At 66.9% G+C, this 114,707-nt stretch carries 107 protein-coding genes and 1 pseudogene (1 of these 108 cut by a window edge); 45 read left to right on the top strand and 63 right to left on the bottom strand.

The annotated features are described in order from the left end of the window. Positions 1 to 468, bottom strand: the 5' portion of a protein-coding gene (locus P3L18_RS11890) for an NUDIX domain-containing protein (protein WP_276114152.1). 15 nt of this gene lie to the left of the window's left edge; the window shows 468 of its 483 coding nt (coding positions 1–468); the start codon lies at positions 466 to 468; its stop codon lies off the left edge, out of view. Between the two features lie 77 nt (positions 469 to 545). Here P3L18_RS11890 and P3L18_RS11885 point away from each other — a divergent pair, with 77 nt between their 5' ends. From P3L18_RS11885 to rsgA, 5 genes are all read left to right on the top strand, one after another. Further along, positions 546 to 2,246: a nucleobase:cation symporter-2 family protein gene (locus P3L18_RS11885; RefSeq protein ID WP_276114151.1), complete on the top strand. Its 1,701-nt coding sequence runs from the start codon at positions 546 to 548 to the stop codon at positions 2,244 to 2,246. Positions 2,247 to 2,295: 49 nt separating this feature from the next. Further along, a complete protein-coding gene (locus P3L18_RS11880) occupies positions 2,296 to 2,508 on the top strand; it encodes a hypothetical protein (protein ID WP_014360882.1) in 213 nt (70 codons plus the stop codon). Between the two features lie 76 nt (positions 2,509 to 2,584). Further along, on the top strand, positions 2,585 to 2,971 hold the full coding sequence (locus tag P3L18_RS11875) for a VOC family protein (RefSeq protein ID WP_006370670.1): 387 nt from the start codon (positions 2,585 to 2,587) through the stop codon (positions 2,969 to 2,971). 46 nt (positions 2,972 to 3,017) lie between these two features. Continuing rightward, positions 3,018 to 4,283: a 3-phosphoshikimate 1-carboxyvinyltransferase gene (aroA, locus tag P3L18_RS11870; RefSeq protein ID WP_276114150.1), complete on the top strand. Its 1,266-nt coding sequence runs from the start codon at positions 3,018 to 3,020 to the stop codon at positions 4,281 to 4,283. Further along, on the top strand, positions 4,280 to 5,347 hold the full coding sequence (gene rsgA, locus P3L18_RS11865; protein WP_079930970.1) for a ribosome small subunit-dependent GTPase A: 1,068 nt from the start codon (positions 4,280 to 4,282) through the stop codon (positions 5,345 to 5,347). Before aroA ends, rsgA begins: the two co-directional genes overlap by 4 nt. A 185-nt stretch (positions 5,348 to 5,532) precedes the next feature. Here the strand turns inward: rsgA and P3L18_RS11860 are convergent, their stop codons facing one another. After that, on the bottom strand, positions 5,533 to 6,279 hold the full coding sequence (locus tag P3L18_RS11860) for a GntR family transcriptional regulator (RefSeq protein ID WP_006370667.1): 747 nt from the start codon (positions 6,277 to 6,279) through the stop codon (positions 5,533 to 5,535). A 50-nt stretch (positions 6,280 to 6,329) separates the two neighbouring features. Next, positions 6,330 to 7,352 (bottom strand): LacI family DNA-binding transcriptional regulator, encoded by a 1,023-nt coding sequence (locus P3L18_RS11855; protein WP_079930972.1) that lies wholly within the window; start codon positions 7,350 to 7,352, stop codon positions 6,330 to 6,332. A gap of 71 nt (positions 7,353 to 7,423) precedes the next feature. Between P3L18_RS11855 and P3L18_RS11850 the strand changes: the two genes are divergently transcribed. The 4 genes and pseudogenes from P3L18_RS11850 (at position 7,424) to P3L18_RS11835 (ending at position 12,293) form a co-directional block, all read left to right on the top strand. Then, complete coding sequence (locus tag P3L18_RS11850; RefSeq protein WP_079930977.1) at positions 7,424 to 8,599, top strand: phytanoyl-CoA dioxygenase family protein; 1,176 nt, start codon at positions 7,424 to 7,426, stop codon at positions 8,597 to 8,599. Between the two features lie 34 nt (positions 8,600 to 8,633). After that, the gene (locus P3L18_RS11845) at positions 8,634 to 9,518 is read left to right on the top strand and encodes a sugar phosphate isomerase/epimerase (protein WP_079930973.1); all 885 of its coding nucleotides are present in this window, start codon (positions 8,634 to 8,636) and stop codon (positions 9,516 to 9,518) included. 14 nt (positions 9,519 to 9,532) lie between these two features. Next, a pseudogene (locus tag P3L18_RS11840) lies at positions 9,533 to 10,519 on the top strand (Gfo/Idh/MocA family oxidoreductase). A 313-nt stretch (positions 10,520 to 10,832) separates the two neighbouring features. After that, positions 10,833 to 12,293, top strand: a complete 1,461-nt coding sequence (locus tag P3L18_RS11835) for a sugar porter family MFS transporter (RefSeq protein WP_006370659.1) — start codon at positions 10,833 to 10,835, stop codon at positions 12,291 to 12,293. Between the two features lie 100 nt (positions 12,294 to 12,393). Here P3L18_RS11835 and P3L18_RS11830 read toward each other — a convergent pair whose 3' ends face one another. Next, complete coding sequence (locus P3L18_RS11830; protein ID WP_276114149.1) at positions 12,394 to 13,404, bottom strand: LacI family DNA-binding transcriptional regulator; 1,011 nt, start codon at positions 13,402 to 13,404, stop codon at positions 12,394 to 12,396. Between the two features lie 156 nt (positions 13,405 to 13,560). Here P3L18_RS11830 and P3L18_RS11825 point away from each other — a divergent pair, with 156 nt between their 5' ends. The 3 genes from P3L18_RS11825 to P3L18_RS11815 all read left to right on the top strand — a co-directional run bounded on the left by P3L18_RS11825 (position 13,561) and on the right by P3L18_RS11815 (position 17,909). Then, complete coding sequence (locus P3L18_RS11825; protein ID WP_276114148.1) at positions 13,561 to 14,754, top strand: Gfo/Idh/MocA family oxidoreductase; 1,194 nt, start codon at positions 13,561 to 13,563, stop codon at positions 14,752 to 14,754. A 40-nt stretch (positions 14,755 to 14,794) separates the two neighbouring features. Further along, positions 14,795 to 15,817 (top strand): sugar phosphate isomerase/epimerase, encoded by a 1,023-nt coding sequence (locus P3L18_RS11820; RefSeq protein WP_276114147.1) that lies wholly within the window; start codon positions 14,795 to 14,797, stop codon positions 15,815 to 15,817. 505 nt (positions 15,818 to 16,322) lie between these two features. After that, positions 16,323 to 17,909, top strand: coding sequence for an HNH endonuclease signature motif containing protein (locus tag P3L18_RS11815; protein WP_276114146.1), 1,587 nt, complete (start codon positions 16,323 to 16,325; stop codon positions 17,907 to 17,909). A 242-nt stretch (positions 17,910 to 18,151) separates the two neighbouring features. On the opposite strand, the gene P3L18_RS11810 is transcribed toward P3L18_RS11815, so the two are convergent. The 5 genes from P3L18_RS11810 to P3L18_RS11790 form a co-directional block, all read right to left on the bottom strand. Further along, positions 18,152 to 19,159 carry a Gfo/Idh/MocA family oxidoreductase gene (locus tag P3L18_RS11810; RefSeq protein WP_276114145.1) on the bottom strand — a complete coding sequence of 336 codons (1,008 nt, stop codon included), beginning with the start codon at positions 19,157 to 19,159 and terminating at the stop codon, positions 18,152 to 18,154. Beyond that, a complete protein-coding gene (locus P3L18_RS11805) occupies positions 19,156 to 20,190 on the bottom strand; it encodes a Gfo/Idh/MocA family oxidoreductase (protein WP_079930593.1) in 1,035 nt (344 codons plus the stop codon). Before P3L18_RS11805 ends, P3L18_RS11810 begins: the two co-directional genes overlap by 4 nt. Before the next feature lie 39 nt (positions 20,191 to 20,229). Continuing rightward, positions 20,230 to 21,468, bottom strand: a complete 1,239-nt coding sequence (locus tag P3L18_RS11800; protein WP_079930594.1) for a substrate-binding domain-containing protein — start codon at positions 21,466 to 21,468, stop codon at positions 20,230 to 20,232. 124 nt (positions 21,469 to 21,592) lie between these two features. Then, on the bottom strand, positions 21,593 to 23,035 hold the full coding sequence (locus tag P3L18_RS11795) for an MFS transporter (protein WP_276114144.1): 1,443 nt from the start codon (positions 23,033 to 23,035) through the stop codon (positions 21,593 to 21,595). Further along, positions 22,990 to 24,216 carry a Gfo/Idh/MocA family oxidoreductase gene (locus P3L18_RS11790; RefSeq protein WP_079930605.1) on the bottom strand — a complete coding sequence of 409 codons (1,227 nt, stop codon included), beginning with the start codon at positions 24,214 to 24,216 and terminating at the stop codon, positions 22,990 to 22,992. The genes P3L18_RS11795 and P3L18_RS11790 overlap by 46 nt, the downstream gene beginning before the upstream one ends. Positions 24,217 to 24,386: 170 nt before the next feature. Here P3L18_RS11790 and iolC point away from each other — a divergent pair, with 170 nt between their 5' ends. From iolC to P3L18_RS11750, 8 genes are all read left to right on the top strand, one after another. After that, positions 24,387 to 25,388: a 5-dehydro-2-deoxygluconokinase gene (iolC, locus tag P3L18_RS11785; RefSeq protein WP_006370334.1), complete on the top strand. Its 1,002-nt coding sequence runs from the start codon at positions 24,387 to 24,389 to the stop codon at positions 25,386 to 25,388. Then, positions 25,381 to 26,307, top strand: coding sequence for an aldolase (locus tag P3L18_RS11780; protein ID WP_276114143.1), 927 nt, complete (start codon positions 25,381 to 25,383; stop codon positions 26,305 to 26,307). Before iolC ends, P3L18_RS11780 begins: the two co-directional genes overlap by 8 nt. Positions 26,308 to 26,316: 9 nt before the next feature. Further along, entirely contained in the window at positions 26,317 to 27,180 is an 864-nt protein-coding gene (gene iolB, locus P3L18_RS11775) for a 5-deoxy-glucuronate isomerase (RefSeq protein WP_079930598.1), read from the top strand. A 30-nt stretch (positions 27,181 to 27,210) separates the two neighbouring features. Beyond that, positions 27,211 to 29,253, top strand: a complete 2,043-nt coding sequence (gene iolD, locus P3L18_RS11770) for a 3D-(3,5/4)-trihydroxycyclohexane-1,2-dione acylhydrolase (decyclizing) (RefSeq protein ID WP_276114142.1) — start codon at positions 27,211 to 27,213, stop codon at positions 29,251 to 29,253. Beyond that, a complete protein-coding gene (locus P3L18_RS11765) occupies positions 29,253 to 30,158 on the top strand; it encodes a sugar phosphate isomerase/epimerase (protein WP_020170502.1) in 906 nt (301 codons plus the stop codon). The genes iolD and P3L18_RS11765 overlap by 1 nt, the downstream gene beginning before the upstream one ends. A 51-nt stretch (positions 30,159 to 30,209) precedes the next feature. Further along, positions 30,210 to 31,268: a Gfo/Idh/MocA family oxidoreductase gene (locus P3L18_RS11760; protein ID WP_276114141.1), complete on the top strand. Its 1,059-nt coding sequence runs from the start codon at positions 30,210 to 30,212 to the stop codon at positions 31,266 to 31,268. A 3-nt stretch (positions 31,269 to 31,271) separates the two neighbouring features. After that, the gene (locus P3L18_RS11755) at positions 31,272 to 32,147 is read left to right on the top strand and encodes a sugar phosphate isomerase/epimerase family protein (RefSeq protein ID WP_276114140.1); all 876 of its coding nucleotides are present in this window, start codon (positions 31,272 to 31,274) and stop codon (positions 32,145 to 32,147) included. Between the two features lie 99 nt (positions 32,148 to 32,246). Continuing rightward, entirely contained in the window at positions 32,247 to 33,779 is a 1,533-nt protein-coding gene (locus P3L18_RS11750; protein ID WP_276114139.1) for a CoA-acylating methylmalonate-semialdehyde dehydrogenase, read from the top strand. Positions 33,780 to 34,270: 491 nt separating this feature from the next. Here the strand turns inward: P3L18_RS11750 and P3L18_RS11745 are convergent, their stop codons facing one another. Continuing rightward, the gene (locus tag P3L18_RS11745) at positions 34,271 to 35,311 is read right to left on the bottom strand and encodes a LacI family DNA-binding transcriptional regulator (RefSeq protein WP_079930602.1); all 1,041 of its coding nucleotides are present in this window, start codon (positions 35,309 to 35,311) and stop codon (positions 34,271 to 34,273) included. A gap of 108 nt (positions 35,312 to 35,419) precedes the next feature. Between P3L18_RS11745 and P3L18_RS11740 the strand changes: the two genes are divergently transcribed. Continuing rightward, positions 35,420 to 36,835, top strand: coding sequence for a sugar porter family MFS transporter (locus P3L18_RS11740; protein ID WP_006370344.1), 1,416 nt, complete (start codon positions 35,420 to 35,422; stop codon positions 36,833 to 36,835). 96 nt (positions 36,836 to 36,931) lie between these two features. On the opposite strand, the gene P3L18_RS11735 is transcribed toward P3L18_RS11740, so the two are convergent. Then, entirely contained in the window at positions 36,932 to 37,951 is a 1,020-nt protein-coding gene (locus P3L18_RS11735) for a Gfo/Idh/MocA family oxidoreductase (protein WP_276114138.1), read from the bottom strand. A 42-nt stretch (positions 37,952 to 37,993) separates the two neighbouring features. After that, complete coding sequence (locus P3L18_RS11730) at positions 37,994 to 38,875, bottom strand: LysR family transcriptional regulator (protein WP_276114137.1); 882 nt, start codon at positions 38,873 to 38,875, stop codon at positions 37,994 to 37,996. Between the two features lie 109 nt (positions 38,876 to 38,984). Here P3L18_RS11730 and P3L18_RS11725 point away from each other — a divergent pair, with 109 nt between their 5' ends. Further along, positions 38,985 to 40,247, top strand: coding sequence for an MFS transporter (locus tag P3L18_RS11725; RefSeq protein WP_006370349.1), 1,263 nt, complete (start codon positions 38,985 to 38,987; stop codon positions 40,245 to 40,247). A gap of 204 nt (positions 40,248 to 40,451) precedes the next feature. Here P3L18_RS11725 and P3L18_RS11720 read toward each other — a convergent pair whose 3' ends face one another. The 6 genes from P3L18_RS11720 to P3L18_RS11695 form a co-directional block, all read right to left on the bottom strand. Then, positions 40,452 to 41,660 carry a fatty acid desaturase gene (locus tag P3L18_RS11720; protein WP_014360914.1) on the bottom strand — a complete coding sequence of 403 codons (1,209 nt, stop codon included), beginning with the start codon at positions 41,658 to 41,660 and terminating at the stop codon, positions 40,452 to 40,454. Between the two features lie 44 nt (positions 41,661 to 41,704). Continuing rightward, positions 41,705 to 43,027 carry a fatty acid desaturase gene (locus P3L18_RS11715; RefSeq protein ID WP_006370351.1) on the bottom strand — a complete coding sequence of 441 codons (1,323 nt, stop codon included), beginning with the start codon at positions 43,025 to 43,027 and terminating at the stop codon, positions 41,705 to 41,707. Between the two features lie 145 nt (positions 43,028 to 43,172). Next, entirely contained in the window at positions 43,173 to 44,285 is a 1,113-nt protein-coding gene (locus P3L18_RS11710; protein WP_006370352.1) for a GNAT family N-acetyltransferase, read from the bottom strand. Between the two features lie 121 nt (positions 44,286 to 44,406). After that, positions 44,407 to 45,549 carry a ferredoxin reductase gene (locus P3L18_RS11705; RefSeq protein WP_020170495.1) on the bottom strand — a complete coding sequence of 381 codons (1,143 nt, stop codon included), beginning with the start codon at positions 45,547 to 45,549 and terminating at the stop codon, positions 44,407 to 44,409. Between the two features lie 115 nt (positions 45,550 to 45,664). After that, complete coding sequence (locus P3L18_RS11700; RefSeq protein WP_276114136.1) at positions 45,665 to 46,231, bottom strand: hypothetical protein; 567 nt, start codon at positions 46,229 to 46,231, stop codon at positions 45,665 to 45,667. 80 nt (positions 46,232 to 46,311) lie between these two features. Continuing rightward, positions 46,312 to 47,754, bottom strand: a complete 1,443-nt coding sequence (locus P3L18_RS11695; RefSeq protein ID WP_006370355.1) for a wax ester/triacylglycerol synthase domain-containing protein — start codon at positions 47,752 to 47,754, stop codon at positions 46,312 to 46,314. Positions 47,755 to 47,899: 145 nt separating this feature from the next. Between P3L18_RS11695 and P3L18_RS11690 the strand changes: the two genes are divergently transcribed. Then, on the top strand, positions 47,900 to 48,979 hold the full coding sequence (locus P3L18_RS11690; protein WP_276114135.1) for a 2,3-butanediol dehydrogenase: 1,080 nt from the start codon (positions 47,900 to 47,902) through the stop codon (positions 48,977 to 48,979). An 8-nt stretch (positions 48,980 to 48,987) separates the two neighbouring features. Here P3L18_RS11690 and P3L18_RS11685 read toward each other — a convergent pair whose 3' ends face one another. The 3 genes from P3L18_RS11685 to raiA all read right to left on the bottom strand — a co-directional run bounded on the left by P3L18_RS11685 (position 48,988) and on the right by raiA (position 53,466). Further along, positions 48,988 to 49,602, bottom strand: a complete 615-nt coding sequence (locus P3L18_RS11685; RefSeq protein WP_276114134.1) for an Rv3235 family protein — start codon at positions 49,600 to 49,602, stop codon at positions 48,988 to 48,990. A 65-nt stretch (positions 49,603 to 49,667) separates the two neighbouring features. Beyond that, positions 49,668 to 52,493: a preprotein translocase subunit SecA gene (secA, locus tag P3L18_RS11680; RefSeq protein ID WP_276114133.1), complete on the bottom strand. Its 2,826-nt coding sequence runs from the start codon at positions 52,491 to 52,493 to the stop codon at positions 49,668 to 49,670. Between the two features lie 205 nt (positions 52,494 to 52,698). Continuing rightward, positions 52,699 to 53,466 (bottom strand): ribosome-associated translation inhibitor RaiA, encoded by a 768-nt coding sequence (raiA, locus tag P3L18_RS11675; protein WP_006370359.1) that lies wholly within the window; start codon positions 53,464 to 53,466, stop codon positions 52,699 to 52,701. Positions 53,467 to 53,954: 488 nt separating this feature from the next. On the opposite strand from raiA, the gene P3L18_RS11670 reads away from it, so the two are divergent. Further along, on the top strand, positions 53,955 to 54,635 hold the full coding sequence (locus P3L18_RS11670) for a ComF family protein (RefSeq protein ID WP_276114132.1): 681 nt from the start codon (positions 53,955 to 53,957) through the stop codon (positions 54,633 to 54,635). 28 nt (positions 54,636 to 54,663) lie between these two features. Here P3L18_RS11670 and lpqB read toward each other — a convergent pair whose 3' ends face one another. Genes lpqB through mtrA form a run of 3 tightly spaced genes read right to left on the bottom strand, consistent with a single transcriptional unit; the run spans position 54,664 to position 58,776 of the window. Next, positions 54,664 to 56,436 (bottom strand): MtrAB system accessory lipoprotein LpqB, encoded by a 1,773-nt coding sequence (gene lpqB / locus P3L18_RS11665; protein WP_276114131.1) that lies wholly within the window; start codon positions 56,434 to 56,436, stop codon positions 54,664 to 54,666. Further along, positions 56,426 to 58,093 carry an MtrAB system histidine kinase MtrB gene (gene mtrB, locus P3L18_RS11660; RefSeq protein WP_079930611.1) on the bottom strand — a complete coding sequence of 556 codons (1,668 nt, stop codon included), beginning with the start codon at positions 58,091 to 58,093 and terminating at the stop codon, positions 56,426 to 56,428. The genes lpqB and mtrB overlap by 11 nt, the downstream gene beginning before the upstream one ends. Further along, positions 58,090 to 58,776: an MtrAB system response regulator MtrA gene (gene mtrA, locus P3L18_RS11655; RefSeq protein ID WP_085949127.1), complete on the bottom strand. Its 687-nt coding sequence runs from the start codon at positions 58,774 to 58,776 to the stop codon at positions 58,090 to 58,092. The genes mtrB and mtrA overlap by 4 nt, the downstream gene beginning before the upstream one ends. Positions 58,777 to 58,919: 143 nt before the next feature. On the opposite strand from mtrA, the gene P3L18_RS11650 reads away from it, so the two are divergent. Together P3L18_RS11650 and P3L18_RS11645 are read left to right on the top strand one after the other, a co-directional pair. Continuing rightward, positions 58,920 to 59,549, top strand: coding sequence for a dTMP kinase (locus P3L18_RS11650; RefSeq protein WP_276114130.1), 630 nt, complete (start codon positions 58,920 to 58,922; stop codon positions 59,547 to 59,549). Between the two features lie 83 nt (positions 59,550 to 59,632). Then, a complete protein-coding gene (locus P3L18_RS11645; RefSeq protein ID WP_276114128.1) occupies positions 59,633 to 60,631 on the top strand; it encodes a hypothetical protein in 999 nt (332 codons plus the stop codon). A gap of 91 nt (positions 60,632 to 60,722) precedes the next feature. Here P3L18_RS11645 and ahcY read toward each other — a convergent pair whose 3' ends face one another. The 12 genes from ahcY to P3L18_RS11585 all read right to left on the bottom strand — a co-directional run bounded on the left by ahcY (position 60,723) and on the right by P3L18_RS11585 (position 70,802). Continuing rightward, a complete protein-coding gene (gene ahcY, locus P3L18_RS11640) occupies positions 60,723 to 62,195 on the bottom strand; it encodes an adenosylhomocysteinase (protein ID WP_276114127.1) in 1,473 nt (490 codons plus the stop codon). Positions 62,196 to 62,373: 178 nt separating this feature from the next. Beyond that, positions 62,374 to 63,921 carry an amino acid permease gene (locus P3L18_RS11635; protein WP_208792096.1) on the bottom strand — a complete coding sequence of 516 codons (1,548 nt, stop codon included), beginning with the start codon at positions 63,919 to 63,921 and terminating at the stop codon, positions 62,374 to 62,376. 116 nt (positions 63,922 to 64,037) lie between these two features. Next, a complete protein-coding gene (locus P3L18_RS11630; protein WP_079930616.1) occupies positions 64,038 to 64,985 on the bottom strand; it encodes a cation diffusion facilitator family transporter in 948 nt (315 codons plus the stop codon). Positions 64,986 to 65,192: 207 nt separating this feature from the next. Next, positions 65,193 to 65,495 (bottom strand): WXG100 family type VII secretion target, encoded by a 303-nt coding sequence (locus P3L18_RS11625; protein ID WP_276114126.1) that lies wholly within the window; start codon positions 65,493 to 65,495, stop codon positions 65,193 to 65,195. 133 nt (positions 65,496 to 65,628) lie between these two features. Continuing rightward, positions 65,629 to 65,946 carry a WXG100 family type VII secretion target gene (locus tag P3L18_RS11620; RefSeq protein ID WP_079930618.1) on the bottom strand — a complete coding sequence of 106 codons (318 nt, stop codon included), beginning with the start codon at positions 65,944 to 65,946 and terminating at the stop codon, positions 65,629 to 65,631. Between the two features lie 114 nt (positions 65,947 to 66,060). Beyond that, complete coding sequence (locus P3L18_RS11615; RefSeq protein ID WP_276114125.1) at positions 66,061 to 66,894, bottom strand: ESX secretion-associated protein EspG; 834 nt, start codon at positions 66,892 to 66,894, stop codon at positions 66,061 to 66,063. After that, positions 66,891 to 67,889 (bottom strand): PPE domain-containing protein, encoded by a 999-nt coding sequence (locus tag P3L18_RS11610; RefSeq protein WP_276114124.1) that lies wholly within the window; start codon positions 67,887 to 67,889, stop codon positions 66,891 to 66,893. The genes P3L18_RS11615 and P3L18_RS11610 overlap by 4 nt, the downstream gene beginning before the upstream one ends. A 99-nt stretch (positions 67,890 to 67,988) precedes the next feature. Then, positions 67,989 to 68,306, bottom strand: a complete 318-nt coding sequence (locus tag P3L18_RS11605; protein WP_208792102.1) for a PE family protein — start codon at positions 68,304 to 68,306, stop codon at positions 67,989 to 67,991. Between the two features lie 34 nt (positions 68,307 to 68,340). Next, positions 68,341 to 69,708, bottom strand: coding sequence for a hypothetical protein (locus P3L18_RS11600; RefSeq protein WP_276114123.1), 1,368 nt, complete (start codon positions 69,706 to 69,708; stop codon positions 68,341 to 68,343). Further along, complete coding sequence (locus P3L18_RS11595; RefSeq protein ID WP_006370374.1) at positions 69,705 to 70,013, bottom strand: type VII secretion target; 309 nt, start codon at positions 70,011 to 70,013, stop codon at positions 69,705 to 69,707. Before P3L18_RS11595 ends, P3L18_RS11600 begins: the two co-directional genes overlap by 4 nt. A gap of 106 nt (positions 70,014 to 70,119) precedes the next feature. Continuing rightward, a complete protein-coding gene (locus P3L18_RS11590) occupies positions 70,120 to 70,449 on the bottom strand; it encodes a hypothetical protein (RefSeq protein ID WP_079930624.1) in 330 nt (109 codons plus the stop codon). A gap of 5 nt (positions 70,450 to 70,454) precedes the next feature. Then, positions 70,455 to 70,802, bottom strand: coding sequence for a hypothetical protein (locus tag P3L18_RS11585; RefSeq protein ID WP_276114122.1), 348 nt, complete (start codon positions 70,800 to 70,802; stop codon positions 70,455 to 70,457). A gap of 411 nt (positions 70,803 to 71,213) precedes the next feature. Here P3L18_RS11585 and P3L18_RS11580 point away from each other — a divergent pair, with 411 nt between their 5' ends. Beyond that, a complete protein-coding gene (locus P3L18_RS11580) occupies positions 71,214 to 72,779 on the top strand; it encodes an AAA family ATPase (protein ID WP_276114180.1) in 1,566 nt (521 codons plus the stop codon). 39 nt (positions 72,780 to 72,818) lie between these two features. Here P3L18_RS11580 and P3L18_RS11575 read toward each other — a convergent pair whose 3' ends face one another. Then, a complete protein-coding gene (locus P3L18_RS11575; RefSeq protein ID WP_276114121.1) occupies positions 72,819 to 73,466 on the bottom strand; it encodes a DedA family protein in 648 nt (215 codons plus the stop codon). Between the two features lie 197 nt (positions 73,467 to 73,663). Between P3L18_RS11575 and P3L18_RS11570 the strand changes: the two genes are divergently transcribed. After that, entirely contained in the window at positions 73,664 to 74,758 is a 1,095-nt protein-coding gene (locus P3L18_RS11570; protein WP_020170483.1) for an alpha/beta hydrolase, read from the top strand. Positions 74,759 to 74,840: 82 nt separating this feature from the next. Then, positions 74,841 to 75,413, top strand: a complete 573-nt coding sequence (locus tag P3L18_RS11565; protein ID WP_271353842.1) for an NINE protein — start codon at positions 74,841 to 74,843, stop codon at positions 75,411 to 75,413. Between the two features lie 28 nt (positions 75,414 to 75,441). Here P3L18_RS11565 and P3L18_RS11560 read toward each other — a convergent pair whose 3' ends face one another. Further along, positions 75,442 to 77,415: a sugar phosphate isomerase/epimerase and 4-hydroxyphenylpyruvate domain-containing protein gene (locus P3L18_RS11560; RefSeq protein WP_276114120.1), complete on the bottom strand. Its 1,974-nt coding sequence runs from the start codon at positions 77,413 to 77,415 to the stop codon at positions 75,442 to 75,444. Between the two features lie 224 nt (positions 77,416 to 77,639). Here P3L18_RS11560 and P3L18_RS11555 point away from each other — a divergent pair, with 224 nt between their 5' ends. From P3L18_RS11555 to P3L18_RS11545, 3 genes are all read left to right on the top strand, one after another. Continuing rightward, complete coding sequence (locus tag P3L18_RS11555; protein WP_079930627.1) at positions 77,640 to 79,004, top strand: MFS transporter; 1,365 nt, start codon at positions 77,640 to 77,642, stop codon at positions 79,002 to 79,004. Between the two features lie 62 nt (positions 79,005 to 79,066). Continuing rightward, positions 79,067 to 80,005, top strand: a complete 939-nt coding sequence (locus tag P3L18_RS11550) for a shikimate dehydrogenase (RefSeq protein ID WP_079930628.1) — start codon at positions 79,067 to 79,069, stop codon at positions 80,003 to 80,005. A gap of 158 nt (positions 80,006 to 80,163) precedes the next feature. Further along, positions 80,164 to 80,811 (top strand): TetR/AcrR family transcriptional regulator, encoded by a 648-nt coding sequence (locus P3L18_RS11545; RefSeq protein ID WP_014360933.1) that lies wholly within the window; start codon positions 80,164 to 80,166, stop codon positions 80,809 to 80,811. A 6-nt stretch (positions 80,812 to 80,817) separates the two neighbouring features. On the opposite strand, the gene truA is transcribed toward P3L18_RS11545, so the two are convergent. The 8 genes from truA to infA form a co-directional block, all read right to left on the bottom strand. Next, positions 80,818 to 81,711: a tRNA pseudouridine(38-40) synthase TruA gene (gene truA / locus P3L18_RS11540; RefSeq protein ID WP_276114119.1), complete on the bottom strand. Its 894-nt coding sequence runs from the start codon at positions 81,709 to 81,711 to the stop codon at positions 80,818 to 80,820. A gap of 8 nt (positions 81,712 to 81,719) precedes the next feature. After that, complete coding sequence (rplQ, locus tag P3L18_RS11535) at positions 81,720 to 82,349, bottom strand: 50S ribosomal protein L17 (RefSeq protein ID WP_006370386.1); 630 nt, start codon at positions 82,347 to 82,349, stop codon at positions 81,720 to 81,722. A gap of 63 nt (positions 82,350 to 82,412) precedes the next feature. Next, positions 82,413 to 83,465 carry a DNA-directed RNA polymerase subunit alpha gene (locus P3L18_RS11530; protein WP_006370387.1) on the bottom strand — a complete coding sequence of 351 codons (1,053 nt, stop codon included), beginning with the start codon at positions 83,463 to 83,465 and terminating at the stop codon, positions 82,413 to 82,415. A gap of 91 nt (positions 83,466 to 83,556) precedes the next feature. After that, on the bottom strand, positions 83,557 to 84,162 hold the full coding sequence (gene rpsD / locus P3L18_RS11525) for a 30S ribosomal protein S4 (protein ID WP_006370388.1): 606 nt from the start codon (positions 84,160 to 84,162) through the stop codon (positions 83,557 to 83,559). Positions 84,163 to 84,183: 21 nt separating this feature from the next. Continuing rightward, positions 84,184 to 84,591 carry a 30S ribosomal protein S11 gene (rpsK, locus tag P3L18_RS11520; protein ID WP_005207980.1) on the bottom strand — a complete coding sequence of 136 codons (408 nt, stop codon included), beginning with the start codon at positions 84,589 to 84,591 and terminating at the stop codon, positions 84,184 to 84,186. Next, positions 84,591 to 84,959, bottom strand: a complete 369-nt coding sequence (gene rpsM / locus P3L18_RS11515) for a 30S ribosomal protein S13 (RefSeq protein ID WP_005170495.1) — start codon at positions 84,957 to 84,959, stop codon at positions 84,591 to 84,593. The genes rpsK and rpsM overlap by 1 nt, the downstream gene beginning before the upstream one ends. Before the next feature lie 195 nt (positions 84,960 to 85,154). Beyond that, positions 85,155 to 85,268, bottom strand: a complete 114-nt coding sequence (gene rpmJ, locus P3L18_RS11510; protein ID WP_005207978.1) for a 50S ribosomal protein L36 — start codon at positions 85,266 to 85,268, stop codon at positions 85,155 to 85,157. A 93-nt stretch (positions 85,269 to 85,361) separates the two neighbouring features. Next, positions 85,362 to 85,583, bottom strand: a complete 222-nt coding sequence (gene infA, locus P3L18_RS11505; protein WP_005170487.1) for a translation initiation factor IF-1 — start codon at positions 85,581 to 85,583, stop codon at positions 85,362 to 85,364. Between the two features lie 318 nt (positions 85,584 to 85,901). On the opposite strand from infA, the gene P3L18_RS11500 reads away from it, so the two are divergent. Continuing rightward, positions 85,902 to 86,297 (top strand): phage holin family protein, encoded by a 396-nt coding sequence (locus tag P3L18_RS11500; RefSeq protein ID WP_006370390.1) that lies wholly within the window; start codon positions 85,902 to 85,904, stop codon positions 86,295 to 86,297. Between the two features lie 36 nt (positions 86,298 to 86,333). Here the strand turns inward: P3L18_RS11500 and P3L18_RS11495 are convergent, their stop codons facing one another. Beyond that, entirely contained in the window at positions 86,334 to 87,182 is an 849-nt protein-coding gene (locus P3L18_RS11495) for an LLM class F420-dependent oxidoreductase (RefSeq protein ID WP_079930630.1), read from the bottom strand. Between the two features lie 99 nt (positions 87,183 to 87,281). On the opposite strand from P3L18_RS11495, the gene P3L18_RS11490 reads away from it, so the two are divergent. After that, positions 87,282 to 87,461: a DUF1059 domain-containing protein gene (locus tag P3L18_RS11490; RefSeq protein ID WP_276114118.1), complete on the top strand. Its 180-nt coding sequence runs from the start codon at positions 87,282 to 87,284 to the stop codon at positions 87,459 to 87,461. Between the two features lie 61 nt (positions 87,462 to 87,522). Further along, entirely contained in the window at positions 87,523 to 88,650 is a 1,128-nt protein-coding gene (locus P3L18_RS11485; RefSeq protein WP_276114117.1) for an EAL domain-containing protein, read from the top strand. A 45-nt stretch (positions 88,651 to 88,695) separates the two neighbouring features. On the opposite strand, the gene P3L18_RS11480 is transcribed toward P3L18_RS11485, so the two are convergent. Next, complete coding sequence (locus P3L18_RS11480) at positions 88,696 to 90,525, bottom strand: hypothetical protein (protein ID WP_079930633.1); 1,830 nt, start codon at positions 90,523 to 90,525, stop codon at positions 88,696 to 88,698. A gap of 90 nt (positions 90,526 to 90,615) precedes the next feature. Here P3L18_RS11480 and dtd point away from each other — a divergent pair, with 90 nt between their 5' ends. Both dtd and fdhD read left to right on the top strand, forming a co-directional pair. Continuing rightward, positions 90,616 to 91,077 (top strand): D-aminoacyl-tRNA deacylase, encoded by a 462-nt coding sequence (gene dtd / locus P3L18_RS11475; RefSeq protein WP_079930634.1) that lies wholly within the window; start codon positions 90,616 to 90,618, stop codon positions 91,075 to 91,077. A 19-nt stretch (positions 91,078 to 91,096) separates the two neighbouring features. After that, on the top strand, positions 91,097 to 91,939 hold the full coding sequence (fdhD, locus tag P3L18_RS11470; protein WP_079930635.1) for a formate dehydrogenase accessory sulfurtransferase FdhD: 843 nt from the start codon (positions 91,097 to 91,099) through the stop codon (positions 91,937 to 91,939). A 34-nt stretch (positions 91,940 to 91,973) separates the two neighbouring features. On the opposite strand, the gene ugpC is transcribed toward fdhD, so the two are convergent. The 14 genes from ugpC to P3L18_RS11400 all read right to left on the bottom strand — a co-directional run bounded on the left by ugpC (position 91,974) and on the right by P3L18_RS11400 (position 103,260). After that, positions 91,974 to 93,038, bottom strand: coding sequence for a sn-glycerol-3-phosphate ABC transporter ATP-binding protein UgpC (gene ugpC / locus P3L18_RS11465; protein WP_276114116.1), 1,065 nt, complete (start codon positions 93,036 to 93,038; stop codon positions 91,974 to 91,976). After that, positions 93,038 to 94,348 carry an ABC transporter substrate-binding protein gene (locus P3L18_RS11460; protein WP_006370399.1) on the bottom strand — a complete coding sequence of 437 codons (1,311 nt, stop codon included), beginning with the start codon at positions 94,346 to 94,348 and terminating at the stop codon, positions 93,038 to 93,040. The genes ugpC and P3L18_RS11460 overlap by 1 nt, the downstream gene beginning before the upstream one ends. Before the next feature lie 80 nt (positions 94,349 to 94,428). Further along, complete coding sequence (locus P3L18_RS11455) at positions 94,429 to 95,349, bottom strand: carbohydrate ABC transporter permease (RefSeq protein ID WP_276114115.1); 921 nt, start codon at positions 95,347 to 95,349, stop codon at positions 94,429 to 94,431. Next, a complete protein-coding gene (locus tag P3L18_RS11450) occupies positions 95,346 to 96,263 on the bottom strand; it encodes a sugar ABC transporter permease (protein ID WP_020170473.1) in 918 nt (305 codons plus the stop codon). The genes P3L18_RS11455 and P3L18_RS11450 overlap by 4 nt, the downstream gene beginning before the upstream one ends. A gap of 132 nt (positions 96,264 to 96,395) precedes the next feature. After that, positions 96,396 to 97,190: a type I methionyl aminopeptidase gene (gene map, locus P3L18_RS11445; protein ID WP_014360942.1), complete on the bottom strand. Its 795-nt coding sequence runs from the start codon at positions 97,188 to 97,190 to the stop codon at positions 96,396 to 96,398. Between the two features lie 101 nt (positions 97,191 to 97,291). Next, complete coding sequence (locus P3L18_RS11440) at positions 97,292 to 97,846, bottom strand: adenylate kinase (protein WP_014360943.1); 555 nt, start codon at positions 97,844 to 97,846, stop codon at positions 97,292 to 97,294. After that, positions 97,843 to 99,165, bottom strand: a complete 1,323-nt coding sequence (gene secY, locus P3L18_RS11435; protein WP_006370409.1) for a preprotein translocase subunit SecY — start codon at positions 99,163 to 99,165, stop codon at positions 97,843 to 97,845. Before secY ends, P3L18_RS11440 begins: the two co-directional genes overlap by 4 nt. A gap of 334 nt (positions 99,166 to 99,499) precedes the next feature. After that, the gene (gene rplO, locus P3L18_RS11430; protein WP_006370411.1) at positions 99,500 to 99,940 is read right to left on the bottom strand and encodes a 50S ribosomal protein L15; all 441 of its coding nucleotides are present in this window, start codon (positions 99,938 to 99,940) and stop codon (positions 99,500 to 99,502) included. Next, positions 99,937 to 100,122: a 50S ribosomal protein L30 gene (rpmD, locus tag P3L18_RS11425; RefSeq protein WP_006370412.1), complete on the bottom strand. Its 186-nt coding sequence runs from the start codon at positions 100,120 to 100,122 to the stop codon at positions 99,937 to 99,939. The genes rplO and rpmD overlap by 4 nt, the downstream gene beginning before the upstream one ends. Positions 100,123 to 100,127: 5 nt before the next feature. Further along, positions 100,128 to 100,775: a 30S ribosomal protein S5 gene (rpsE, locus tag P3L18_RS11420; protein WP_006370413.1), complete on the bottom strand. Its 648-nt coding sequence runs from the start codon at positions 100,773 to 100,775 to the stop codon at positions 100,128 to 100,130. 43 nt (positions 100,776 to 100,818) lie between these two features. Then, positions 100,819 to 101,223 (bottom strand): 50S ribosomal protein L18, encoded by a 405-nt coding sequence (rplR, locus tag P3L18_RS11415; protein WP_006370414.1) that lies wholly within the window; start codon positions 101,221 to 101,223, stop codon positions 100,819 to 100,821. A 3-nt stretch (positions 101,224 to 101,226) separates the two neighbouring features. After that, entirely contained in the window at positions 101,227 to 101,763 is a 537-nt protein-coding gene (gene rplF, locus P3L18_RS11410) for a 50S ribosomal protein L6 (protein WP_006370415.1), read from the bottom strand. Positions 101,764 to 101,779: 16 nt separating this feature from the next. Beyond that, positions 101,780 to 102,178, bottom strand: a complete 399-nt coding sequence (gene rpsH / locus P3L18_RS11405) for a 30S ribosomal protein S8 (RefSeq protein ID WP_006370416.1) — start codon at positions 102,176 to 102,178, stop codon at positions 101,780 to 101,782. A gap of 320 nt (positions 102,179 to 102,498) precedes the next feature. Then, a complete protein-coding gene (locus P3L18_RS11400; RefSeq protein WP_276114114.1) occupies positions 102,499 to 103,260 on the bottom strand; it encodes a hypothetical protein in 762 nt (253 codons plus the stop codon). 37 nt (positions 103,261 to 103,297) lie between these two features. Here P3L18_RS11400 and P3L18_RS11395 point away from each other — a divergent pair, with 37 nt between their 5' ends. From P3L18_RS11395 to P3L18_RS11360, 8 genes are all read left to right on the top strand, one after another. Beyond that, the gene (locus P3L18_RS11395; protein ID WP_276114113.1) at positions 103,298 to 104,059 is read left to right on the top strand and encodes a DUF2127 domain-containing protein; all 762 of its coding nucleotides are present in this window, start codon (positions 103,298 to 103,300) and stop codon (positions 104,057 to 104,059) included. 80 nt (positions 104,060 to 104,139) lie between these two features. Continuing rightward, positions 104,140 to 104,469: a cupin domain-containing protein gene (locus tag P3L18_RS11390; protein ID WP_006370419.1), complete on the top strand. Its 330-nt coding sequence runs from the start codon at positions 104,140 to 104,142 to the stop codon at positions 104,467 to 104,469. 100 nt (positions 104,470 to 104,569) lie between these two features. Next, positions 104,570 to 105,652, top strand: coding sequence for a DUF559 domain-containing protein (locus P3L18_RS11385; RefSeq protein ID WP_276114112.1), 1,083 nt, complete (start codon positions 104,570 to 104,572; stop codon positions 105,650 to 105,652). Beyond that, complete coding sequence (locus P3L18_RS11380; protein WP_276114111.1) at positions 105,634 to 106,314, top strand: MarR family transcriptional regulator; 681 nt, start codon at positions 105,634 to 105,636, stop codon at positions 106,312 to 106,314. Before P3L18_RS11385 ends, P3L18_RS11380 begins: the two co-directional genes overlap by 19 nt. Then, positions 106,314 to 109,679 (top strand): DUF87 domain-containing protein, encoded by a 3,366-nt coding sequence (locus P3L18_RS11375; RefSeq protein ID WP_276114110.1) that lies wholly within the window; start codon positions 106,314 to 106,316, stop codon positions 109,677 to 109,679. Before P3L18_RS11380 ends, P3L18_RS11375 begins: the two co-directional genes overlap by 1 nt. 90 nt (positions 109,680 to 109,769) lie before the next feature. After that, positions 109,770 to 110,378 carry a DUF4262 domain-containing protein gene (locus tag P3L18_RS11370; protein WP_006370425.1) on the top strand — a complete coding sequence of 203 codons (609 nt, stop codon included), beginning with the start codon at positions 109,770 to 109,772 and terminating at the stop codon, positions 110,376 to 110,378. A 102-nt stretch (positions 110,379 to 110,480) separates the two neighbouring features. Next, positions 110,481 to 111,836: an AIM24 family protein gene (locus P3L18_RS11365; RefSeq protein WP_276114109.1), complete on the top strand. Its 1,356-nt coding sequence runs from the start codon at positions 110,481 to 110,483 to the stop codon at positions 111,834 to 111,836. 202 nt (positions 111,837 to 112,038) lie between these two features. After that, positions 112,039 to 113,133 carry an alpha/beta fold hydrolase gene (locus P3L18_RS11360; protein ID WP_346348428.1) on the top strand — a complete coding sequence of 365 codons (1,095 nt, stop codon included), beginning with the start codon at positions 112,039 to 112,041 and terminating at the stop codon, positions 113,131 to 113,133. A 108-nt stretch (positions 113,134 to 113,241) separates the two neighbouring features. Here P3L18_RS11360 and P3L18_RS11355 read toward each other — a convergent pair whose 3' ends face one another. Further along, a complete protein-coding gene (locus P3L18_RS11355) occupies positions 113,242 to 114,666 on the bottom strand; it encodes an aspartate ammonia-lyase (protein ID WP_276114107.1) in 1,425 nt (474 codons plus the stop codon). Between the last annotated feature and the right edge of the window lie 41 nt (positions 114,667 to 114,707).

Raw genomic sequence — 114,707 nt, 5'->3', positions numbered from 1 at the left:
GAGGTGCTCGAGCAACCGGTCGATGAAGGCGACCTGCGCCGGATTGAGCTTGCGGCGTGCGTCGTCGGGTGAAAACCATTCCGCACGGTCGATCTCCGGGAAGGCCTGGGTCTTCCCGGACCGCGGCGGCCACGGCATCTCGAAGGTGTTGCTGGTGACGACGGAGACGTCGAGGTCACCGTCGATCGCGAAGGCGACGACCCGTTTACCGCTCTTGAGCCGCACCTCACCGAGCTCGATGACCTCACCATCGGGGGCCGTCTGACCGATCTCCTCGGCGAATTCGCGACGGGCGGCGACGAGGAGTTCCTCACCGTCCTCGACGAGTCCCTTCGGGATCGACCACGCTCCGTCGTCCTTGCGCGCCCACAACGGTCCACCCGGATGGGCGAGCAGGACCTCGACGCCGAGTGCAGTGTTCCGATGGATCAGTAACCCGGCGCTGAGCTGGGGAGTGCGTGCTGCCACATCGATATATTCTGCCGGAAACACCGTCGACACACGATCGCGTCGAATCAGAAATCTCGGACTCGTAGACAGTGTTCATGACGGTTCTCGACACCATCAGGCGCGGCCGTGACGCCGACCATCCGGTCGACGACATCCCGCCGCTGACCAAACTCTTCCCGCTCGGACTACAACACGTCATGGCGATGTACGCCGGTGCCGTGGCGGTGCCGCTCATCGTCGGCGGCGCGATGGTCGGTGCCGGTCAGATGCGTTCCGACGAGATCGTCCACCTGATCACCGCCGACCTGTTCGTCGCCGGCATCGCCACATTGCTGCAGGCAGTCGGGTTCTGGCGGTTCGGGGTGCGCCTGCCCCTGATGCAGGGCGTCACGTTTGCCGCGGTCGGGCCGATGATCACGATCGGGCTCAACCACGGCATCACCGCGATCTACGGTTCGGTGATCGCCTGCGGCGTGTTCATGATCGTGGTGGCGCCGATCGTCGGTCGGCTGATCAGATTCTTTCCACCACTGGTCACCGGCACGATCATCCTCATCATCGGGGTGTCGCTGATGAGCGTGGCCGCCGGATGGTTCGGCGGCGGCACCAACAACGGCGAGGACTTCGGCGCACCCAAATCGATCGCCTTCGGATTCGGCACCCTGCTGTTGATCATCCTGCTCGAGCGGTTCGCGCCCGCGGCGATCAAGCGGGTGTCGGTGCTCGTGGGACTCGTCCTCGGCACCCTGATCTCGATCCCGTTCGGCATGACCAATTGGAGCGGCGTCGGGCAGAGTTCCTGGATCGCTGTGCCGCAGCCGTTCTATTTCGGTGTGCCGAGCTTCGACGTCAGCTCCATCATCGCGATGATCATCGTCGCCCTGGTGATCATGACCGAGACCACCGGCGACATCGTGGCCGTCGGCGAGATCGTCGACAAGAAGATCACACCGCGCAAGCTCGCCGACGGCATGCGGGCCGACGGCGTGGGCACCGTCCTGGGCGGGATCTTCAACACCTTCCCCTACACCGCATTCGCGCAGAACGTCGGCCTGGTGGCGATCACGGGCGTCAAGACCCGACATGTCGCGACATGTGCGGGCGCGATCCTCGTGGTCCTCGGCCTGCTCCCGAAAATGGCCGCGATCATCGAAGGCATCCCCCAGCCCGTCCTCGGCGGCGCGGGTGTCGCGCTGTTCGGCATGGTCGCCGCCAGTGGTGTCCGCACCCTGAGCCGGGTCAAGTTCAACAACACCAACATCCTGGTGGTCGCCATCTCGGTCGGCGTCGCGATGCTGAGCGAGGCGAGCCTGTCGTACACCAACGACAACGGCGAGACCGTGTCGCTCGACCTGTATCACCAATTCCCGGACTGGTTCCAGACGATCTTCCACTCCGGGATCTCCGCGGGCGCCATCACCGCAATCCTGTTGAACCTCTTACTCAATTGGCGCAGCACCTCACCCGATCCGGTGGATTATCACAACACCGGCGAGATCGTGGTGGTCGACGCCGACGGACTCTCCGGCTCCGACGCACCGCGGTACGGCGCCTTCGATCCGCGGGATGCGCTCGCCGCCGCCGACCCCGACACCGACCCGGCGACGCTGCGTGTACTCGCCGAGCACGACGCCGGTCTCCACCGGTTCATCGTCACCAATCCCTCGGCGCCGCAGGAACTGTGCGAATGGATTCGCGCCCAAGGCGATCCGAAGGTCACCGCACTACTCGACCGGTGGGACGACAAGACGGGCGGGAAGTTCTCCGCTCGGGACACGGGTACACCGGCCACCTGAGGCCGTCGGTTCGCGCCGGCGATCGGTGTCGGCGCCGTATCGTTGTCCCATGAACAGCCCACAGCCCGAAGAACTCGACGACCCGGACATCCCGCACGAGTACCCGCATGAATCCGCCTTCGCCTTCGGAGACGCCGAGCCGATCGGTGAGACCGATCGCATCGCCCGGGAGAAGGCGATCTACGAGGCGGGTCGTCATGGCAACGACCTCAACCGCGGACACGCGCTCGGCGGGTCGGACGGCACCACCGAAGGTCAGTGATCCGAGCGCACCGGACCCGCGACGCGCCGGGCGTATTGTCCTGTCCGACCGATCGGTAGCGGTGTAGACACAAGGCATGGAGGTCCTCAGTAGTCGCGTCGTGCTCCGTTCACGAGACCCGGAATCGTTGCAGCATTTCTACCGTCATCAGCTGCGTCTCGCCGTTGCGCGGGAGTACCCGGGCGGCATCGTCTTTTACGCCGGTAACGGCCTGATCGAGGTTCCAGGGCACATGAGTTCCGATCTCGACACCACCATCGAACCGTCGGGCGCACTGTGGCTGCAGGTACGCGACGTCTCGGCCGCCGAACGCGAACTGCGGTCGGCGCACGTCAAGATCGAGCGCGAACCGCTCACCGAGCCGTGGGGCCTGATCGAGATGCATGTGCGCGACACCGACGGCCGACTGCTCATCATCGTCGAGGTCCCGCCGACGCACCCCCTGCGTCTGGACAACCGCTGACCGGGACGGGATCGGACGTGGCCGGCCCCATGACAGACTGGACCGCATGAGCACGTGGAATGCGCCCGTCGTGTCGGGGCCGGTGAACGCGACCGTGGACCTGCCCGGGTCCAAGTCGATCACCAATCGGGCGTTGCTGCTCGCCGCGCTCGCCGACGGCCCGTCGACCCTCACCGGCACACTACGAAGCCGGGACACCAATCTCATGCTCGCCGCTCTGACCGGACTGGGCATCGGCATCCGGGTCGACGCCGCCGACCCGACGACGGTCTCCATCGAACCGCGACCCATGCACGGCACCGACGTCTATTGCGGGCTCGCAGGCACCGTCATGCGATTCCTGCCACCGATGGCGGCGTTGGCGTCGGGACCGGTCGACTTCGACGGCGATCCGCAAGCGCGTCAGCGACCGCTCACGACGATCCTCGATGCCCTGCGTGAGCTCGGTGTCACCGTCGAGGGCGACTCCCTGCCGTTCACGGTGGTGGGCACCGGATCGGCACGCGGCGGCGAGGTCACGATCGATGCGTCGGGGTCGTCGCAGTTCGTGTCCGGGTTGCTGCTGACCGGCGCACGATTCGACGAGGGACTGACCGTGCGGCACGTCGGAGGTCCGGTTCCGTCGATGCCCCACATCGAGATGACCATCGCGATGCTCGCGACAGCCGGTGTGAAAGTCGTTGTCGACGAACCGAATATCTGGCACGTCGATCCGTCGACGATTCGTGCGGTGGACTGGGCGATCGAACCCGATCTTTCCAACGCGGCCGCCTTCCTCGCCGCGGGCGCCGCGACCGGCGGGGCGGTCAGCGTGCCACGCTGGCCGGCCGTCACCACCCAGCCCGGCGCCCAGATCGCCGACATCCTCGCCGAGATGGGTTGCACCGTCGAACTTCTCGACGGTACGCTCACCGTGCGCGGACCGCTTCGACTGACCGGTATCGACCGCGATCTGCGCGAGGTCGGCGAACTGACACCGACGATCGCGGCACTGGCTGCCCTCGCCGAGAGTGAGTCCCGGCTGACCGGCATCGCCCATCTGCGCGGCCACGAAACCGATCGCCTGGCCGCACTGGCCACCGAGATCGGGCGTCTCGGTGGCGATGTCACCGAGCTCGACGACGGCCTGATCATCCGGCCGGCCCCGTTGCACGGCGGGCGCTGGGAGTCCTACGCCGACCACCGGATGGCCACCGCAGGCGCGATCATCGGCTTGCGCGTGCCCTCGGTCACCGTCGACGACATCGAGACCACGTCGAAGACCTTGCCGGACTTTCCGGGTATGTGGCAGAAGATGATCGGGCATCCGTGAGCCGTCGCGCGGACAGTTACGACGAGTCCGATGTCCGGGTCCGCCCCGGCAAGGGGAGTCGTCCACGCACCAAAACCCGTCCGGCACATGATGATGCGGAGTCGGCGATGGTCGTCTCGGTCGATCGGGGCCGCTGGGGTTGCGTACTCGATGGCGATCCGGATCGTCGTGTGGTGGCCATGCGCGCACGTGAACTCGGCCGCACCCCGATCGTGGTCGGCGACGATGTCGGGGTCGTCGGCGACCTGACCGGGAAGCCGGATTCACTGGCTCGGATCGTGCGAGTCGACGAGCGGCGAACGGTCCTGCGGCGCACCGCCGATGACACCGATCCGTACGAGCGCATCGTCGCCGCCAACGCCGATCGCCTCCTGATCGTCACGGCTATGGCCGATCCCCCACCCCGGACCGGATTCGTCGAACGCGCCCTCGCCGCGGCGTATGTCGGTGGGCTCGAACCCATCTTGTGTCTCACCAAGTCCGATCTGGCCGATCCCACCGAGTTCACCAATGCCTTCGACGGACTCGACCTGATCATCGTGCGCGCCGGTCGTGACGATCCACTCGACGACGTCCTCGGCTTGCTGCGCGGGCACCTCACCGCATTGATCGGGCACTCCGGCGTGGGCAAGTCAACCCTGGTCAACCGCCTTGTGCCCGAAGCCGAACGGGCCACCGGTGTGGTCTCGGGGGTCGGCAAGGGCCGACACACCTCCACCGCGTCGGTGGCGTTGGTGTTGCCGGCACATCCCGATGACTTGCGAGGTCCCGAGGACCAGGGCCGACGGTCGTGGGTCATCGACACCCCCGGCATCCGTTCGTTCGGTCTCGCCCATGTCGACGCCGACGACATCGTCGACGCCTTCGACGATCTGCGCGATGCCATCGAGAACTGTCCGCGCGGCTGCACCCACCTCGGACCGCCTGCCGATCCGGAATGCGCACTCGACGACCTCACCGGCGCCTCGCATCGTCGCGCGATGGCGGTGCGGCGCCTGCTCGTCGCGGTGGGTGGCGGCGGGACCGACCCCGAGCCGGAATCGACGAGCGTCGACTCGGAGTAGGTTGCCGGTGGGCGGTGGTGGCCGGTGGTCGGTGGTGGCGAAACCAGCGTCGGCGCAAGCGGTCTCGAGGCTCGGCGCACGCGCCTCGCACCTCGACCATCGGGGTCGGAACCATCGGGGGAAACGACCTGCCCCCCGATGGTCGAGGTGCCCGGCGCCCCCGGCGCCGGGCCTCGAGACCCGCCTCAGCGATCGACGACGGTCGTCTCGAAGAAGTAGCGGTCCGCGCGGTAGGCGTGGCGACCCACCTCGACGACCTTGCCCGCATCGTCGAATGCGGTGCGCTGCATGGTCAGCAACGGCGCACCCGGCTCCACGTCGAGCAGAGTGGCCTCCTCGGCGTCGGCGGCTTTCGCGCCGATGACCTGGCGGGCAAGCCGAATGTGGACACCCTTGGCGCGCAGCCCCTTGTAGAGGCCGCCGTCCTCGAGATCGCCTGGCGGCGGACAGATGTCGGCGGGTAGGTGATTGGTCATCACCGCCAGTGGCTCGCCGCCTGCGCTGCGTAGCCGTCGGATGGTGACAGCCTCCGCGTCGGCATCGAGACCGAGATCGGTGCGCAGGTCGTCGTCGGGCACCGACCGCCGGTACTCGAGAAGCTGTGTCTCCGGGTGCATTCCGGCCGTGCTGAGATCGTCGAACAGGCTGGTCAATTCCACCGAGCGGTTCACCGGGCTCTGCACCACCTGGGTGCCGACGCCCCGTTTGCGCACGACGACCCCCTTGTCGACGAGCTCCTGGATGGCCTGGCGGATCGTCGGGCGGGAGAGCTTGAGCCGTTTGGCGAGATCGAGCTCGTTCTCGAGACGATCACCCGGAGCGAGCTCGCCACCGATGATCGCGGCCTCGATCGCGCGGGCGAGCTGGTGATACAGCGGCACCGGGGTCGACCGATCGAGATCGATCTGGAGCTGCGTGGTGGCCTGTGTCATGCCTCACAGTATGTCATAACAACCAAACATGCGCGTCTTTGACAGGTCGATCAGTCGCCTGGGATGTTGTGCGGCGTGATGACGGCGATCTCCGACACCTGCGGACGATGACCCCCGGCGAGAGCGCCGTGATGGCTCATCACGGTCTGCGCGACCTGCCGCATGTCCGAGCGCAGGTCATGGTGGAGCACCGCGGTGATACCGCCGCTGCGCAGCAGATCCCGATTGGCCGGGCCGAGATCGTGACCGAGGAAGACCTCGCAGTCTCGGTGGGCATCGGCGAACGCTGCGACGATGCCCTTGTTGCCACCGCCGATCGAGTACACCGCGCCGATGCGCGGATTGTCCTGTAGCGCACGGTATGCCAATCGCCGACTGGTGGCGTCGAGACCGTCGGAACCGGAGACGTCGATGATGTGCCGTGTCGGATCGTCACGTCGCATGACCGTCCGGAACCCCATCTCACGCTCTTCCTCGCCACGGAACATCTCACTGCTCGTCATCACCAGGATGTCGACGTCGGTGTGCCGCAACCACTGCTGCATCAGGTAGGCCGCGGTGGCCCCTGCCGCCCGGTTGTCCATGCCCACATATGCCAGGCGGGTGCTCATGGGCACATCGGTGACGAGCGTGATCACCGGGATACGCGCCGCGGTGAGGCGTCCGATCGCCTCGGCAACCTCGGGGGTGTCCGGCGCTTTGAGTACCACGGCCTGACTCCCCTGACGCGCGATGGCATCGAGGGTCGCGATCAGGTCCTCGACCGGCCACGTCTCGTGCAGGTGATATCGCGCCCGGAAGATCGCCGGGCGCAGGCCCGGCAACTCGGCCTCCAGTGCCGAGCGCACCATCGACGAGAATCGGCGCGGCGTCTCCATGACCAGGTCAATCATGAATTGTCGCCCCGACAATCGCAGTTGTGCGCGTTGCCGGTCGAGGTCGGCGATGGCCTGCTCGACCTGGCGCACCGTGCCCTCCCGGACACCGGGCCGACGGTGCAACACACGGTCGACGGTCGCCTCGGACACGCCCGCCTGCCGAGCTATCTCCCGTACCGGATAGCGATGCGGCATGACCCTCCTGAGGGATTCTTGATGGGAATCTGATCTTGTTCGGACAATACGATCTTGCCATTCTGAGTTCCATGCACCTCGCCACCAGTCTTCGCGCCCGCCGCGTGACCCCGGACGACTGCCGGATCGACGACTTCGTCGCCTCGATCGAGCAGACCACCGATCTCGCCGACTATCCGCACGCCACGTCCGTCTCGCGCAACGTCCTCGTCTACGACGCGGCCGCGCTGCGCCCGCGGATCGCCGACCCCGAGACGCGCGCCGCCATCAGCGATGAACTCGCCGACGCGCTGCTCACCGGCCCGGGTATCGTCGTGTTCTCCGGAGCCTTCGACGAGAGCAATGCGCTGGCCGAATCGACTCGGATCTATGGCGACATCATCGCCGAGCAGCATGCCGCCGGAGAATCCTTCGGCGATCACTTCGCCGCCCCCGGCGCCAACGACCGGATCTGGAATGCGTTGCAGAAGCTCGCTCTTCGCGACCCCGAGGTGTTCGTGCAGTACTACCGCAACGACATCCTGGCGTTGATCTGCGAGGCCTGGCTCGGACCGATGTATCAGGTGACGTCGGCGATCAACGTCGTCAATCCCGGTGGAGCCGCCCAGAACCCGCACCGCGACTACCACCTCGGCTTCATGTCGACCGGTACCGCCGAACGTTTCCGCGCCCATATCCACCGTCTCTCGCCCGCTCTGACATTGCAGGGCGCGGTCGCGCACGTCGACATGCCGCTGGAGTCCGGTCCGACGATGTATCTGCCGTATTCGCAACGGTATGAGCAGGGGTACGTGGCATTCGGCCTTCCGGATTTCCGGGAGTACTTCACCGCCAACCACATCCAGTTGCCGCTGCGTGCGGGCGACGCCGTGTTCTTCAATCCGGCGCTGTTCCACGCCGCCGGCCACAACACGACGACCGACGTGAAGCGCATGGCGAATCTGCTGCAGGTGTCCTCGGCTTTCGGACGGGCGATGGACGCCGTCGACCGCTCGGCGATGCTGCGCGCACTATATCCGTCGCTACTCGTTCTGGCCGACCAGGGCGAGGGCACCGCGGTCGCGAACGTGATCGCTTCGGCGGCCGAGGGTTACGCCTTTCCCAGCAACCTTGATCTCGATCAGCCACTGTCGGGACTGGCCGGCGAGACCCAGGCCGAACTCGTCGCCCGCGCCCTCGATGCACGTTTCACCACAGCACATTTCGAGCGCGAACTCACCGAACTCGACCGCCGCCACACCCCGTAACCGCCACATCCTTTCTCACCCCAGAGGTGTCACCATGACCAACGACCCACGAATCGCCGCCGCCCCCATCTCCTGGGGTGTGTGCGAAGTACCCGGCTGGGGCCTGCAACTGCACCCCGCACGCGTTCTCGGCGAGATGCGCGAACTCGGGATGAGTGCCGCAGAGACCGGCCCGGAAGGCTTCCTGCCCGACGACCCGGCCGCCCTGCGCGACACCCTGAACTCCTATGACCTGCGCTGCGTCGGGTCCTTCGTTCCCGTCGTCCTGCACGACGCCGACCACGATCCGGCACCACAGGTCCGCGCCGCACTCGAACGCTTGGCCGTCTCCGGCGGCGACGTCCTGGTGCTCGCGGCGGCAACCGGCACCGACGGATACGACTCCCGGCCGGTGCTCGACGCCGACGCCTGGCGCACACTGCTGACGAACCTCGATCGGATCGACGCGCTCGTCGCCGAGCAGAACATTGTCGCGGCGCTGCATCCCCACGTCGGCACGATGATCGAGAACCGAGCCGAAGTGATTCGCGTGCTGGAGGATTCGTCCATCGGCCTGTGCCTGGACACCGGCCACCTGTTGATCGGAGGTACCGATCCCGTCGAGATCGCCGAGAACTACGGCGACCGCATCCGGCACGCCCACCTCAAGGACGTCCGCGTGGATCTCGCACAACGGGTCCAGCAGGGCGCGGCGACCTACACCGAGGCCGTCGCCGCAGGAATGTACGTGCCACTCGGCGCCGGTGACGCCCGGATCGAACACGTCGTGAGCACGCTGCGCGAGAACGGATACAGCGGCTGGTTCGTCCTCGAGCAGGACACCATCCTCACCGACGACGCCGCCGCCGACGACGCGGCTGCCGACGTCGCGGTGTCGATGTCGTTCCTGCGGCGGATCTGCCGACCGGCGGTCGTCTGAGTACGGTCGGGGGTATGACCGCACCGCCGCTGCGTATCGGGATTCTCGGGGCGTCGCGGATCGCCGAGAACGCCATCGTCGGGCCCGCCCACTAACTCGGACACCGACTGACCGTGGTCGCCGCCCGCGATCGGCATCGCGCGGAGTCCTTCGCAACCACCCACGGTGTCGAGCGCATCGTCGACTCCTATGCCGAGGTGATCAGCGACCTGGAAATCGATCTGATCTACGACCCGCTTGCGAATGCGTTGCACGGGCCGTGGAATCTGGCGGCGATCGCGGCGGGCGTGCCGGTGCTCAGCGAGAAACCGTTCGCCCGCAACGCCGTCGAAGCGCAGCAGGTAGCCGCGCAGGCACGCGCGGCCGGCGTTCTGGTGCTCGAGGGATTCCACTACCGGTTCCACCCGCTGATGCACCGCACCCTCGACGTGCTGCACAGCGGGGTGTGCGGCGATCTGCAAACGATCGAGATCACGATGGGCATGCCCGAACCGGCGCCCTCGGACCCACGCTGGGAGTACCGACTCGCCGGCGGTTCCGTCATGGATCTCGGCTGTTACGGCCTGCACCTGTTGCGCACCCTCGGCCCGTTCGCCGGCGGAGCGCCGCGGATCACCGGAGCGTCGGCGATCGTGCGGGGTGACCAGATCGACGCATCGAGCCGGATCGAGGTCACCTTCCCGAACGGCGCCACCGGCGTCAACACCAACACGATGCTCGACGACCACTACACATTCCGCGCACACATCGTCGGCACCACCGGATCGCTGACCCTGCACGACTTCTTGTCGCCGACCCGTGACAACCGCCTGGGCATCACCACAGCATCGGATACCCGCGTGGAGGAGGTGACCCGCCGCAGCACCTACACCTTTCAGCTCGAAGCCTTCGCAGCGGCACTGCGCGACGGCGCGTCCCTGCCGATCGATCTCGACGACGCCGTCACCAACATGGCCTACATCGACGACGCGTACCGGGCGGCGGGACTCGAGCCACGCTGACTGCGGATCGTATTTGTACGGACATGCAACCATCCGATGTGGGGACCAAATTCCTCAATGGTGACGTGAGTAGAGCTCGCACTCTCCATGTGATCCGGTTCTCAGAAGCCGTCTATTGGGACATCCACGCAGTTCATAGCTGCTTGTTACTCCCGCCACCACCACGGTCCGGCCCGCGGACAGCGCGGCTCCCCTCAGTTGTCAACCAGATTCTGTCGAAGTTTTGTTAGGACATTTGCACATACTGGGTTACGATCACGGATGTGACTGCCATCACTGATGGTGGTAGGTGTAAGTCAAACCAAGGAGTGCCATGTCCACCACAGACGACCACCCGGGTCTGAAACATTCGATTCTTCCGCCGCTGGGAACGGGACCGTTCCGGCGGCGTCTGCACGCCGTGGCGCTGATCGCCACGCTGGGCGGCCTGCTCTTCGGCTACGACACCGGCGTCATCAACGGTGCTCTCGAGCCGATGAAGACCGAGCTGGGACTGACCCCGTTCACCGAGGGCGTCGTCACAAGCTCACTGCTGTTCGGCGCGGCGTTCGGTGCCATCGCCGGCGGACGACTCTCCGACGCGATCGGCCGCCGCAAGTCGATCACACTTCTCGCGACCCTGTTCCTCATCGGAACCCTCACCTGCGTCTTCGCGCCGGGCTTCGGGGTGATGGTCATCGGCCGCGTGATCCTCGGCCTGGCCGTCGGCGCCGCGTCGACCGTGGTCCCGGTCTACCTCGCCGAGCTGGCCCCATATGAGATCCGTGGCTCGCTCGCCGGTCGCAACGAGGTGATGATCGTCGTCGGTCAGCTCGCGGCCTTCGTCATCAACGCCATCATCGGCAACATCTGGGGTGAAGAGGACGGCGTCTGGCGCATCATGCTCGCGGTCGCCGCGCTCCCGGCGGTCTGCCTGATGGTCGGCATGATCCGCGTGCCCGAATCCCCGCGCTGGTTGATCTCGCAGAACCGCCGGGAAGACGCCTACGACGTGCTGAAGACGATCCGCTCGCAGCAGCGCGCCCGCGCCGAGGTCGACATGGTCGAGGAACTCCACGAGATGGAGGAGACCGCGATCCGCGGCAGCTGGACCGCCTTGCGCGACAACCGCTGGATTCGACGCATCGTGCTCGTGGGTATCGGACTCGGTGTGGCACAGCAGCTCACCGGCATCAACTCGATCATGTATTACGGCCAGTCGGTGCTCAAGGATGCCGGATTCGCCAGCAACGCCGCCCTCATCGCCAACATCGCTCCCGGCGTGATCGCGGTCATCGGCTCCACCACCGCACTCTGGCTGGCCCAGAAGATCAATCGCCGCACCACCCTGATTCTCGGTTACAGCCTCACCACCGTCTGCCACTTCCTCATCGGCATCGCGTCCCTCGCGCTGCCGGAGGGCAACGCGGCACGACCGTGGGTGATCCTGACACTCGTGGTCCTGTTCGTCGGATCGATGCAAACCTTCCTCAACGTCGCCACCTGGGTGCTGCTGTCGGAAATCTTCCCGCTGCACATCCGCGGTCTGGCGATCGGCATCTCGGTGTTCTGCCTGTGGATCACCAACGCCCTTCTGGGACTGTTCTTCCCGACGCTGGTGGCCGCCACCGGCATCACCGGCACCTTCTTCCTCTTCGGCGGCGTCGGCATCCTCGCTCTGCTCTTCGTCTGGACACAGGCGCCCGAAACCCGGGGTCGCACACTGGAAGAGGTCGAGGAAGACGTCACCACCGGCCGCATCTACCCGAGTCGCAAGATCAAGGAACTCATCTGATCGCGACGTGAACATGCGGTTGTGAACACGGGACGAGCTCCCGCACCGGGTCACCGGTGCGGGAGTTCGTTCGTCGGTGAGAGTTCTGGTGATACCGGCCTCAGCGTTCGCGCGGCGCAGACGTGGTGCCGCGCACGACGAGTTCGGGTACCAACGTCACGACCGACCGCTCGGTGCGGTGACCGTCGAGGCGTGACACCACCGCGTCGATGGCGCGATCGGCCTGCGCGTGCGGTTGCTGGCTCACGGTGGTGAGATCAACGTTGCTCAAGCGGGCCATGACGCTGTCGTCATAGCCGGTCACCGAGACCTGCTGTGGCACCTCGGCTCCCGCTCGGCGCAGTTCGTCGAGCACACCGATCGCAAGTCGATCGTTGGCACACACCACCGCGGTCGGCAACTCGCGGGACAGCAGGGCTCGCGACGCGGCCATCCCCGCGTCCTCGGTGAACGACTCCGCTTCCACCACAGCGTCGGCGGCGGAGATACCGTGATGCCGCAGTGCACGCAGGAACCCGGCGCGACGGTCTGCGGCGATGGACCCCGGCCCGCCGGCCACATGCACGATCTTCGTATGACCGAGGTCGACGAGGTGATCGACCACCGCCGCAATACCCTTGCCGTCGTTGGTGCGAACGACATCGACTGACCCGGAGGCGATGCGCCGGCCGAGGACCACCGTGGGCACCTCTGCCGCGAACTCCTCGATCGATGCGGTGTCGAGCTCCGGGCCGATGAGCAGCATTCCCTCGCAACGAAAGTCGCGCAGCGTCTCGACGACGCGTGTTTCGCCGTGCGTCGGGGTCACCGCGCCCAGGACGATCTCGTATCCCGCGCGGTCGGCCGCCGCGACCAGCGCCTCGGCGATCTCGGCGTGAAAGCTGTTGCTGATCTGGGCGACCACACCGATCAGATGAGAACGGCGGGCCGTCATCAGCGCTGCTGTCCGGTTCATCCGGTAGCCGAGGTCCTCGGCCGCCGCCATCACTGCACGGCGCGTGTCGTCGCCGACCCCGGGAGCCTTGCGAAAGACCAGCGACACAGTCGCTTTGGACACCCCCACCTTGTCGGCGACGTCCTGCATGGTCGGTCGATTCGACGACGATCGCATCGAACACTCCCCCTTCTCTACCTGGACTCTCCACCCGTGCCCGTCAAGGCTTGACACCGTGGCGTGACGGCGTTCATAGTAGACGAACTAGACCGGTTTAGTAGACCGGTACAGCAGACCTCTCATCCACTATTCGTCACCAACCCCGGAGATCCCATGTCCTCGAACTCCCTCGGCGTCGCCGTCATCGGCGGCGGTATGGCCGGCCGCGCGCACGCTGCCGGCTATCGGACCGCGTCCACCCTGTTCGGCACCGACCGGCCCGACGTGCGTCTGGTGGCGATCGCCGACGCGAATCCCGCGATCGCCGATGACAACGCCAAGCGATACGGATACGAGCGGGCCGAGTACGACTGGCAGTCCATCGCCGCAGCCGACGACATCGACGTGGTCAGCGTGGTCGTCGCCAACCATCTGCACCGCGAAATGGTCGAGGGACTACTGGCCGCCGGCAAGCACGTGCTGTGCGAAAAGCCGCTTGCCGGTTCACTTTCCGATGCGGAGGCCATGCTGTCGGCGGCCCGCGACGCCTCGACGCAGGCCGCGGTCGGCTACACCTACCGTCGCGCGCCGGCCGTCGAGCAGATCCGTCGCGAACTGGCCGCCGGGACCGTCGGCGACCTGGTGCACTTCAACGGGCACTACTGGTGCGACTACGCGCTCGACCCGACCTCGCCGATCACCTGGCGCTATCAGGGCGAGCCCGGCACCGGCGCTCTCGCCGATGTCGGCAGTCATCTCATCGATCTCGGTGAGTTCATCTGCGGACCCATCGTGTCGATCTCCGGCGCACGCTTCCACACGGTGATCACCGAACGTCCGGTTCCGATCGGCACCACCTACGGTCACACGAAGGGCGCGGTCTCCGACGAGATGGAGCCCGTCGGCAACGAGGACATCGCAACGTTCACCGCGACCTTCGCCTGCGGTGCGATCGGTACGTTCTCGGCGTCGAGGGTGGCGCACAGTCTGCCCGATGGACTGGGGTTCGAGCTGTTCGGCACCGGCGGGTCGGCGTCGTGGGAGCTCGCGCGCATCGCGGAGTTCCACCTCGCCGCCGACGACGTGCGCGCCGACCTCAACGGTCCACGTCGCATCACCATCGGCCCCGATCATCCCTACATCCGCGGTGGCCTGCCGATGGACGCCGGCGGCGTCGGCCACGGCAAGGCCGAACTGTTCGCCTACCAGGCTCGCGCCTTCCTCGACCAGGTGGCCGGCATCGACGTCCTCGGTCCCCTCCCGGACTTCGAGACCGGCCTGCATTCGATGCGGGTGGTTGCCTCGATCGCCGAATCCGCGGCCAACGCGGGAGCTACCGTCGACGTCAAGCCGCTCGAGAACGCCTGACCGTCACCCACTTTCCACGACTACAAGGAGACACACCACCATGAAGCTCGGTGTCTACAACGCCATCCTGCACGATCGCCCACTGCCCGAAGCACTGAAGGTGATCGGCGATCTCGGCCTCACTGGTATCGAGATCAACACCGGCGGATTCCTTCCCGCGGTGCACGTTCCGACGTTCGACGAAATCCTGGTCTCCGACGCCGCACGCGACGACTACCTGGCACTCTTCGACGGCACCGGGGTCTCGATCGCCGGCCTCAACTGCAACGGCAACCCGCTGCACCCCAAGCCCGAGATCGGCGAGCGTCACGCCGAGGATGTCCGCCGCTCCATCCGTCTGGCCGAACGGCTCGGCCAGACGCGTGTGGTGACGATGTCGGGCCTGCCCGGCGGGGAACCCGTTGCCACGGTGACGAACTGGATCGTCAACGCCTGGAATTCGGCAGCACTGGACGTCCTGGACTACCAGTGGGGTGTGGCCGCACGGTTCTGGCGCGAGACCGACCGACTCGCCGCCGATCACGGCGTGAAGGTCGCACTCGAACTGCACCCGCAGAACCTCGTCTTCAACACCGCCGATGTCCGCAAGCTCGTCGAACTCACCGGCGCCACCCACGTCGGCGTGGAACTCGATGCGTCGCATCTGTTCTGGCAGCAGATGGACCCGGTGGCCGTCGTCCGCGAACTCGGCCCACTCGTCTTCCACGCGGCGGCCAAGGACGTACGGGTGAACACCGAGAACGCCGCACTGTACGGCGTTCTGGACAACCGGTTCCGCCGACTCGCACCCACCGAGGAGCGCACCAACCTCGGTGGCGACGAATGGGCCAACGAGTGGCCCAAGGACTCGGCATGGGATTTCGTGGCACTCGGTCGCGGCCACGACACCGCCTACTGGACCGAATTCCTTCGCGCTCTACGTGACGTCGATCCCGACATGATGGTCAACATCGAGCACGAGGACGTCTCACTCGGCCGCATCGAAGGCCTCGAGATCGCCGCCGGCGTGCTGCTCGACGCCGACCGCGCGCTAGAACAGGAGAAGGTCTCCGTTCACGGATAACACTCGGCAGACGGGCTTCCCCCGATGGTGGAGAGCTTCCATCACCCGACGCTCACTCCCTTCCCCCCGATGGGCGAGCGCTTCGATCGCGGATGCTTGGCCGTCCCCCCGGTGGTCGAGGTGCGAGCCGCGTGCGGCGAGCCTCGAGACCGCTTGCAGCGACGCTGGTTCCGGCTCGGCGGGTGGAGCGGACACCCGTCGGCGAGAGAGGTCTCGAGGCCTCGTCGCTGGCGCTCCTCGGCACCTCGACCATCGGAACGAGCGACCATCGCTTCCTGACCGATGTTCGACCCGTCCCCCCGGTGGTCGAGGTGCGAGCCGCGTGCGGCGAGCCTCGAGACCCGGCGAGATGACTAGTGTCGCAACCACATCGACGCCCGCTCGACGCGTCCGAAAATAGTTGTCCACAGATTTTGTCGGACCGACGCTGCCGCGCCGGTTTTGTCGGTACCCCTTCGTACACTTGTTCTCATCAAGTCCGATCGCGGGAGGGGAGGTTGTTCGGATGTCGAGTGTGTTGACGTTCACCGATCCAGATGCCGATGCTGCCGCGATCACGTCGATGTCACGGGATGAGCTCACCGAAACCGGCCCGGACCTGCTCCGCGAGTCCCGCAAATACGAAGCCCGGACGGTGCTGGCTGCTGCCGCGCTGGCGGAGCGGGTATTTCACGAGCATCTGGCCGATCGGCCCGAGACCGGTGTGTGGGGTTCCGTCGTCGAGCATGCCGAGAGACTCGGCCGGGCCGAGGTGTCGTTGCAGTTCAAGGTCTCCCGCAGCAAAGCCGGGAGTTGGATAGCGCTGGCGGACCTCCTGGAGAAGCTACCGCTGATCCGTGCCGCCTATCTGAACGGGGAACTCTCCACCAACCGGGCTTCGATCATGGCGCGCGCCGCCCAACGTGGCGCGGACACCGAGACCGACAGCGACACCGACAGCGAAAGCACCGACGGTGACGAGTCTGGGATGTCGTTCGAGGAGATCGTCCTGGATTACGGGTCCCGGGCCACGACCGACCCTGTGCTATCGCAACAGCTTGACGCTGCGCTGATTTCGATGAACCCCGACAGCGTGATCGAGGACCGCGACACCATCACCGATCTGGTGGGACACGTGACCATCACCGCCGATGTTGCGGGGCACTCCTCTCTGGATGCGGTCGTCCCCGCCCATTACGGGGTGTTTCTCGCAACGCAGATCAACGCCCTCGTTGACGAACGGACCTGCCGCAAGGACCCCCGCCGTGTGGGGTCGCTGCGGGTGATCGCACTCGGGGAGATCACCGGCGTCCCGGGAGCCCACCTCGACTGCGAATGCGGACAGGACGACTGCCCAAAACGAGGCGGCAGCACAGACAGCAACGGGTCGGCGGAAACACCCGCTGACGCCGAGGATGCGGCAGCATGGGACGACCTGCTCCCCGAACCCGCCGACGCCGACGCTCCCGAAGTCGAGTTCGTCGAGCCCGTCGTCGAACCCGAGATCCCCGACCCTATGAATGAGCCGACGCCGGATGAGGTGCCCGTGGCCTTCGGACGGGCCTTGGTCGTACCCGGGGCACCCGTACTGACGGTGTTGACGGACCCCGACGGTGTGCTGGTGCCCCGGTTGCAGGGATACGGGCCCATCGACCCCGACTACGCCACCACCCTGTCCGAGATAGCGAAAACCATCCACTACCCCGAATCCGCCCGGGCCGCCGGACCACTCATCCCGCAGATCTCCGACCGCGCGCAAGCCCCACCGGCCGATCCGACCGGACACGGTGGCCACACCGTGCCACCCCCTGGGGCATTGACCTATGCACCCAGCGCAAAGTTGCGCGCTGAGGTGTTGGCCAATGATGCGTGGTGCCGATACCCCTACTGCGGGATGCCGTCACACCTGTGCGACCTCGACCACTGGCAACCCTTCAACCACACCAACCCCGAAGCCGGAGGCTGGACAGTACTCGGCGACCTCATCCCACTCTGCCGGGCCGATCACCAACGCAAACACCTCGCCGAATGGGTACCAACGCTCTACACCGATCGGCGGGTGCAGTGGCGGAACCGACGGACGGGGCAGGTGATCGTCACCTACCCACGGTGACATGGTACTGCTGTGGGATGGAACCAGCTGTGACTCACCGGGTCTCGAGGCTCCTCGCTGGCGCTCGTCGCACCTCGACCACCAGAAAATGGCTCCTCGACGACCAGAAAAAGACACCTCGACCACCAGAGAATGGCTCCTCGACCACCAGAAAAAGACATCTCGATCACCGGTGAAAGGGACACCTCGACCGCCGGGAAGGGCCTCGACCATCGAGGGGAAAGGTATCTGAGTTGCCCGGGCTATGCCCCGATGGTCTCGCGACCGTAGGCCACCGGAACCACTTGCCCATTGTGGGTCATCGATTCGATGACGGCTTCGGCGACGATCGCGGCGCGTAAGCCGTCCTCGGCGGTTGCCAGGCGCGGGGTTCGACCGGTTTCCAGGGCGCGGACCCATTCGCAGAGTTGCTCACGGTAGGCATCGGCGTAGCGCGGACGCCAGTCAGCGGGGTAGGCGAGCGATCGGGCGCGCTCGCGGTCGGTGACCACGGTGGAGGGCAAGGTCAGCGCGGCAACGCCCTCCTCCCCGACCACCTCGCACCGGGTGTCGTATCCGTACTGCGCGTTGAGGAATACCTCCACGGTGATGAGTATGTCGGATTCGGTGCGCATCACCAGGATCTGCGGATCGATGCGACGACCGGCGTGCCGCGAGGAGCGTCCGGCGTGCCAACTCACCTCGGCGATCGGCGAACCGATCAGCCATGGCATCACATCGAGTTCGTGGATGGCCGAGTTGGTCACCGTCGACGCCGAATCACCGTCGGGATGGGCCTCGACCGTACGGCTCACACAATGCGCGACGAGCACCTCGCCGAGTTCGCCCGAGGTGACGCTGCGTCGCAGGTCCACATACGAGGGGTCGAATCTGCGCATGAATCCGACGCTGATCAGGGAACGGCCACTGCGCTTCTCGGCCGCGCACACCGAGCGTGACTCGGCGACCGTCGGCGCGAGCGGCTTCTCACACAGCACCGGCTTGCCCGCATCGATCGCCGCGAGGGTCAGCGCAGCGTGGGTCGAATCGTGCGAGGCGATGATGACGGCGTCGACGTCGTCGGCGGCGATCAGAGCCTGCGCGTCGTCCACCACGCGGGCGGAACGCAACTGCGCAGCAACCGTATTCGCCGACGCAGCGTTCACGTCGGCGATCGCGGTGACCTCCGCGCCGTTGACATAGCGATCGAGGGTATGGGCGTGATCGGCGCCCATCACGCCGACGCCGATGATGCCGATACGAATGGTCATGCGTGCTGCTCCCCGGGGAAAACGATGTCGAGACGTGCGCGGATGGCGTCCATGGTGGTCAGGGTCGAGATCACGTCGTCGAGCGGGTGGAGGGTGGATTCGCGGTTGCCCGAGACAATCTCACGGGCGGCGTCGGCCGCCGAGTAGTGCAGCCCGTCCTCATGGCCGCCGTGTTCCTCGTCGTGTCGCAGTACACCGCCGTCGCGCAGACGCACCTCGAACGGTCCCGGCTGATAGAAGGGCCCGGGAATCCGCACCTGTCCATCGACTCCGCAGATCGCCGCCGATGTCGGGGTGTCGGAGAGGATGGTGGTGTTGAGCACCGCCTGCGCACCGTCGACGTTGCCGAGCACCGCCGAGATCTGGCCGTTGAGTTCGGCATTCGCCGGGGTACCGAGGGCGGCGATGTCGGTGGGGGCGCCGAGGACCCAGTGCGCGAAGACCACCGGGTAGGAGCCGAGATCGAGCATCGGACCGCCGGCCAGGGCCGGATCGTAGATGCGGTGATCGGTGGTGAAGTACTCGCCGTGGTCGGCCATCACCGTGCGGATCTCACCGAGCATCCCGGAGTCGAGTACCTGCCGCAGGACATCGAACTTGGGCAGGAATCGCGACCACATCGCCTCACCGGCGAACAACCCTGTTCGCGTGGACTTCTCGGCGATCTCACGCGCCTGCTCGGCGTTGATGCCCAGCGGTTTCTCCACCAAGACGTGCTTTCCGGCGTCCAACGCGGCGAGTGCGCCGGGCCGGTGCTCGGTGTGCGGGGTGCACACGTAGACGATGTCGACCGACGGGTCGGCGAGCAGCGACTCGTACGACCCGTGATGAGCGGCGATCCCGAAGCTCCGCGCGAACTCCTCGGCGCGGTCGGCCGATCGCGAACCGACGGCAACGACCTCTTGGGAGGTGTGTTTCTGCAACGCCGCAACGAACCTCGAGGCGATCCACCCGGGGCCGAGGATGCCCCAGCGCATGGCGGGTGCCGACCGGGGGTCGGGGGTACGGGCAGCGGGAAGATGCACGGGCACAGGTGTCCTTTCCGACAACGATGCGAGAAGTGTTGGGAATCAGCCGATCCGGTAGACGTGTTTGCCGACCTCACGGGCCTTGCGGGCCCAGTCGTCGCCGAGATCGCCTGGCAGTGCCACGAGTACGGCGTCGATGTCGGGATCCTCGAGCAGATCCTCATACAGTCCGTAGCTGGCCATGATTCCGAGCCGATCGGCAATGCGCCACGCCGTCAACGTCGATGCGCTGGCGACGACCTCGATGGACCCGGTCAGCAGCCCCGGGGTACCCAGCGCCCGCTGCACCTCATCGCCGAGGTCGTCGAGCATCAGTCCCCACCGGCGCCGGGCCGGAACGTCGGGGCGCTCCGGGGTGGGTGCCACCGCGATCTCCTTGACCGCGGCCGTCGTCGACCGGACCACCAGTTGCGGTTCCAGGGCCACCTCGCCATGGAATCCGCAAGCAGCAGAAGCCACCTCGACACCGGCCAGGATGCGGCCGAGGGCCTCGATCGCGGCGTCGGCGAGACCAGGCACGTCCTGACGGACCGTCGTCAACTCCACGCCCTCGACACCGGCGAGATGTCCGTCGTCGTAGCCCACCACCGACATCTCGGCCGGGATCTCCACCCCCTGCGCGCGCATGACGTCGACGAAACCGAACGCCATCCGATCGTTGGCGAGGAAGACCGCGGTCGGCCGTGGCAGTCGTTCCAGGATCTCGTGGGCCACCCGGGCCCCGGCCTCTTCGGTGTAGTCGCCGCGCAGGATCTGGCAATGCTGCTGCAGTCCGGCCGCGGTCATTGCACCGATGTAGCCGCGCTGCCGCTCCGCGGCGCAGGGGTGGTCGCCGCCGCCGATGTGGACGATCGCGTTGTGCCCCAGATCGATCAGGTGCTGCACCGCCAGATGGGCGCCCTGCCATTCGTCGGTGCCGACGGTCACGCGGCCCAACCCGGGGACACGCTCGCCGATGACCACCGAGGCCGCCGGGAGGTCGAGATCGTCGTCATGGGTGGCGCCGATGACGATGATGCCGTCGCAGCCCATGCCGACCAGATCGGTGACGGCGCGTCGGCGGGTCCGTGCACGCCCGTGCCCGCTCAGCGCGAGGCGATACGACGACTGTCCGGGCGTGACCGCACGCCGGTCGGCCGCGGCATAGAGCGCGTCGACGAGGTCGGCCTCGAACGGGTTGGAGGCGTCGAACACGACGCCGACCAGCGCACACCCGACTGCTGCATCGACCGACCGGTCCGGCGTCGTACTCGACGACGGCGACTCCACGCTGCTGGTCATGGGGTGATCCTCTGGTTGGGGGCGAACGAATCGGCCGACAAGCCGCACCGGCGTCGTTGATTCACTGTCGATGTAAGTCGGATCACATCCAAAAGTCAATACTTTGTCCGGACATACTGAGAAATCAGCGAGTGCCGAGTGCGTGCGCACCCACCCGCGAGGGCAGAGCGCTCGCGCCGACCGCGCAGACCACCATCACGACGGCCAGAATCACGAAGACCGCGGAATACGCCCCGGCCGGGAGCACCGCTGCCGTCGTGCCGAGCAGTGCGATCGCCATCGACGCCAGCGCAACACCGAAGGCATTGCCCAGTTCCTGCACGGCAGCGTGCAGGGCATTCGCGTCACCGAGTCGCACTTCCCCCACGTCGGCGAAGGCGAGCGTGTTGTACGCGGAGAAACCGATCGACCGCAGCATCCCGGACACCACCAGCACGAGCGCCAGCAGCCACGCCGGCGTCGCTGCACCGACCGCGGCCAACGCCACGAACGTCACCACCGACGCCGCCGACACCACCAGGAGAACGCGGCGGATTCCCCAGCGGCGCATCAACGGTGTGGTCAGGGGTTTGATGACGACGTTGCCGGCGAAAAGCGCGGTCACCATCGCGCCGGCCGTCACCGGCGACCAGCCGAAATGCACCTGCAGCATCAGCGGCACCACGAAGGGCACCGCGCTGATCGCAAGCCGGTACGCCGTGCCGTATCCGATCACCGAGGCGAAGGAATGTATGCGCAGCACAGCGAGATTCAGCAACGGATCGCGCGCCGAACGCAGATGTACGACGGTGCCGACGCCGACGACAATGGCCACCACCAGCCCTGCCACGACGATCACCCAGCGCACCGGCGTCGCGGAGAGCACCTCCGCCACGGTCATCGCCGCACCGACCGCCACCATCGTGCCCAACGCCCCGACCACATCGAGCCGACGAATCGGCCGCCCAACGTCGGGTCGCAGAATACGCAGTGCGGCAACGACTCCGATGATGCCGATCGGAATGTTGAGGACGAAGATGACCTGCCAGGAGGCGTGCTCGACGATCAGCCCGCCCAGCAGCGGTGCCACCACCGGCGCAACGAGCGCAGGCCAGGTCAGGTAGGCGATCGCCCGCGCCACATGCCCCACCGACACCGCCCGCAGAACCGCGAGCCGCCCGATCGGCACCATCATCGCCCCACCGGCCGCCTGGACCACCCGCATCCCGATCAGCACCGGAAGTGACGGCGCCAGAGCACATCCCACCGACGCGAGGGTGAACACCACCAGTGCGAGCACGAACACCCGGCGCACACCGAAGCGCTCGGCGATCCAACTGCTCAACGGGATGAGCACCGCCAACGTGATCAGGTAGGCGGTGACCACCCCGGCCGCATCGAGCGCCCCCACGCCGAAGCCCGCGGCAATGGACGGCAGGGCCGTGACGACGATGGTGGCATCGAGGATCTCCATGAACATCGCGCCCGCACCGAGCAGTGCCAACGCGCGCGGAAAATCCCCACTCGGCTGCGGTGGTGAGGTCACGAGGCGCTCGAGACCGCCTCCACCGGTGCGGGCGAGACCCATCGCCCCTCGCGCACCGAGGCCGTCATGGCGTCGAGCGCCTCGGCGGCACGCACCGCGTCGTCGATGGTGGCACCCGGCCCCACCTGGGCGAGTGCGTCGGGGCCGGCGATGGCCGCGGCGAATCGGGCGGCCTCGATCACCTTGAGATCGTCGTAACCCATGGCGTTGGCCGAGCCCGGCTGGAAGGCGCCGTACTGTCCGTGGCCGGGGCCCACGAACAGCGTCGACACCGACAGATCCTGGATCACCCGGGACGCGCCGCTGCGCCCGATCTCGAGTTCACCCATGCGGCGATAGTCCCACCGCACGATTCCGGTGGTGCCGTGGATCTCGAATCCGTACGAATTCTGCTCGCCCACCGACACCCGACTCGCCTCCAGGACGCACCGCGCGCCCGAGGTCATCCGCAACTGCGCCGACAGGTAATCCTCGTTCTCCACCGGCCCGCGCACACCCCCGGTGGCCAGCTGGTGGCCCGACGTCGCGCCGGTCGGCTCGGGCCGGGTGTCGATGAAGATCGCGGTGTCGGCGATGAGTGAGTCGATACCGCCGAGGAGATACCAGACGAGGTCGACGCCGTGCGAGGCGAGATCACCGAGGACCCCGTTGCCGCCGCGTTCACGCTGAAAGCGCCAGCTCAGCGCGCCGTCAGGATGGGCGGCGTAATCGCTGAAGAACCGGAAACGCGCGTGGGTGACCTCGCCGATCTCCCCGGCTGCCACGATCTCCCGTGCCAACGCGACCGCGGGAGCGTTGCGATAGTTGAACCCGACCGCGGTGCTCACCCCGGCCCGGTGCGCCGCGTCGGCGACGGCACGGGCGTCGGCCGACGACAGCCCGACTGGCTTCTCGATCCATAGGTGCTTGCCGGACTCGACCACCGCACAACCGATTTCGCAGTGCAGAAAGTTCGGTGCGGTCACACTCACCCCGGCGATCGCGGGATCGGCCACGAGGTCGCGCCAGTCGGTGACGCCACGTGCGTCGAACTGTTGCCCCGCCGCGTCGGCCCGCCCGGGCACGTCGTCGGCGATGGCCACCAACCGGGGTGCCGGGCGCAGCTGCGGATAGTGGTGCGCCACTCGGGCGTACGCCTGCGCGTGGGCTCGGCCCATCCAGCCGAAACCGATGATCCCCACCGGCAATTCGGCGGAGGACCCGGACACTGCACTCGTCGTCATGGGAATCCCTTCCTGGTTGCTGCATTCGGCACCGCACTCGTGGCGGCTGTGATCCGCGCCACCCACTATGCCAGGTCCGAATGTCAGGACAAAGTCTTGACATTGCTCTGTGGTGTGCCGCACAGTGGAGGAGCGAACACCGCGAACGACTTACGAGCAGGGAGCAGTCCGTGACCACAGCCCGACCAACACCCGTCTTCGACGTGCTGGCGATCGGCCGCAGCGGCGTCGACATCTATCCGCAGCAGATCGGCGTCGGCCTCGAGGAGGTCACCAGCTTCGGTAAGTTCCTCGGCGGCAGCGCAGCCAACGTGACCGTCGCGGCCGCCCGGCTCGGACACTCCGCGGCTCTGATCTCCGGCGTGGGCGACGACCCGTTCGGCCGCTTCGTCCGTGCCGAGCTGGCCCGACTCGGCGTCGACAACCGCTTCGTCGGCGTCGACGACGTGTACGCGACACCGGTGACGTTCTGCGAGATCTACCCGCCCGACGACTTCCCCCTGTACTTCTATCGCAAGCCCACCGCCCCCGACCTGCAGGTCGCCGTCGCCGATATCGACACCGTCGCCGTCGCCGATGCTCGACTGTACTGGTCGACGGTGACCGGACTGTCCGAAGAGCCCTCGCGCAGCGCACATTTCGCGGCATGGGAGGCTCGGGCCCGTCGACCGCTGACGGTGCTCGATCTCGATTACCGCCCGATGTTCTGGGAGTCACCGGCCGCGGCCACCGAGCAGGTGCAGCGCGCACTGACCGAGGTGACCGTCGCGGTGGGCAACCGCGAGGAGTGCGAGGTCGCCGTCGGTGAGACCGATCCGCACAAGGCTGCCGACGCACTGCTCGACCTCGGTGTCGAACTCGCGATCGTCAAGCAGGGACCGCGCGGAGTGCTCGGCAAGACGCGTCACGAGACCGTCGAGGTCGCCCCGCTCCCGGTCGACGTCGTCAACGGACTCGGCGCCGGTGACAGTTTCGGTGGCTCGCTGTGCCACGGACTGCTCTCGGAGTGGCCACTGGAGAAGATCCTGCTGCACGCCAACGCCGCCGGCGCGATCGTCGCCGGTCGCCTCGAATGTTCCACTGCCATGCCCACCGCCGACGAGGTCGCCGCGTTCGCTGCCACCGCAGCATCCACCGGCACCGACAACGCCCAGGAGAGCCTCCATGTCTGAACTCGCCACCACGATCACCCCGACCGACCTGCTCACCGAGTTGCCCACCTGCACCTCCTACGCCGAGGTGACCGCCGTCCGCGCACAGCGCCCCGAGATCATCGGACAGGCCTGGGCTCGCCGGCGTCGGCGCGACACCGTCAACGGTGACGAGCGGCTGATGATCGTCGCCGCCGATCACCCGGCCCGCGGCGCGCTGTCGGTGGGCAAGAACCCGACCGCCATGAACAGCCGTACCGATCTGTTGGACCGCCTGCGCGTCGCGCTGGCCAACCCCGGCGTCGACGGCGTCCTCGCCACCTCCGACATTCTCGAGGATCTGCTGCTTCTCGGGGCGCTCGAGGACAAGGTGGTGTTCTCGTCGATGAACCGTGGCGGACTGGCCGGCTCCTCGTTCGAACTCGACGACCGGATGACCGCGGCCACCGCCTCCTGGACCGTCGAGGCCGGCCTCAACGGCGCAAAGATGCTCTGCCGCATCGATCTCCACGATCCCGGCACCCTGAACATGTTGACCTCGTGCGCCGCCGCGGTCGACGAACTCGCCGCGGGCGAGGTGATCGCGATGCTCGAGCCGTTCATGTCCCAACGGATCGAGGGCAAGGTCCGCAACGACCTGAGCGCCGATGCAGTGATCAAGTCGATGCACATCATCCAGGGCATCGGCTCGACGTCGGCCTACACCTGGCTGAAGTTGCCGGTCGTCGACGAGATGGAGCGCGTCATGGACGCCACCACGATGCCGACGCTGCTCCTCGGTGGCGACCCGCAGACCGCGCCCGAAGAGACCTTCGCGAGTTGGGAACGGGCACTGGCGATTCCATCCGTTCGCGGACTCATCGTCGGCCGCACCCTGCTGTATCCGTCCGACGACGACGTCGCCACCGCGGTCGACACCGCCGTGAACCTGGTGAGCTGAGGCAACACCATGAACAGCAAGTACTACATCCCGGCCGGCAGCGCCGCCGCGCCGCTGAGTGTCGACGTGACGCCGGAGTCCGCCGGTTGGAGCGAATCCTCGCTCTGGGTGGCGCAATTGGGTCCGGGTGACTCGATCACGCGCAGCTCCGGGCCCGACGAGATCATCGTGATCCCGCTGTCCGGCTCGGCCGTGGTGGCCTGCGACGGAAGACAGTTCGAGCTCGAGGGTCGCCAGAGCGTCTTCGACGGGCCGAGTGACTTCGCCTACGTCGGCCGGGACTCGGAGTTCACCGTGACCAGTGCCGACGGTGGCCGATTCGCACTGTGCGGCGCACGGGCGTCGACGACGCTGCCGTTCCGGTACGGTCCGAGGGCCGGTGTGCCGGTGGAGCTTCGCGGTGCGGGCAACTGTAGCCGGCAGGTCCACAACTTCGGCACCGCCGACGTGTTCGAGGCCGACTCGATCATCGCCTGCGAGGTCATCACCCCGAGCGGCAACTGGTCGAGCTACCCCGCGCACAAGCATGACGAGAACTCCGAGGTCGAATCGCAGCTCGAGGAGATCTACTACTTCGAGTTCAGTCAGATAACCGGTTTCGGCTATCACCGGGTGTACGGAACGCCCGAGCGCCCCATCGAGGTGCTCGAGGAGGTCCGCTCGGGTGACGTCGTCCTCGTACCGCACGGCTATCACGGACCGTCGATCGCCGCTCCCGGCTATCACATGTACTACCTCAACGTGATGGCCGGACCGGGCCCCGAACGGGCCTGGAAGATCTGTGACGATCCCGCCCACACCTGGCTGCGCGGCAGCTGGGAACATCAGGAGATCGATCCGCGTCTCCCGCTGCACGACAACAACTCCCACTGACCACCACCCACCACTGAGAAAGAAGTCATCGTGGCACCGATCAACCAGGGGCGCGCCGGCGGCGTGACCGGCGTCCGCACCCCGCACGGTGAACCGACCGTCCGGCTGACCGTCGCGCAGGCGACCGTGCGCTTCTTGGCCAACCAGTACGTCGAGCGTGACGGCGAGCGGTCGAAGTTCTTCGCCGGCTGTTTCGGCATCTTCGGTCACGGCAACGTCGCCGGACTCGGACAGGCGTTGCTGCAGAACGAGATCGACGACGTCGATGCCGGGCGCGAGCTGTCGCTGAAGTACGTGCTCGGACGTAACGAGCAGGCGATGGTGCATTCGGCCGTCGGCTATGCCCGGATGAAGGATCGTCTGCAGTCGTGGGCCGTGACCGCCTCGGTCGGACCCGGTGCCACCAACATGCTCACCGGCGCCGCACTGGCCACCATCAACCGGATTCCGGTGCTACTCCTGCCGGCCGACACCTTTGCCACGCGCGCCACCTCCCCGGTGCTGCAGGAGCTGGAGCTGCCCTCGTCGGGTGATGTCACCGTCAACGATGCGTTCAAGCCGGTCTCGCGGTACTTCGACCGCGTGTGGCGGCCGGAGCAGCTGGCCGGCGCGTTACTCGGCGCAATGCGAGTGCTGACCGACCCGGTGGAGACCGGCGCCGCGACCGTCGCCATCCCGCAGGACGTGCAGGCCGAGGCGTTCGACTTCCCCGAATCGCTGTTCGCCGAACGCACCTGGCATGTGGCGCGTCCGCTGCCCGAACGTCGCGTGATCGCCGAGGCAGCCGAGATCATCCGCTCGGCACGCCGACCGCTGATCGTCGCCGGTGGCGGGGTCATCTACTCCGGCGCCACCGAGGCGCTCGCCGACTTCTGTTCGCGCACCGGCATTCCGGTCGGCCAGAGCCAGGCCGGCAAGGGCTCGCTGCCCTATGACCACCCACAGTCGGTGGGTGCCATCGGCTCCACCGGCACCACCGCCGCCAACGCGCTCGCCGCCGACGCCGACGTCGTCATCGGGATCGGCACGCGCTACAGCGATTTCACGACCGCCTCGCGTACCGCGTTCACCGGCGAGGGCGTGCGTTTCGTCAACATCAATGTCGCATCCCTGGATTCGGTCAAGCATGCCGGCTACAGCGTCGTCGCCGACGCCCGGGAGGCCATCGAGACGCTCGACGAGCTGCTGGCCGATCACCGCGTCGAGCAGTCCTACCGTGACCGGGTCGCCGAGCTCGCCGCCGAGTGGGATCGCATCGTCGACGACGCGTACTCCCCCACCGCCGTCGGCGTCAACGTCGCCACCGGCGAGGAGGCGCTGACCCAGGGCTCGGTCATCGGTCTGGTCAACGAGACCTCCGATCCGCGCGACGTGGTGGTGTGTGCCGCCGGATCGATGCCCGGCGATCTGCACAAGTTGTGGCGGACCCGCGATGCCAAGGGCTATCACGTCGAATACGGGTATTCCTGCATGGGATACGAGGTCGCCGGTGGTCTCGGCGTCAAGATGGCCTGCCCGGACCGCGACGTGTTCGTCATGGTCGGCGATGGTTCGTATCTGATGATGGCCACCGAATTGGTGACCGCCGTCCAAGAGAACCTGAAGGTCATCGTGGTGCTCGTGCAGAATCATGGCTTCGCCTCCATCGGCTCGCTCTCGGAGTCGTTGGGGTCGCAGCGATTCGGCACCGACTACCGCTATCGCGGTGAGAGCGGACGCCTCAACGGGTCCACGCTTCCGATCGACCTGGCGGCCAACGCCGCATCCCTGGGCGCCGACGTCATCCGTGCCGGCACCGCCGCCGAATTCGCCGACGCCATCAAGACCGCGAAGGTCGCCGACCGCACCACCGTCATCCACGTCGAGACCGATCCGCTGATCGGTGCCCCCGACAGTGAATCCTGGTGGGACGTCCCGGTATCGGAGACCTCGACCCTGGAATCCACCCAGCAGGCCTACGGCGTCTACGAGCAGTGGAAAGCCGTCCAGCGCCCCTATCTCGCCCCCACCACGCCGGCCGACTCCCCTGCGCCGTCGAACAATCCCGCCCCGTCGAACAATGGAGTTCAGTGATGTCGAAGATCCTCGTCGGTTCCGCCCCCGACTCGTGGGGCGTCTGGTTCCCCGACGATCCGCAGCAGACCCCCTACACCCGCTTCCTCGACGAGGTCGCCGCGTCGGGTTATGAGTGGATCGAGTTGGGCCCGTTCGGTTATCTGCCCACCGATCCGCAGCAGTTGCGCGACGAGCTCGGCAGTCGCGGGCTGAAGCTCTCGGCCGGCACGGTCTTCGAGCATCTGCACCAGGACGATTCGTGGGATGCGGTGTGGACTCAGATCGAGGATGTCGCCAAGTTGACCGCAGCCGTCGGCGGCAAGCACGTCGTCGTCATCCCGGAGATGTGGCGCGACCCGGCCACCGGCGAGGTGCTCGAGGATCGCACGCTCACCGATGAGCAGTGGCGCAAGAAGACCCAGGGCATGAACGAACTGGGCAAGGCGATGTTCGAGAAGTACGGTGTGCGAGCGCAATACCACCCGCATGCCGACTCCCACGTCGACACCGAGGAGAACATCTACCGGTTCCTGGAGAACACCGACCAGCAGTTCGTGAACCTGTGCCTGGACACCGGTCACGTCAGCTACTGCGGAGGCGACAACATCGCCATCATCAACGCCCACCCCGACCGCATCGGGTACCTGCACCTCAAGCAGGTCGACGAGCAGGTTCGGGCCAAGGTCGCCGCCGATGACCTGCCGTTCGGCGAGGCGGTCCGCCTGGGCGCGATGACCGAACCGCCGCGTGGCATCCCGGAGATGCCGCCGCTGCTCGAGGCCGTCGCCGCTCTCGACATCGACATCTTCGGCATCGTCGAGCAGGACATGTACCCCTGCAGTCCCGATGCCCCGCTGCCCATCGCCCAGCGCACCCAGAAGTATCTGGGATCGTGCGGTGTGCCGGCCGTCCGTTTCAGCTGATTCTCTCTCCCTCCAACTTATTTCACCCCGAACTATTTCACGGAGTACACCATGACCGACTTGCGTATCGCCGTCCTGGGCGTCGGGATGATGGGTGCCGACCACGTCGCCCGCATCACCGAACGCATCAAGGGCGCCACCGTCACCGTCCTCAACGACTACTTCCCGGAGAAGGCCGAGGAACTCGCGGCGACGATTCCGGGCTGCCGGGTGATCAACGATCCGCTCGACGCGATCGCCGATCCCGATGTCGACGCCGTCATCCTCGCCACCCCCGGTCCCACCCACGAGAAGCAGTTGCTGGCGTGCCTCGAGGCCCGCAAGCCGGTGATGTGCGAGAAGCCGCTGACCACCGATGTGGCCACCTCCCTGGAGGTCGTCAAGCGGGAAGCGGAGTTGGGGCGCAAGCTGATCCAGGTCGGGTTCATGCGGCGCTTCGATCACGAATACGAGCAGCTGAAGTCGCTCATCGACGACGGCACCTTCGGGCAGCTGCTGGTGGCGCATTGCGTGCACCGCAACCCGATGGTCCCACCGGGTTTCGACTCGGCGATGATCGTCAAGGATTCGATCGTCCACGAGGTCGACGTCACCCGGTTCCTGTTCGACGAGGAGATCGCCTCGGTGCAGATCATCGCGCCGGGTTCCAATTCGCAGGCGCCCGAGGGCCTCAAGGACCCGCAGATCGCGATCTTCCGTACCGCGTCGGGTCGCCACATCGACGTCGAGTGCTTCGTCACCACCGGTGTCGCCTACGAGGTGCGCACCGAGGTCGTCGGTGAATTCGGTTCTGCCTTCATCGGTCTCGACCAGGGCGGCGTGGTGCGCAAGCAGCGCAACCCCGTGCAGTCCAGTGCCGGAGGAAGGAAGGTTGCGGGGATCTGGGGCGGCGATATCACGCCGTCGTTCGTGGAGCGCTTCGGCGCCGCCTACGATGCCGAGATCCAGCGGTGGGTCAACGCCGTCAAGGCCGGCATCAACGTCGACGGCCCCGGTGCGTGGGACGGTTATGCCGCGGCCGCGGTGTGCGCGGCGGGTGTCAAGGCTCTCGAGACCGGCGAGATCGTCACCGTCGACATGGTCGACCGCGCATCGATTGCGGGGGCCTGATCCATGAAGGTCGCCCTCGATCCCACGCCGTTCCATCATTCCCATTCGCTGCTCGAATTGCCGGGCGTGGTTGCCGATCTCGGGTACGAGTACCTGCAGCTGACCCCGCACGTCGACATGATCCCGTTCTTCAATCATCCCAAGGCCGACGACGATCTCGTCGCGAGGTTTCGCCGGGCGTGCAAGGACGCCGGCGTCGGAATCGCTTCGGTGCTACCGGTATTGCGGTGGTCCGGGCCCGACGAGGACGCCCGCGAGGCGGCCGTGCGCTACTGGAAACGCGCCATCCAGATCACCGTCGATCTGGGCGTGAACGTGATGAACACCGAGTTCTCCGGTCGTCCGGAGAAGCCGGAGGAGTCCGAGCGGGCCTTCTACCGGTCGATGGAGGAACTCGTGCCGATCATCGAACGTGAGGGCATCGACGTCCGGATCGATCCGCACCCAGATGATTTCGTGGAGGACGGGTTGGCCGCGATCCGCATGATCCGCGGGATCAACTCGAAGAACTTCGGTTTGGTCTACGTCGCCTGCCACAGCTTCCACATGGGCGGCAACATGCGGGAGATCATGACGACCGCCGGTGACATGCTTCGCCTGGTGCACGTGGCCGACACCATGGATCATCATGCCTCACAAGGGCTTCGCTACATCACCAACCCGCCCGGTAACGCCGTACGCGTGCACCAGCACCTCAAGATCGGCGACGGCGACGTCAATTGGGACGAGTTCTTCGGCACACTCGGCGAGATCGGCTTCTACGACCGCGACGACTCGGTCATGGTGTCGAGTGTGTTCGCCGAGAACGAGAACGCCGACGAGGTGTCCCGCTACCAGCTCGCCACGATGAACGACTACGTCGCCAAATTCCGTCCCTGACCCCGTTCACCGACATACCCCGCTCACTGCCCACACACCAAGTCCCCCACTGATTTCGGCGTCGCGTGACAGCACGCGACGCAGAACAGGAGTACCTCCATGTCCACCACCGTCTCCCACTGGGCCAACAACAAGCCCTACCCGGGTACCTCGAATGCCACTGCGCCGGTGACGAATCCGGCGACCGGTCAGGTCACCGGGCAGGTCGCGTTGGCCAATGTCGCCGACGCCCGCGCGGTGATCGACGCCGCCGCGGCGGCGTTCCCCGCCTGGCGTGACACCTCGCTGGCCAAGCGCACCTCGATCCTGTTCCGCTTCCGGGAACTGCTCAACGAGCACAAGGGCGAGCTGGCTCAGATCATCACCGCCGAACACGGCAAAGTCCTCTCCGACGCCCTCGGCGAGATCTCCCGCGGCCAGGAAGTCGTCGAATTCGCCTGCGGCATCCCGCACCTGCTCAAGGGCGGATTCACCGAAAACGCCTCCACCAAGGTCGACGTCTTCAACATCCGCCAACCCCTCGGACCCATCGGCATCATCTCCCCCTTCAACTTCCCCGCAATGGTCCCCATGTGGTTCTTCCCCATCGCCATCGCCGCCGGCAACACCGTGGTCCTCAAACCCTCCGAAAAAGACCCCACCGCCTCGATCTGGCTGGCCGAACTCTGGAAAGAAGCCGGACTGCCCGACGGCGTGTTCAACGTCCTACAAGGCGACAAGACCGCCGTCGACGAACTCCTCACCAACCCGTCGATCAAATCCATCAGCTTCGTCGGCTCCACCCCGATCGCCCAATACGTCTACGCCACCGGCACCGCCGCGGGTAAACGCGTCCAAGCCCTCGGCGGCGCGAAGAACCACGCCATCATTCTCCCGGATGCCGACCTCGATCTCGCCGCCGACGCCATGGTCAACGCCGGCTTCGGCTCCGCAGGCGAACGCTGCATGGCCATCTCGGTCGCCGTCGCCGTCGGCGACATCGCCGACGAACTGGTCGCCAAGATCACCGAACGCGCCCGAACCATCACCACCGGTGACGGCACCAAGAACTCCGACATGGGACCGCTGGTCACCGCCGCCCACCGCGACAAGGTCGCCTCCTACGTCGACGCCGGCGAACAAGCCGGCGCGACCGTCGTTCTCGATGGCCGTGGTGTCGACGCGGACGGTGGGGCCGATGGATTCTGGTTGGGGCCCACCCTGTTCGACAACGTCACCCCCGACATGAGCATCTACACCGACGAAATCTTCGGACCCGTCCTGTCGGTCGTGCGCGTCGACTCCTACGACCAAGCCCTCGAGCTGATCAACTCCAACCCCTACGGCAACGGCACCGCCATCTTCACCAACGACGGCGGCGCCGCCCGACGCTTCCAGAACGAAGTCGAAGTCGGCATGGTCGGCATCAACGTCCCCATCCCCGTCCCCATGGCCTACTACAGCTTCGGCGGCTGGAAAGCCTCCCTCTTCGGAGACACCCACGCCCACGGCACCGAAGGCATCCACTTCTTCACCCGCGCCAAAGCCATCACCAGCCGCTGGCTCGACCCCAACGGTCGAGAACTTCGGCCCGCTCGCTCCGCTCCCGGCGCCGCCGGCGGACTCAACCTCGGCTTCCCCCAGAACGCCTGAGATCACCTCCCCGGAGGATCAGGCCTGTGCGATGAGTCGACGTACGGCGGCTACCTGAGTCGACGCATCCACACACCGAGAATCCCGCTCGCGGCACGCCCCCGCCGCGAGCGGGATTTTCTGTGTAGTGGTCCGGAACCAGCACCGTAGCAAGAGGTCTCGAGGCTCGGCGCATGCGCCTCACACCTCGACCATCGGAAGGGGACACCACCCCGATCGAGGGGACCGCCCCGTCCGCTCTCTCGATCGAGGGGGAAACGTCCCGTCGTCTTTCCCGATCGGAACAACGCGTCACCTTTCCCCGATGGTCGAGGTGCCGAGGAGCGCCAGCGACGAGGCCTCGAGACCCCCGCTGCGAGCGGGATTCTCTGTGTGGTGGTCCGGAACCAGCACCACGGCAAGCGGTCTCGAGGCTCGGCGCACGCGCCTCGCACCTCGACCACCGGTCCGGTTGGGGGCGACCATCCGGGGGGCTCGGCGACCACCCGGCACTACCGCTGCTCGCGGGGTGGAGCCGTCGTGCCGCGCACTTTCAGCGAGGGCTCGAGCACGACGTCGTCGCCGCCGTCGGACTGGTCGGTGAGCATTGCGACGGCGAGATCGACTGCGGTGGTGGCCATTCCCATTGCGTCCTGGTGGATCGTGGTCAGATCGATCCGGGGGTTGTCGGACAGCAGGCTGTCGTCGTAGCCGACGAGCGAGATGTCGCCGGGGACGTCGACACCGGCTCGGGTGAACACGTCGAGCAGCCCGAGGGCACAGCGGTCGTTGCCGGCGAGGATGGCTGTCGGTAGCCTGCTGCGCTCCAGGAGTTCTCGTGCTGCGCGCGCACCCGCGTCCTCGCTGTGCGCACCGGCCACGATCGCGATGTGCCCAGAGCGCCCGTGCCGTTGCATCGCCGTGCGGTAGCCGAGAGTTCGGTCGCCGGCCCCCGGCCCGTCACCGCCGTCGACGTGCAGGATGTCCCGGTGCCCCAGTCCCACAAGATAATCCACGGCCTGCGCCATACCGAGATGGTCGTCGGTGCGTACTGTGGCGACCCCACCCGAGCCCAGAACGTCCTCGGCCAGGGACCGGCCCACCACCACCATCGGCGCGCGTGCGGCCACCGGGAGCAACTCGGCGCCGTCGGTGTGCGGCCCCAGCACGATCAGGGCACCGCAGCGGTGATCGATCAGCCGCTCGAGCGAGGACACCTCCGAGCGCTCCGGCAGGTTCGCCGTCAACAACACGTCGTGGTTCAGCGCCTCGGCCGCCGGATACATGTGGGTGACGAGCTCGGACTGGAACAACTGCGACATGTCGACCAGCACGCCGAGAGTGCGGCTCCGACCCCGGGCGAGCATCCGGGCGACCGAGTCGGGACGGTAACCCAACTCCTCGGCGACGGCGAGCACGCGCTGCTGCGTCTCCTCCCCCGCACCAGGCTTGCCGGCCAGGATGAACGAGACCAAAGTGCGCGACACGCCGGCGCGTTCGGCCACGTCGGCCATGGTCGGTCGCCGACGCCGGGACCCTGCAGTGGTCGTCATGACTAACCCCGTTTCCGAGTGACACTTGACACAATCGCTTTGTCAGGACATAGTACTACTCACACGCGTTAGTAACGCGCGTTAGTTCCCCAGGAAATCGAGGTTTCCATGTCTACGACGACATCAGCCGCTTCCAACAGGCGGTTTCTCACCAAGCTCACCGTCATCGCCACTCTCGGCGGACTGCTCTTCGGCTACGACACCGGAGTGATCTCCGGTGCGCTGCTCTACATGAAAGACGATCTCCACCTCTCGGCCTTCGGCGAAGCCACCGTCGTCAGCGCCCTACTCTTCCCCGGCGCCGCCTTCGGCGCACTGTTCGGCGGCCGCGTGGCCGACCGGCTCGGGCGCAAGCGCACGCTGCTGCTGTGCGGCCTGGTCTTCCTGGTCGGCGCCGTCGGCTGCGCCCTCGCCCCGAATGTGGCGATCATGGTCATCGCCCGCATCATCCTCGGCCTCGGCGTCGGCGCCGCGGCGGTCACCTGCCCCCTCTATCTGGCCGAGATGGCGCCCGCCGAGCGTCGTGGCCGGATGGTCACCATCAACGAGCTGATGATCGTCACCGGTCAGATGTTGGCCTTCGCCATGAACGCGCTGCTCGACCACATCGTCACCGACCCGCACGTGTGGCGCGTCATGCTCGCCGTCGCCGCGGTGCCCGCGGTCGCACTGTTGCTGGGCATGCTCGCCCTGCCCGACTCGCCGCGCTGGTACGCCCTCAAGGGCCGCCTCGATGAGTCACGAAACGTCCTGGGCCGCAGCCGTACACCCGACGAGGCCGACGCCGAGTACGCGACCATCGTCGATCACATCACGCACATGCGCGGTGGCCGCACCCCGCTGTCGGTGGTGCGCGACGTGCCGTGGATTCGACGGATCGTGCTGATCGGTTGCGGGCTGGCCATCATCCAGCAGGCAACCGGCATCAACACCGTGAACTACTACGCACCGACGATCCTCGAGCAGAGCGGACTGGGCGTCAGCGCCGCACTCATCGCGACCATCGCGGTCGGCGTCACCTCGGTGGTCACCACCATCATCGGCATCATCCTGCTGGGCTACATCGGCCGCCGCACCATGCTGCTGATCGGCTTCTCGGGCGTCGCGATCACCCAGGCCGCCCTCGCCCTGGCATTCCTGCTGCCGCAGACGACCTCACGCAGCTACATCATCCTCGCGTGCATGGTGGCCTTCGTCGCCTTCGTGCAGATGTTCATCGGCACCTGCGTGTGGCTGCTGCTCTCGGAGATCTTCCCGCTCAGCGTCCGCGGCTTCGCGATGGGCATCGCGGTCTTCGTCCTCTGGTGCACCAACGCGCTGATCTCGTTCCTGTTCCCGGTGCTCAACTCGGCACTCGGCTCGACCGGAACCTTCGGACTGTTCGTCTTGGTCAATCTCGCCTCGCTGGCCTTCGTGTACCGATCGGTGCCGGAGACCAAGGGCATCACCCTCGAAGGCCTCGAGGAGCACCTCGAAGCCCATCACGACAGCCGCAGCCCGGCCGCGGTGACCGCAGCAGCCTGACCGCAGGCACGGCACGACAACCGAACACCGACGAACCCCGTGGGCGAGACCATTCGGTCTCGCCCACGGGGTTCGGTCGTCAGAGATGCAGGGTCGTCAGAGGTGTACGAGGACCCCTTCGTCGGCGCTGCGTCGTGCGGCGTCGAGCACCTCGAGCACCGCAATTCCCTCCGACGCCGGGACAGGCTGGGGCGCGCCGTGATCCACCGCTGCGGCGAATCGCCGATAGTACTCGTCGGCACGCCCCTGCGCCGACGGGACCGTCCGGGCGCCGTCGGCGGTGTGCGGCGTCCCGAGCCGGTCGGGACGTTCGAATCCCCACCCCGCCGGATCGTCGGCCGGCCGCTTGCCCGCGAGGATCTGCTCGGTCTGCGCGTCGGTGCCGTCGCTGAGGTATGCGCCACGCGAACCGTAGAGCCGCCACTGTCGCGACACGACGTGGTTGAGCTTGCTCGAGGTCACCGTGGAGAAGGCGCCGCTGCGGTGGGTCATCGCCACGCTGAATCCACAGTCGGTCCGACCGGCCGGCAGATCCACCCGGTCGAGGTGGGCGTACACCGACTCGACCGGTCCCAGCAGGGTGAGCATCTGATCGACGAGGTGTGCGCCGATGTCGCGCAACAGTCCACCCGTGGGGCCTGCGTCGAGTCCGGCGGCCTCGTCGAGGTCGTAGCGCGACTCGACCCGCCAGAGGTCACCGAGTTCGGGCAGCACACCGGTGACGGTCGCGAAATCGGCGTCGAAGCGGCGATTGTGAAACACACTCAGCAGCACACCGGCTCTCGCCGCCGCCCGCTCCAGTTCCCGACCGCCGTCGGCATCCGGCGCGAAGGGCTTGTCGGCCACCACGTGCACGCCCCGCGACACCGCCTCGAGCACCAGGTCACGGCGCGTCTGCGGCGGCGTGGTGATGGTCACCGCGTCCACGCCGGCATCGAGCAGATCGCCGAGTGAGTCGAAGACCGCAACTCCCGGGAGGTCCGTTGCCACCTCGCGACGGCGGTCGTGGTTGCCGGTGACCACCCCGGCCAGCTCGATCTCCGGCACCGCCTGGATATAGGGCGCATGGAAGATCCGTCCACCCGCGCCGTAACCGACCAATCCCAGTCTCACCATCGTCTCCACTTCATTTGTCCGGACATTGGTACAAATGTAGAGTCAGGCGGTCCGCGTCGTCACCTCCCGGACGATGTCGAGGACCGCCCGGGCGGCCGTCGACGGCGAGCGCACCGAGGAGTGCGCGATCGAGACAACCCAGTCGAGATCACGGTCGGTGCAGGGCACCCCCACCGCTCCGGCGTGGTCGTGGGCGACGCTCCAGGGCACCAATGTCACCCCGAAATCGTTGAGCGCCAACCGGATACCGAAATCTTGATCGGCCACCTCGATCACCGATCGGCGATGCGGGAGCCACTTGTCGGTCACCGCGCGGGTGCCCCAGCCGGGCGGGTAGTCGATGGTGCGTTCGGCGGCGAGATCCGCGGCCGCGAAGCCGCCGGCCCGAACCAGCCGGTGGTCGGGGTGGGCCACGAGCACCAGAGGCTCTCGGGCCAGCCGGTACACGGTGATGCCGGGGATCTCCTGATCCGGACCGCCGAGCAGTGCCAGATCCAGCGTTCCGTCGCGCAGCCCGCGGATGTTGCCCTGACTGCCCTGCGGATTCTGCCGCATCGCGATCGCGACACCCGGATGCCGCCGATGCACCGCCCCGAACGCCTCCGCGAGATCGATGGTGACGATGTTGACCAAGGCACCCACCGCGACATCACCGCGGATGTCCCCGCGCAGCGCCGCGAGGGCGTCGACGATCTCGGCGCGCGCCCGGACCGCGGCTCGAGCGGGTTCGACGACGGCGCGCCCGGCCTCGGTGAGCACCAGCGTGGTCGGGGTGCGATCGAAGAGTTGCGCGCCGACCTCGCGCTCGAGTTTGGCCACCGACGTCGACACCGCCGACTGCACGACCTGCATCGACCGTGCCGCAGCGGTGAAGGTGCCATGCTCACAGCACGCGAGGAAGTAGTCGAGTTGCCGCAGTTCCATCGTGATCGCCCTCTCACTCCCCCGCCGACCTGGCCATCATCTTCCATGTAGATGTGGCCATCAGAATCTATCGCTTTTCTTCACGGCGACCGCGCCGCACCATGGACACATGGCTTCGACGACCTCCTCCCCGACCACCCGACTCAGCCGGGTGATCGTGCTGTTGTTCGCGGTGACCGCGGGGTCCTCGGCGGGCTGTCTCTACTACCTGCAGCCCCTGCTGCACGAGGTCGGCGGCGACCTCCACGTCTCGACGACGGCCGCGGGCCTGATCATCTCGGTGACCCAGGTCGGCTATCTGATCGGTCTGGCTCTGGTCGTACCACTGGGCGACTTCCTGGACCGCCGACGGCTCGTCGGCGGGCTGCTGGTCGTGTCGTGCATCGGTTTGGCGATCGCCGCGGCGGCACCCACCTACGCGGTCCTGATGATCATGGTGTTCGCGGTCGGGGTGTCGGCGTCGGCGGCGCAGGTGGTCGTGCCGTGGGCCGCGGCGGTGGCCGGGCCGAGTGAACGCGGCGCCGTCGTCGGCACGGTGATGAGCGGATTGCTCGTCGGCATCCTGTTCTCGCGCGTCCTGTCGGGTCTCATCGCGCAGGCGGGCGGCTGGCGCACCGTGCTCGTCGTCGCCGCGGTCATGCAGGTGATGATGGCCGCGGCCGTGTGGTGGCGGGCGCCGCACACCGCGGTCGAGCGCTCGAACAGCACCTCGTATCCGCGTGTGCTGGCCTCGATCGCGACGCTGATCCGCACGGAGAACGTCCTGCGTCACCGCATGGTGCTCGGCGGGCTGAACATGGCCGCCTTCTCCGCGATGTGGACGGCGATCGCGTTCCTGCTCGCCGGAGCGCACGGCTCGTCGTATCACTTCTCCGACGCCGAGATCGGGCTGTTCGGTCTGGCCGGGGTGGCCGGCGCACTGGCCGCCCCGCGGGTCGGCAGACTCGCCGACCGCGGCTATCTGCGCCACACCCAGTACGGCGTGTGGGTCGTCCAGCTTCTCAGCTGGGGGCTGCTGTGGGCGGGTGCGCATCAGGTGTTGGTGCTGATCCTGGCGCTGCTCGTCTTCGATTTCGGCGTGCAGGGCGTGCAGATCGCCAACCAGGCCGCGGTGTACTCGCTCGACGGCGAGGCACGCTCTCGGCTGACGACCGCCTACATGGTGGCCTACTTCGCCGGTGGCGTCGCGGGTTCGGCGTTCGGCGGGTGGGCGTATCAGATCGGCGGCTGGAACCTGGTGTGCGCTGCGGGTGCGGCCACCGCAGTACTCGGCATCGTGCTGTGGGCGGCGTTCGCGATCGGTGAGCGCGAGCACTCGGTGCAAGGAGTCGCCGCGCAGCAACGGCTGCGCGGCGAAGTCCAGGCGGTCTAGGGCGTGTCTCCCGATTCCTCTGCGATGGATTTGCGAGGTCGATGGTTTCCTGGCAAGGCGGAGGAGGCGCCGTCCTGAGGTGCGAGGCACGAGCCTCGAAGGGGAGCGATAGCGGAGCTATCGTGACCGACGACAACGCCGCCAGGGGACCATCGAGCCGCAAAGACGCGCAAAGGGAATTGGGAGATATGCCCTAAGTCCGACTCAGCGCGCGCGACGGCGCAACCGCCGCCTGCGCCGGGCCTCGGCGATGGCCGAGCGCAGACCGAGCGCCTTGTCGATGCCCGCGAAGCGCCGTTCCGACGCCGTCTCGGGTGCATCGTCGGCGGTGTCGCGCAGGAACCGGTCCGGCAACGCGAGTTTGTTGATGGTGCGCAGCGTCTTGCCGTATTGCACCCACAGCGAGCCGGTCGTGTAGGGCAGATCGTATTTCTCACACAGTTCACGCACGCGCACCGAGATGTCGGCGAGCCGATTGCTCGGCAGATCGGGATAAAGATGGTGCTCGATCTGGTAGCAGAGGTTCCCCGACATGAACGCCATGGCCGGGCCTGCGTGAAAGTTGGCGCTGCCCAACATCTGTCGCAGATACCACTGACCCTGGGTCTCGTCCTCGAGGGTGTCGACGGTGAACTTCTCCGCGCCGTCCGGGAAATGACCGCAGAAGATGACCACGTACGCCCACAGGTTGCGGATCAGATTCGCCGTCAGATTCGCGGTCAGGGTGTGCCGGAAATTCGGGCCGGTCAGCGCCGGGAACAACACATAGTCCTTGGCGACCTGCTTGCCGATCTTGCGACCGAATTCCTTCATCTGCGGGATCGCGACCTCTTTGGGCTTCTCGCCCTGAATGACCTCTTTGAGCGCGAGGTCGTGCAGGCCGATGCCCCATTCGAAGGTGGCCGCCAGGATGACGTTGAACAGCGGCTGCAGCGCGCGTCGCGGTTCCCAGGGCTCGTCGCGGGTGACCCGCAGGATCTTGTAGCCGACGTCGTGATCCATGCCGACGACGTTGGTGTACTTGTGATGGATGTAGTTGTGGGAGTGCTTCCAGTGCGGCGACGCGCACACCATGTCCCATTCCCACGTCGTCGAGTGGACCTCGGGATCGTTCATCCAATCCCACTGCCCGTGCATCACGTTGTGCCCGAGCTCCATGTTCTCGATGATCTTGGCCACTGCGAGCGCGCCGGTGCCCAGCAGCCACAACGACCGCCGATGGCTGCCGAGCAGCGCGAGACGGCCGGCGACCTCGAGGACCCGGTGTGCGAGGATCGTGCGCCGCAGGTAGGTGACGTCGCGCACCCCGCGGTCGGCCTCGATCTCGCGACGCAGCGCGTCGAGTTCGGCCCCGAGCGCCTCGACGTCGGCGTCGGTCAGGTGTGCGTACTCATTGATGTCGGTGATTGCCATCGGTGTCCATTATGCGCTTGCGGCGCCGAGACGGGGAGCCCGCCTCATGCCGCGCGACGCTCCACCACCTGGGACGATCGTCCCACTCGGGTCCGCCGACGCTCGCGCAGGGACTTGATCGCCGAGCGCAGTCCGCGGCGCCGCCCGGTCAACGGGTCGACGGTCGCATGCAATCTGGTGCCCTCGGGCAGACCTTGCTTGAAACGACGTTCGGACGCGGTCTCGGGTGCGTCGTCGGCGGTGGCCGAGAGGTATTTGTTCGGCAGCGACAGCTTGGCGATGGTGCGCCACGACTTCGCGTACTGCAGCGGGAACGAGCCGGTGGTGTAGGGCAGGTCGTACTTCTCGCACAGCGCGCGCACCCGCACCGCGATCTCGGCGAGCCGATTGCTCGGCAGATCGGGGAAGATGTGGTGCTCGATCTGATAGGAGAGGTTGCCGCTCATGAATGCCAGCACCGGTCCGCACCGGAAGTTGGCGCTGCCCAACATCTGTCGCAGATACCACTCGGCCTGCGTCTCGGAGTCGACGTCCTGCTTGGTGAACTTCTCGGCGCCGTCCGGGAAGTGCCCGCAGAAGATGACGGCGTTGGTCCACAGGTTGCGGATGACGTTGGCCATCGCGTCGGCGGTCGCCGCCTTGCGGAAAGCCGTTGCGGCATCCCGCTTGTCGCCACCCAACACCACCGCTGCGGCGGCGACCAGGGTCGGCTGCACGGCATAGTCCTTGGCGAGCTGCCTGCCCACCTTGCGGCCCACGTCGGCCAGATCCCGGCGGAACTGTTCCTTGGCCTCGGGGGTGCGGCGCTTCTTGCCGAGCTCGAGATGCTGTGCGGCAACGCCGTATTCGAACAACAGCGCGAGCAGCGTGTTGTACACCAGGTTGCCCAGGTAGAACGGCCGCCACCGCTGATCGCGCGTCACGCGCAGCAGCCCATAGCCCACGTCGTCATCCATGCCGAGCACGTTGGTGTACTTGTGATGGATGTAGTTGTGGGTGTGCTTCCAATGCGCCGAGGGGTCGGTGTTGTCCCACTCCCACGTGGTCGAGTGCACCTCGGGATCGTTCATCCAATCCCACTGCCCGTGCATCACGTTGTGCCCGAGCTCCATGTTCTCCACGATCTTGGCGACGCCGAGGGTGGCTGCACCCGCCCACCACAGCCCGCGATTGCGCGAGCCGGCGATCATCGTCCGACCGGCGAGCTCGAGTCCGCGTTGGAAGCGGATCGTGTTGCGGATGTAGCGGGCGTCACGCTCTCCGCGTGCCGCCTCGATGTCGGCCCGGATGGCATCGAGTTCGGCGCCGAGGGCCTCGACGTCGGACTCGGACAGGTGGGCGTATTCGGGGATGTCGGTGATCGCCATGGGTTCCTCTCACCTCACGCCGCGGCCGGGACAATCCGCTCCGGCCTACGGCTACGTTTCCGTAACTTACGATAGCGTAGGTTACTGGGCGCGAGCTGTCCAGCCTTGGTGAAACAGACATCGGTGCGACCTCGGTCGGGACCGCTCAGAGTGTGCAGTTCTCCCGCAGGAGCTCGTACCCGACGAGATCCTCGATGTGGCCGTCGGAACTCGCGGCCAGGGGCTGGGTGCCGAACTCGGTGAAACCGGCGTTGCGGGCGAGCGCCCTACTGCCCTCGTTGGAGGCGGCGGCGAACATCGTCAGCCGCCGGATGTCGAGGACATCGAAGATGTGGCGCACCGCCGCCGGGAATGCTTCTCCCAGAACACCTTTGCCGCGCGACGCCGGATGCGTGTAGAAGCCGATCTCGGCGCCGGTGACGTCGTCGATCGCGAAGATCGAGATGTCGCCCATGTATTCGTCGGTCTCCTGATCGGCGACCGCCCAGGTGCAGGTGTTCCCGCAAGCAGCGGTCCACCACTTACGGGTGCGTTCGAGTGCCGCATGTTCGACCGACAGCGGATCGGGGCGCTCGAAGAGGTATTTGCGCGAGATCGGGTCGTCGAGGGTCTCGCGGATCCGCTCGTCATCCTTCTCGGCCAGCGGGCGCAACCGGAATCGTTCGGTGTCGAAGGTGGTGGCATGCCACCGCGATTTCGGTGCGAAGTCGTCGCCGGCATGCCACTTCGCACACCACGCGTCGACAACGCGGCTGTTCATCTCGAGCCAGTCCGGCAGGCGCGCGAGCAGGGTGAACCCGGCGGCGTGGGCGACCCGAAGGCTCGCCAGATTGCCCTCGGCGGCGTGGAACCGCACGACCTCCACGTCGCGTTCGGCGGCCGCATACGTCATCGCGAGCACCACCGCGCGACGCGCGAGACCCGCTCCCCGGGCATCGGGGTGCAGGACGAATCCGACCTCGACGATCCGCCCGGCGCCCTGCAGTTCGACGCTGCCGACGAATCGGCCCTCGTGCTCGATCGCCCAGGTCATGGAGTCGCCGTCGTCCCAACCTCGCAGGGCCCCGTCGATGAATCGCTCGGCGTCGGAACGGCCGTAGGGCGAGGGCATGCGCGCCCAGCGCATGGTCAGCGGGTCGGTGGCATAACCGACCACGCGATCGATGTCGTCGCCCCGGTGTGCCCGCAGGGTGACCACCCCGTCGGAGCAGACCGGAACCTCGGTCGTTTCGGACAGTCGGGACACTTCGGCTCGCACGCGGATCTCCTCCGTGGTCGACAGCAGCCGTGTTCGAGCCTAACGGGTCTGCGGCGACGGGGCGATGTTTGCACCCGATCGATCGGGTCCGGGCACGGCGGCGGGGCGTCGCAGCGCGCTGTCAGACGTCGAGGGTGCAGTCCCCCGCCGCCGCGCTGACGCAGGTCTGGATGCGTTCACCCTCGACATGTTCGACGCCCGACCGCAGGTCGCGAACGCATCCGCGGTCGAGCATCACCACACAGCTCTGACAGATACCCATGCGGCACCCGAACGGCATCAGGACACCCGCCGACTCCCCCGCCTCGAGCAGAGTGGTGGCGCCGTCGACGTCCTGCGTGCGCCCGGAACGGCCGAACGTCACCGTCCCGCCCACCGCGCCCACCACGCCACGCTCGAGGGCGAACCGCTCGATGTGCAGTAGATCGGCATGACCGTCGGCGAACACACCGGAGACCATGTCGAGGAAGGCGCCCGGTCCGCACGCCCACGTCTGCCGCTGCGTCCAATCCGGGCACAGTGCGGTCAGCGAGTCCGGGGTCACCTTGCCGTCGGTCCGGGTGTATTGGATGTGCAGATCGATGACGCCGTCGGCGTGCAAGCGGGCCAGTTCGTCGCCGAAGAGCAGATCCGCGGGCGTCGGGGTGGAATGGATGAGCCGGATGTCGGTGCGCTGGTGGCGGTGAGCCATGGTGCGCAGCATCGAGATGATCGGCGTGATGCCACTGCCGGCCGTGACGAACAAGATCTTGTCCGGAAGTGGTTGCGGGAGCACGAATTCACCTTGCGGTGCGGCCAACCGCACGACGGTGCCCGGCGTCAGGCCGTTGACCAGATGCGAGGACAGGAAGCCCTCCGGCATCGCCTTGACGGTGATGGCGATGGTCCCCTCGTCGCGCGTCGTGTCGGGGACGGAGGTCAGCGAGTAGGAGCGCCAGGTCCACCGACCGTCGACGAGCACGCCGATGCCGATGTACTGACCGGGCACGTAGTCGAAGGAGAATCCCCACCCCGGGCGGATACGAATGGTCGCCGAGTCCTCGGTCTCGGCGGTCACCGAGACGATCTTGCCGCGCAGTTCGCGCGCCGACCACAGCGGATTGGCCAGATGCAGATAGTCGTCGGGCAGCAGCGGGGTGGTCACCCGGGCAACCGCAGCGCGAATCCATTGCCCGCCCTTGGTCCGGGCGGCGATCCCCGACACCGGTTCCTCGAATCGCTCCCGGATGTCCCGAATCCTGATTCCCCCAGCCCTGATCTTCATGGCGCCCATCCTCGAACTCGTCGATCCGCTCACCGGACCACCGTAACCTACGGGAGCGTAGGTTAGTGTGTCGGCGACCGGCCGTCAGCGGTTGTCGCCGGGGCGGTGTGGCGTCTCAGAGCAGTTCGAGGAGGAACGGCAGCTCCTGGGTGGCATACCACCCCAGGTCGTGATCCTCGACGTCGCCGACGGCGAGTTCGGCGTCCTCGTCACCGAGGTCGGCGGCGTCGATCACGACCACGGCGTTGCGCACCGCGGCCTCGGCGTCGGCCCCATCGACGTGCACCGAGGCGACCGCCGAGCGCGGGATCGGTCCGGCGACACGGACCACGGCGTCGTCGAGTTCGGGATGCAGGGTGGGGTTCTCGACGTCGGCGGCCACGACCGCCCGACGTGGTGGCAGCTTCGGGATCACACCGGGCTTGGTACCCGCCGCATCGGCGGCGAGTTCGGCATCGGCGTGGGCGTCGCCGGGTGCGGGGGTCTCGCCGGCGAGCAGCCGCAACGACGCCCGCGCGGCCTCACGCATCGCGACCTCGGCGAGTTCCTCGTCGTCGCCGGACAGGAACGATTCGCGCAAGGCCGGGGTCAACGCGAATCCCGTCCCGCCGACCGGCCGGAACTCACCCGACTCGTCGAGTTCCATCAGCATCGTCAACGTCGCCGGAAAGTACACCCTCATCGATGAGTCCTTCGCTTCTGCACGCGCTCACCCTACTGGCCCGTAGCGGCGGGCGGCGTGGCCAGTCGATCGCGCCCCACTCACTGCGCCCCCAGTAATTCCTCGAACGACTCGGCGACATAACCCGCGAGCGCGGGCAGATCACCGATCACGCCACGGTCGGCGGTGAACGCGAAGTTCAATCGGTCGAGATACTCCACCACCCCGATCGACAGCGCATGTCCGGCGATCAGGCCCGGCACCGCATGCAGAGCACTCACCTTGCGCCCCAAGACATATCGATCCGACACCGGCGAGCTGGTGATGGACAGGGGGATGTTGTAGCCCCGAGTGCCCAACGACCGGAAGGCCCACGAGCTGAATTCCGGGAACGGCACCATACCGAGTTCGGGAAGCAGCGGACGCGGACCGAGTGTCACCCGGCGCGACGATTGGGCGTACCGATCGGCGAGCGCGGCGACCTGCGAGAGTCGCACCTTCGGATTGTCCTCTCCCACGGGCAGATCCGTCACGAAGCCCGGGGTACCCACATCGATCCACGTGGCATCCCGCTCGGCGTCCGGTGCCACCCCCGGATCCCGGGTCGACAGCGGGATCTCGACGCGGACCGTGTCGGTGATGGGTGCGGCGACGTCGAAGGACAACAGCCATCGGCGCATCACGCCGCTGACGATCGCCAGCACCACATCGTTGACGGTGCAGCGGTGGTGTTCGGCGATCTTGGCGCAGTCACGACGGGGCACCGAGGACACCGCGAACATCTGCGAGGAACTGCCCGGCGAATTCAGCGGACTCTGCGGCGCCGAGTCGGTCACGTCCCCGATCAGATCGCCGATGCGACGCACCGTGGAGTCGACGACCGTGCGGACACCCCCGACGACGCCGTTGCCGGTGACGACCGAATCGATGAACTCCCCCGGCCGCGACACCGCCTCGGCGAGTGCACCGATCGCCAGCGACGTCGCACCAGGTGGGTGTCCGGGCATCCACAGGTCGGGCTCGTACTGGACGACGTCGGCGGTCTCGTCGGTGATCACCTGACTGATCTCGGGTCCGGCGAAGTCGTCGACCAGACACCGATGGCTCTTGGTGAGCACCGCATATCCGTTGCCCTCGAGCCCCTCGATCAGATACATCTCCCACAGCGGCCGGGACCGATCCAGCGGGCGCGACATCACGCGCGCGATCAGATCGCCGAGCTCGGCCAGGGTGCCCGGGCGGGGCAGCCCGGAGCGGCGGATGTGGAAGTTGATGTCGAAGTCGTGATCGTCGACCCACACCGGCCGCGCGAGACCCATCGTCACCGGCAGGACGATCTGCCGGTAGCGCGGCGCGAGCTGTAACCGGTTCTCCACCAACGACACCAGCGAGGGATAGTCGAGGACGTGCTGGGCCCCGTCGGGTGCGGCCCCGGCGGGCGGGCCGGCATCGTCGAAGATCAGCAGCGCCCCCAGATGGCTGGTCGCGCCCGCCGGATCCAGGAAGTAGTACATCGCCTCGCGCGGGGACAACCGATTGGCCACATCGACGATCGTAAGGCCTCGGGTGCAACCCCTCGGCAACTGTTGCCCGACCCGGGCGCTCGGTTCTTCACTCGATGCCAGAGTGCCCGGCGAGGAACCGACGACCACGACGGTGCGCCGGCACCGGAGAAGAACGGAGTTGATGATGCGCGCAGCACGCTATTACGACCGCGGGGACATCCGGATCGAGGACATCGACGAGCCCACCGTCGAGCCCGGAACGGTCGCCATCGACGTGGCGTGGTGTGGGATCTGCGGCACCGACCTGCACGAGTACGCCGACGGGCCCATCTTCATCCCGCCGTCGGGGCATCCGCAGCCGATCAGCGGCGAGAGCGCGCCGATCACGCTGGGACACGAGATGTCGGGCGTGGTCTCGGCGGTCGGCGACGGTGTCGAGGATCTCGCGCCGGGCGATCACGTCGTCGTGGAGCCCTACATCATCGCCGACGGCGTCGACACCGGCCCGAACAGCCACAACTATCACCTCTCGGCCGACATGAATTTCATCGGGCTCGGTGGTCGCGGCGGTGGGCTCGGCGAGAAGATCGTCGTCGAGCGACGCTGGGTCCACAAGGTGTCCAAGGACATTCCCCTCGACCAGGCGGCGTTGATCGAACCCCTGTCGGTGGGTTTCCATGCGGTGCAACGCAGTGGCGCCGGCGCCGGGGACGTCGCGTTGATCACCGGAGCCGGCCCGATCGGTCTGCTCACCGCAGCGGTGTGCAAGGCCGAAGGCATCACCACGATCGTCAGCGAACCGAGTCGGCTGCGCCGGGAGAAGGCACGTGACACCGGCGTCGGTGACCACATCGTCGACCCGTCGACGCAGGACGTGGTGCAGGTCGTCCGCGACCTCACCAACGGTCGCGGCGCCGACGTCGGATTCGAATGCACCTCGGTGCAACCTGCCCTCGACACCCTCTTCGATGCACTCAAGCCGACGGGAGTCCTTGTGGTGGTGTCGATCTGGGGTCACCCCGGAACGCTCGACATGCAGAAGCTGGTGCTCAAGGAGATCGACATGCGCGGCACCATCGCCTATGTCAACAGTCATCCGGCGACCATCCGGCTCGTCGAGGAGGGCAAGGTCGATCTCGCACCCTTCATCACCGGGCGCATCGGACTCGACCAGCTTCTCGACGAGGGCTTCGACACGTTGTTGCACCACAACGAAACCGCGGTGAAGATCCTGGTGTCGCCGTCCGGTGCGGGCGTGCGCTGAGCGCCGGCTCAGCTCATCTCCAACGTCGCCAGCCGCCACCGGTATTCGACCCGAACCGGAAGGCTGGATCGGACCCGGTCGGCCTGGCGCACCCGGACCGGGACGCGTTCGATGCGTCCGGCGAAAGCGCGAACCCGGCGACCCCGCTCGAAACTGCCGAAGATCTCCGCCGTCGACGGATCACACATCTGGATGTGGATTCGTCGGATGCGGGCGCTCACGCCCACGGCGCGGTTCTCGGGCCGGGCGATGTCGGGGCGCAGCAGGGTGACGATGTGTTCGTAGAGCTGCGGGGAGACCGCGGTCTCCAGATGTACCGCCGGACGCCGCCGATCGAGGACCTCGAGCAGTGCGGTGATGGTCCGCGCGGCAACGCGTCGTGCCTCGACCGTTCCCGCCGGTACCGCCACCGGCTCGGGTCGTCGCACCGGCGGCGTGCCGAGCGGCGCGGTCACCAGCGGCCCGTCGGTCGCCCGGCTCGGCTCCCCGACCGGCTCGTAGGCGGGTGCGGCAACGACGCGCAGATGATCGACGGGGGCATCGGCCACCGCGTGAACGGGAGCATGCGCCCCTGCGCGAGCGGGAGCGTCGGCGGGAACGGTGGCGGTGAGGGTTGTGGTCATGGAAATCGGACGCACCGCAGGGCGCCCCGGTTCCACTTTGTCCGAAGTTTTTTTCGGCGACTGCGCTACCGACGCTTCTTCTTGGCCTTCGGTGGTCGGGAGGTCTTGGTCTGTGCGCGGGCCGCGGCGCGGCGTTCACGCCGGGACGCCGACATGACCGCCGGATCCTCTAGCTCCTCGGCCTCACTGTGGCTGACCTCGCCACCACCCTCGTCTGGTCCGGAGAACGTCATCGCCGAGACATCGGGGCCACCGTCGTCGGGCGCGCCGTCACCGACCGCCCGCAGTGCAGGCGGCGCCTGGCTCGACGCACCGGTCGCGGCACCGGCCAGCGCGGGTGCCGGCTGTCGCAGTGAGGCCGCGGCGGGCGCGGGAACGGGCGGGGCCTCGGTCTGGACCTGCACGTTGAACAGGAACTGCAGGGTCTCTTCCTTCAGGCCCTCGAGCATGCCGCTGAACATGTCGAAACCCTCGCGCTGATACTCCACGACCGGGTCACGCTGGGCCATCGACCGCAGGTGGATGCCCTCACGCAGGTAGTCCATCTCGTAGAGGTGGTCGCGCCACTTGCGGTCGAGCACCGACAGCAGGATCGTCCGCTCGAGCTGACGCATCGCGCCCTCGCCGGCGACCTCGGTGATCTGCGCCTCCCGCTTCTCGTAGGCGGCCTGCGCGTCGGCGATGAGGATCTCCTTGAGCTCCTCGGCGGAGATGTCGTCACGCTCGCCGTACTCGTTCTCGCCGACGACCTCCTTGGGATCGAGCTCGATCGGGTAGAGCGCACGGCACGCCGACCACAGTTCGTCGAGATCCCAGTCCTCGGCATAGCCCTCGGCAGTCGCTCCGTCGACATACGCGCCGACGACCTCGGCAACCATCTCCAGGATCTGCTCCCGGTGGTCGGAGCCCTGGAGGATGGTGCGGCGCTCGGCGTAGATGACCTTGCGCTGCTCGTTCATCACCTCGTCGTACTTGAGGACGTTCTTGCGGACCTCGAAGTTCTGCTGCTCGACCTGGGTCTGCGCGCTGCGGATGGCCTTGGTGACCATCTTCGCCTCGATGGGCACGTCGTCGGGCAGGTTCACCCGGTTCATGATCGACTCGAGGGCCGCGCCGTTGAATCGGCGCATCAGCTCGTCGCCGAGCGAGAGGTAGAACCGGGACTCCCCCGGATCGCCCTGACGACCGGAACGGCCGCGCAACTGGTTGTCGATGCGACGCGACTCATGGCGTTCGGTACCGAGCACGTACAGACCGCCGGCCGCACGGACCTGCTCGGCCTCCTCGGCCGCGGCCGCCCGCGCGGTCTCGATCGCCTCTTCCCACGCGGCCTCGTACTCGTCGGGAGTCGACACCGGGTCGAGGCCCGCCTTGCGCAGCCGCGTGTCGGCGATGATGTCGGGGTTGCCGCCGAGCACGACGTCGGTACCGCGACCGGCCATGTTCGTGGCGACGGTGACCGCACCGATACGACCGGCCTCGGCGACGATCTGGGCTTCCTGCTCGTGGAACTTCGCGTTCAGCACTGTGTGCGGGATGTCGCGTTTGGTGAGCTGGCGCGAGAGGTACTCCGAGCGCTCGACGCTGGTGGTACCGATCAACACCGGCTGGCCGATCTCGTGGCGTTCGGTGATGTCGTCGACCACCGCAGAGAACTTGGCCTCCTCGGTCTTGTAGATCAGATCGCCCTGGTCCTTGCGGATCATCGGCTTGTTGGTCGGGATCGGCAGTACGCCCAGCTTGTAGATCTGGTCGAACTCGGCGGCCTCGGTCTCGGCGGTACCCGTCATGCCGGCGAGCTTGTCGTACATGCGGAAGTAGTTCTGCAGCGTGATCGTGGCCAGCGTCTGGTTCTCGGCCTTGATCTCGACGCCTTCCTTGGCCTCGATCGCCTGGTGCAGACCCTCGTTGAACCGGCGACCGTCGAGCACGCGACCGGTGAACTCGTCGACGATGAGGACCTCACCATTGCGGACGATGTAGTCCTTGTCGCGGTGGAACAGTTCCTTGACCTTGATGGCGTTGTTGAGATAACTCACCAGCGGTGAGTTGGCCGCCTCGTAGAGGTTGTCGATGCCCAACTGGTCCTCGACGAACTCCACGCCGGCCTCGTGCACGCCGATGGTCTTCTTCTTGATGTCGACCTCGTAGTGCTCGTCACGCTCGAGAAGCGGTGCGATGCGGGCGAATTCGACGTACCACTTACTCGATCCCTCGGTCGGCCCGGAGATGATCAGCGGGGTGCGCGCCTCGTCGATGAGGATCGAGTCGACCTCGTCGACGATCGCGAAGTTGTGGCCGCGCTGCACCAACTCCTCGAGGGAGTGCGCCATGTTGTCGCGCAGATAGTCGAAGCCGAATTCGTTGTTGGTGCCGTAGGTGATGTCGGCGGCGTAGGCCTCGCGGCGCTGATCCGGCGACATCCCGGTCAGGATGACCGCGGTCTCGAGGCCGAGGAACCGGTGCACCCGGCCCATCCACTCGGCGTCGCGCTTGGCGAGATAGTCGTTGACGGTGACGACGTGGACGCCGTCACCGGAGATCGCATTGAGGTAGGCCGGCAGCACACAGGTGAGGGTCTTGCCCTCACCGGTCTTCATCTCGGCGATGTTGCCGTAATGCAGCGCCGCGCCGCCCATGATCTGGACGTGGAAGTGTTTCTGGTCGAGAACGCGCCAGGCGGCCTCGCGGGCCACCGCGAACGCCTCGGGCAGCAGTTCCTCGAGCGTCTCGCCCTCGGCGAAGCGCTCCTTGAACTCGTCGGTCTTGGCCCGCAGATCGTCGTCGCCGAGCGCCTCGACCTCGTCGGACAATGTCTCGACGTGCGATGCGATGGCATCGAGTCGCTTGACCATCCGGCCTTCGCCGATGCGCAGCAGCTTGTTCAGCACCGTTGATCGAGTCCCTTACTCATGTCGACGTCCAACCACGGCCCGTGCAGCGCACAGGCCGCCGTCCATCGTACCGAGGCCGCCTGAAGAAGATCTGATCGGCCGCGTCGGGGGTCCGGGGATCGATGCGCCTACCGACGCACGGCAGGGCGGTCCGGACGATATGTCCGCACCGCCCCGCCGACGTGCTCGACCGGTTCTCCGATCAGGCGAGTCGGATCAGCCCGTAGTCGAAGGCGTGTCGTCGGTAGACCACCGACGGCTTGTCGGTCTCCTTGTCGTGGAACAGGAAGAAGTCGTGCCCGACGAGTTCCATCTCGTAGAGCGCGTCGTCGACGGTCATCGGCACCGCGGGGTGCTCCTTGACACGAACCACCTGACCTGGCGTGCGTTCGGCGACACCGTCATCCCACTGCTGGTCGGCCGACTGTTCGGCATCCTCGGGCGAGGGGCCCGCATCGACCGACAGCTGGTTGTCACGCAGGCGGGGTGCCCCGACCTCGGTGGCCTCGGCCACCGACAGCGGTCGGCGGTTGCCGTAGTGCACCTTGCGGCGGTCCTTGACCCGACGCAGTCGCGACTCGATCTTGTCCAGTGCCGACTCGAGTGCCGAGTAGAAATTCTCGCCACAAGCCTGTGCGCGTACCACCGGGCCCTTGCCCATCGCGGTGAGTTCCACCTGCTGACAGACCTTGGACTGGCGGCGGTTGCGTTCGTGGTTCAGCTCGACGTCGAAGCGGAAAATGGTCGGATCGTAGCGTTCGAGTCGGGCGAGCTTGTCGCCGACGAAGATCCGGTAATGCTCGGGTATTTCGACGTTGCGGCCGCTGAACGCCACCTTGGCGTTGGGCTCGGCGGGTTCGTCGGACTCCACCGTTCCCGGTGGGATGACGAACGCGGACTGGTTGTCGATGTCGTCGACCGCGGCGACCTTGGATTCGCGCTGGCCCTTGCGGTGGATGACAGATGACATGGAACTACCTCCTGGAAAGTGCTATTCGACCTCGAGGTGCCGAGCACGGGGTCCACCAATCACATGCGCCCAAGAGGACTGTCAAAGAAGTTGGCGCTCAATGATTTCGGATGGATCCTTCAATGTCGACTCAAGAATCGCAGAGCAGGAACCGAGTCAGTACCGACCGACGGTCGGCACCCATGTGCACTGGCCTCACCTCCCGGCGCGGAGCGGTGTGTGCTCCTCCGCGATGACCAATCAACCACTTGTACCTCTGACCGTAGTCGGATGTTCGCAGCGCGGCCACGTTTCTGATCAGTGCGTCACGTCGTGGTCACCGAAGTCGGGACCAACGGCCCACCATCCGAGCGCAACGACCGGCGATACACAGACCCGGACCGGTCCACGGCGGTGACGCCCTCACGCCTGCGCAGCCGGATATCGCCGGCGTCTGATGCCACGCTCGTCGGGTGACTTCGTCCCCGCCACGCTCCTTTGGCTCTTTCATGTCGGTCCTCGCCGTGGGGATGGGCCGGGTCGGCGTCGAGGGCGCCGACCTCGTCCTGCCCCGCACGTGCGGTGGATGCGGCCGCCCCGGGTGCGACTGGTGTCCCGACTGTGCGGCGAGGATCGCCGACGCGCCCCTCGAACTGGATCCCCGGGTGGCGATCGACATCCCGGTGTGGTCGGTGGGACGTTATCGGGGACCCCTGCGCGCCTCGATCATCGCGATGAAGGAGTACGGAAGACGTGACCTCGTCACACCTCTCGGACGGGCGCTGGCCGACACGGTGATCACGCTGGCCCGCTGGGGCGAGCTGCCCGACGCCGCGCGGCTGCATCTGGTCCCGGCGCCGACCCGCCCGCTTGCGGCCCGGCGTCGTGGCGGTGACCCGGTGACGGCACTCGCCGGCGTCGCGGCCGGACGACTGGGTCCACGGGCCCGGGTGCGGCCGCTGTTGACCACGGCGATGACCACCCGCGACTCGTCGGGTCTCGACGCGCGCGAGCGGCGCGCGAACCTGCGTGGCAGCGTCCGTATCCGCGCCGGCGCACGCTGTCCTCCGGGTGCGGCGATCCTCGTCGACGACGTGCTCACCACCGGCGCGACGGCTGCCGAATCGGTGCGGGTGTGCCGCGCTCACGGCATCGGGATCGGTGCGGTCGTCGTCCTCGCCGGGGCCTGAATTGCCCGGCGCCACAACCGAGTTGTCGTCAGGGAATGACCGGGATGGTCCCCGGTGTCATCGCCGGTTCGACCTCGGTCCAGTACTCGTCGGCCTGACCGTTGGTGCTGCCGAGACGCAACACACCACGCTGGTCGGCGATGTAGACGGTCGTCGGGTTGGCGACGACTGCGGTGACCGGGGGCGAGACGTTGCCACTGAGCAGGCCGACGGCCGGGGTGCCGCTGATCGACACCTGCACAACCGGCGAGTCGGTGGCGTCACGGGCGACCATCACGGTGGTCGGCGACGCCCAGTCCAGCGACACCGCGCGGTTGCCGATGTTGTAGGCGGCGATCATCGGCTGTGCGAGGGTGAGTTGCCCGTCGGCGTTGGTCGCGAGCACCGCGAACACCACCTGCCCGGACACGATCATCGCGACCCGCACCCCGTCGGGGGCGACCTGCAACTCGGTGATCGGACCGCGCACCAGCGCGGCGACCGCTCCGGCGTCGATCTCGGCGACGCGGGCACCGCCGGGGTCGTTGCCGATCCACTCGATGGGCCGGCCGTCGACGACGGCCCAGACCAGCTCGTTCTCGGGGCCGAAGGACGGGCGGGTGATCGACATGCCGGAGGTGATCGTCGTCGGCGACCCACCGTAGTCGCCGACAGCCAGGTTCAGCCGGGGGTCGGGGCCGCCGGCGGCGAGGACGGCGGCCACCCGCGATCCGTCCGGAGAGATCGACGCCGACCGTACCGAGGTCCCGGCGCCGAGCGAACCCGATACCGGCACGGTGCCGTTGTCGATGACCTTGGCCATCGCTCCATTGCGAATGACGTTGAGCCCCACGGCCGATGTCGGCGGCACATTCGGGTCGAAGGCCCGCACGTCGGTCGTCTGCCAGCCCGCGGCCCGGTCGCCGACCAGCGGCGCACCGTCGGCGTTGATGACGTACGGACCGCCGATGTCGGCTCCACTGAGCGTCCAGATGACCTGCGCGGCGAGCAGCGTGCGATCCCGGGTCGACGGACTACCGATACCGGTCAGTTCGACGCGCACCCCGCCGCCGGCCACCGGAGTGACCGGACCCCGCAACGCGGCCCCACTCGGAAATGCGGAATCGACCGCGGTGGCCAGATCGTCGGCCGGTCCGTCGATCAACGTGTTCACCAGCGTCGTCGGGTCCGAATCGGTACCGCCGTAGAGCCACCGTGGGTCCGGCACCAGGTGCGATCGCGTCCGGTCGGTGTAGTACACCGAGACCGACCGGTAGCTGACCTCGAACTGGTTGCGGTCGATCATCGTTCGATCGGGCAGGGTGCCGTCGATGCGCCATTGATTGCCGACCCGCGCCAGCGTCAGGGTGGTCTCCACCTGTCCGGTCGCCGGCAGCAGTTGACCGTCGGGTTTGAGGACGCCCACGTTGTCGCCGACGAGGCGCATCCGCACGGCGGTCGGACTGCGCTGATCGACGTAGGTGTTGATGTCGTCGAGGATGATCGAATCACCACGCTCGTCCCATTGCGCCGCGGTCACCGGGGCGAGGAACTTGCGGGCCGCGGCGTGCGCGTCGGTGGGTGCCGCGGTGGCCTTCAGGTACGCGCGGACCAGCGCCTCGGGATCCATGTCCGGCTGGGGCGCCGGCACCGCGTTGGTCGGTCCCTCGCGCGCGAAGGAGCTGATCGGTTGCGGCAACGAATCGTCAGGGATACCGCCGCAGGCCGCGACCAGGGCCGCGACGACACACAGCACCGGGACCAGCAGGCGCCATCTCGCCCCGACCGCGCTCATCCCGGCCGGCCGATGTTCACTCGCCACCGACAGCTCCCTCGACGCGGGCGGGTTTGGCGACGCTCTTGACCTTGCTCGCGCCGACCGGTTTCAGTGGTAACGGCGAGCCGAGCACCTTGTGTCCGCGGACCAGGGGCAGGGTCAGCCGGAAGCAGGCACCTTGACCGGGTTCGCCCCACGCCTCCAGACGGCCCTGATGCAGCCGGGCGTCCTCGATGCTGATCGCCAGGCCCAGCCCGGTGCCGCCGGACCGGCGGAACCTCGACGGATCGGAGCGCCAGAAGCGGTTGAACACCAACTTCTCCTCCCCCGGCCGAAGGCCGATGCCCTGATCGCGGACGGTGATCGCCACGGCATCGCCGTCGGACCGCATCGACAACGTCACGGGTTTGCGTTCACCGTGGTCGATCGCATTGGCCAGCAGGTTGCGCAGGATTCGCTCGACCCGGCGAGGGTCGATCTCGGCGAGGACCGGCTCGGCCGGGAGATCGAGGATCAGTTCGGTGCCGGTCTCCTCGGCCAGGCGCGACACCGTCGAGAGCGCGGCGTCGATGGGGATCGCCATGTCCATCCGTTCGGCGGCCAGCTCGGCCATACCCGCATCGTGTCGGGAGATCTCCAGCAGCTCGTTGAGCAGCGTCTCGAACCGGTCGAGTTCCTTGTCCAACAATTCCACGGATCGGCGGCGCACCGGGTCGAGTTCGTCGCGGCCCTCGTAGAGCACGTCGCTGGCCATGCGGACGGTGGTCAGCGGCGTCCGCAACTCGTGACTGACGTCGGAGGTGAACTGCCGTTGCAGCCCACCGAACTCCTCGAGATGGGTGATCTGCTTGGACAGGCTCTCGGCCATGTCGTTGAACGACATGGCCAGCCGTGCCATGTCGTCCTCACCGCGGACCGGCACGCGCTCCTTGAGTCGACCGTCGGCGAATCGGACGGCGATCCTCGACGCCGAGCGCACCGGGATGACCACCTGTCTCGACACCAGCCAGGCGATTGCCGCCAGGAGACCGAGCAACACCACACCGCCGGTCAGCAATGTGCCCCGCACAAGGTCGACGGTGCTGTTCTCGGTGGTCAACGGGAAGACCAGGTACAGCTCCAGCCCGGGCACCGAGGCGTTGGTGGGTGAGCCGATGATGAGTGCGGGTTCCTGGCCGCCGGTCGAGTTGGCCACCGACGAATACTGGTAGGCGATCTGACCGCCCTGCACCATGTCGCGCAGGTTCCGTGGGATCTCCGACACCGGTCCGACGCCGGTCGCACTGCCGTCGGCCCCGGTACCGGGCACCAGCAGCACCGTGTCGAAGGTGCCGACGTTGCCCGACGACTGTCCGCTGTCGATGTCCCGGTCGGTGAGCAACGACCGGGACTGGCGCAGCCGATTCTGCACCGACATGTTGCCGTCACCGCTGGCGAGATCGCGTTCCACCGACACCCGCGCGCGCTCGACCTCCTCGGTCGCCGCAGTGAGTTTGACGTCGAGCAGCCGGTCGGTGATCTGACTCATCAGGACGAACCCGAGGATGAGGAGCACGACAAAAGACAGCACCAACGTCGAGACCACGACCCGCAACTGCAGTGAGCGTCGCCAGATCCGGCCGAAGACCGAGGCGATCGCGCTCGCCGTGCGGGTGAGCCGTCCGAAGGTGCTGTTGACGCGTCGTCTGTTGCGACCGATCACGGCGGGCCGGCCTTGTAGCCGACCCCCCTCACCGTCAGAACGACCTCCGGGTTCTCCGGGTCGGTCTCGACCTTCGCCCGTAACCGCTGAACATGCACGTTGACGAGTCTAGTGTCGGCCGGATGCCGATAACCCCACACCTGCTCGAGCAGGACGTCGCGGGTAAACACCTGTCGGGGCTTGCGGGCCAACGCGACGAGCAGGTCGAATTCGAGCGGCGTCAGCGAGATCGGGACGCCGTCGCGGGTCACCTTGTGCGCGGGAACGTCGATCTCCACCGGCCCGATCGACAGCAGTTCCGCCGGCTCCTCGTCGGTGCGGCGCAGCCGTGCGCGCACCCGGGCGACGAGCTCCTTGGGCTTGAACGGTTTGACCATGTAGTCGTCGGCACCCGACTCCAGGCCGAGCACCACATCGACGGTGTCGGACTTGGCGGTCAGCATCACGATCGGCACCCCGGAGTCGGCTCGCAGCACCCGGCAGACGTCGATACCGTTCATTCCCGGCAACATCAGATCGAGCAACACCAGATCGGGGCGGATCTCGCGGACAGCTGTCAGCGCCTGGGTCCCATCACCCACCACGAACGGCTCGAACCCCTCGCCGCGCAACACGATCGTGAGCATCTCGGCGAGCGCGGCATCATCATCGACGACGAGGATCCGTGGCTTCATGCTGACAATGGTGACACTGTTGTGACCATCCGGCCGTGATCGACGCGCCGCGCGTTCGTGACGCCCGGACGCCGGTGGCCGCTGCCGTCCGGGCAGAGTGGTCACGCGAACACAGCCGCACAGGCGCCCGGGCAATCACACAGGAGCACAAGGTGGGTCGACTCATCGCCGTCGAGGGACTCGACGGCGCCGGTAAGAACACGCTGGTCACCAGCCTGGTTCAGCGATGGCGCGAGCGAGGTGTCGCCGTGGCCACGGTTACCTTCCCGCGCTATCACCAGTCACTGTTCGCCGACATCGCGGCCGAGGCGCTCCACGGCGAGCACGGGGATCTGCGCGAGAGCGTGTATGCGATGGCCCTGCTGTTCGCGCTCGACCGATCGGCGGCGGCCCCGGAGATCCGGGCCGCGCTCGACAGCAACGACGTCGTCGTCGCCGACCGTTATGTCGCGTCGAACGCCGCCTACAGTGCCGCGCGTCTCGCGCAACCCGCCGATGGCGAGGTCGTCCGATGGGTGCACGACCTGGAGTTCGGGCGACTGGATCTCCCCCGACCCGATCACACCCTGTTCCTCGCCGTGGCGGCCGACGTCGCGATGAGTCGCGCGCAGGCGCGATCGGCCGGCGACCCGACACGCCCCCGCGATCACTACGAGCGCGATGCGGATCTGCAACGCCGTGTCGACGCGACGTATCGCGAGCTGGCCCGGTCCGGGTGGGCCTCGCCGTGGACGGAGGTGGCCGACGCGGCCCCGGAGGCACTGATCGACCTGCTCGGCTGAGGGTCGACGACCCGAATGACGCGCGCTGACGCCGCCGCGCGCGGTCCGATAGCCTGGCTGGACCCACGTCGCGAGGAAGACTTATGACCTATCCGCCGCCCCATGGTGGCGATGCACCGCGGGAGCCCGCACAGTCGGCACCCACACCCGAGGAGTCCGCCGGCCCGGCGACTCCCGGTGCGGGACCGGCTCCGACGCCCGCGCAGATGCCGACCCGCACGATGACGACCTGGAGTGCCGGCGGACAGGCTCCGCCACCGCAGGCGCCCTCGCCGCAGGGTCCGGCGCCCGGTGCGGCCACCTTCCCGCCACCGACACCGGTATCGCAACCCGTTGCCGCCCAACCCTTTTCATCACCGGTTCCGCCGTCGTACCAGCAGCCGCCGTCTCAGCCGGTGCCCGGGCCGTTCGGTCCGCCGGCGAGCCCGGGATTCCCGGCGGGCGGCGTGCCGGGAGGCGGCTTCGGGCCCGGCGGTCCGATCGGTCCCGGTGGCGCGATGCCCGGTGGCGGGCAACGTCCACCGGGGGGCCCGCGTAACACCGGCGCGCTCGTCGCCATCGGCGCCGGCGTGCTCACGGTCGTCGTGATCGTGGCACTCGCGGTGACGTTGATCGTCGTCAACACCGGCGGCAGCACCGACACCACGGTCGCCACCGGCGCGCCGTCGACCGCTCCGTCCACGCCTGACGGCGGGGGCGCGAACACCGCACCCGACACCCCGTCCCAGTCCGCCCCGGACACCGACGGCACGTCCGCGGTCGACCCGACGACCGCGTATGCCATCGCCGACGCGATGCAGCGCTACATCGCCGCGGCCAACGCCCGCAACGTCGCCGGGATGCAGGCCGCGGTCTGCAGCGCGGCGCGATCGTCGGTGCAGGCGCCGACCCAGCAGGGCAATCTGGTGCTCGAACAACTGCGGGTGAACTCCGTCAATGGCGACACGGCACAGTCGACGATCCAGACCCACATCGAGGTGGGATCGCAACGCAGCAGCAGCCAGCAGGCCTCGGTGAGTTTCGAACGCGAGAACTCGTCCTGGTACTACTGCCCGGGCGCCGAGCCTGCCATCACCGCCTGAGGACACCGAGAACCCGGTACTGACGAATAGCGAAAAACGCTGCCCCGCTCGATGTGTCGAGCGGGGCAGCGTTCGTCGAGATGCGTGCGCCTCAGTAGCGGTAGTGCTCGGGCTTGTAGGGGCCCTCGACGTCGACGTTGATGTACTCGGCCTGCTCCTTGGTGAGCTTGGTCAGCGTGCCACCGAGTGCCTCGACGTGGATCTTGGCGACCTTCTCGTCGAGGTGCTTGGGCAGCCGGTAGACCTCGTTGTCGTACTCGTCGTTCTTGGTCCACAGTTCGATCTGCGCGATGACCTGGTTGGAGAAGCTGTTGCTCATCACGAACGACGGATGACCGGTCGCATTGCCGAGATTGAGCAGCCGGCCCTCGCTCAGCACGATGATCGAGTGGCCGTCGTCGAAGATCCACTGATCGACCTGCGGCTTGACGTTGATCCGCTTGGCGCCGGAACGCTCGAGACCCGCCATGTCGATCTCGTTGTCGAAGTGCCCGATGTTGCCCAGGATCGCCTGGTTCTTCATCTGCTTCATGTGCTCGAGCAGGATGATGTCCTTGTTACCGGTTGAGGTGATGACGATGTCGGCCCCGGAGATCGCGTCCTCGACGGTGACCACGTCGAAGCCGTCCATCAGCGCCTGTAGGGCGTTGATCGGGTCGATCTCGGTGACCTGGACGCGTGCGCCCTGCCCGGCCAACGATTCCGCGCAGCCCTTGCCGACGTCGCCGTACCCGCATATCAGGACCTTCTTGCCACCGATGAGGACGTCGGTACCGCGGTTGATGCCGTCGATGAGCGAGTGGCGGGTGCCGTACTTGTTGTCGAACTTGGACTTGGTGACCGAGTCGTTGACGTTGATCGCCGGGAACGCCAGGTCGCCGGCGGCGGCGAACTGGTAGAGCCGCAGCACACCGGTGGTCGTCTCCTCGGTGACGCCCTTGACCGACTCGGCGACCTTCGACCACTTGGTCTTGTCGGCCTCGAAACTCGACCGCAGCAGGTCCAGGAAGACCTTGTACTCGGCGGAATCGTTCTCGTCGGCGGGCGGAACGACCCCGGCCTTCTCGAATTCGGCACCTCGCAGCACCAGCATGGTGGCATCGCCGCCGTCGTCGAGGATCATGTTGGCGGGCTCGTCGGGCCAGGTGAGCATCTGCGCGGCAGCCCACCAGTACTCTTCGAGCGTTTCGCCCTTCCACGCGAACACCGGGACGCCCTTGGGCTCGTCGGGGGTGCCGTGCGGACCGACGACGATTGCGGCGGCGGCGTGGTCCTGGGTGGAGAAGATGTTGCACGAGGCCCACCGGACCTGCGCACCGAGCGACACGAGTGTCTCGATGAGCACCGCGGTCTGGATGGTCATGTGCAGCGACCCCGAGATCCGTGCGCCCTTGAGCGGGGCGACCTCGGCGTATTCGCGCCGCAGCGACATCAGGCCGGGCATCTCGTGTTCGGCGAGTTCGATCTCCTTGCGGCCGAAGTCGGCCAGCGAGAGATCGGCAACCTTGAAGTCGATGCCGTTGATGGAGTCTGCCTGCGGTGCGTCGTTCTGCACCATGGTCATCTGGTCCCCTTCGGAGTCGGTGTGGCTCGTCGCGTGACACCGGCGGGCGCAGGGTGCGCCCACCGGGACACGACGAAGAGATCTGAGGACCAGGCTATCCGACACCGTCAGCGGGCCGCGGGGCGTGGGCGTCGAGGGCCGCGTGCCACGCCACCGGGCGCCCCTCCCCCCGGGCGGATCACTCCTTGGACAGGTCGGGACCTCCGGACGCCGCGGCACCGGCGGCGACGGTGTCGACGCCCTCGACCTCGCCGCGTTCACGTTTGCCGACCATCGAGTGGCGCATGCCGTACAGGAAGTAGACGGCCACCCCGATCACCATCCAGATGACGAACCGAATCCAGGTCAGCGCCGACAGATTGAGCATCAACCAGATGCAGGCCAGGATGGCCAGGACCGGGATGATCGGTCCGCCGGGAACGGTGAAGCCGCGATCGAGATCCGGCCGGGTGCGGCGCAGGATCATCACACCCGCTGCCACGACGATGAACGCGAACAGCGTCCCGACGTTGACCATCTCCTCCAGTTTGTCGATCGGGAAGAAGCCGGCGACGATGAACACCACCAGTCCGATCAGCAGGGTGAGCCGGGCCGGGGTACCGAAACGCGGATGCGTCTTGGCCAGACCGCGGGGCAGCAGCCCGTCGCGGCACATCGCGAACAACACCCGCGACTGGCCGAGCATCAGGACCATCACGACGGTCGTCAGACCGGCGAGAGCGCCGATGGCAATGGTCTTCTCCGCCCACGTCACCCCGTTGAGCGCGAACGCCGTGGCCAGGTTCTTGGGTTTGCCGTCACCGGCGCTGGTGGCGAGCTGGGTGTAGCTGACCATTCCGGTCACCACGATGGTCACCAGGACGTAGAGGACGGTGACGATCGCCAGCGATCCGAGGATTCCGCGGGGAACGTCGCGGCGCGGGTTGCGGGTTTCCTCGGCGGTGGTGGCGACCACGTCGAATCCGATGAACGCGAAGAAGACGATCGATGCCGCCGCCAGCACCCCGTACCAGCCGTAGGAGCTCTCGCCGCCGCCGGTGATCAACGAGAACAGCGACGAGTCGACCGACTTCTCGGCGCCGGCACCGCTTTCCGACGGCGGGATGAAGGGGCTGAAGTTGGCGGACTTGACGTAGAAGAACCCGACGACGATCACCAGCAGCACCACGGCCACCTTGATGGCCGTGATGACGGCGCTGACCCGCGAGGAGAGTTTGGTGCCGAGCACCAGCAGTGCGGTCACCACGGCGACGATGATCATCGCTCCCCAGTCGATCGTCACCGACCCGACATCGGCTGTGCCGCCGGAAAATCCGAACACGCTGCCCAGGTAGGACGACCAGCCCTTGGACACCACCGAGGCGCCCACCGCGAACTCCAGGATCAGATCCCAGCCGAGAATCCACGCGAGGAACTCGCCGAAGGTCGCATAGCCGAAGGTGTACGCCGATCCGGCGACCGGCACGGTCGAGGCGAATTCGGCGTAACACAGGGCGGCCAGTGCGCAGGCGATCGCGGCCATGATGAATGACAGTGAGATGGCCGGGCCGGCCTTGTTGCCCGCGGTGGTCGCGGTGATGGTGAAGATACCTGCGCCGATGACCACCGACACCCCGAAGACCATCAGGTCCCATGAGGTCAGGTTCTTGCGCAGTTGGTGTCCGGGCTCGTCGGTGTCGGCCATCGATTGCTCGACGGACTTGACCCGGGTCAGCGGGTTGGCCATTCGCCTCGACCTCTCTTGTTGGTGCAGCCGTGTGCGGTTCGAGCCGATCGGCGAGAACGACCACCACGGTGCCGACTGGTTGCGGTGGGCTAGACGCTAATCGACGCGATCACGACTTACCGGGATTTCGGTGCGGATCGGGCCGGCGGATCGCTGCGGTCGATGTCGGGTTCGAGGTAGATGATGCGGGCCTGCGGTACCGCCGCACGCACCCTGGTCTCGGCGGCGTCGATGGTATTGGCCACGGTCTGCAGGCCGGCGTCCGGTGGCATCGCGATTTTCGCGGCCACCAGCATCTCCTCCGGGCCGAGATACTGGGTCTTGATGTGGATGACGCGGTCGACGCCGTCGGTGGCGAGCGCTGTCATGATCGCGGCCTCCTCGGTCTCGGTCGCGCCCTCACCGATCAACAGGCTCTTCATCTCCACGATGAGTACGATCGCGATGGCCCCCAGCAACACTCCGATGCAGACCGTCCCGATGCCGTCCCAAATCGCGTCGCCGGTCGCCATCGTCAAGCCCACGCCGCCGAGGGCGAGGACGAGACCGATGAGGGCTCCGCTGTCCTCGAGCAGGACGACGGGCAGTTCGGGGTTGCGAGAGTTGCGGATGAACCGCCACCAGCTCGCCGACCCCTTCAATGGCCGCGACTCGCGGAATGCGGTGGCGAAGCTGTAGCTCTCCAGGCAGATCGCGACGAGCAGGATGACGACCGCGACGAGCGGCGACTCGAGCCCGTGGTCGTGGGCGTGAATGATCTTCTCGACGCCCTCGTAGAGCGCGAAAAGCGAACCGAGAGCGAAGATCACGAGTGCGACGATGAACGAGTAGAAATACCGGTCGCGCCCATACCCGAAGGGATGCAGCCGATCGGCCCGGCGGGCCGCACGTTGTTGCCCGAGCAGCAGTAGACCCTGATTGGCCGTATCGGCGACCGAGTGCACGCCCTCGGCGAGCATCGACGACGAGCCGGTGACGGCGAACCCGACGAACTTGGCGATCGCGATACCGGCATTGGCGGTCAGGGCGGCGACGATCGCCTTCTTGGAACCTTCGGCGGACACGAGCTGATCCTCCCATTCGCCGGGAACCCGGCATGACGGCACAACATCGCGAACTCTAGGGCATCAACGCCCACCGCGACACCACCATCGGCACCGGCGCGAGCGCCGCCGCCGAGCCCTCGCCGACGGATGACGAGCCGATGCCCACGCCTTCGGTGCCGGTGCCCCGCGGCAGCGAAGGTGTGGGCCGGGCCCGTTGCGGCGGGTCTAGACGAGCCCGCCGAAGCCGCGTGCGATCGAGGTATCGGTCTCGTTCATCACCGTCCGCGCATTGGTGACGCCGCGTTGGATGCCGAGCAACTGCTCGCGGGCCTGTATGAACACGCGGTCCCAGTTCTGCTGGGCGGCGTCGTAAGCCTGCTTCGCGCCGGGCGAGCGCCAATTACCGTCGAGTGCGGCGACTTGCGATTTCAGCTGCGACGCCAGGTCTTCGAGGCGGCCGAACTGGGCGTTCAGCCCCCCTTCGAGGTCGCCGAGGGCGGCGAAGTCGTACTTGATTCTCCCGGACATGGGAAGTCCTTTCGGTCAGATGAGGTCGTGATCAGATGTGCCGAGCCTGGCAGTGGTCGAGCGCGGTGGTGGTCGAGCGCGGTAGTGGTCGAACGCGGTAGGGGTCGATGGTGGGGTGCGCCTGCGCCAGGGCTTACAGACGCAGCGGCCCCTCGGCGCCGAAGCCGCCCGCGGCCTGCGAATCCTGGTCGTCGTAGCCGCTGAAACCGGCGGTCAGCTGGTTTCGGATGTCGTCGAGCGCGGCGTTGAGCGCCGTCGCCGACGAGTTCCAGTCGGCGTGGGTGTTGTCGAATGCGTTGGACGCCCGGCCGTTCCAGCTGGACACGCCCGACGACGCCGCGGTGGCGATCTGGCGGATCACCGCCTGCATGTCGTCGACGATCTGCGAGACCGATTGTGCTGTGGCCAAGCCTGACTCGACGTCGACGTCAACTGCTCCATCGAGATTCATGGTGCTCCTCCTCATAGATGTCGGCACCGTCGTCGCGATGCCCCCGAAGCGCTGTCCGTGCGGACAGGCGCTGATGTCCCCCGGCGAAGATCTCGATGGGGAAGTCCCGTCGACTCATGGGAACCACCGTTGTCCGGGCAGGGTGTCGATCAGCCGATCCACGGCCGCACCGATCCGATGCCCCGTCCCCGGGGTGATGGTGGTCCACAATCTGTCGTCGGGAGATCTGCTGAGGCCCATCAGAATTCGACCCGCACGCGAGTCGATGATCCCGATGGCCCCAGAAGTCTGGGTGAGGACGCCGTCGGCACGCGAGGTGGCCACGATCTCCCACCGCACGTCGCAGGACAGCAACGCGTCGGCCACCCGGGTGGCGTCGGCGGCCGTGGCGCCCCATGCACGCAGTGCCGCAACAACACCGGGAGCGTCGGCGCAGTGACCCAACCTCTCGGTCAGTTCGCGGGTGGGGACGCTGGTCTCGGTGAAGTCCAGCGCGTCATGCGGGCCGCACGTCGCGCGAACGACGCCGGCCAGAGCAGTGGTGTCGCGCACGTCGAGAACGGCGAGCTCCACGTGATCACCTCGGCGCACCGCAAGGACGTGGTCGTGCCCGCGCCGCGCCACGCAGGCGCGAACCGTCGACTCGGTGGCGAAACCTCGGATCTCGAGTTCGCGGTCCGGGTGGGCGAGCACCCCGAGCACCGTATCGGCCCACAGCGTGGGGCCGCTGCTGTCGAACAGTCCCGCCTGCGCGATGACGCGGTCCAGGGTGGCGTTGTCCGGGTCGGCAAGGTCGCGGGCGATGCCTCGGGGCTCGTCGTGCGCACCGTCGGCCGCCGGTGTCCAGAGATCCAGGACCACGGGCCAGGTGGTGACCCCGCATCGTTGCCCGAGTCGGCGCACCACCGCGATCTCGAGGCGACGGGAATCGGTGGAGGTCACGATCATGGCGTCCTCCCCGTGTCGAGGGTGAGGGTCTGCTCGACGTATCGGGGGTCGAGCGCCGTGCTCGATTGTGCGGCGACCTCGGCCCAGGTTTCCGGAGGGCGTGGGGATGCCTCGGCCTGCCCGGTCTCGACCTGTGCCTGGGTGTCGACACGGACCACGCGGTCGCCCATCGATGCCGTCGAGGTCATCGGCGCCATGGGCGGCGGTACCGCGGACGGCGCGCCGGGCATCCCCGATCCCGCCTGACCCGCGCCGGCGGTGGTGGCCGTCGTGGGCGACCCGGTGGGCGCCGAGGCCACCATCGTCGGCGTATACGCGCCCCGGGGAGTCGGCGCCGAGAGCATCGTCGCCGCAACGACTCCCGCGGCCGAGGCGGACCCGTGACCCGCGGTGGCAGCGGTAGCCGGAGTCTGCGGAGGTCGGCTGGGCGCGGTCGCCGGCGGGGTGTCGGGCACCAGTTGTGGTGCGGCGTGGGCAGCTCGCCACGGCTGTGCCAGCGGCTCGGCGGCGGTTTCGTAGGCCTCCATCACCCGCGCCGCGCGCATCCGTTGATCGTGGACCGCGCGTTCGGCATGCGCGGCCGCCCCAGTGGCGATCGGCGCAACCGAGGCGACCACTGCCGCACCGTGGGCGAGTGTGTCGGCGAGGTCGACCTCGGCGGTGCTCGGCATCGCCAGGCGCGCCACCGACACGGCGAGAGACTGCGCCTCGGTCACCGCCGCAGCCTCGGCGGCCTGCGCTGCCATGTCGGTCAGCCATCCGAGGAGACCGGTGAGACGTTCGATGGCTTCGGTGGCTGCGCCGGATTCCCAGTCGGCCCGCAGTCGCGTGAGGACGGCGCCGTATTCGGTTGCGGCCCCAGCGAACTCACCGGCGAGCGCACCCCACGCGATCGCGGCGTCGGCGAATGGCGCCGCTCCGGGTCCCTCGACGAGGTCGCTCGCGAGCCGGCGACTGGTACGGGTGTCCCAGAGGACTCCGGTGAATCCGGTCATGCCCACTCCTCTCGGCTGCTCGGTCGGTCGGTCGGTCGGGATGATGGTCTACGGATGGGGTTCGGATGGTCGAGCGGTCGCCGTGTCCGGGGGCGGCCGTCAGGTCCGCAGACCGGACGCGGCCTGATCGTCGGCGTCGGCGAGGCCACCGGCGTGGGACCGCAGCATCGCCGCGATGTTGCGCAGTTGTCGGATGCCGGAGGTCGCGTCTTCGGCGAAGCGCCCGGCCACTGCGGTGGCCGACGCCGCGGTGGTCACCGACACCTCGTCTCGACCGGGGGCGTCGACGGCGGCCTCCGGGGCAAGTCGTCCGACCGCTTCTTCCAGGGACAGCGCCAGACGTTCGAGATCAGCGCAGGCCCTGGACAACTCATGCGGATCCACATCGAGATTGCCGCTGGTGGGTGACGGTGTCATCGGATGGCCTTTCTGACGGTGCCGAGAACTGGACTCATCGGGGCGAGAGCGGCCCGGCCGGACCGAGTCGTAATTCGATGTCGGGCGGGGTCTCCGGGTCGGCGTCGGCACCGAGCACGGCGGGAGCGACGTCGGCGACGCCGCCGACCATCTGCTTTCCGTTGTCCTCGGTCACCAGATAGTCCGGAACCTCGTGGGTGTCGTCGGACGCCCCGGCCCCGCGCGCGGCCCCGGCGGCGGCCATGGGCGCCATCGATGCCGGCATCGGGGTGGCGGTCCCCGAAACCGCACGCGCCGGCGAGGCCGGGGTGTAGCTCGCCGGTTCGGTGGCACCGACGACGGGCATCCCGGAACGGGCCGCGCCCAGCGGCGCGGTGATCGCCGTACCACCGGCCCCACCACCACCGCCGCGGCCGGCACCACCGGCGCCCATCGGCATCGCACCCAGACCGGCCGGGCCGCCGCCGGGCCCGGAAGGCCCACCGGCGCCGTCCTTCGGCGCGACATATGCGGCCGGCCGGACCGCCGTATCGTCGGCGGCCAGCACCTGCTGCAGTGGTGCGGTGAGCATCGAGGGGATCTCGGTGGCCGTGGAGACCACCGGGGACACCGCGTCGAGGATCGTGCCGGCGAGGGCAAACGGTGACTGCGCAGCACCGGCTGCGCCGGTGGGCGCGTTGGTGACCGGCACCGGCGCTCCGTTCACGGTCATGTGGGTTGTGGGAGCCAGCAATTGGGCCCGCGTGGCAGCGACGGCGGCGGTCGCCTCGGACAGTCCGAGGCCGGCCAGGCTCACTGCGAGTGGCAGGGCCGCCGGCCCGGTGAACGAGACGGCCGCGGTGATCTTGGCGATGGTGGCGGCCAGGATGGCCTGCAGGGTTGCCACACCGGCGGCGACGATGCCCGCGGCGGCCTGGATGTCGAAGGACATGCCGCTGCCCTGGGCTGCGAGTTGCCCACTGTTGACGCTCGCCTCACCGGTTTTCGCAGCGGCCGACACCGCGCTCTGCCCGCCCCACACCTCGTCGGCGATCTTCAGGGCGGCCTGCGCCATCGACATCGACGACTCGAGCATCGTGGACAGCCCCTGGAAGATGACCGTCGGATCGAAGTCGGCCGCCGACAGGTCGCCGGTCCCGAAGCTGCTGAGCAGATCGGTGATCGGTTTGACGAGCAGACCGACGTCGATGACCGGTAGTGGCGGCAGCCCTGGAAGCGGTGGCAACGGCGGGAACTCGGGCAGCGGCGGAAGTCCCAACCCCGCCAGCACGTCGCCGACCGGCCGGTCGAGGATCGGTCCGAGCGGTGTCGCCGCGATCATGTCGTTGACCGACATCTCGGTGAGCGCCGGGAACTCGGGCGGCCCGGAGGTGGGCTGCCCGGAGACGGACGGTTGACTCACAGCACCGACCGCAGGGTTGCGGCGGAGGCGGCGTCGACGGCCTCGAATTCGGCGAGGCCGCCGAGTGCGCTCGCCGCAGTCGCCGCGTGGACGGCGGCCAGATTGCCCACCGCGAACAGATGATTGGCCTGTGCAGCAATGAATGCCGCGAGGAATTCTTGCCCGATCAGTCCGAACACGGGGATCATGACCGCCGTGTTCGCGGCGGCGTTGACCGACCCAGCCGCAGCCACCGCAGTACCGATCGCGGCGTTGGTCGCCGCGAAGCCCTCGAGGACCTCCGGTGTCACCGTCACATGATTCATGTTCTCCCCCTTGCCATGTCATCTACTGCCATGTCATCTACAGCCATGTCATCTACAGCCACGTCGTCGACTTCAGTCACGCTCGTCGATGTCACCGCGCGGTCGGTCACCGCGACCCGTCCGGCCGCGACTGCACCAACTCCGCGAATGACGCGGTGAAGTCCTCGGTCATCGCAGCTCGTCGGGCGAATGCTCGTTGGGCGGCGAGCATGGCCGTCGCCACGATCCCGGAGCCGAGGCGGGCGCCACCGAGCTCGCCTGCCCCATCGGCGAGCCACAGCCCCGTCATCGTCCCGGATCCATCGACCTCCACGGTGATCAGATCGTCTGCGGAGCTCTCCCGGACCCGGATCCGCGCCAGCTCGTCGGAGAAGTCGTGTAGACGGCCCAGTTGGGTGGTCGCGCGGGATTCGAGTTCGTCCATCGCCCAGTTCATCGCACTCACACCGACCTGAGCCAGGAGGCGGGGGCGTCGGCCTCGTCGTCGTCGCGCAGCTCGGCGCCGGCCAGATCGTCGGGCCTGGGCAGACCGAGCGACTCGACCACCTCCGACGGCGTCCCGGAATCGAGCAGCCGGGCGCGCAGCCGGATCGCCGAAGCCATCGCCGACTGTTGACACAGTCGAAGAACGTCGTCGGCCACGGCCTGGGGATGTTTGCGCAGCTGGGTGTCGTCGATACGCACCGCCAGCGGCAGGCCCGCCGGCGTCGTGATCACCGAGATCGCCCCATCCCGCGATCGCGCCGAGGATGTCTCCTCGACCCCACCACCGAGATCCTCGCCGGTCATCGGCCCTCCCCCACGTCGATTACTCCCTGTACCGCAGCGGCGTCCGCGCCGCCGCTGATGTGCGATGTCCTGGTTGGACGCAGCGGGAGCGGTCAGGGTTCCCACTCGACCGGAACTTTTTCGACCGTTGCCGATGACCTCCGCTGACGGTGTTGAGATGATGCCACAGATCACATGCGGTGTCCGGTTTGCGCGTGATGTCTGGGGATAACCCCGGAGTCGTCGGAGCCCTCTTGCTGTCACGGGCCTCTTACGACGCTCCGTCGTCACCGCCCCCGACCCGGATCGTTGCTCGGTGTGACGCTCACCATTCACGATCCGACACCCATGGGTACACTCCCCAGCGTGGTGACGTCCGTCCCGCCGAGCGGGCGGACCCATGTCACCGGAATCACCTTGCAGGGGGAAGCGATGACGCACGAGAACAACGGACATCCATCGGCGATGATGCCCGCAACCCCACCATGGTTGCAGTTCGCACCTCCCGAGGACGCGTCACGAACCGGCGATGCACCGACCGAACCCGCACACGGACCCGAAGCACCGGGCGAGGCCGTTGCCGGGTTCGGCGCCGACCGACAACCGATTCCCCCGTCGCCGACCGAATCCGCGGCGCCGGGCACACCGACCGACGGAGCACCCGCCGGGCCGGCCCCCACCGATGCAGCACCGGAGCACCCGGCACCGCCGAACGCTTCCACTCCGCCGGCGCCGGCACCGCCGCCGCAGTCGCACCAGGCACCGTTTCCCCCGGCAAACGGATACCAGACACCCCGGTACGAGGCACCGCAGCCACCCCAGCACAACCAACCCGCACCGGGATACCCCTACGCGCCCAACGGGTTCGACCCGTCGACGCAGGGGTACACGCCCGGCCCCATGCCAACCGGACCCACCCCGCCCGGACCCGTGCCCTCAGGTCCGGCCCCCGGCGCACCGACGCCCCCGCACATGCCGCCCGCGCCGGCCGGCTACGCACCGCCGCCGGACAACGGCTACGCCCAGCCGATGGGATTCGGGTCGCCGACGCCGCAACAGGGACCGGCTCTCGACGAGGTCGCCCTGCTGCGGAAGGCTCGCCGAGCCCCCGCCCGCGGCTGGCGGCGGGCGGTGCACACGATCTCGGCCGGCACCATCAATCCCGGCGACTCCGCCACCGAGATCCGGTACCAGCAACTACTCGAGCGGTTGCGTCGACCGGTTCGCGGTGATTACCGCATCGCGGTGCTCTCCCTGAAGGGTGGTGTCGGAAAGACCACCACGACAGTCGGTTTGGGCTCGACCTTCGCCTCCCTGCGCGGCGACCGGGTGATCGCCGTCGACGCCAACCCCGACCTGGGAACACTGGCTCAGCGGGTCCCGCAGCAGACGGCGTCGACCGTGCGCAATCTGCTCTCCGACGACAACGTCTACCGCTACAGCGATGTGCGCGCCCACACCTCACAGGCACCGTCGCGTCTGGAAGTACTTGCCTCCGAACGGGACCCGGCCATGGCCGAAGCATTCAGCGAGGACGAGTACCGCGGCGTGGTCACCATCCTCCAACGCTTCTACAACATCATCATCACCGACTGCGGAACCGGCCTGAGCCACTCGGCGATGAACGGCGTGCTCGACCTGGCGAACGCCATCATCCTGGTCTCGTCGCCGGCGCTGGACGGCGCCCGTAGCGCCTCGGCCACACTCGATTGGCTCGAGGCCCACGGATACGGTCACCTGGTGTCGCGCGCGGTCGTCGTACTCAGCTCGTCGCGCCCGGGGTCATCGACCATCGACACCGATCAATTGGGTCAGCACTTTCTGACGCGATGCCGTGCGGTACAGACGATTCCGTTCGACGATCATCTCGCCGAGGGCGCCGACGTCGATCTCGAGCTCGTCGGCAAGCCCACCCGTTTGGCGTTCGTCGAGCTCGCCGCGACCATCGCCGACGAGTTCGCGCCGACGGTTCGCCGCGAGGAACCGTTCTACGGCTGAACCGGGCCGGACACGCCCCGGGCGCCAGGAAGGCGACGGTCAGTCGGAGTCGGGGTCGACGGCGGCAAGCGTCTCTGCTCGCTCGCGGCGGTGCGCCAGCCAGCGTCGGGTGATCCCGACGGCCATCGGGATCACGACGGTGAGCATCGAGGCGATGATGAACACCTCGAGGTGGTCGCGGATCAACGGCACCTGCCCGAGGAAGTAGCCGAGCAGGATCAGTCCGGCCGCCCACACCACGCTGCCGAGCAACGAGAACAGCGTGAACACCCGATGCGGCATGCCGCTGAATCCGGCGACCAACGGAGTGAGCGTCCGAACCACTCCGATGAATCGGCCGAAGAACACCGTCAGCGGGCCGTAGCGCTGGAAATAGCGATGGGTGCGCTCGACGTACTCGGGTCCCACCGCGCGCATCATCCGGCCCTCGATCACCGACCGGCCCAGACGCCGACCGAGGAAATAGCCACATTGATCACCGGCCGCCGCCGCGAGCGGCACCACGAGACATAACCACCACAGCTTCGCGAACGGATTCGGCTGCGCGGCAAGCACTCCCGCGGTGAACAATACCGAATCGCCCGGGAAGAGGAACCCGATCAGGATGCCGGTTTCGACGAACATGAGGACGCACAGGCCGATCACGCCGCCGGTGGCGAGGAACGAGTCGACATCGAAGGGGTTCATCATGGTCCACCCTAGGTGCTGCGAGCACCACCGGCCCCGGCCCGCCGGGGTGTCGATGCCCACGTTAACTCGATGCAACATGCTGGGCAGAGCGCGCCCATGTGGGGTTTACTCGGTCGTAAACATGCGGCGCGAATCCACCGCGCACGACCCCAGCCCGCCGACTCTCACGACGACGTGACCTCAAGGAGCCGACCGTGTCCACCACCCAGCCTCCCCCGACCTCCGGCCGGACGAAGACGGCGGGTTCGTCCACGCCGAATCTGCGGCCCGTCTCCGACACCGAGGTCCGGATCGAATACCACACGATCCACGGCTATCGCCGCGCGTACCGCATCGCCGGAAGCGGTCCGGCACTCCTGCTGATCCACGGCATCGGGGACAACTCCTCGACCTGGGACGAGGTCATCCCGATGCTCGCCCAGCACTACACCGTCATCGCGCCCGACCTCCTCGGCCACGGCCGCTCGGACAAACCCCGCGCGGACTACTCGGTTCCGGCATTCGCCAACGGGATGCGTGATCTGCTCGTCGTCCTCGGTGTCACGAAGGTGACCGTCGTCGGCCATTCCCTCGGCGGCGGCGTCGCGATGCAGTTCTGCTACCAGTTCCCGCGATTCGTCGAGCGGTTGGTGTTGGTGGCCGCCGGCGGTGTGACGCGCGAGGTCAATCCGGCATTGCGGCTGGTGACACTTCCGGTGGTCAACGAGGTCCTGACGCTGCTGCGGATACCCGGGGTGATGCCCGCGCTGCAGGGCGCGGCCAAGGCCCTGGTCAGCCTGCCCCACCTTCCCGGTGTACCGCAGGAGATCTCACCGCGCCGGGCGCTCAACGACCACGAGGATCTCTTGCGCGTACTCGGCGATCTCGCCGATCCGCACGCGCAGGCGGCGTTCCTGCGCACCCTGCGCGCGGTGGTCGACTGGCGTGGTCAGGCGGTGACGATGCTCGACCGCTGCTACCTGACCGAACGCCTTCCGGTGCTGTTCGTCTGGGGCGAACTCGACACCGTCATCCCGTACGAGCATGCGCTGATCGGGCATTCTGCGATCCCGCATTCGGAATTGGCGACGTTCCCCGGCGCCGGTCACTTCCCTTTCCACGACGATCCCGAGCGTTTCGTGCAGGTGATCACCAGCTTCCTCGAGCGCACGCAGCCGGTGGACTTCGATCCGCAGAACTGGCGGCATCTGATGTCCACCGGCGGTGCCCGGCCGGAGGAGTTCGTCGGCGACGAGGACACCGTCGAGGCGGTGCTCGATGCGATCGAGGACGAGCGCAGCGCAACCTGACCTGCGGGCGGGGGACGAGGTGTCGATCGGGTGACCTACGCTCGACTCCCCTGCCGCCGATCCCCGTGAGAACATGGTCGCCATGAGCTATCAGCAGTATCCGGGAAACAGCGGTCAGGGCCAGGCGTACGGCGCAGGCCAGCCGGGCTATGGTTCCCAGCCCGGGTACGGGTCCCAACCAGGTTATGGATCTCAGCCGGGCTTCGGATCGCAGCCGGGCTACGGCGCCCAGCCGTACGGCGTTGCCCCCGGCCAGTCCCCGTATCCCGCCTACGGTGGGGTGCCCGGATACGGCGACTTCAACGTCGACCCGGCGACCGGTGAACCGTTGTCGGACAAGAGCAAGCTGACCGCAGGCCTGCTGCAGCTGTTCCTCGGGGGCTTCGCCGCCGGTCGTTTCTACATCGGCGACATGAAGTTGGCTGTGATCCAGTTGAGCGGCCACATCGTCGGCTGGCTCCTGGTGATCGTGGGTTTCGTCGTCGTTGCCGCCGGGGCCAACAGCAATTCCACCGGCGGAGCGGCATTCGGCGGAATCATGCTGCTCGTCGGCTGGCTGGTGATCCTCGGCTTCGGCATCTGGGTCCTCGTCGACGCGATCATGATGTTCGCCGGCAGCGTCCGCGACCCGCAGGGACGCAAGCTCCGCAGCTGAGCGGCGAGCACACACGCGACAGACCGGTTCAGGCGTCGAAGGCGAGCGCCGCGGCCACCCGCACCGGCGAGTTGGCCTCTCCGTACCCGCGGTATCCCCCGCGACGGCAGACCACCTCGAAGAACAGGTCGTCGGCGATGGTCGGGGTGAAGAAGTGGAAGAACTCTCCGCCGGTCTCGTCGGCGTCGTAGAGGATGTCGTAGCGGCGTAGCGCATCGATCCGATCGGCATCGAGGTCGAAGCGCGCCCGCAGGTCGTCGTAGTAGTTCTCCGGGATCGGCAGTGTGATCAGCCCTCGGGAGCGGCATGCGCGGGCGGTGGCGATGATGTCGTCGCAGGCGAATGCCGCATGGGTCAGTCCGCCACGCCGGCGCAGCGGGCCGTGACCGTCGAGTCGCGACGGCACCAGGGACGCGACGAGTCGGATCGGCTCACCGCTCTCGGTTGCCGATGTCAGTGCCTGCGAGCGCATCGTTCCGACCGCGTCGGGCACGTCGAGCCCCTCCTCGACGGACATGCCGAATACCGAGCGCAGCAACAACATTGCCGCCTCCCAGTCCGCGGGGCTCATGCCGATGCCGATGTGGTCGACCCCGGTGTAGAGCGAGGTGACCGCGGCGGGCTCGCGCGGCACCAGATCGAAATGGCGCTGCCAGGTCCCCGCCGACAAGGCGGGACGCAGGTCGACGGCGAGGGTGTCGGTGACGTCGAGTCGCACGACCTCCACCGCCGCCTCGGGCTTCGACGACGGCCCGGGTGCCGCGATCGATGCAACCGGTACGTCGAACTCCGCGGCACGTGCCGCCCACGCCTCCGGATCGGCACTGCGCAAACCGATTTGCGCGATGGTCGGCATGTCGGCCGGCGCTCCCGGCGACGTCCAGACGGTGCCGACGGTCGGATCGACGACGACGGCCAACTCGGCATCACGGTAGAGCTGCAGACCGGTGGAGCTGTCGACGCCGCTCAGATCGAAGCCGATGGCGCCGAGGACCTCGCCGAGTTGGGGAGCCGAGGTCGGGCCGGCCGCGACCCGGATCGACACGACACCGCCGGTGACGGGCCGCCGTTGCTCATCGTTCGCCGAACTCCCCTGCAACACAATGGTTTCGGATGATCCAGGACGGCCGGCGCCGACCAGTTCCGCGAGATATCGTAGCGAACGGTGCGCATCGCGTGCGGTACGTACCGGATCCGCATGGCGGAAGACATCGCTGAACACCTCCAACGACCACGGGCCCCGATAGCCCGCCGCAAGAACGTGGTCGGCGAACGATGCGAGATCGAAGTTGCCCTGCCCCGGCAGGCATCGATGATGGCGACTCCACTGCAGCAGGTCCATCGCCATCCGCGGGGCATCGGCGAGCTGCAGGAAGAAGATCGAGTCGCCGGGCAGGTCGGCGATACCGGACGGGTCATCACCCCGCGAGAGGATGTGAAAGCTGTCCAGGCAGGTACCGAGTGCCGGATCATCCACGGCGGCAACGATGGCGGCCGCGTGGCGGTAGTCGTTGACGTGATGCCCCCAGGCGAGCGCCTCGTAGGCCAGTCGCTTGCCACGCGCCGCGGCGAGCTGCGCCGCGGTCGCGAGTTGTTCGGTGAGTAGTCCGTCATCGCACGCCGCGGACGCCAGCGGCGACGAGCACACCAGCAATAGGTCGCAACCCAGGTCGTCCATCACGTCGAATTTGCGCTCGAGGCGAATGAGGTTGCGCCGGAATCGGTCCGGATTGTGGGAGTCGAGATCGCGGAACGGCTGATAGAGGTCGATGGCCAGTCCGAGATCGGCCGTGGCGCGCGCCAGCTCGGCAGGCCGACCGGGGGCGGCGATCAGATCGGGTTCGAAGATCTCCACCCCGTCGAAGCCGGCGTGGGCGATGGCGTCGAGTTTGTCGCCGAGAGTTCCCGACAGACAGACCGTCGCGATCGACGTTCGGGCGCCGAGCGGCAGCGCCGATCCAGGGGCACCCGAAGCGGTCTGCGCGGTGCGGGTCAGCGACATGAGATGGCCTCCTGTGATCCGGGACACGATGAGAAAAATGTACCAGATGGTTCATTGAGTTTCCCTGGAACGCTGATATGAGTGGAGTTTGTCAAGGCTCTCACCTGCGCATATTGAGATCCTTATGAACGATCTGGTTAGTTGTCTTGACCGGGACGAAGGTCCTTTGTATCGTCAGTCACACGCCCGACACCCTGTGTTGGCGAGCACAACTTGGAGGACCGATGACCGCACCCACTTCCGATCTGCCGGCAGCCCAGCCGCGCAAGGCCGCGTTGGCCAGCTTCATGGGCAGCCTGGTGGAGTACTACGACTTCTTCATCTTCGGCACCGCCTCGGCGCTGGTGTTCAACAAGATCTTCTTCCCCGACATCAGCCCCACGGCAGGGACCCTGGCCAGCTTCGCCACATTCGGCGTCGCCTACATCGCCCGCCCGGTCGGCGCGGTGGTCCTCGGCCACTTCGGTGACCGCATCGGCCGTCAGCGGGTCCTGGTGTTCACCCTCATCCTGATGGGCCTGGCCACCTTCGCGATCGGATGCCTGCCCGACTACCACTCGATCGGCATGGCCGCACCGATTGCTCTCGTCGCTCTTCGCCTGCTGCAAGGACTTTCGGCGGCAGGCGAGCAATCGGGCGCCAGTTCGCTCACGGTCGAACACGCCGACCAGGGCAAGCGCGCGTTCTACGCCAGCTGGACGCTCAACGGCACCCAGGCCGGGCTGCTCGTCGGCACCCTCGCCTTCATCCCCGTCGCCGCGCTCCCCGAGGACACCCTGCTCAGTTGGGGCTGGCGTGTCCCGTTCTGGTTCAGCGCCGTGGTCATGTTCGTCGCATACCTGATCCGCCGCACGATGCCCGAAACCCCCGTCTTCGAGAAGATCAAGGACTCGACCGAAGGCGTCTCCGACATCCCGCTGCTGGTGCTGCTGCGCTTCCACTGGCGGGCCCTGGTCCGGGTGATCGCCTGCTCGACGATCTCGGTCATGAGCACCCTGTTCTCGACCTTCGCCCTCAAATACGCCACCACCGACTTCGCCGTCTCGAAGAGTTCGATGTTACTCGTCAGCGTCATCGCCAACCTTGTCATGCTGCTCAGCCAGCCGCTGTGGGGCCTGGCCGCCGACCGCATCGGACGCAAGCCGATCTTCATCGGCGGAGCGCTGGGCTGCGCGATCCTGGCATTCCCTTACCTGCTGATCATCACCACCGGCTCCTTCTGGGCGATCCTCGTGGCCACCCTGATCATCCAGACCGTCGTCTACGCCGCCGCCAACGCCGTCTGGCCGTCGTTCTACTCCGAGATGTTCCCGGCCAAGGTCCGGTACTCGGGCGTGGCCATCGGCACCCAGATCGGCTTCATGGCCAGCGGTTTCCTGCCCCTGATCGCCGCGGCGATCCTCGGCGAGGGCCGGATGGGCTGGGTCCCGGTCGCCGTGGTCGTCGCCGCCTTCGCCGTGGTTGCCGCACTCGCTGCCGCCACCGCGGTCGAGACGCACAAGACCGACACGATGCGACTCGGGGAGGAACCCGTCAAAGGAGCCGACACCATGACCGCGTCGGCACCGGCCTCGCCGTCGATGGCCTGACACCGCTCGCCCACACCCGGCTCCGGGACGATTCCCCGGCCCGATCATCAAAGGACACACCAATGTTCGACATCGAATTCGCCACCGCAGCCCGCCGCGCATCCGGCGGTGCCGTGGTCGCCGCCCTGATCGGGCAGGGGATCTCCCGGTCGCTCACGCCCGGCATGCACGAGCGCGAGGCCGCCCACCACGGACTGGACTACACCTATCTGACCCTCGACGTCCCGGCGTCGGCCGCGGCCACCGTCGACCTCGCGGCGCTGCTGGCCCGCGCCGCCGACGCCGGGCTCGTCGGGCTCAACGTCACCCATCCGTTCAAGCAACGCATACTGGCTCATCTCGACGATCTCTCGCCCGACGCCGCCCGTCTCGGTGCGGTCAACACGGTCGTCTTCGACGGCGGTCGCGCGATCGGCCACAACACCGACTGGTCGGGGTTCGCGCGCAGCTTCGACCGAGGCCTCGGCGCCGGTCTCGGCGCAGCGGCCGCCCCCCGGAAGTCGGTGGTGCAGATCGGCGCCGGCGGAGCAGGTGCTGCCGTCGCCTATGCCGTACTCACCACCGGAGTGGCCCACTTCCACCTCGTCGACACCGACACCACCCGGGCCGCCGGACTCGCCGCCACCCTGCGCGCCATGTTCGATGCCGAGATCACCTCCGGTGGAGTCGATTCCGTTGCCGCCGCGCTGGCCGGCGCGGACGGACTGGTGCACGCCACCCCGATCGGGATGGCCCATCACCCCGGCATCGCGGTGGACCCGGCGCTGCTGCGCGCCGACCTCTGGGTCGCCGACGTCGTCTACCGTCCGGCCGTCACCGAGTTGATCGCGTCGGCCCGTGCGGTCGGCGCACGCACCCTGCCGGGCGACGGGATGGCGGTCGGGCAAGCCGTCGACGCGCTGCGGCTGTTCACCGGCATCGAGCCGGACGCCGACCGGATGGCCGCCCACATCGCCGAACTCATCGCCGCCGAGGACCTCGCCGAACGCCGGACCGCCTGAGGACGCCCGTCACAACGCCGAGGGCGCCCGCCAGTTCACCGACAGCGCTGAGCTCAGTCCCGACAGCGCTCGATGAGGCGCTGTCGGCGCCGGGAAGAGCGCTGTCGGCGTCGTGGCGAGCGCCCTCGGCACAGTGAACGAACGATAGAGTTCATGGTGTGACCGATCCCGCACCCCGACGCCGCGACAGCGAACGCACCAAGGCCGACATCGTGAAGGTCGCGACGAAAGAGTTCGCCGACAAGGGGTTTGCGGGTGCGCGGGTCGACGAGATCGCCGCCAAGACCCACACCACCAAGCGGATGATCTACTACTACTACGGCGACAAGGACGGTCTGTACCAAGCCGTCCTCGAGGCGTCCTACGGACGTATCCGGCGCCTCGAGCAGAAGGTCACCCACATCGCCGACGACCCGGTTGCCGCGTTGCGCCACGTCGCCGAGATCACCTTCGACCATCACGACCGCAACCCCGACTTCATCCGCATCGTCGCGGGTGAGAACATCCTGCGGGCGGCGCACCTCAAACATGCGGCAGGCGTTGGGCGGCTGGGTAATCCGGCGCTCGACGTGCTGTCGCGAATCCTCGAGTCGGGTCGTGAGAAAGGGGTGTTCCGCACCGACGTCGATGCCCTCGACGTCCATCTCGCGATCAGCAGTTTCTGCTTCTTCCGGGTGGCCAACCGGTTCTCGTGGAAGACCCTGTTCGACCGCGATCTCGCCGCCACCGACCAACGCGTTCATCAACGACGCATGATCGGCGACATGATCGTCGCCTATCTCACCGACACGTCCACCCCGGACTGAACGGCCTCAATCCCCGCAGCATCCGCCGGAAACCGGCGGCACCGCGTCGCGGACATCACGCGTGACGGCGTTGCGCGCGGACAACTCGTCGGCCGCCGGGTAGTCGACACCCACCAGACAGAGACCACGCGCCTGGGCGACCGGGACCTCGCTGCTGCGCGCGCGCTGCGCCAACAACCCACGGCACCATTCGACATCGCGACGGCCGTCGCCGACGCAGGCGACCGCACCGACGAGCGAGCGCACCATCGACCAGCAGAACGCATCGGCGCTCACCTCGCCGATCAGCACCCCCTCGTCGTCACGGCGCCACGCGAAGCGTTGGAGATCGCGGACCGTGGTGGCGCCTTCCCGGCGACGGCAGAAGGCCGCGAAATCGTTGAGCCCCAGCAGCGTCGAGGACGCTGCGTTCATCGCCTCGACGTCGAGTGGGCGACGCCACGTCGCGGTGGTCCGCGCCCGGGTGGGTTCGGCACCGAAGACCGCATCGGTGAGCCGATACCGGTAGTGGCGACGCAGCGCCGAGAACCGGGCGTCGAAGTGTTCGCTCACCGGGGTGACGGTCTTGACGCGCACATCGTCGGGCAGCATCTTGGCCAGCCGACCGACGAGCAACGCAGGACCGCCGGCCAGACTGCGCGTTTCCAGCGCCGAGGCCGGGATGTCGGCGTGACAGACCTGACCGGTCGCGTGCACGCCCGCGTCGGTGCGTCCGGCGACGGTCAGGCGGATCGGCACACGCAGCACCGTGGTGAGGGTGTCCTCGAGTACCCCGCACACGCTGCGCTGCCCGACCTGACGTGCCCAGCCGGCGAAATCGGTTCCGTCATAACCGATGTCGAAGCGCAGACGAACGAACCCGCCGTCCCCGGAATCGGTGGCGGCGGGTTCGTGCGGCACTGTCCGGCTCAGTCGTCCGACTTCTTCTCGGTCGAGCTGTCGACGTCGGCACCCTGCTCGTCTGCCTCGACGGCGGTCGCGGCGGTCGACTCGTCGTCGACGGCCTCGGCCACAGCCTCGGCGTTGGCCTTCGCGGCGTCGTCGGCGTCGGCCTCCACGGCCTCGACGACGTTGTCGCCCGCAGGCTCGGCAACCGCGGCCTCGGTCTCGTCGAGCTTGGCCTCGGCGGCCTTGCGGGACGCGGCGACGCGGGTGGCGCGGTCGGCCTCGCTGGACGCGGTCGACCCGGTGACGAGTTCGATCACGGCCATCGGGGCGTTGTCACCCTTGCGCGGCAGCGTCTTGATGATGCGGGTGTAGCCGCCGTTGCGATCGGCAAAGCTCGGACCGATCTCTTCGAACAGGACATGCACGATGTCCTTGTCGCGGATCACCTTGAGCACCTCACGACGGTTGGCCAGCTTGCCGGCCTTGGCGTGGGTGATCAGCTTCTCCGCGTACGGCCGCAGGCGCTTGGCCTTGGCCTCGGTGGTGGTGATGCGGCCGTGCTCGAAGAGCGAGGTGGCGAGGTTCGCCAGGATCGCCTTCTGGTGGCTCGCCGACCCGCCGAGGCGGGCACCCTTGGTGGGCTTGGGCATTGTCTTCTCCTAGACGGACTCCCCCATCGCTGAATGGGGGAAGTCAGGGTTGGCGTGCAGCGGCTACAGCTGCTCGGTCTCTGCGAAATCCTCACCGGAGTCACCGTCGAACGACACGTCGTCCGACCACGTTCCGGTCGCCGGGTCGTAACCGGCCACCTGCGACGGATCGAAGCTCGCCGGGCTGTCCTTGAGAGCCAGACCCAGGGCGTGCAGCTTCACCTTCACCTCGTCGATCGACTTCTGCCCGAAGTTGCGGATGTCGAGCAGATCCGACTCGGTCCGTGCCACGAGCTCACCGACGGTGTGTACACCCTCGCGCTTGAGGCAGTTGTAGGACCGGACGGTCAGGTCGAGATCCTCGATCGGCAGGCTGAACGAGGCGATGTGATCGGCCTCGGCCGGGCTCGGCCCGATCTCGATGCCCTCGGCCTCGACGTTGAGCTCCCGGGCGAGCCCGAACAGCTCCACCAGGGTCTTGCCCGCCGACGCCAACGCATCACGCGCGCTGATCGAGTTCTTGGTCTCCACATCGAGCACGAGCCGATCGAAGTCGGTGCGCTGCTCGACACGGGTGGCCTCGACCTTGTAGGTGACCTTGAGCACCGGCGAGTAGATCGAGTCGACCGGGATGCGGCCGATCTCGGCACCCGACGCCTTGTTCTGCACGGCCGGCACGTATCCGCGGCCCCGCTCGACGACGAGCTCGATCTCGAGCTTGCCCTTGTCGTTCAGGGTGGCGATGTGCAGATCGGGGTTGTGCACGGTGACACCGGCCGGGGGGACGATGTCGGCGCCGGTGACGGTGCCCGGACCCTGCTTGCGCACGTACATCGTGACCGGCTCGTCCTCTTCGGAGCTGACCACGAGGCCCTTGAGGTTCAGGATGATGTCGGTGACGTCTTCCTTCACCCCGGGGACGGTGGTGAACTCGTGGAGCACACCGTCGATGCGGATGCTGGTGATCGCAGCACCCGGGATCGAGCTGAGCAGGGTACGACGCAGCGAGTTGCCGAGGGTGTAGCCGAAGCCGGGCTCGAGCGGTTCGATGACGAACTTCGACCGGTTGTCGGCGAGGATCTCCTCGGTCAGGGTGGGTCGCTGTGAGATGAGCATTCTGAGATTTCTCCTTGTGGCCGACCGCTATATGACGGCCTAGAAGTGAACCGAACAGCTTGTGCTGCTTGGCAATTACTGATTCGACGGACTACTTGCTGTAGAACTCGACGATGAGCTGTTCCTGCAGCGGAACCTCGATCTGGGCGCGCTCGGGCACGTTGTGCACGAGGATGCGCAGGGTCGAGGGAACCACCTGCAGCCAACCCGGGACCGGACGATCGCCGACGAGCTCCTTGGCGATCTGGAACGGAGTGGTCTGCAGCGACTTCGGCCGGACGTCGATGATGTCGTACTGGCTGACGCGGTAGCTGGGCACATCGACCTTCACACCGTTGACGGTGAAGTGGCCGTGGCTGACCATCTGCCGGGCCTGACGACGCGTGCGGGCGATGCCGGCACGGTAGACGACGTTGTCCAGGCGGGTCTCGAGGAGCTTGAGCAACTCGTCACCGGTCTTACCGGTACGACGGTTGGCTTCCTCGTAGTAGCGACGGAACTGCTTCTCGAGCACGCCGTAGGTGAAGCGAGCCTTCTGCTTCTCCTGCAGCTGCAGGAGGTATTCGCTCTCCTTGATCCGCGAACGGCCGTGCTGGCCGGGCGGATAGGGGCGACGCTCGAACGCCTGGTCGCCTCCGATGAGGTCGACGCGAAGACGACGGGACTTCTTTGTGGCGGGGCCGGTATAACGAGCCATTGTCTATTCTTTCCTTTCCCGCTAGACCCGACGCCGCTTGGGCGGACGGCAACCGTTGTGCGGCTGCGGGGTGACATCGGAGATGGTGCCGACCTCGAGGCCGGCGGCCTGCAGCGACCGGATCGCGGTCTCGCGACCCGAACCCGGTCCCTTGACGAACACGTCGACCTTCTTGACGCCGTGCTCCTGGGCCTTGCGCGCGGCGTTCTCGGCCGCGAGCTGAGCCGCGAACGGGGTGCTCTTGCGCGAGCCCTTGAACCCGACGTGGCCCGACGACGCCCAGCTGATGACGTTGCCGTTGGGGTCGGTGATCGACACGATGGTGTTGTTGAACGTCGACTTGATGTGTGCGTTGCCGTGCGGGACGTTCTTCTTATCGCGACGGCGTGCGCCCTTCTTCGGGCCTGCGCTTCGTGACTTAGGAGGCATTACTTCTTCTTCCCGGCGATGGTCTTCTTCGGGCCCTTGCGAGTACGGGCATTGGTCTTGGTGCGCTGTCCACGGACGGGCAGGCCACGACGGTGACGCAGACCCTGGTAGCAGCCGATCTCGATCTTGCGACGGATGTCGGCCTGGACCTCGCGGCGCAGGTCACCCTCGACCTTCACCGAGGCTTCGATGTATTCACGCAGCTTCGCGACGTCTGCGTCGGTGAGATCCTTGGCGCGCAGGTCCGGGCTGAGCCCGGTTCCGGCCAGGATCTCCTTGGAGGTGGTACGCCCAACTCCATAGATGTAGGTCAGTGCGATCTCCAGCCGCTTCTCGCGGGGGAGATCCACACCAGCAACACGTGCCATGTGGCGGGATTCCTTCACTTCTCAGAGGTCTGCTCCTGGTCCGTCCCGGACTCTTGCCGGGCTCCGGCCTCTGAACCGGAGGTGGGCGCCGACCCGTGTGTCGACGCTGGTGCCAAGAGGGCTTCACAAATCCTGTTCAGCTCTTCTGGTGTATTCAGTTGTCTCTCAAGCGACCCGGAGGGTGGCGAGTGATGATCAGCCCTGACGCTGCTTGTGACGCAGGTTCTCGCAGATCACCATGACCCGACCGTTACGGCGGATCACCTTGCACTTCTCACAGATCGGCTTGACGCTCGGCTGAACCTTCACGTCAATCTCTCCTGTTACTCGCCCGCCGGGCACGGCCGATGGCCGCACCGATGGCGGGTGTGGTTACCCCGGGCCGCCCCGGCCCGGGAGGTCTTACTTGTAGCGGTAGACGATGCGCCCACGACCGAGGTCGTAGGGCGAAAGTTCCACGACGACCCGGTCCTCGGGCAGGATGCGGATGTAGTGCTGCCGCATCTTGCCGCTGATGTGGGCGAGCACCTTGTGACCGTTTTCCAGCTCGATGCGAAACATCGCATTCGGCAGGGGTTCGATCACCCGACCCTCGACCTCGATGGCCCCGTCCTTCTTCGCCATGTCCTCCGCGATCCTGTCGCGCGCCCTCATCAGGCGCGTAACCCGGTTGAATTCGTTCCGATCCGTTACTGTGTGGGCACCCCGGGACAGCGTCACCAGATGCCCGTTCCGGTGCTGACCGGAACTCGATACCTCACGCCCCGGCCCGTGCAACCACCTGCGGAGAGACTCCTACGGTGGACACACGAATGCCGGCACGCTTTGCGCACCGCCGTCCTATGCTACGCGAACTGCGGGAACACTCCAAACCGTCGAGAAACCCGGAACCATGGCCGCACGAATCCGGCATCTCGCGCCGACGATGGCACACTATTTGCCATGCGTGCCTTCTTGATCCAGAGCGCTCTCAGCGGCGTGGCCCTGTGGGTGGCGACACTGATCGTGCCCGGCCTGGACTTCGTGTTCCCCGACAACGCGGGCTTCGGCGTCAAATTGGGGATCGTCGTGCTGGTCGCGCTGATCTTCGGCGTGATCAACGCGTTCATCAAACCGATCGTGCAGATCTTCGCGATCCCGCTCTACATCCTCACCCTCGGGCTGATCCACATCGTGATCAACGCGTTCATGCTCGAGATCACCTCGTGGATCACCCACAACACCACGTCCTGGGGCCTACAGGTCGACCACTTCTTCTGGTCTGCGGTACTCGGCGCACTGGTCATCTCGGTGGTGAGCTGGCTGATCTCGATGGTCCTCAAGGAGCCCGTCCGCTGACGCTCCTCCACCAGCTGTCACCGGCCGGCCGGGAAGTCAGGCCCCGGCAGCGATGATCGCGGTCAGCTGCTCGATCGGCGATCCGTCGCCGAGCACCTGGATGGCGACGTGGTCGGCGCCGGCGGCGAGGTGCTCGTCGACCTGCCTGCGGATCGTGGCCGCATCGCCGTGGGCGACCAGCGCATCGATCAGGGCGTCGGAGCCACCGTCGGCGATGTCGTCGTCGGTCCACCCGAGTCGCTTCAGGTTCGACGTGTAGTTGCGCAGGTGCAGGTAAGGCTGGTCGACCGGCGGGCGTCCGACGGCTCGCGCCGCCTCGGGATCGGTGTCGAGAACCACCTTGTGCTCGGGAGCCAGCAACACGCCCTCGCCCAGGGTTTTGCGGGCGATCGCGGTGTGCGCGGGAGGCGTCAGATACGGGTGCGCCCCCAGCGCGCGGTCGGCGGACAGGCGCAACATCTTCGGCCCCAGGGCGGCCAGCACACGCCGCTCGGTCGGCACCTCCTTCTCGTCGAGGACGTCGAGATACTCCCCGACCGCCTCGTACGGCTTCTTGTACTCGGCGGTCGCCTCCGGGTGGCCGGCACCGATGCCGAGATAGAAGCGGCCCGGGAAGTCCTGCTCGAGTTCGTGGAATTCGTCGGCGATCGCGGCGGCGTCGGTGTTCCAGATGTTGACGATGCCGGTGGCCACCGTGATGTTCTCGGTCGCGTCGAGGACCTTGCGGATCGGACCGAGATGTTTGGGCGAACCACCGAGCCAGATCGTGCCGTACCCGAGTTCCTCGATCTGCCGGGACTCCTCGGGCGAGAACCGTCCGAACCATCCCCACACCCCGTGCCGTCCGAATCGCTGGATGTGTGCCGCCTTCTCCGAGCCAGTCATGTCCTGGCCAACCGGAATCGGCGAATGCCTATTCCGGCGTCCCGGCCTCCCATCCGAGACGGGGTACGATCCGAATACTCACCGGAAAGGAGTTCCCTGGTGAAGAGTTTCTGGTGTGGGGCTGTCATTCCCGACTGCGATACGCGTTTTGTCGGCAGCGACGAACCCGACGTGCTCAGGCAGGTGGCCGCCCACGCCGCCGGCGTGCACGGACTCGACCACCTGCCCGCCGCCACCGTCGACCGGGTCCGCCGGTTGATCTCCGACATATCCGAGTGATCGGGCGACGCGCGCAGACCGGCGGACGCGGAAAGCGATTGGTGGGATGCACCACCCTTCGGTGAGCGAGCCGGTCGACGAGCTGGATGCAGCCGTCACTGAGTTGCTCGACGCCGGCCGCGCACCGCGACTGGTCTATCAGCCCATCGTCGACATCGCGCGTCTGCGTGTCGTCGGATACGAGGCACTCAGCCGTTTTCCGGGACCCCTGCAGGCCAGCCCGGACCGGTGGTTCGCGGCGGCGGTACGCGTCGATCGGGCCATCGAGCTGGAAGCGATGGTCGTCGAGAAGGCACTCGCCGCGCGAGTGCAACTGCCGGCCAACTGTTTTCTGACGATCAACGTGGCGCCCGAGGCGCTCGTCTCGACGCCCATCCAGGAATTGTTGCAGCACACCGACCTGACGCGGGTGGTCATCGAACTCACCGAACACTCCGCGGTCCCCGATTACGATGTCGTCCGCCGAGCGGTGGCCCAGGTACGCGACCGCGGCGGTTTCATCGGTGTCGACGACGTCGGCGCCGGGTATGCAAGTCTGTACCGGATTCTGGCGATCCGGCCGGACTTCGTGAAGCTCGATCGTGAACTGATCACCGGCCTTCACAACGACGAGGCCAAGGCCGCGCTCGTCGAGATGTTCGGCGGTTTCACCAGCCGGATGGATTCGTGGATCGTCGCCGAGGGGATCGAGCAACGCGACGAGTTGCATCGGTTGGTGGAGCTCGGCGTCCCTCTGGGTCAGGGGTACCTCCTCGGGCGTCCTGCACCCGAGATGGGTTCTCTCGACCTCGATCCGAGCACCCTCGCCCCGACCATCGACCCGACAGTGACGGCGGCACCGCAGTCCACGGTGGCTCGTCTCGCGCATGCCTGCCAAACCGCACCTCTGGACTCACCCGACGGCACATTGCGTACCGCGCTCTCCGACGGTTCGACTCTTCCGCTGGTCATTCTGCTCGACTCCGGTGGTCGCCCGACACAACTGGCTCAACAGCGCGACCCGACGACGATCGAGCGGCGCGACGTGCTGCGGGTCCTCAACTCCACCGATCAGCGAGAGGCGTTGCGGCGTGCGATGACGCGACCGCGGCCGACCCGGTTCGATCCCCTCGCGTGCTGCGACATGTCCGGAGCGTTCCTCGGCGTCGTGCCAATCGAGCGGCTGATCGAAGCCCTGATCGTGGACTGAGTGGGTGGTGCGTCGGCGGGATCTCACCGGCCGATAGAGGAGTTGCTACATTCCGGCGAGCATGTCGTCGCGCCGCTTGATGATCGACGCTCGCATCTGTGAGGTCAGCAGCGTCGGGGTACCCAGTGCCATCATGTGGCCGCTGTCGTGCGGATTTACGCCGTTGGCCCGCAGGAACGGCTCGGCCCGTTGCGACACACTGCCTTTCACGCCGAACCAGTCGAGAAACTCGGCAACGGTCGTCGTCAGGAGATCCCCGCCGAGGGTGTCGTTGGCGCGCCCGATGATCCAGCCGATGGCTGCCGCCGCCCGATCGGTCGACGCTTTCCGACGAAAGATCGCAGGATCGCGGCGCGCCGCCCGGCCCAGCAATCGCCGCATGGCCGTGCGGTGTTCGACGTCGAAGAAGACCTCCGCGCTCGCATCGCAGCGCTGCCGGATCACCTCGACCACGGGCAGGATGTCCTCGGCAATTCCCGTGACGTCGAACTGTTCGTCGGGCAGCGGCTCGGCGTCGAGGCTCAGCAGCGTCGGGCGTCCGCCGACCCGTTTGTCCAACTCGCGCAGAATGAACTCTTCGAGAGATGACCCACTGGAGTCGAAACCCGGTGGATAATCGGACAGCCCGTCGAGGATCGAGGCATCCTGCCCGAGCGCGGACGCCCGGGCGAGCTGCGCCAGCAGTACGGCGTTCGATGGCCGGTCACGCCGGATCTCCTCCCGGAACTCTGCTTCGCATTCGTCGATCGCGGCGAGGGTGTCGGTGGTGGCGGCCCTGCTGATCCCGCGCTCACCGTGGCAGTAGCGGACGAAGCGGCGCATCAACTCCGGGTACCGCTGAAGCGATTCGACGTCGTCGATGATCTTGCGCGGGATGCGATCGAGCAACATGATCTCGACGACCACCGGACTCCACCGCATGGGATCCGGTGCAGCCATCCACATCAACGGTTCGAGAGCGCTGCGGTGCTCAGCGTCGTCGAGGGGCCGACCGTGGGGCGAGGCGAAGAACGCGTCGGCGAGCTCGGAGTACTCGGCGTCGGTCCACTCGCGCGGTGACGGCGCAGCACCGGCCTCAGGTAACAGCCGCAGCGCCCACTCGACCAGCGGACGGCACATCGGCCACGAGTCGGATTCGGCCGGCGGGAAAGTCATCCGACCGATCTTCATCGCCTCCTCGAGGGTCGCCCGAGCGGTACCCGCGTCGACCGGATCGCACACCACCGTGGTCATCGCTGAGGATGCGCTCTCCCGGAAATGCGCGAGCAAGTCCTCCACCGGCGCCGGAACGACGAAGGCATCCTTCACGATCGAACCCATGTTGTGGTCGACGTACACCAGGAATGAGAGCTCGTGTTCCGGCGGCCACCCGATAGTGAAGATGTAGGACTCGCCATCGCTCAGTTCGTCGCCGACGACATAGACCTCGGAGACCACACGTGCCTCGCCGAACGTGCCGAGCCACGCCGGCATGGGCTGGCGACGACCGGCCAGCGTGCGCGTGATGCGCGCCGCGAGGAGCTCGTCAGCCTGGAGTTCATCGGCAAGTAGTTCCCGGAATACCGTCAGTGCGGCTGTCGTCTCGGCGAAGGAGATCTCCACGAAGGACTCGATCAGCGTGTCGCGCGTGGCCCGATCTTCCCGGTCGGCGAGCGGATGCGGTTCGGGATCGGTGGCCTCAAGCAGCGTACTGAGGGTGACCAGCATGTCGATCGGTTCACCGGTCCGCAGCGCGAGCCGGATGCTCTGGATGAGCGGCTGCTCGTCCGCCCCTGGCATCGGTCTACCGCCGCGCCCGCCGCCCTTTGCCGAGCGCACCGGCTGCAGATGCCTACGCTTGGGATCCTTCTTCTTGCCTCGCGATCGCTTACCCATCACGGGCAGCGTACTGGCAAGCGGTCGCCGTCGTCAGGTGCTGGTGGTGCGGAGTCGACCGGGGACTATCGGTGATGGCAGGCTGTGCCCATGCGTGCTGTCATCCAGCGGGTCACCGAGGCCTCGGTCGTCGTCGACGGGAACGTCGTGGGGGAGCTCGTCATCGCACCCGGTGGCCACGGTCTGGTGGCCCTGATCGGCGTCACGCACGACGACACCGAGGCCGACGCCACCAAGTTGGCCGACAAGATCTGGCGTCTGCGGATCCTCGACGGCGAGGCCACGGGCGGGGCGCCGGCGGAGGTGTCGGCTGCCGACGTCGACGCACCGATCCTGGTGATCAGCCAGTTCACGCTGTACGCCAACACCGCCAAGGGTCGACGCCCTTCGTGGAACGCGGCGGCGCCGGGGGCGGTCGCCGAGCCCCTCGTCGATGCGGTCGTCGACGCCCTGCGGGCCGCAGGGGCGACGGTGGCCACCGGGCGTTTCGGCGCGCACATGAGCGTACGCCTGATCAACGATGGCCCGGTCACCATCATCGTGGCGACCTGACACCGGTAGCTTCGAGGTCATGGGACGTATCACCGCACGTCGCCGGGTGATCCGCGTCCGGCGCGGCGAACCCACGGCCCGCGCCGACGTGCTGGCCGTCGAGGAACCACTGGAGATCCGAATCGGCGGGCGGGCACTGGTCGTCACCATGCGCACGCCCGGCCACGACGTCGAGCTCGCGACCGGCTTCCTGGTGTCGGAAGGGCTGATCGCCCGCGCCGAGGACCTGGTCACGGCCCGCTACTGTGCAGGCGCCCAGGCCCCCGGCGAACCCAACAGCTACAACATCCTCGACCTCGCCCTGGCCGACGGGATCGGTGCGCCCGACGCCGTGCCCGCCCGACGCTTCACGATGAGCAGTGCCTGCGGAGTCTGCGGCAAGGACAGCATCGACGCGGTGACGACGGCGTCGCGATTCATCGTCGATGACGACCCGCTGGCCCTCGACGCCGGCACGGTTCTCGCACTCCCCGACCGTCTCCGTGAGGGGCAGAAGGCATTCGACCGGACCGGCGGCATCCACGCCGCAGGCCTGTTCGACGGCACCACCGGCGAGATGCTGGTGATCCGAGAGGACATCGGCCGCCACAACGCCGTCGACAAGGTCGTGGGCTGGGCCCTGGCCCAGGATCGACTTCCGTTGCGGGGCACCGTGCTTCAGGTCTCGGGGCGGGCCAGCTTCGAGCTCGTGCAGAAGGCGGCGATGGCCGGCATCCCGATGCTCTCGGCGGTGTCCGCGCCGTCCTCCCTTGCCGCGGACCTCGCCGAACGGCAGGGGATGACGCTGGCGGGGTTCGTGCGCGGTGATTCCCTGGTGCTCTACAGCCGGCCCGACCGCGTTCTGGGCTCACCGGCCCGGTGAGCAACCCACGACCCTGCTTCCGACACCGCCGCTCTCACACCCGCTCCCCCGTCTGTCCGTCGAACCAGTGCACCTCGTCGGCGACGGGCAGCAGACCGATCTCGTCGCCGACGGTGAACGTCTGCCGGTGATCGGCACGCACCACCACCCGCCCGTCGCGCACCGGCAGACCGGCTGCGCTGTAGACAAATTGCTCGGCGCCGAGTTCTTCGACCAGTTCGACCCGTGCAGTCACCGACCGCGGTGTCCCGGCCGCGACCAGCTCCCAGGATTCGGCGCGCATCCCGACCACCGCCTTCCCCGGCACCGCCCGCGGCGCCGGCAGGTCGGCACCACCGAGATCGACGTGCCCGTCGTGCACCTCGACGTCGATCAGACACATCTGTGGCGTGCCCATGAAACCGGCGACGAAGACATTGGCCGGATGCCGATAGATCTCCCGCGGCGTCCCGACCTGTTGCAGCACACCGCGATCGAGGACCGCCACCCGATCGCCCATGGTCATCGCCTCGACCTGATCATGGGTGACGTAGAGCGTGGTGGTGTCCAGCTTGCGCTGCAGCGCGGCGATTTGCGCACGTGTGCTCACACGCAGCTTCGCGTCGAGATTCGACAGTGGTTCATCCATGCAGAACACCTTGGGGTGCCGGACGATCGCCCGACCCATCGCGACCCGTTGACGTTGCCCGCCGGACAGTTTCGCGGGTTTGCGGTCGAGCAGCGCGTCGAGCTCGAGCATCGCCGCCACCTCGTTGACCCGGACGGCGGTGTCGGCCTTGCTCATCCCGGCGTTGCGCAAGGCGAAACCCATGTTGTCGGCGACCGTCATGTTCGGGTACAGCGCATAATTCTGGAACACCATCGCCACGTCACGGGACTTCGGCGGCAGACCGACGACATCGGCGTCGTCGATGAGAATGGCGCCCGATTCCACCGACTCGAGGCCGGCGACCATGCGCAGGCTCGTCGACTTGCCACAACCCGACGGGCCGACGAGCACCATGAACTCGCCGTCGGCGATCTCGAGGTCAAGGGCATCGACGGCGGGCGAACCGTCGCCGAATCGCTTGGTGGCCTTGGCGTAGGTGACCGAAGCCATTACTTGGGCAGCTTCGGCTGGATCTGGGTGGTGTAGATCTGCTCGATCTGCTTCTGCGTATCGGCCATCGTCGCGGCGACGTCGGCGTTCTGCAGACCGATCTTCTCGAAACCGGTGCCGATGATCTTGTCGCCGCCGGGAATGAACACCCGAGCGTAGTTCTGCGGCTTGGTCTTCGGCAGTTGTTCGATCGCAGTCCGGAAGTTGGGGTTCTTGTCCAGGAATGCGGTCATCGACGGCGCGGTGACCGCCGCCTTGCGCACCGGCATGTAACCGACGTTCTGCGAGAAGTAGGCCGTGTTGTCGGTGTTGGTGATGAAGTCGATGAACTTCAGCGCGTTGACCTTGCGCTCGTCGGAATTGCGGGCCGGGATGGCCAGTCCCGCACCCCCGGTCGGACAACCGATCGTGCCGTCCGGGGCCGGAAGGAACGCCGTCGAGAACCGGAATTTCGCATCCGAGGTGATGCCCGAGAGGTCACCGGTGGAGGCGACCGTCGAGGCGAGGAGTCCCGCGCTGAAATCACCGGCGATGTCGTTGGAGATCTTCGCGTACCGGTCCTTGTTGATCGTGTCGCTCAGATACTGGGCAGCGGCAACGGTTTTCGGGTCGGTGAAGGTCATCGTCCAGTCGTCGGAGTAGGCCCCACCGAAAGTCCAGGTGGGGCCTTGGAAGGTCCAGCCCAGGTAGTCCACGGCGTTGCCCCACCCGTGCGCCGACTTGCCCGAGCCCACCACCGACTGGATGCGCGGACCCCACTCGGCGAACTCCTGCCACGACGCCGGACCGCGGGCGGGCAGCCCGGCCTGGCTCCACACATCGGCGTTGTAGTAGAACAGCGGGGTCGACCGCGCGTACGGCAGCGCCCACGTCTTGTTGTTCCACTTGTAGTCGCCGACAAGGGAATCGACGTAGCCCGACGGATCGACGCCAGCCTTGCCGAAGAGGTCGTCGAGCGGTGCGATCGCACCGATCAGGGCGAAGTTGAACCACCACACATCGCTGAGGATGATGATGTCGGGCAGTGCGCCGCCCGACAGTGCGGCGTTGAACTTCTGCGCCGCCTCCTCGTAGTTCTTTCCCGCATCGATCAACTGCACCTTGATGCCCGGGTTGGCCGCCTCGAACCGCTTGATGAGTTCCTTCTCGACGTCGGTCGACTTGCCGGGATGGTTCGACCAGAAGGTCAGGTTGTTGGGATCACCGTCATTGCTCGAGCCGCCACCCGAGCCGGCACATGCAGCGAGGGCGGCCGCAGCGGCCACGGTCAGTCCGGCGCCGAGGAATCCACGGCGGGTCAAGTCGGTCATGCGCATTCTCCTGGATGTGTGATGAGTGATGAGAGTGGGTCGGGATGGTCAAACAGGTGGGGCCACAACGGTGTACGCGATCACCCCTTGACCGCACCGGAGGTCAGGCCCTTGATCATGTGGCGTTGGAGTGCGAGAAAGACGATCAGCATCGGCAGCATCGCCAGGACCGTCGCGGCCATCACCGGTCCCCAGTTGGTGACGCCGTCGTTGTTCTGCAGCTGCGTCAGTCCCACCGGCAGTGTCGCCACGCTGTAGTCGTCGGCCATCAAGAACGGCCACAGGTATTCGTTCCATTCGTTGACGAGGGTGATGAGGGCGAACGCCACCATCGTCGGAATCGACAACGGCAACACCACACGCACGAGCAACCGGATGTGCCCGGCGCCGTCCATGCGGGCGGCCTCGATGATCTCCGGTGGGATCGACAGAAAGTGGTTGCGCATCAAGAAGGTTCCGAACGCGACCCCGGCCAGCGGCACGATGATCCCGGCGAAGGTGTTGCGGAAACCGAGTTGGGCGACCAGCGAGTAGTTGGTGATGACGGTGATCTGATTTGGCACCATCAGCGCCGCGATGATCACCAGGAACACGAGGTTCTTGCCCGGGAAGCGCAAGAAGACCAGACCGTAGGCGCTGAGCCCGCCGAGCACGAACTTGATGACACCGAGGATCAGCGTGACGATCAGCGAGTTGCGCAGGAACTGCCAGAACGGCACCGAGGTGGTGGCCTCCCGGTAGTTCTCGGGATGCCACGTCGAGGGCCACCACACCGCGGGCTGTACGTAGATCTCGGATCGATCCTTGAAGGAGGTCAACACGATCCACGCCAGGGGCACCACCACGACGGCCAACGCGACGAGCATCGCGAGATAACCCAGCACCTGCACCGTCCGCCGACGCCTGCGCGCACGTACGGCAATCCGTCCGCGCTCGTCGGAGACGATCGCCCCGCCGCGTCGGTGCGCGTCCGCAACCGGTGTGTCCGTGGTCGAGGTCATCGTGCGCCTCGATCCATCAGCCGTACCTGGGCGACGGTGACCACGAGCAGGATCAGGAACATGATGGTGGCGACGGTCGCACCGTACCCGGCGCGGAAGTTGCGGAAGGTCTCCTCGTAGACCTGGTAGACCATCGTCGTCGTGCCGTTACCCAGGGGACCACCGCGGGTCATCACGTTGATGATGTCGAAGACCTGTAATGAGTTGAGCAACACGGTGATCGAAAGGAAGAACGTCGTCGGACGCAGCTGCGGCAGGAGCACCTTGCGGAAATGTGTCCAGCCCGAGGCGCCGTCGACGGCTGCCGCCTCGTCGAGATCTGCCCGTTTACCCTGTAGCGCAGCGAGATAGATCACGAACGCGTATCCGAGGTTCTTCCACACGTAGGTGACGGTGATCATGAACAGCGCCCAGTGGGGTTGCTGATAGAAGTCCGGCGCCGACCCCAGTCCGAGCCGATGCATCAGGTCGTTGATCAGGCCGAAATTCGGGTCGAACACGAACTGGAAGGCGATGCCGACCGCCGCGCCCGACAGCACGAACGGGGCAAAAACCACCGACCGCACCAGGTTTCGGCCCTTGAGCTGCCGATCGAGCAGTAACGCCAGCGCCAGTCCGAGGGCCATGCTGCCGACGACCGCGACGACGGTGAACACCACCGTGTTCACGACGATGGTCGCGGTGTCCTCACGGGTGAACCATTCGCGATAGTTCGCGAGGCCGATGAACGTCGAGCCGGGCGAGGAGATGTTCCAGTCGTAGAACGACATCCGGATGTTCTCGATCAGCGGCCGATAGGTGAACACCGCCAGCAGAACGAGATTGGGGCCCACGATGGCAAGGAACAGGGCATAGGACTTCCACGGCCGACGCCGGCCCGCGCGGGGCAGCACATGTTCGTTCACCGATGGCACCCGGCGAGTATTCAGCCGGCACCTGACCGGACGCGAACGGCTGCGTTGAGCGCCGGTGAGCGATACGTGTCCGGCAGGTGTCGCCGCCTGAATCGGATACGGCGCGTCGCCGCGGTCAGCTGGGCCGAAAGATCAGGACGGTCGGTTGGTGAGGATTCGCGGCCCGTCGGCGGTGACGGCCACGGTGTGCTCCCAATGTGCGGCACGCGAGCCGTCGTCGGTGACGACCGTCCAGTCGTCGTCGAGAACGCTTGTCTCGGTCGTGCCCAGGGTGAGCATCGGCTCGATCGCGAGGGTCGACCCGACGACGAGCAGGGGGCCCGAGCCGGGCGCACCCTCATTGGCCAGGAACGGTTCCATGTGCATCTCACGACCGATACCGTGACCGCCATAGCCGTCGACGATCCCGAACGCACGATCGAACTTTCGCTCGGCGTCGTGGGTGCCGGTCTCGATGGCGTGCGAGATGTCGGTGAGGCGTGCGCCGTCGATCATGGCGGCGATCCCGGCCTCCATCGACAGCCGGGTTGCCTCGGAGAGCTCGGCATCGGCCTGCGACAGTTCACCGACCCCGAAGGTCCAGGCCGAATCCCCGTGCCAGCCATCGAGAATGGCACCGCAATCGATCGAGACCAGATCGCCCTCGGCGAGAATGACAGTGCTCGACGGGATTCCGTGCACCACCACGTCGTTGACCGACGAGCAGATCGATCCCGGGAATCCGTGGTAGCCCTTGAACGACGGCACCGCCCCGGCCTGACGGATCACGGTCTCGGCGACCTCGTCGAGTTCGAGGGTGCTCACCCCGGGCGCTGCCGCCGCGCGCACGGCAACGAGCGCGGCACCCACGACGGCACCGGCGGCTTCCATCGCGTCGAGTTCCCCGGCGCTGCGGAACGGCACGCGCTTGCGTTTACGGAATCCCATCACCACACCTCATCCGATCGTCTCGGCTGGAAGAAAAGGCGCCGGGCCACACCGATCGTGCGGTGTGGCCCGGCGCCGGAAAATACTTGTGTCGGTGGACGTCAGGAGACGCCGGCACCGAGTGCGCTCAGCACCCGCTGATGCACGTCCTGGATGTCGCCGACCGCGTCGATCGTCTTCACCTGATCGCCGTAGTAGTCCAGCAGCGGCGCGGTCTCCTTCTGATACACCGACATCCGATTGCGGATGACCTCTTCGGTGTCATCGGCACGGCCACGGGCCAGCATGCGCTCGACGACGACGTCGGGGTCGACCACGAACGACAGCACCGCATCCAGCGAGGAATCGAGACCGTCGAGGATCTCGGCTAGGGCGTCGGCCTGCTCGGTCGACCGCGGGAATCCGTCGAGGATGAATCCCTTCGACGCATCCGGCTCGCCGACCCGGGCGCGCACCATGTCTACGGTGATCTCCGAGGGCACGAGGTCACCGGCGTCGAGATACCGCTTGGCTTCGATGCCCACGGCGGTGCCCTGTGAGATGTTGGCGCGGAACAGATCACCGGTGGAGATGTGCGGGATGCCGAGCGATTCGCTCAACAGTTCCGCCTGGGTACCTTTGCCTGCTCCGGGGGGGCCGAGAATGACAAGTCTCACTTCAGGAATCCTTCGTACTTGCGTTGCATCAATTGACTGTTGACCTGCTTCATCGTGTCCAGTCCCACGCCGACCATGATCAACACGGCCGTGCCCCCAAATGGCAGGTTCTGAACACCACCACTGTTCCCGATCTCCAGGAACAGGTTCGGCAGTACCGCGATGATACCCAGGTAGATCGAACCCGGCAGGGTGATGCGACTGAGCACATACCCGAGGTAGTCCGCGGTCGGTTGCCCCGGGCGGATACCCGGGATGAAGCCACCGTACTTCTTCATGTCATCGGCACGTTCCTCCGGATTGAAGGTCACCGCCACGTAGAAGTACGTGAAGAAGATGATCATCAGGAAGTACACGATGATGTAGACGTAGTTGCTCGGGTCGGCGAGATAGGTGCTGACCCAACGCTGCCAGCCCGACGGCGCCTCCGACGAGCTCTGCGTGAGCTGCACGATGAGCTGCGGCAGATAAAGCAGTGACGAGGCGAAGATGACCGGGATGACGCCGGCCTGGTTGACCTTGAGCGGCAGGTAGGTCGACGACCCGCCGTACATCTTGCGGCCCACCATGCGCTTGGCGTACTGCACCGGGATGCGCCGCTGGCCCTGCTCGATGAAGACCACACCGGCGACGATGATGAGCACCGCGACCACGACGAGCCCGAAGACCAGGCCGCCTCGGCTGGTGAGGATCGTGCGTCCCTCGGCGGGGATACGGGCGGCGATGCCCGCGAAGATCAGTAGCGACATGCCGTTGCCGATGCCGCGTTCGGTGATCAGCTCACCGAACCACATCACCAGGCAGGCGCCTGCGGTCATCACCAGGACGATGATCGTCAGGCCCAGGATCGACTTGTCGTTGAGGATGTTGTCGCCGCAACTCGAGGGCAGCAGGTTGCCGCGCACGGCGAGTGCCACGATGCCGGTGGACTGCAGCAACGCCAGCGCGACCGTCAGGTAGCGGGTGTACTGCGTCATCTTGGCCTGACCCGACTGGCCCTCCTTGCGGAGCTGCTCGAAGCGCGGGATGACCACCGTCAGCAACTGCACGATGATGCTGGCCGTGATGTAGGGCATGATGCCGATCGCGAACACCGACAGCTGCAGCAGTGCGCCGCCGGAGAACAAGTTGATCAGCGAATAGACCTGGTTGCCGCCACCACTGTTGATGGTGTCGATGCACTTGTGCACCTCGACGTAGTTCACGCCCGGTGAGGGAACCGTCGCCCCCAGGCGATACAGCACGATGATGCCGATGACGAAGAGGATCTTCTTCCTCAGATCGGGCGTCCTGAAGGCCGCGATGAGGGGGGAGAGCACTAATTCCTCCTAGAACGACCACGCGTCATCTTGCACCGGGTGTCCGGCTCACGTGCTCGGCAATCGACATTGATCAGTGGTTGCGGGGCAACAACGGTGAAACTCTAACAGCCGCTCGCCCGCGGCCCGTCCGACGTCTGGTGTGACGTCGTCGGCCGGGCACGGCCGTCGCGGCCGCCACCTTCCGATGGCGGCCGACGCTCGGACGTCATCCCCCCGGGCGCCGGTGACCACAATAGACGTCGTGGTCGGCCGGGTGCCCCGACGCCGAGGTCCGCAGCGGCGACGACGCGGTGTCGCATCCGCTACGGACCTCGGCTACCTGCATTTTTTCTTACTGCTCGGTCGCGCTGCCACCGGCAGCGGCGATCTTCTCCTTGGCCGATGCGGTGAATTTGTCGGCGGTGACGTTGACCGCCACACCGAGTTCACCGTCGCCGAGGACCTTCACGAGCTTGTTCTTGCGGACGGCTCCGGCGGCGACGAGCTCGTCGACGCCGATGGTGCCGCCCTGCGGGAACAGACGGGCGATGTCGCCGACGTTGACGACCTGATACTCGATCCGGTTGCGGTTGGTGAAGCCCTTGAGCTTCGGCAGCCGCATGTGGATCGGCATCTGGCCACCCTCGAAGGCGGCGGGCACGTTCTTGCGTGCCTTGGTGCCCTTGGTGCCGCGGCCGGCGGTCTTGCCCTTGGAGCCCTCGCCGCGACCCACACGGGTCTTGTCGGTCTTCGCGCCCGGAGCGGGGCGAAGATGGTGGAGCTTGATGGTCATGACTTAACCTCTTCGACTGTCACGAGGTGCGAAACCACGTTGATCAGACCGCGGTTGATCGGGGTGTCCTCGCGGGTGACCGACTTGCGGATGCCCTTGAGGCCGAGCGTCCGCAGGCTGTCACGCTGGTTCTTCTTGGTACCGATGGTGCCCTTGACCTGGGTGATCTTCAGCTGTGCCATCTCTCTCACACTCCCTGGCCGGCACGGGCGCGGAGCATACCGGCCGGTGCCACGTCTTCGATGGGGAGACCACGACGAGCCGCGACCTCTTCCGGACGCTGCAGCATCTTCAGGGCGGCCACGGTGGCGTGGACGACGTTGATCGCGTTGTCCGAGCCGAGGCTCTTGGCGAGAACGTCATGGACGCCCGCGCACTCGAGCACGGCACGCACCGCGCCACCGGCGATCACACCGGTACCGGGGCTGGCCGGACGCAGCATCACGACACCGGCGGCGGCCTCACCCTGAACCGGGTGGGTCACGGTGCCACCGATCAGCGGCACGCGGAAGAAGTTCTTGCGAGCCTCTTCGACGCCCTTCTGGATCGCGGCCGGGACTTCCTTGGCCTTGCCGTAGCCGACACCGACCATGCCCTGGCCGTCGCCGACCACCACGAGAGCGGTGAAGGAGAACCGGCGGCCACCCTTGACCACCTTGGAGACACGGTTGATCGCGACGACCCGCTCGAGCTGGTTGCGGTCGTTGTCGCGGCCACCGCGGTCACCGCCGCGACGGTCACGGCCGCCCCGGCGATCGTTGCGGTCTCCGCTTGCGTTGTTGTTGTTGTCGTTTCCGGCGGGTCCGTTTCCGCCGTCACGCTGACGTCCGGGCATCAGAGGATCCCTCCGGTCTTGGTTTGGGTACGTGTGGTCATCATCAGAACTGCAGGCCTCCCTCACGGGCGGCGTCGGCGAGCGCGGCGATCCGGCCGTGGTAGTCCTTGCCACCACGGTCGAACACGACGGCGTCGATGCCGGCGGCCTTGGCGCGCTCGGCGATCAGCTCGCCGACCTTGCGGGCCTGGGCGGACTTGTCGCCACCGGCCGCGCGGACGTCGGCCTCGATGGTCGACGCCGCGGCCAGCGTGTGGCCGGCGAGGTCGTCGATCAGCTGCACGTGGATGTGGCGGCTGCTGCGCTTGACCGCGAGACGCGGACGCACCGGCGTGCCGGCGACCTTCTTGCGCAGGCGGAAGTGACGACGGTTGGTCGCGGTGCGACGGCGGGTCGACACATCCTTGCCGAGGGGCTTGCGGACTGTCTTGGCTGCTGTATCACTCATGGCTTACTTACCCGTCTTTCCGACCTTGCGACGGATCTGCTCGCCTTCGTAGCGAATGCCCTTGCCCTTGTACGGGTCCGGGCGACGCAGGCGGCGGATGTTCGCCGAGATCTGGCCGACTTGCTGCTTGTCGATACCCGACACCGAGAACTTGGTGGGCGACTCGACGGCAAAGGTGATGCCCTCGGGAGCCTCGATCGGCACGGGATGGCTGTAACCGAGCGCGAACTCGAGGTCCTTGCCCTTGGCCTGGACGCGGTAGCCGACACCGAAGATTTCCATCTTGTTGGTGTAGCCCTTGGTCACGCCCTCCACGAGGTTGGCGACCAGCGAGCGGTTCAGGCCGTGCAGGGCACGGTTGCGGCGCTCGTCGTTGGGCCGGGTGACCACGATGGTGGCGTCTTCCTGCGCGACGGTGATCGGCGCGGTGACGGTGTGGCTGAGTTCGCCCTTGGGTCCCTTGACGGTGATGGTCTGGCCGTCGATGGAGACGGTGACGCCCGCGGGGATCTCGATCGGGTTCTTACCGATACGCGACATGTTTGTGTACCTCCCCTTACCAGACGTAGGCGAGGACTTCGCCGCCCACGCCCTGGTTGGCTGCCTGGCGATCGGTGAGCAGACCGGACGACGTGGAGATGATGGCCACGCCGAGGCCACCCAGGACCTTGGGCAGGTTGGTGGACTTGGCATACACCCGCAGACCCGGCTTGGACACGCGGCGCAGACCGGCGATGCTGCGCTCCCGCGAGGGGCCGTACTTGAGGGCGACGACGAGGTTCTTGCCGACCTCCGCATCTTCGGTGCGGTAGTCGGTGATGTAGCCCTCACGCTTGAGGATCTCGGCGATGTTCACCTTGATCTTCGACGAGGGAAGAGTCACCTCGTCGTGGAACGCCGAATTGGCGTTACGCAGACGTGTCAAGAAGTCTGCGATCGGGTCAGTCATGGTCATGGTTGACCGTCAACCTTTCTCGTAGCGGTTCCCATACAGCGCCGGTCAGCGATGTGACTCCAGAGGATCGCTCCCCTGACCTGCGGTGGGCCTTCCACGAAGTGGATAGTTGTTATCTGTTCTCGTCGCCGATGCCCTTGGCTTTTCACCAGCACCGGAGACTGTTCAGTTATGGTCCACACGCGTACGTGTGGTGAGTCCCTGGCACCTGAGGTGCACAGGCAACCGGTCTAGTGTAGAGAATTCGCTGGCCAGACCCAAATCGCCGCCGGCAGCGCCCGTCCCCACCGCGACAGTGCCCGTCTCCACCGCGACAGCGCTCAGGGCGTGAGTGAGAAGTCGTATCGCGAGGTCGGCACGACGTCGAGTTCCCGGTCGGCGCCGAAGCGCGCGACGCTGGCCAGCATGGCGGTCAGCCGCCGCTGCAGTTCTTCGTCGTCGCCATCGCTGCCATAGAACGCGTGGGGATCGGAGATGGCCGCCATCGGGAACAGCTCTTCGACGATGCCGGTCACCCGCACATCTCCTCGGTCACCGGAATCCGTTGTCAGACAACGCTCGACGATGTTCTGGTAGTAGCCGAAAGTCGCCTGGGTGTCGATGGCCACCTGTGTGTGCTCATCGAGCCAGATCCGCAACCATTCGTCATAGGCGAGATCCTGCGGCCGTCGCAGGAGGGCGATATTGGCCAGTGCGTCGACGCGCGTGCCGTCGGCGGTCGGCGTCGGGTCGAGCGGCGCACGGGTCTGCACCTCCCACGCCGCGAAGCTGTCCACATGTGCGTCGATGCTCTCGAGCGCTGCGGCGGCATCAGGGGCCCACACGCTGATCACCGCATCGATCGGCGGGTCGAAGGTGGAGATCCGCATCGCCCCCTGCACCGCGTCGTCGGAGATGTTGATCTGGAGACGTCGGACTCCCGCGGACGCGCAGTCGGCTCGAAATGTCGGGGTCAGTAGCTGCCCGCTCCCCCAGACCGCCACCATCACCTTTCGATCCCCGAGACGCCGGCTCATGTCGGTGAGGGTAGCGGCGCCGAAGCCGCCGGCGGTCGAGATCGGCTCGACCGACCGGATGACCATCGGCCCCGTGCGGCGGGTTCGGCGTTAGTCTGCCGAAGTGAACTGGGAAGTGTTGTCATGCGGCCTGCGCGGTCACGAGACCTATCGCCCCGACGAGTCCGAACTCGCCGATCGCCTGCACGTCGACAGCGCCGCCGGCCAGGCGTGGCGGTGTCTGCGATGCGGCGACTTCGCCGTGGGTGAGCCCCGACGCAGCGGTCCCGCCGACCACGCACCCGAGGTTCCACGCGGCGCGCTGCTGCGCGACCTGATCATCATGCGGGTGCTGGCCGTCGAGCGGCTGCTCCGCGGCCTGTTCCTGGTGCTCGCGGGGGTCTTCGTCATCGAGCTACGCCACAGCCAGCAGACCCTGCAGGAGAAGTTCGACGCCGAGCTGCCCTTGTTGCGGCCGATCGCCGACCAAATCGGCTGGAACATAGACGATTCCAAGGTCGTCAGCTGGATCGAGAAGGCGACGACGCTCTCGAGCACGACGATCGTCCTTGTCGGATGCGCCCTGCTCGCTTATGGCGCAAGCCAATTCGTCGAGGCTTTCGGTTTGTGGTTCGCCAAACGATGGGGCGAGTACTTCGCGGTGATCGTCACCAGCATCTTCATCCCGCTCGAGGTCTACGAACTCGTCGAGCGTGTGACGGTGTTTAAGGTGCTGTTGCTCGCCGTCAACGTGGCCGCGGTCATCTGGCTGATCTGGAGCAAACGCCTGTTCGGGGTGCGCGGCGGCGGGAAGGCCTACCACGCCCAGCACAGCGCCGAGAGTCTGCTGACGGTCGCGCGGGCAGCCGTCGCCGACGGACACTGATCCACAGCCGCCGAAAGGCACGATCCACAGTTCCCTCGCGGTTGGTTCCGAACCCGGCCCCCGGGTGCAAGAGTGAAGGCATGGACACCAGCCACCTGACCTCGCTCGTCGACCAACTGATCGGGACCGCCCACCGCAGCCGCAGCGGCCGGGCGGCGCAGACCCTGCACGGCGACTCCTCACATCGGCTTCGGCACACCGTCATCGCCCTGGTGGCCGGGCGTGAACTGGCCGAACACGAGAGCCCCGCGGAGGGCAGCGTGCAGGTGCTGCACGGCCGGGTGACCATCACCGCCGGCGACGATGTCTGGAAGGGGCGTCGGGGCGATCTGGTGATGCTGCCCGACGCGCGGCACAGCCTGTCGGCACAACAGGATTCGGCGATTCTGCTGACGGTGATCACGGGATAGGGGGCGATACCCGCCCGCGTCGGAGGACTGTGGCGACAGCCGCACAGTTGCGAACTCGGCACTCGGCACTCGTCAGTGGGTCCGGCTATATTCGACAACGATGAACGAGGGCGTGCCGACCGAAGTCGAGGCCGCTCTCCGCCCGGGCCATGTCCTCCGGGCAGAGGACATCACCGGCGCTGCGATCGACGACCTCGTGGACGAGATCTCGCCGCGATTACCCGTCTTCCTGGACCATCGTGGACCCGATGAGCGAACAGCGCGAAGTGTCACCACCGAGGCACTCGACGCTCTCGAACAGATCCTGCTCGACCTCTTCCCAACCTGGCTCGACGGCGAACCCGGACAGTTGCTCGATGTCGACGAGGCCGTGCATGCAGCTCGCACACTATGCCATCGAGAGGGTCTGGTGACCGGCGTCGTTATCGATCTCGCCCGTGCCGCCGCCTCCCGATCGACTCCGCGCCGAACACAGGCACCCGAGCTCCGGGCAGCAGGCCTGATGGGGCTTGTACGTCACGCGTATCGCCGCGCCGCAGTGGTGCTGGCTGTCCGCTCCAGCACCGAAATGTCGACGGCCTCACAGCGAGCGGCCGCAGCAGCGTACGAATGGTTGGCAGAGCACGGTCACATCACCGTATGGCTCACGTCCGACGCCCTCCCGTCGATCGATCGGATACCAACTGTCCGCCTTGGCCTGGGCATCACGGATCAGGCCGCCGAAGATCCAGGCAAGAGGGCTGCGGCGTCGGACCAACCAATCCTTCTGGTGTCACGACCGGTCGGCGCACCATGCCCGAACAGCCGCGCCGAACGGGCGCTCGAAGCAGCATTGTCCCGTCACGACTGGGCCCGGGACCGAATCTGGAACCGCCGTCCCGCTGACCTCGACCCTCTCGCACCGGCGGTCGTCGTCGATCTCCTGTGGACCGCACAACGCGTGGTCGTCGAGGTCGACGGCGCCGACCATCGTCGTGCGGACAAGTACGCAAGCGACCGCGCCCGCGACAACATGCTTCAGCGGCACGCCTACATGATCCTGCGGTACACCAACGAGCAAGTCCTCACCGATGCCGATCTCGTCGCCGACGAGCTGCGTGACATCCTGGCAGCACGATCGGCATCGGCTTCCGCGCACAGACCGACACAACTCGAGGAGAACACGTGGACCACCCGAAGCTGACACCGAGCCAGAGCGCGGTGCTCTTCGTTCTGATGTCCGAGGCCAAGGAGCTCTCGACACCTCAGTTGCGCGTGCTCGGCCCCAACCTCGACAAACCCGGACGTGAATTACTGCAGCGCCACGGACTGATCGAGTCCCACAAAGGTGCTCGAGGCGCCCTGTTCCACTCACTCACCGACCGTGGATGGGCCTGGTGCGCAACCGAATTGCAGGACGGTCCGCCTGATCGTTCCCTACCTCCGATCCGAGCACTGTATGCGGTGCTGGCGGGAATCGGCCGGTACCTCGATGCCGAAGACCTGCGGCTGCACGAAGTCTTCGGGCGTCCGCGTCGTGACGACGAGCCAGCGCCGAAACCGCAGCCACACCGGTCCGCACCAGCGATACCGGAGAGCAGAGCCGATGCGGGGACCCGAATCATCGAGGCCTACCACCGCATCGCCGCCAACCCGGGAGCCCTGGTAGGTCTGGCCGCGCTTCGCGCGACACTCGCCTCGATCTCGCGCGAAGACTTCGACGCGGCGATCCTGACCCTGCAGGAGCGCCGCGGCATCAATGTGATCCCGCAGGACGATCGCGCGCGGCTGACCGAGGCAGATCGCGCCGCATCCGTGATGATCGGCACCCAGCCGAGTCACCTGCTGGTCATCGAGGAAGTGTGATGGACCAGCCCACTCGACAAGCTCTCGAATCCATCCGACTGGACTGGGCAGACACCCCCGACGACGTCTGGGGTGCGGTGAGTCCCTACCACGTCGAAGGACTTCACGAGCAGATCATCGAAGAGACTCTACGCAGCTTCGAGGACGCGCAGCGCTCGGATTCGGCCAGCCCCATCGGCGTGGTCATCCGCGGTGTCGCCGGCTCCGGGAAGACTCACCTGCTCGGCCAGATCCGTCGACGCGTCCAGGATGAGGGCGGTTACTTCTTTTTGGTTCGACTGTTGGACGGCTCCAACTTCTGGAAGTCGATCACGGTGGCCATGCTCGAGTCCCTGAGTCGTCCCGGCCATACCCATCCCACGCAGTTGGCACAACTGCTCGATCGATTGGCGCGGGAGGCCGAAGTAGCCGAGCCGACAAGGCAAGCCGTGGTCGGCGAATCGCCACTGACCCAGGAGGCGCTCGAGGAGTTCGTCACCGGCGTCTACCGCAACCACGCTCATCGACGCAGATCCCAGCACATTCTGCGCGCCATGGTCCTCACCGCGTCGCAGGACAACGACGCCAAGGATCTCGGGGAGGCCTTCCTCCATCTCGACGTCGACGACGCCGACGAATTGGCCGCATGGGGTATCCGCAATGCCAAGCTCGGCTATCAAGAGATCGTTCAGAACTTCTCTCGCATCATTGCGTTCGACGGCGCGTCTGTGCTGGCGATCGACCAGATCGACACCCTGATCGAGGCGGGGAAAGCGGCCGCTCCGGGTGAGGAAACCATCGTCGAGCAGGTAGCGCATGGCCTGATGGCCTTGCGCGAGAACATGAGTCGCACGTCCACCGTCGTCTCGAGCATCACCGCAGCGTGGGAATACCTGGAGAGCCACGTGATGCGGTCCGCGGTCGAGCGCTTCCGCAAGACACCTATGCTGGAGCGCATGGAGTCGACCGACTTCAGTCGCGAGTTGCTGGCCAAACGCTTTGCCCCGGGCTTCGCGCGCATCGGTTTCGAGCCGCCGTATCCCACCTGGCCCGTGTCTCCTGCCGCACTGGCGAGTGCCAAGCGATTGACCCCGCGCGAACTGATGATCGACGCGGATCGACAGATCATGACCATGCTGCGTTCGGGGTCGTTCGCCGAGATCATCTCAATCAGCGGCGAGAACTCAAGCGCCACTGCTAGGTCCGGAGCGCGCGACGCCGCGCCGGTCGCTACGACGGACACAGCGGCCGATGAGCCCGGACAGCTTGCCACGCCCGCCAAACCCGCAGACTTGTCACCTGAGCTAGCACGGGTCGAGAACCGGTACCAGGAGTTGATCGCCGGCGCCGATCCCCTGCCCGCGCTCGTCTCCGATACCGAGGACCGGGTCGTTCCGACCCTCCTACAGGCCGGGCTCGGTACGTGGATCGAGGCACTCGCCGGCCGTGCCGGGGAATGGCGTCAGGACCCGAAGCCGGGCGCCAAGGCCGTCCTGCACGGCCGGATCAAGCACGTCGTCGATCCTCATCGCGAGATCGATGAGTCATGGAGCTTCCGCGCCATCTCGGCAACGAATGCGCGCGCTGTCCAGACCAGGCTCGCGAACGCAACGACGGCCGCAGGCCTGAGTCTGGGTACGGTCGAACGAATTCTCGTCGTGCTGCGTCGTGACGATTGGCCCAGTGGACCCAAGACCGAACAGATGGTTGCCGAACTGCACTCCCGCGGCGGCAAGGTCATCGCGTGGTCCGAGGACGACATCCGCCGTCTGGCCGCGCTGGCCAAACTCCGCTCCGAACGCCCTTTGCGGCTCCATGAGTGGATCGTCGAGCGTAATCCCGCAGCGGAGATCGGTTTCCTTACCGAGGCCTTGGGGCCGGCCGTGGCGAAAGCAACCACCGATGCCGGCGCCGGGCCCATCGACAACGAGACAGGGCCAGCGGCTACCACTGCGACACCGACCCTTCGAGACGATCATCCCGTGGGGCACCATGCGGTGGAGACCGACGTCGTAGACGCGCGCCGACCGGAGCAATTGCCCGCATCGCCGGCCCGACCGAGCGCCGCGCCGAGTCCCGCCGCAACCGCCTCATCGCCGACAAGTCCGTCCGCCGCGGGTGCCGCCGCGACGGCCACCCTCGTCCGCCCGGCCGACGTTCTCACACTCGGACGGGGATCGACCAGTGGCGATCCGGTATCGGTACCCCTGGTTGCGTTGCGCAAACATGTCGCGATCTTCGCCGGGTCGGGGTCGGGCAAGACCGTCCTCATCCGTCGGATCGTCGAAGAGGCCGCGTTGCACGGTGTGTCGTCGATCGTGCTCGACATCAACAACGACCTCGCCCGGCTGGGCACGCCCTGGCCTGCGACAGACCCCCGGCCGTGGAATCCCGAGGATCGGGCGCTCGCCGACCGCTACTTCGCCGACACCGAGGTGATCGTGTTCACCCCCGGCCGTAAGGCGGGCCGCCCGTTGAGTTTTCGCCCCTTACCGGACTTCGCCGCCCTTGACGGTGAGTCCGACGAGTTCTCTGCCGCGGTCGACTCCGCCGTGGGAGCACTGCTCCCCCGCGCCCGCTCGAGTGAGCGCGGCGCCAAGGCGTCGAGATACGAGGCCGTGCTGCGGCAGGCCATGGTGTATTACGGCCGTCGCGGTGGCGGAAGCCTGCTCTCCTTCGTGGCGCTGCTCTCCGAGCTTCCCGACGGAGTGAGCACTCTGGCCGATGCCGGGCGACTCGCGATCGATCTCAGTGAGAACCTGAAGGCGTCGATGGCCAACGATCCGCTCCTCGACGGCGATGCCGCACCAGCAGATCCGGGGTACCTCCTGACGCCGTCGTCTGGCAAACGGGCGCGGATCTCGGTCATCAATCTGGCGGGGCTCGGCGGCGAGGATCGTGTGGCGAACTTCGTCGGGCAATTGCAGATGTCACTGTTCGCCTGGATCAAGCGCCACCCTGCAGCCGATAAACCTCTCGGTGGCGTCCTGGTGATGGACGAAGCACAGAATTACGCACCCTCTCAAGGCACCACGAGCGCCACCCAGAGCACCCTCGCACTCGCCTCACAGGCTCGTAAGTACGGACTGGGATTGATCTTCGCCACGCAGGCACCGAAGGGGATCCACGGGCGCGTGAGTGGGAACGCATCCACGCAGGTATTTGGAAAACTCAATCATCCCAACCAGATTGAGGCTGCGAGAGAACTCGCTGCGAGTAAGGGCAGCCCGATTCCCGACGTCGGCCGCCTGTCCACGGGAACCTTCTACACAGCCGTCGACGGCGGTCGGTTCATCAAGGTGGACACACCGCTGTGTCTCAGCTATCACCCACAGAGCCCGCCGACCGAGGACGAGGTCATCGAAATTGCCCGGCGAGGACGCTGACCTGCGACCTGTTCACAGACGGCAGCGGGCGTCCCGGACTTGTCGTACCCCCGTGGTGTCATGAACGCACCCTCGAACAAAGGAGCGACCATGGCCGATCACGCCGCAGCAATCCGGGGCATCCCGCGCTGGCATCCCGATCCCCTCGTCCGTGAGACGCTGTCCACCATCCGCCGGTTCGGCTGGGCGGTGACAGCGGTCGGCGACGGGTGTTCGTGCGGGGATTCACGGTGCGCGCCGCCGGACTGCGCGTTCGCGTACACGACGGGTCTCGCGTTGCACTCGATCCCCGATCTGGTGGTCTTCGGTCTCGACGCACGCACCGGTTGTGAGTTGCTCAACGAACTCGGTGAGTTGTTCCACCGGGTCGACTGGCGATCGGTGGTCGACGGTCGGACCGAACTCGAGGTGCATGCTCTCGAGGTGCGGGTCCGGGTGATCGAGCTCGTCGACAAGTCCGACATGCTCATCACCAACGAGCTGTTCCCGAACCATCCTGCGCTGCAAGTGGTCTGGGCCGACGATCTGGGTACCTTCCCGTGGCAGACGGGCTATGCGCTGCAACCGATTCATCAACCGGTCAAGGGCGTCCCCGACACGGGCACCGCTCACGCCGGCGGCCCACGAGTCGTGAGTGCGTCGGTCGGCGGCAGTCGGGTCGAGTCTCGCCGTGCCCGGCGGCGCGGCCCTCGCGAGTAGAGCGGACGCCGCACGGGGCGGGCCGTCGACTCGCCCCGCGCGGCGTACGTGAGGACCGTGGACTCCGGTCGGTCACCGGCACATATCGGGCACACTGGAACCATGCGGCACCTCGCCTCGGGACAGAACACCGCGCTGCCATCGGCGACAGTGACGGTGTCGGTGCGTTCGGTGACGCCGGTGAACACCTCGGCGGTGTTGCTGACGTCGGCTCATCGGGTTCGGTCCGATGCCGACTTCGTCTTCTACAACCAACCGACCGGCCCCGGGATCTCCTACCGCGCCGACGGTGGTGCCGACGTGCTCGACATCGACACCACACGACTACCCGCCGATATCGTCACCGTGGCCATCGCGGCCAGCCTCGACGGAACCGGCCCCGTCTCGTTCGCGACCGCGGGACGCCTGGAGGTGACCATCGCACCCGCCGGGGCAGCCGCCGAGGAGACGATCGCCTTCTCGCCGGACGGCCTCACCAGCGAGGCGGCGGTGGTCTGTGTCGAGATCTATCGACGCGGTGATGCCTGGAAGGTACGCGCCGTCGGACAGGGATACGACGCCGGATTGGCGGGTTTGGCAACCGCTTTCGGCATCGATGTCGAGGACGACGCACCCGTGCCCGAGTCGCCTCCGGTACGCGATCCCCAACCGTGGCCACCCGACGCATCACACCGCCGCACTGCCAGTCCGCCTCCGCCCCGACCGCAGCCCGAGGGAGCACCCATGCACAGCGATCTGTTCAACCCCGATCATTCCGAGGTCTCCGGACAGGGCATCCAGAAGCAGGGCAGCAAGATGTGTCGCATCGGCCTGTCGGGTGAGGTGATGGCGCGGGCCGGGTCGATGGTCGCCTACCAAGGCGATCTGAGCTTCGAGGCTCTCGGCTCCGGCGGCATCGGACGCATGGTGCGCCAGGCACTCTCGGGCGAAGGCGTGCCGCTGATGAAGGTGAGCGGCCGCGGCGATCTGTTCCTGGCCAACGCCGCCGCCGACGTCCACCTCATCGACCTCGACGGAACCGACGGCCTGACCATCAACGGCGCCAACGTGCTCGCCTTCGACTCCACGCTGCACTACGACATCGCGCGCGTGCAGGGGGCCGGCGCGCTCGGCAACGCCGGAATGTTCAACTGTGTCTTCACCGGTCGCGGGCGCATCGCGATCACCACCGACGGCACGCCGGTGGTTCTCACCGTCGACGCGGCCACCTACGCCGACCCCAACGCCGCGGTCGCATGGTCGTCGAGCCTGCGCACGTCGATCAAGTCCAACGATTCGTTCAACCTCGGAACCCTGATGGGGCGCAGCACCGGCGAACGACTCACCTTGGCGTTCGCCGGGCAGGGCTTTGTGGTGGTTCAGCCCTCGGAGTTGCCGCCGGGCGGATTCGTCGGCGGCACCGGCGACGGCGGACAAGCGGGCGTCGGTGGCATGCTCGGCGGGTTCCTCGGGCGCTGAACGCTTTTCGGCCCTTCATCGCCGACGAGTCACACGGCATCCGTGATACCTACTTTCAGGTAGCAAAGAGCGGACACCTTCGGGATCGGAGTACACACGTACTCTTACTGCGTGGTAACTTACGTTCTCGTCACAACGTGACGCACGACACTCGGCAGCGGCCGCCACAGGGGGCGGTCACTTGTGGGAAGGGGAAATCGCAGTGCCGCATCATCGATTTTCACGACGGGCGTGGACCCGCAGAATAGCCACCACCGTGGTCGCGGTGGCCACCGGCGTGGGGGTGGCGCTGTCACTCGCGGGCCCGGCCGCCGCAGCCGACCAGCAACAGCAGCTCGCCGACTTCATCGCGGCGGGAGCCAAGAAACCTGTTGTCGCAGAGACGATTCTGGCGGGACGCAGCTCGTGGTTCACCCCGACCGGCAACGGTCCGCGCCAGGAGAGCTTCCTGCCGGCCTTCGGGTACGGGCTGACCAATCCCAACATCGCGCCGCCGGGGGCCAACGATTGGTCATGTAAACCGAAACAGGGTCAGGACCCGGTCGTCCTCGTCCACGGCACGTGGGAGAACGCGTACAACAACTGGGCGATGCTGTCGCCGGCCCTGAAGTCCGCGGGCTACTGCGTCTACGCGCTGAACTACGGCATCCTGCCGACCCTGCAAGGCGGCGGGTTGGGCGCACTGCTTCCCGGTGCCTTCGGCACGGGTGACATCGCGCAATCCGGCACGCAGCTCGGCGATTTCGTCACCAAGGTGCTGTCGACCACCGGTGCCTCGAAGGTGAACATGGTCGGCCATTCCCAGGGCGGCATCGCCGCGCGTCAGTACATCCGCTACGACGGCGGCGCCTCCAAGGTCGCCAACCTCGTCACCTTGGGCGCCACCAACAACGGCACCTCACTCGACGGAATCGGCACCCTGGGGCGCACCATCAACAACCTCGGCATCGACGTGCTCGGTCCGATCGCACTGGGCGTCGGCGCATCGGGCATCCAGCAGGTCTACGACTCCCCCTTCATCAAGAATCTCAACAAGGGCGGCGTGTACGCCGTCGGCGATGTGAAGTACACGATCATCGGCAGCCGGTACGACGAGATCACCACGCCGTACCAGTCGACCTTCTTCCCCGCGGGCACCAAGAACACGCGAAATATCGTGCTGCAGAACGGGTGCGAACAGGACACCTCGGACCATCTGTCGTTGAGCTATTCACCGCGCGCGGTGTCGATCGTCCTCAACGCCTTCGATCCGGCGGTTCCGATCGTGTGCGCGCCCAACGCCTGGCTCCTCGGCTGACGGCGAGACTCCACTTTCCGGCGAGGTGATGCCGCTCCCCCACGGCGGGAGCGGCATTGCCGTCTGCTCACCACAACCCCGAGACATCCGGGTTCTCGTCGCCGGTCATCAGCGGGGGCTGTCGCCCTCGGCGGTCACCGGACGCAGATTGGCCAGATGCGAAGGGCTGAGCAGTCGTTCGAGCTCGCCGCGCTCGAGGAGGCCCGCCTCGAGAACCAACTCGAGGACGGTACGCCCACTACGCAACGCCTCCTGGGCGATTGCGGTCGAGGCGACGTAACCCAGCGACGGGCTCAGCGCCGTGACCAGACCGATCGAGTTCTCGACCCGATGCCGCAGCGTCTCCTCGTTGGCGGTGATGCCGTCGACGCACCTGGCGGCGAGTGTCCGGCATGCCGCGCTCAGGTGGGTCATCCCGTCCGACAGGCAGGTCACGATGATCGGCTCGAAGGCGTTGAGCTGCAACTGGCCCGATTCGGCGGCCATGGTGATGGTGACGTCGTTGCCGATCACCTCATAGGCGACCTGCGAGACCACCTCGGGTATCACCGGGTTCACCTTGCCGGGCATGATCGACGATCCCGCCTGGACCGGCGGCAGGTTGATCTCACCGAGTCCGGCCCGCGGCCCCGACGACAGCAAGCGCAGATCGTTGCAGATCTTCGACAGCTTCACCGCGACACGTTTGAGAACCCCCGACAGGTGCACGAACTGACCCACATCCTGCGTGGCCTCGACGAGGTCGTGCGCACTCACCAGGTCAAGGCCGGTCTTGTCGCGGAGATGGCCGACGGCCTTGTCCGCGTAGCCGACAGGGGCATTGAGACCCGTGCCGATCGCGGTGGCACCGAGATTGATCTCGTGCACCAGGGTCGCCGCCTCACGCAGACGTTGACGATCCTCGTCGATCATCACCGCGAACGCCCCGAACTCCTGACCGAGGGTCATCGGCACCGCATCCTGCAACTGGGTGCGTCCCATCTTGACGACCGAGGAGAACTCCGCGGCCTTGCGCGCAAAAGCCTGCTGCAGCACCGACATCGCCTCGTCGAGTTCACCGACTGCCCGGATGGTCGCCACGTTGACCGCGGTCGGGTAGACGTCGTTGGTGGATTGCCCGGCGTTGACGTGCTCGTTGGGGTGCAGGTGCCGGTACTCACCGCGACCGTGTCCGAGGATCTCCAACGCCCGGTTCGCGATGACCTCGTTGGCGTTCATGTTGGTCGAGGTACCCGCGCCGCCCTGAATGACGTCGACGACGAACTGATCATGAAAGCCGCCGTCGAGGATCTCGTCGCAGGCCGCGCAGATCGCACTCGCCCGCTCCTCGTCGAGGATGCCGAGATCGGCATTCGCGCGTGCCGCCGACCATTTCACCGCGGCGAGCGCACGGACGAGATGGGCGTTGGAGCCTATCGTTCGTCCGGTGACGGGGAAGTTCTCCACCGCCCGGAGGGTATGGATACCCCAGTACGCCTCGGCGGGCACCTCGCGCCGACCGAGAAGATCGGTCTCGGCTCGCTCCTGGGCCATCGTCACGTCTCACCTATCCTGCTGTCGGGCTGTCTGACAGC

Origin of the sequence: Gordonia sp. N1V, assembly GCF_029269935.1 — a bacterium.
GTDB classification, from domain to species: domain Bacteria; phylum Actinomycetota; class Actinomycetes; order Mycobacteriales; family Mycobacteriaceae; genus Gordonia; species Gordonia polyisoprenivorans.
Note: the sequence above shows the minus strand (reverse complement) of the source record. Positions and strands in the feature narration are given on the sequence as shown.

What these genes read in the sequence shown, in the direction of transcription:
- P3L18_RS11885 (WP_276114151.1), top strand. Translation starts at nt 546, where the DNA reads ATGACGGTTCTCGACACCATCAGGCGCGGCCGTGACGCCGACCATCCG.
- P3L18_RS11880 (WP_014360882.1), top strand. Translation starts at nt 2,296, where the DNA reads ATGAACAGCCCACAGCCCGAAGAACTCGACGACCCGGACATCCCGCAC.
- P3L18_RS11875 (WP_006370670.1), top strand. Translation starts at nt 2,585, where the DNA reads ATGGAGGTCCTCAGTAGTCGCGTCGTGCTCCGTTCACGAGACCCGGAA.
- aroA (WP_276114150.1), top strand. Translation starts at nt 3,018, where the DNA reads ATGAGCACGTGGAATGCGCCCGTCGTGTCGGGGCCGGTGAACGCGACC.
- P3L18_RS11860 (WP_006370667.1), bottom strand. Translation starts at nt 6,279, where the DNA reads ATGACACAGGCCACCACGCAGCTCCAGATCGATCTCGATCGGTCGACC.
- P3L18_RS11855 (WP_079930972.1), bottom strand. Translation starts at nt 7,352, where the DNA reads ATGCCGCATCGCTATCCGGTACGGGAGATAGCTCGGCAGGCGGGCGTG.
- P3L18_RS11850 (WP_079930977.1), top strand. Translation starts at nt 7,424, where the DNA reads ATGCACCTCGCCACCAGTCTTCGCGCCCGCCGCGTGACCCCGGACGAC.
- P3L18_RS11845 (WP_079930973.1), top strand. Translation starts at nt 8,634, where the DNA reads ATGACCAACGACCCACGAATCGCCGCCGCCCCCATCTCCTGGGGTGTG.
- P3L18_RS11835 (WP_006370659.1), top strand. Translation starts at nt 10,833, where the DNA reads ATGTCCACCACAGACGACCACCCGGGTCTGAAACATTCGATTCTTCCG.
- P3L18_RS11830 (WP_276114149.1), bottom strand. Translation starts at nt 13,404, where the DNA reads ATGCGATCGTCGTCGAATCGACCGACCATGCAGGACGTCGCCGACAAG.
- P3L18_RS11825 (WP_276114148.1), top strand. Translation starts at nt 13,561, where the DNA reads ATGTCCTCGAACTCCCTCGGCGTCGCCGTCATCGGCGGCGGTATGGCC.
- P3L18_RS11820 (WP_276114147.1), top strand. Translation starts at nt 14,795, where the DNA reads ATGAAGCTCGGTGTCTACAACGCCATCCTGCACGATCGCCCACTGCCC.
- P3L18_RS11815 (WP_276114146.1), top strand. Translation starts at nt 16,323, where the DNA reads ATGTCGAGTGTGTTGACGTTCACCGATCCAGATGCCGATGCTGCCGCG.
- P3L18_RS11810 (WP_276114145.1), bottom strand. Translation starts at nt 19,159, where the DNA reads ATGACCATTCGTATCGGCATCATCGGCGTCGGCGTGATGGGCGCCGAT.
- P3L18_RS11800 (WP_079930594.1), bottom strand. Translation starts at nt 21,468, where the DNA reads ATGACCAGCAGCGTGGAGTCGCCGTCGTCGAGTACGACGCCGGACCGG.
- P3L18_RS11795 (WP_276114144.1), bottom strand. Translation starts at nt 23,035, where the DNA reads ATGGGTCTCGCCCGCACCGGTGGAGGCGGTCTCGAGCGCCTCGTGACC.
- P3L18_RS11790 (WP_079930605.1), bottom strand. Translation starts at nt 24,216, where the DNA reads ATGACGACGAGTGCAGTGTCCGGGTCCTCCGCCGAATTGCCGGTGGGG.
- P3L18_RS11780 (WP_276114143.1), top strand. Translation starts at nt 25,381, where the DNA reads ATGTCTGAACTCGCCACCACGATCACCCCGACCGACCTGCTCACCGAG.
- iolB (WP_079930598.1), top strand. Translation starts at nt 26,317, where the DNA reads ATGAACAGCAAGTACTACATCCCGGCCGGCAGCGCCGCCGCGCCGCTG.
- P3L18_RS11765 (WP_020170502.1), top strand. Translation starts at nt 29,253, where the DNA reads ATGTCGAAGATCCTCGTCGGTTCCGCCCCCGACTCGTGGGGCGTCTGG.
- P3L18_RS11760 (WP_276114141.1), top strand. Translation starts at nt 30,210, where the DNA reads ATGACCGACTTGCGTATCGCCGTCCTGGGCGTCGGGATGATGGGTGCC.
- P3L18_RS11755 (WP_276114140.1), top strand. Translation starts at nt 31,272, where the DNA reads ATGAAGGTCGCCCTCGATCCCACGCCGTTCCATCATTCCCATTCGCTG.
- P3L18_RS11750 (WP_276114139.1), top strand. Translation starts at nt 32,247, where the DNA reads ATGTCCACCACCGTCTCCCACTGGGCCAACAACAAGCCCTACCCGGGT.
- P3L18_RS11745 (WP_079930602.1), bottom strand. Translation starts at nt 35,311, where the DNA reads ATGACGACCACTGCAGGGTCCCGGCGTCGGCGACCGACCATGGCCGAC.
- P3L18_RS11740 (WP_006370344.1), top strand. Translation starts at nt 35,420, where the DNA reads ATGTCTACGACGACATCAGCCGCTTCCAACAGGCGGTTTCTCACCAAG.
- P3L18_RS11735 (WP_276114138.1), bottom strand. Translation starts at nt 37,951, where the DNA reads ATGGTGAGACTGGGATTGGTCGGTTACGGCGCGGGTGGACGGATCTTC.
- P3L18_RS11730 (WP_276114137.1), bottom strand. Translation starts at nt 38,875, where the DNA reads ATGGAACTGCGGCAACTCGACTACTTCCTCGCGTGCTGTGAGCATGGC.
- P3L18_RS11725 (WP_006370349.1), top strand. Translation starts at nt 38,985, where the DNA reads ATGGCTTCGACGACCTCCTCCCCGACCACCCGACTCAGCCGGGTGATC.
- P3L18_RS11720 (WP_014360914.1), bottom strand. Translation starts at nt 41,660, where the DNA reads ATGGCAATCACCGACATCAATGAGTACGCACACCTGACCGACGCCGAC.
- P3L18_RS11715 (WP_006370351.1), bottom strand. Translation starts at nt 43,027, where the DNA reads ATGGCGATCACCGACATCCCCGAATACGCCCACCTGTCCGAGTCCGAC.
- P3L18_RS11705 (WP_020170495.1), bottom strand. Translation starts at nt 45,549, where the DNA reads ATGAAGATCAGGGCTGGGGGAATCAGGATTCGGGACATCCGGGAGCGA.
- P3L18_RS11700 (WP_276114136.1), bottom strand. Translation starts at nt 46,231, where the DNA reads ATGAGGGTGTACTTTCCGGCGACGTTGACGATGCTGATGGAACTCGAC.
- P3L18_RS11690 (WP_276114135.1), top strand. Translation starts at nt 47,900, where the DNA reads ATGCGCGCAGCACGCTATTACGACCGCGGGGACATCCGGATCGAGGAC.
- P3L18_RS11685 (WP_276114134.1), bottom strand. Translation starts at nt 49,602, where the DNA reads ATGACCACAACCCTCACCGCCACCGTTCCCGCCGACGCTCCCGCTCGC.
- raiA (WP_006370359.1), bottom strand. Translation starts at nt 53,466, where the DNA reads ATGTCATCTGTCATCCACCGCAAGGGCCAGCGCGAATCCAAGGTCGCC.
- P3L18_RS11670 (WP_276114132.1), top strand. Translation starts at nt 53,955, where the DNA reads ATGTCGGTCCTCGCCGTGGGGATGGGCCGGGTCGGCGTCGAGGGCGCC.
- P3L18_RS11645 (WP_276114128.1), top strand. Translation starts at nt 59,633, where the DNA reads ATGACCTATCCGCCGCCCCATGGTGGCGATGCACCGCGGGAGCCCGCA.
- ahcY (WP_276114127.1), bottom strand. Translation starts at nt 62,195, where the DNA reads ATGACCATGGTGCAGAACGACGCACCGCAGGCAGACTCCATCAACGGC.
- P3L18_RS11635 (WP_208792096.1), bottom strand. Translation starts at nt 63,921, where the DNA reads ATGGCCAACCCGCTGACCCGGGTCAAGTCCGTCGAGCAATCGATGGCC.
- P3L18_RS11625 (WP_276114126.1), bottom strand. Translation starts at nt 65,495, where the DNA reads ATGTCCGGGAGAATCAAGTACGACTTCGCCGCCCTCGGCGACCTCGAA.
- P3L18_RS11620 (WP_079930618.1), bottom strand. Translation starts at nt 65,946, where the DNA reads ATGAATCTCGATGGAGCAGTTGACGTCGACGTCGAGTCAGGCTTGGCC.
- P3L18_RS11615 (WP_276114125.1), bottom strand. Translation starts at nt 66,894, where the DNA reads ATGATCGTGACCTCCACCGATTCCCGTCGCCTCGAGATCGCGGTGGTG.
- P3L18_RS11610 (WP_276114124.1), bottom strand. Translation starts at nt 67,889, where the DNA reads ATGACCGGATTCACCGGAGTCCTCTGGGACACCCGTACCAGTCGCCGG.
- P3L18_RS11605 (WP_208792102.1), bottom strand. Translation starts at nt 68,306, where the DNA reads ATGACACCGTCACCCACCAGCGGCAATCTCGATGTGGATCCGCATGAG.
- P3L18_RS11595 (WP_006370374.1), bottom strand. Translation starts at nt 70,013, where the DNA reads ATGAATCATGTGACGGTGACACCGGAGGTCCTCGAGGGCTTCGCGGCG.
- P3L18_RS11590 (WP_079930624.1), bottom strand. Translation starts at nt 70,449, where the DNA reads ATGAACTGGGCGATGGACGAACTCGAATCCCGCGCGACCACCCAACTG.
- P3L18_RS11585 (WP_276114122.1), bottom strand. Translation starts at nt 70,802, where the DNA reads ATGACCGGCGAGGATCTCGGTGGTGGGGTCGAGGAGACATCCTCGGCG.
- P3L18_RS11580 (WP_276114180.1), top strand. Translation starts at nt 71,214, where the DNA reads ATGACGCACGAGAACAACGGACATCCATCGGCGATGATGCCCGCAACC.
- P3L18_RS11575 (WP_276114121.1), bottom strand. Translation starts at nt 73,466, where the DNA reads ATGAACCCCTTCGATGTCGACTCGTTCCTCGCCACCGGCGGCGTGATC.
- P3L18_RS11565 (WP_271353842.1), top strand. Translation starts at nt 74,841, where the DNA reads ATGAGCTATCAGCAGTATCCGGGAAACAGCGGTCAGGGCCAGGCGTAC.
- P3L18_RS11560 (WP_276114120.1), bottom strand. Translation starts at nt 77,415, where the DNA reads ATGTCGCTGACCCGCACCGCGCAGACCGCTTCGGGTGCCCCTGGATCG.
- P3L18_RS11555 (WP_079930627.1), top strand. Translation starts at nt 77,640, where the DNA reads ATGACCGCACCCACTTCCGATCTGCCGGCAGCCCAGCCGCGCAAGGCC.
- P3L18_RS11550 (WP_079930628.1), top strand. Translation starts at nt 79,067, where the DNA reads ATGTTCGACATCGAATTCGCCACCGCAGCCCGCCGCGCATCCGGCGGT.
- rplQ (WP_006370386.1), bottom strand. Translation starts at nt 82,349, where the DNA reads ATGCCCAAGCCCACCAAGGGTGCCCGCCTCGGCGGGTCGGCGAGCCAC.
- P3L18_RS11530 (WP_006370387.1), bottom strand. Translation starts at nt 83,465, where the DNA reads ATGCTCATCTCACAGCGACCCACCCTGACCGAGGAGATCCTCGCCGAC.
- rpsD (WP_006370388.1), bottom strand. Translation starts at nt 84,162, where the DNA reads ATGGCTCGTTATACCGGCCCCGCCACAAAGAAGTCCCGTCGTCTTCGC.
- rpsK (WP_005207980.1), bottom strand. Translation starts at nt 84,591, where the DNA reads ATGCCTCCTAAGTCACGAAGCGCAGGCCCGAAGAAGGGCGCACGCCGT.
- rpsM (WP_005170495.1), bottom strand. Translation starts at nt 84,959, where the DNA reads ATGGCACGTGTTGCTGGTGTGGATCTCCCCCGCGAGAAGCGGCTGGAG.
- infA (WP_005170487.1), bottom strand. Translation starts at nt 85,583, where the DNA reads ATGGCGAAGAAGGACGGGGCCATCGAGGTCGAGGGTCGGGTGATCGAA.
- P3L18_RS11500 (WP_006370390.1), top strand. Translation starts at nt 85,902, where the DNA reads ATGCGTGCCTTCTTGATCCAGAGCGCTCTCAGCGGCGTGGCCCTGTGG.
- P3L18_RS11495 (WP_079930630.1), bottom strand. Translation starts at nt 87,182, where the DNA reads ATGACTGGCTCGGAGAAGGCGGCACACATCCAGCGATTCGGACGGCAC.
- P3L18_RS11480 (WP_079930633.1), bottom strand. Translation starts at nt 90,525, where the DNA reads ATGGGTAAGCGATCGCGAGGCAAGAAGAAGGATCCCAAGCGTAGGCAT.
- dtd (WP_079930634.1), top strand. Translation starts at nt 90,616, where the DNA reads ATGCGTGCTGTCATCCAGCGGGTCACCGAGGCCTCGGTCGTCGTCGAC.
- fdhD (WP_079930635.1), top strand. Translation starts at nt 91,097, where the DNA reads ATGGGACGTATCACCGCACGTCGCCGGGTGATCCGCGTCCGGCGCGGC.
- ugpC (WP_276114116.1), bottom strand. Translation starts at nt 93,038, where the DNA reads ATGGCTTCGGTCACCTACGCCAAGGCCACCAAGCGATTCGGCGACGGT.
- P3L18_RS11460 (WP_006370399.1), bottom strand. Translation starts at nt 94,348, where the DNA reads ATGACCGACTTGACCCGCCGTGGATTCCTCGGCGCCGGACTGACCGTG.
- P3L18_RS11455 (WP_276114115.1), bottom strand. Translation starts at nt 95,349, where the DNA reads ATGACCTCGACCACGGACACACCGGTTGCGGACGCGCACCGACGCGGC.
- map (WP_014360942.1), bottom strand. Translation starts at nt 97,190, where the DNA reads ATGGGATTCCGTAAACGCAAGCGCGTGCCGTTCCGCAGCGCCGGGGAA.
- rplO (WP_006370411.1), bottom strand. Translation starts at nt 99,940, where the DNA reads ATGACCATCAAGCTCCACCATCTTCGCCCCGCTCCGGGCGCGAAGACC.
- rpmD (WP_006370412.1), bottom strand. Translation starts at nt 100,122, where the DNA reads ATGGCACAGCTGAAGATCACCCAGGTCAAGGGCACCATCGGTACCAAG.
- rpsE (WP_006370413.1), bottom strand. Translation starts at nt 100,775, where the DNA reads ATGCCCGGACGTCAGCGTGACGGCGGAAACGGACCCGCCGGAAACGAC.
- rplR (WP_006370414.1), bottom strand. Translation starts at nt 101,223, where the DNA reads ATGAGTGATACAGCAGCCAAGACAGTCCGCAAGCCCCTCGGCAAGGAT.
- rplF (WP_006370415.1), bottom strand. Translation starts at nt 101,763, where the DNA reads ATGTCGCGTATCGGTAAGAACCCGATCGAGATCCCCGCGGGCGTCACC.
- rpsH (WP_006370416.1), bottom strand. Translation starts at nt 102,178, where the DNA reads ATGACCATGACTGACCCGATCGCAGACTTCTTGACACGTCTGCGTAAC.
- P3L18_RS11400 (WP_276114114.1), bottom strand. Translation starts at nt 103,260, where the DNA reads ATGGTCATCCGGTCGGTCGAGCCGATCTCGACCGCCGGCGGCTTCGGC.
- P3L18_RS11390 (WP_006370419.1), top strand. Translation starts at nt 104,140, where the DNA reads ATGGACACCAGCCACCTGACCTCGCTCGTCGACCAACTGATCGGGACC.
- P3L18_RS11385 (WP_276114112.1), top strand. Translation starts at nt 104,570, where the DNA reads ATGAACGAGGGCGTGCCGACCGAAGTCGAGGCCGCTCTCCGCCCGGGC.
- P3L18_RS11375 (WP_276114110.1), top strand. Translation starts at nt 106,314, where the DNA reads ATGGACCAGCCCACTCGACAAGCTCTCGAATCCATCCGACTGGACTGG.
- P3L18_RS11370 (WP_006370425.1), top strand. Translation starts at nt 109,770, where the DNA reads ATGGCCGATCACGCCGCAGCAATCCGGGGCATCCCGCGCTGGCATCCC.
- P3L18_RS11365 (WP_276114109.1), top strand. Translation starts at nt 110,481, where the DNA reads ATGCGGCACCTCGCCTCGGGACAGAACACCGCGCTGCCATCGGCGACA.
- P3L18_RS11355 (WP_276114107.1), bottom strand. Translation starts at nt 114,666, where the DNA reads ATGGCCCAGGAGCGAGCCGAGACCGATCTTCTCGGTCGGCGCGAGGTG.